This window comes from Mycobacterium sp. 012931 (genome assembly GCF_000419295.1).
Classification (GTDB): Bacteria; Actinomycetota; Actinomycetes; order Mycobacteriales; family Mycobacteriaceae; genus Mycobacterium; species Mycobacterium marinum.
The window spans coordinates 3977956-4093298 of sequence record NZ_AOPX01000001.1 but is presented as its reverse complement, the minus strand read 5'-3'; the positions used below and the strand labels follow the sequence as shown (position 1 = coordinate 4093298).

Sequence of the window (115343 nt, the reverse complement as noted above, 5' to 3'; positions counted from 1 at the left end):
GCGGCTCGCAAGCCGGCTCGAGAACGGGTCCGTGGTCCGATGGCGCCTGGTGGCGATGGTGCCGTCGATATTGGCGGACCTCGAAGACCAGCCCGCTCATGCCCAGGGCCGCCGTGCATACCGACACCAGAACCAGCAATGGGCTGCCGTCACCGGCGAGCGCACTGCCCAGAATCACCACCGCGACGGTGCCGGGGAGCAAGCCCGCCAGCGTGGACAGCGTGTAGGGGACCACCCGCACCGCCGATGCGCCGGCGCCATAGTTGAGCGCCGCAAACGGCACGGCGGGGATCAGCCGCAGCGACAAGATCGCCAGCCAGCCCCGTTCCCGCAGACGCTCATCGAGCCGGTCGACCGCACCGTGCGGCACCAGCCGGTTCAGCCGCCACCCGGCCGCGCGCACCAGCAGCAGCGCAATCACCGCGCTCGCCGTACTGGCCGTCACCGCAATCACGATGCCCAAGACCGGTCCGAACAGCAGGCCGCCGGCAACGGTGAATGCGGTACGGGGAAAGGGTGGCACCGTGACGACGATGTGGACCAGCAGAAACACCAGGGGTAACCATGGCCCCACCGATGATGCCCAGTCCCGCATCTGCACCGCGGTAGGCAGCGGAACCAGCAATGCCACCGCCACCAGTAGTGTGATTCCTGCCACGGTGCTGACCTTGCGCAGTCGTGACATCTGCCGTGCGGCCGTCCGGAGCGCGAGAGCGATGCCGCGCACCGTATCGGTGGTTTTGCACAGGACAGAGGCTGTCACAATCACCCAGAGTACGGGGCGAAGGTGAATATATCGTTTCTCCCGGCTGGCGTTTCTGGTCACACTGTGAGCGGCAAGGCTGCACCTGGTCACCTAGCCCCCGGCTCCAATCAACTAGCCTTATTAGTTTAGTGGCAGGCCAAGAGCAACCGGAAACAAAGTTGTCAATTGCTGCGTAAATAGGAGCAGTCGGTGTCCATTGATGTACCCGAGCTCGCCGAGCTAGAACAGGTTCGCGAGCGTTGGCGCGGTGCGGTCGCCGGTGTTCTTTCCAAGACCGCGCGGCCGGATTCTGCCGGGTTCGGCGATCAACCCGAACGGCTGCTGAACACTCCCACCTACGACGGAATCGCCATCCGGGCGCTCTACAGTGCCTTCGACGAGTTGCCGGAACCACCGCTGCCGGGCGAGTGGCCCTACGTCCGGGGCGGCGACGCGTTGCGCGACGTCAACTCGGGCTGGAAGGTCGTCGAGGCGGTACCGCAGCCGGATGCGTCCGTGGTGGACGCCAACCAGGCGCTGCTGGGCATGTTGGGTGACGGCGTCAGCGCGCTGCTGGTCCGGGTGGGGGACCACGGCGTGGCGCCTGACCAGCTCGAAGGGCTGCTCGCGGGTGTGTATCTGAACCTGGCGCCGGTGATTGTGGATGCCGGTGCCCAGTACCGGGCGGCCAGCGAGGCGATGCTGCGGTTGGCGGCTGGGCTGGATACCGACCAGCGCGCGACGATGTCGATCGATCTGGGCGCCGATCCGTTGACCGCGACGCTGAGCGGGCGTCCCGCCCCCTCGATTGACGATGTACTCGCGATCGCGGGACGGGTGGCCGGTGATCGAGGCGTGCGGACGATCACCGTCGACGGGCCGGCGTTTCACAATCTGGGCGCGACTGCGGCCTGGGAACTCGCGGCCACCATTGGCGCGGCGGTGGCCTATCTCCGGCTGCTCACCGAATCCGGTCTCTCGATCGGCGACGCGCTGGCACAGATCGGCCTCCGGCTGGCCGCCGATGACGACCAGTTCATGACACTGGCCAAGATGCGAGCCGCGCGCCGGTTGTGGGCCCGGGTCGCCGAGGTCGCCGGTGACCCGGATGGCGGGGCGGCGACGTTGCACGCGGAGACTTCGCTGCCGATGATGACCCAACGCGACCCGTGGGTGAACATGCTGCGTTGCACCCTGGCCGCCTTCGGCGCGGGTGTCGGCGGTGCGGACACCGTGCTGGTTCATCCCTTCGATGTCGCGATTGCGGGTGGCTTTCCGGGTACGGCCACCAGCTTTGCGCGCCGGATCGCCCGCAATACCCAACTGTTGCTGTTGGAGGAGTCCCACGTGGGGCGCGTGTTGGACCCGGCCGGTGGGTCGTGGTTCGTCGAGGACCTCACCGAAGAACTGGCCCAACACGCCTGGCAGCATTTCCAGGCCATCGAGGCGCGTGGCGGATTTGCCAACGCCCATGACTACGTCGCCGGGCAGATCGCCGAGCTCGCCGCACGCCGCGCCGACGACATCGCGCATCGGCGGATCGCGATCACCGGGGTCAACGAATTTCCCAACCTCGACGAACCTGCTCTGCCGCAACCGGATCGCGGTTTCTCGCCCGACGGCTGCGGAAAGCTGTTGCGCTACGGCGCCGAATTCGAGACATTGCGCGATCGATCGGATGCCTACTTGTCCGACACCGGAGCGCGACCGCGGGTGCTGTTGCTGCCACTGGGTCCGCTGGCTGAACACAACATTCGGGCGACTTTCGCATCGAATCTCTTGGCCTCGGGTGGCGTCGAGGCGCTCAATCCGGGAACCGTCGACGCGCAAGGCGTCGCAACGGCGGTAGCTGAGGCGGGTTCGCCGACGGTCGCGGTCATCTGCGGCACCGACCGCCGTTATCGGGACGAGGCGCCCGCCGTGGTCGAGGCGGCAAGATCGGCCGGCATCTCCCGGGTCTACCTGGCCGGACCGCCGGGCGCACTGGACGAGGCGGTTGACGTCGCGAGTCGGCCCGACGAATTCTTGACCGCGAAAATCAATGCGGTGCAAGCCCTGTCCGATCTGCTCACGCGGTTGGGAGCGTAGCCACGATGACTACCACTGCATCGGCCATCGGCAGTTTCGCTGACGTACCACTTCATGGCGAGCGCGCTGTGGCGTCGGCCACCGAAGCGTCGGTGGAGAAACAAGTAGCAGCGACCGCTGCTGCGCACGGGTACGCAACCGATCAACTTCGATGGCAGACGCCGGAAGGTATTGAGGTCAAACCCGTTTACATCGGTGCCGACCGCAGGGCAGCGCAGGCCGACGGCTATCCGGTGAACAGCTTTCCTGGGGAGCCGCCCTATGTGCGGGGCCCGTATCCGACGATGTACGTCAACCAGCCATGGACCATTCGCCAGTACGCCGGCTTCTCCACCGCTGCCGACTCCAATGCGTTCTACCGTCGCAATCTGGCCGCTGGCCAGAAGGGGCTGTCCGTCGCCTTTGATCTGGCGACCCACCGCGGCTACGACTCCGATCACCCCCGTGTTCAGGGCGACGTTGGAATGGCGGGCGTAGCAATCGATTCCATTCTCGACATGAGGCAATTATTCGACGGTATCGACCTATCGTCGGTCTCGGTGTCGATGACCATGAACGGCGCCGTGCTGCCGATCTTGGCGTTGTACGTGGTCGCGGCCGAGGAACAGGGCGTGCCGCCGGAGAAACTGGCCGGCACCATCCAAAACGACATCCTCAAAGAGTTCATGGTGCGCAACACCTACATCTATCCGCCCAAGCCGTCCATGCGGATCATCTCCGACATCTTCGCCTACACCAGCGTGAAAATGCCCAAGTTCAACGCCATCTCGATCTCCGGCTATCACATCCAAGAAGCCGGAGCCACAGCGGATTTGGAGCTGGCATATACCCTTGCCGACGGTGTCGATTACATCAAAGCGGGCCTGGATGCGGGCCTGGACATCGATAAGTTCGCGCCCCGGCTGTCCTTCTTCTGGGGCATCGGGATGAACTTCTTCATGGAGGTCGCCAAACTGCGTGCCGGCCGGTTGTTGTGGAGTGAGCTGGTGGCGAAGTTCGAGCCGAAGAACTCCAAATCGCGGTCGCTGCGTACCCATTCGCAGACCTCAGGCTGGTCGCTGACGGCGCAGGACGTCTTCAACAACGTCGCCCGCACTTGTATCGAGGCGATGGCCGCCACCCAGGGGCACACCCAGTCGTTGCACACCAACGCACTTGACGAGGCGCTGGCACTGCCCACCGACTTCTCCGCACGCATCGCGCGCAACACTCAGCTGCTGCTGCAGCAGGAGTCGGGTACCACGCGCCCGATTGACCCCTGGGCGGGCTCGTACTACGTGGAGTGGCTGACGCACCAGCTTGCGCAGCGGGCACGTGCTCAAATCAACGAGGTTGCCGAACTCGGCGGCATGGCGGCGGCCATCGGCGAGGGGATTCCCAAGCTGCGCATCGAAGAGGCGGCCGCGCGCACCCAGGCGCGCATCGACTCCGGCCAGCAGCCGGTCATCGGGGTGAACAAGTACCAAGTCGACGAGGACCAGCAGATCGAGGTACTCAAGGTCGAAAACAGCCGGGTACGTGCCGAGCAGCTGGCCAAACTGCAAGAACTGCGAGCCGGCCGCGACCAGGCGGCGGTCGATGCCGCCCTGGCCGAGCTCACCCGCGCCGCCGCCGCCCACGGTCGGGCCGGCGATGACGGGTTGGGTAATAATCTGCTCGCGCTGGCCATCGACGCGGCCCGCGCCAAGGCCACCGTCGGAGAGATCTCCGATGCGCTGGAACAGGTGTATGGCCGCCATCAGGCGGAGATCCGCACCATCGCCGGCGTCTACCGGGACGAAGTTCAAGGAGGCGGCAACATCACCCCGCTTTCCAAAGCGACCGAGCTTGTCGAGAAGTTCGCCGAGGCGGACGGCCGTCGCCCCCGCATCCTGGTCGCCAAAATGGGCCAGGACGGCCACGACCGCGGCCAGAAGGTGATCGCGACGGCGTTTGCCGACATCGGGTTCGACGTGGACGTCGGCTCACTGTTCTCCACGCCCGAGGAGGTGGCCCGCGAGGCCGCCGACAACGACGTGCACGTCGTGGGCGTGTCGTCGCTGGCCGCTGGCCACCTGACGTTGGTGCCGGCCTTGCGGGACGCGCTGGCCAAGGTGGGACGGCCGGACATCATGATCGTGGTCGGTGGTGTCATCCCACCGGGCGACTTCGACGAGTTGTACGCCGCCGGGGCCACGGCCATCTATCCGCCCGGCACCGTGATCGCCGACGCCGCCATCGGCCTGTTGCACAAGCTGGCCGAGCGGCTGGGATACCCGCTGGACTAGTGGCCGGTAAAACTACTCGCGTGAGTGTGACGCCATCGCGCATTCCGCCGCGCATCTGCACCAGGGCGTGTCCGATGAGGTGGGGCCGGTGACCTCCCCGGACGACGCCAAGGTCGAGCAACTGGCCGCCGCCGTGCGCAATGGCGACCGTGCCGCGCTGCCACGGGCGATCACGCTGCTGGAGTCCACCCGCGCCGACCATCGGCGGCAGGCCCAAGAGCTGTTGCTGGCACTGCTCCCCGAATCCGGGAAGGCCCATCGGGTGGGTATTACCGGCGTCCCGGGAGTGGGGAAGTCCACCACGATCGAGGCCCTGGGCATGTACCTCATCGAGCAGGGCCACAAGGTGGCCGTGCTGGCGGTGGACCCCTCGTCGACGCGTACCGGCGGATCGATTCTGGGCGACAAGACGCGGATGGCGCGGTTGGCAATGCACCCGGATGCCTACGTCCGGCCCTCTCCGACGTCGGGAACTCTGGGCGGCGTAGCAAAGGCAACGCGGGAATCGGTAGTGCTCTTGGAAGCCGCCGGCTTCGACGTGGTTCTGATCGAAACGGTCGGCGTCGGCCAGTCCGAAGTGGCCGTCGCAAACATGGTCGACACCTTCGTCTTGCTGACTTTGGCGCGCACCGGCGACCAACTACAGGGCATCAAGAAAGGTGTGCTGGAGCTGGCCGACATCGTGGTCGTGAACAAGGCCGATGGGGAACATCTGCGCGATGCGCGTTTGGCAGCCAGGGAGCTGTCCGGCGCTATCAGGCTGATCTACCCACGCGAAACAATCTGGCGGCCACCGGTTCTCACGATGAGCGCGGTGGAAGGAACCGGTCTGACACAGCTGTGGGAAGCTGTCGAGCGCCATCGCCAAGTGCTCACCGAGGCCGGTGAGTTCGAAGCGCGCCGACGCGAACAGCAAGTGGACTGGACATGGCAGATGGTGCGAGATGCGGTGCTGGACCGAGTGCTGTCCAACCCGGACGTGCGCAAGATCCGAGCCGACGTCGAGCGCCGGGTTCGGGCAGGGGAGCTGACTCCCGCTCTGGCCGCCCAGCAAATTTTGGATACCGCGCAGTCCTAACGGAATGGTAAATTAATTCCGGGTTTGACACTGGGCTCTATGAAATCCAAGTAAATTCAAGATGTGACGATAGACATCGGAGTCAATCGCCGCGCGGTTTCTTCCCACGGTGACCCTGACGCAGGCCATCGTGTATCCGGCGCTGCGGACTCTCAATTTGCGTGCGTCGTTCGAATGTTCTCCAGCATGTTTCCCGCTCGCCGGTTTGGTGGGGGAGCGTTGGCAGTCTACCTGGACGGCCAGCCTGTCGTGGACGTGTGGAAAGGGTGGGCGGACCGCAAGGGCGAGGTCCCGTGGTCAGCGGACTCGGCCCCGATGGTGTTCTCGGCCACCAAGGGCATGGCCGCCACCGTGATCCACCGGCTCGCCGATCGGGGGCTGATCGATTACGAGGCGCCGGTCGCGCAGTACTGGCCGGAGTTCGCGGCCAACGGCAAGGAGAAGCTCACCGTCCGCGAGGTGATGCGGCACGCGGCGGGCTTGTCGGGACTGCGCGGTGCCAGCCAGGAAGACCTGCTGGATCACGTCGTGATGGAGGAGCGGCTGGCGGCGGCGGCTCCGGGAAGGCTGCTCGGCAAACCGGCCTAGCACGCGCTTACCTTCGGTTGGTTGATGTCCGGCCTGGCCAGGGCCGTGACCGGCAAGGACATGCGCGTCCTGTTCCGCGAGGAGCTCGCCGAGCCACTGGACACCGACGGTTTTCATCTGGGCCGGCCGCCGGCGGGCTCGCCCACGCAGGTCGCCCAGATCATCATGCCGCAGGACATCGCCGCCAACCCGCTGGTCACCTTTGCGGCGCATAAGATCGCCAACCAGTTCTCCAGCGGATTCCGTTCGATGTACTTTCCGGGCGTCATCGCGACGGTTCAGGGCGAAACCCCCATGCTGGACGCCGAGATTCCGGCCGCCAACGGAGTCGTCACCGCCCGCGCGCTGGCGCGGATGTACGGCGCGATCGCCAACGGCGGCGAGATTGACGGCACCCAGTTCCTGTCGCGGGAGCTGGTGGCGGGGCTGACCGGCGAGCGGCGGCTGCAGCCGGATCGCAATCTCTTCATGCCGATGGCTTTTCACCTGGGCTACCACAGTCTGCCCATCGGCAACGTGATGCCGGGGTTCGGTCACGTCGGGATGGGCGGGTCCGTCGGATGGACAGATCCGGAGACCGGCGTGGCGTTTGCGCTGGTGCACAATCGGCTGTTGACTCCGCTGGTGGCCACCGACCACGCCGGTTTCGTCGCCATCTATGCCCTGATCCGGCAGGCGGCCGCCAAGGCCCGCGAGCGTGGCTACCAGCCGGTCACGGGCATCGGGGCGCCGTACTCGGAGCCGGGAGCCGTCGCGGGCTGAGCCCAGGGGCGTTCTAGCGCTAAGAATCTTCGAGCCGGAAGCCCACCTTCATGGTCACCTGAAAGTGGCCGACGGCGCCGTCAACCAGATGGCCGCGCACTGATTCGACTTCGAACCAGTCCAGGGCGCGCATAGTCTGGGCGGCCCGGGTCAAACCGTTGCGGATTGCCGCGTCGACTCCGTCGGCCGAGCTTCCGACGATCTCGATTACCCGGTAGGTGTGATCGCTCATTTCGTCCCCTTATCTTTGAGTGTTGACGTCCCAAGAGGGTCCGAAGAATCATCTTGCGCCGGTGGTCGGCGCCGGATGAGGCCCGACACGCAGCTGGCTCGGTGCAAATGACCAAGCGCGTCCAGCGTCAGGGGCTGACGTGCATCTCGTAAAAGCGCAGCCGCGCCGTGGGCTTGCCCTGGCCCAGCGACCGGCTCCGGTCAACACCGATTGTGCGGGAGTCGATCTCGAGATTGGTGGCGCTGACGGAATCGGGCGTCTTGATCAGAAACGGCTCCGCGGCGTTGCCGGCGATGAGGCGATAGCTGACGCCGTCCAGGTTCACCGTGAAAGAGGTCAGGGGAACGAGCGATCCCATGAAAAGCCGGTCGATGAAGGTTGGCTCCAGATCAACGCCGACCAGGACGGCCACGTCCGGTCCGCTTGGTTTGGGCACCGGGACGGGCTTGCCGTCGTGGACAACGACTTCTGAGATCGGGGTGAGCGGTCCGCACAGGGGCTGGGTATGGGTGAACAGCGCCCAATGGTCTTCCACCGCGCTGCGGCGGAAATCGCACAGCAGTGCGCGCGAATACAGCGGGTTCTCCTGCACGCCGAGCCGTCCGTTGATACCGGTGGCGGGCGAGGTCGCCGATCGCAGCGACAGGACGAACTGCGGCCCGGCCGCGAGGGTGTCGCGGTTTAGCTTGTCCAGCGCCGGTGTGTAGACCGAGTAGGTCTGGAATATCGGCGCCGGGTGCCAGGCGAAGTCGTAGGCCCACACGGCTGAGGTTTCATCCGGGTCGATGTGAACCGGATCCGGCCCGATCGTCTTGACGAAGCGGCTGGGAATATCATAGAGCCGACGCTGGCGTGCCTTGGCCTCCTCGATATGGCTGCGGGCGTGACCTGGTACGGCGACGGTTGCCAATCGGTCGAGTGCGCGCACTGGTGCCTGTATCACCCCGAGGGGGCGCAGTTCGATCGCCACCACGCCGGCAACAAAGATCACGACGACGGCGACGACGACGAACTTGGCTGCCCGAGGAAGTATTTCGAACACACCCCCCACCGCCATCGCAACGACCATCAGTCCGAGCAGGGCGGCGAAGTGAATCGTGTCGTAGCGTCCGAACGCACTCTTGGCGACAAGCACGGTTGTCACCCCGACCAGCACCACATACTTGCGTGGGATCTGCGGGCTGCCGCGAAAGAACATGACGAAAAGCGCAACGAACCAGACCAGGGTCAAGGTGACGGCGCCGCCGGCATCCAAGGGGATCGGCACTGACTGCGCATCGATGTATCCGGACACGATCTCGGAGCTGAGCCGCAGCCACGTTGGCAGGTTGCCCAGTGGTTGCCCCATGAGCGGCCAGCAGACCGGAACGGTGGCGGCGAACGCGGCGACAGTAGCGCAGTGCCGCCACCGTGCTTTCCAATCCAGCAGCAGCGACATGCCCAGGGCGATGGCCAAGACCACTGGGCCGGTGTTGAACTTGACCAGCAGCTCAAATCCCGCCACCACGCCGAGCGCGGTGGCGGTGATGAAGACCGTCGACCGTTGCGGGTCGGACCGCAACAGGGGAACACTGGCCCACGCCAAGGCCGCCAGCACGACCATTTCGGGGTACATGGTCCCCATCGCGATGGCGGTGACGCCGGTGGTCACGAACGCCAATGCGAGCGATGTCATCGGTGGGTGTCGTTGGCGCAGCGCCGCGGCGATACCCAGGAACAGCGCTGCCACGACGATTACCTGATAGATCGTCGACAGCACGGCCTGAAGCGGTGAGTAGTAGGAACTGTCCTGCAGAAAGGCCAGCGGTCCGTAGGTGAAGACGATTTGGGGTCCCCACGCGAGGTGGCGGATTTGGCCCAGCGCCACCGCGGCCTGCCAGGACGGGTCTACCCCGGTTGGGGCTTCGACGGGTACCTGAGGCCAGAAAAAGACCACGGCAACAAGTGCGGCCAGGCAACGCTGCCAGCGTGCGGAGCCCCATGTCGTCTCCGAAAACCAGGAGCTGGCGCGCTCCGACTGCGTTGAAAGCATGCGTGCAAGTTATCCCGGATCAGGCCCGCATCTCGCTGAAGACCAGGTGGGTGTGTCCGGCCGGACGTTGGTCGAGCCTGAAGAGCCACCTGTCCAGGAGTAAGAAGCGGCCGACCCATGCGACACCGAAGCCAAGCACCTGGGCGAAGAATACGGCGAGGCCATGCACCGGCGTTGGCTCAGCGGCCATCGCGCGGTCGACGAGGTAGGTGAAGCTGGTGGCCAGAACGACGGCAAGCATCACCATCGTCCAGAACAACAGCACCTGCTTGTGCAGATCGCCCCCCGACGTTGCCCGCCAAACGAAGTGCTTGTTGGCGAAGAAGTTGGGAATGGTGGCCACGCCCGCGGCCAGCAGCGAGGCGATGGTGTAGTTGTGCAGCCACGGGCCCAGCACCTGGATGAGGCCCTGTCCGATGGGCAGAAACACCAGCGCTACCGCGCCATAACGCAGCTTTCTGCGCGCTGCTTCGCTGCTGGTGTGCATGATCCAGCCCCCCGCCGGCCCCATGGTCAGCCAAGTTACCTGCAACCAAGTAGGCACGGGCCAGAACTCGAGAATCCGGGCGGGCCGGCGCGGCCGGAATCCGGATCTTCACCATTCAAAAGACAAGCTCGCGGCGCGCGTGAAATGCTGTAGCGAAAGGCTGCCGCCGTCAACGGAGCCGCGGGGAGGACCGGCCTTGTTGGTTCGCGAGAAATGCCGCAGGCTCTGGCGGTGATCTCGTAGGCTCCAACACCATCCATATAGACCTATCTAGACAAACGACCGGCCCTTGTTATGGTCCAACCCCTTAACGAGGCCGAGAGCATGAAGGGGAGGCGGCGGTTCGCGTGACAACTCAACCGTCCGAACGGATCTGTATTGTCGGGGGCGCCGGCCGCGTCGGGCTTCCGCTGGCGCTGGTGCTTGCCGACGAGGGGTACAACGTTGACATCCTCGACACCAACGCCGAAGCCTTGGAAACCATCATGGCCGGGCGGATGCCTTTCATCGAGACCGGAGCCGAGGATCTCCTCAAGCGGCTGCTGCCAACCGGGCGAATCAGCGGTAGCACCGATTCGCAGGTGGTCCGCAACTCCGACATCGTGATCTGTGTGGTGGGGACTCCGGTCGACGAATACCTAACGCCTCAGGCGCACACGTTCTTTCGGGTGATCGATGAGATCAGCCCGTACTTCCACGATGGGCAGACCCTGATCCTGCGAAGCACCGTCTACCCGGAACTGAGCCAGCGGGTCCACGACATGTTCTCCGAACGTGGGATTGGCGTTCACGTCACCTTCTGTCCGGAGCGCATCGCCCAAGGACATTCGATCCGGGAATTGCGGATCATCCCGCAGATCATCAGCGGATTCGACGCCGAGGGACTTCGGGTGGTCCGCGAGCTCTTCTCCGGGATAGCCAGTGAGATCATCAAGGTCGAGCCGCAAGAAGCTGAGCTGGCCAAGCTCTTCTGCAACAGCTACCGCTATATCCAGTTCGCGGTCGCCAACCAGTTTTACCTGCTCAGTCGCGAGGCGGGGCTCGATTTCGACCGAGTTCACCATGCCGCGACCTACAAGAACAGCCGCGTCGACAGCCTGCCGAGGGCCGGACTCGCGGCCGGCCCGTGCTTGCTCAAGGACACCATGCAGCTCGCCGCGTTCAGCAACAACAACTTCATGCTCGGGCATTCGGCCATGCTGATCAACGAAGGCCAGCCGCAGTTCATCGTCAACATGCTCAAGCGCCGGGTTAATCTGCGTGACAAGACGGTTGGCATACTCGGTATGACGTTCAAGGCCGACTGCGACGACACGCGCGACTCGCTCAGCTTTAAACTCAGGCACCTGCTGATGCTGGAAGCAAAGGAAGTGATCTTGCACGACCCATTCCTCGAGGGCAAGGATTACCACCCGCTGCAGACCGTGGTGGACCGGTCCGACGTCATTGTTGTAGGCGTGCCCCACTCCGCCTATCGGGGCCTTCGGGTCCCGCGCGGCAAAGTGGTTGAGGATGTCTGGGGGTGTCTGGACGTCACCGAGCTCGACGTTGACCCGTGCAACGGGGCGAACCTGGCGGACCTGGGGACGGCGGCGGCCCGGTGAAGGTACTGGTAACCGGCAGTGCAGGATTCATCAACGGGTACGTCGTCCAAGAGCTGTTGCAGGCTGGGCACGAAGTGGTCGGCATCGACAACTATTCCAAGTACGGCAAGGTAACGAAGAGCTACGACGACCACCCCAACTACCACTTCGTCGAGGGCGACGTCAAAGACGTTGACCTGATGTTCGACCTGGTCGAGGGTTGCGAGCAGATGGTGGCCAGCGCCGCCCGCATCGGTGGCATCACCTATTTTCACGAGTACGCCTACGACTTGCTGGCCGAGAACGAGCGAATTGCGGCTGCCCACTTTGACACGGCGATCTATGCATACCGCAAGGGTTGGCTGAAGAAGATCAACGTGATCAGTTCTTCCATGGTGTTCGAGAACGCCAGCATTTTCCCGACGCCGGAAAAGCACATCACCGAATGCCCGCCTCCAACAAGCACTTACGGCTTCCAGAAGCTGGCCTGCGAGTACTTCGCCCATGGTGCCTACGAGCAGTACGGGCTGCCGTACACCATCATTCGGCCCTTCAACTGTGTCGGAACCGGTGAACAACGCGCGCTTGGTGGCCGTGAAATCCCAAGCGGAAATGTCAAACTCGCGATGAGCCACGTCGTGCCAGACCTGGTCCAGAAGGTCGTCAAGGGCCAAGATCCGCTGCACATCCTGGGGGACGGTAGCCAGGTACGCCACTACACCTACGGTGGGGACCTGGCCCGGGGGATTCGCACCTGCATGGAGCACCCCGCGGCACTCAACGGCGACTTCAACCTGTCGACCCCGGAAGCCACCACCGTGCTGGAACTGGCAGAAGTGATCTGGCGCAAGATGCGCCCTGACACTCCCTTCCGTTACGAAAGTGATCCGCCATTCGAGCACGACGTGCAGCTGCGCTCTCCCGACGTTCACAAAGCGACCCAGGTACTCGGCTTCGAGGCGACGACTACGCTTGACGCCATGCTCGACGAAGTCATCCCGTGGATCGTGAACGCGGTTGAGGCCGGGACGATCTGACGTGTATTGGTGCTACCCACGAGGACGCCATGCGCATCGCAGGTGAACCCGACCTGCAGCAGCTCTATCGCAATCGCTTTGGCCACGCCCGCGAATCGCGTGCCGCCATTTGGGCCGTACTAGTTCGCGATTTCTTTCAAGCGTGGGTCAGGCGCAGCGACACGGTGCTCGATCTCGGCTGTGGTTACGGCGAGTTCCTCAATCATGTCTGCGCCGCACGTCGGATCGGTGTCGATCTGAATCCCGACAGCGCCGACATGCTCGAGCCCGGCATCGAGTTCCACGGCGGGCGGGCCGATGATCTCAGCTTCTTGGCCGACGAGTCGGTGGATGTGGTTTTCACCAGCAACCTGCTCGAGCACCTGCAGAGCAAGGCCGAGGTGGAGCGCACCATCGCTGAGGCACACCGTGTGCTCACGCCCGGGGGGCACCTCATAGCGATGGGGCCCAATATTCGCTTTCTCAGTGGCGACTATTGGGATTTCTGGGACCACACGGTGCCGATCAGCGACCGTTCGCTCATTGAGGTGCTCGAATCCCAGCATCTGAGGATCGTCGACGACTACGACCGGTTCTTGCCCTATACGACGAGGTCGCCCTGGCCGCAGGCGCCAATCTTGGTGCGGCAGTACCTGCGTTCCCGGGCGGCGTGGCCGATTTTCGGCAAGCAGTTCGTGATTCGTGCCCGCAAAGAACGAACCGACCTCGACGACGAGCGCCTGATCAGCGTGGTGATCCCGGTCTACAACGAGGGCGAGAACATTCAAGTCTGCGTCCGCAGATTGACCGAGGCGTTGTCGGACGTGCCCCACGAATTACTCGTCTGCTACGACTTCGACGAGGACACGACGTTACCGGCGCTCGCGGCGATGCCAGACAAGCCGGGGACGCTGCGGTTGGTCCGCAACTCCATCGGCAAGGGCGTGGCCAATGCCCTGATCGCCGGCTTTGCGGCGGCCCGTGGGGACGTCGTCGTGACCAGCATGGCCGACCTGTCTGATCCGCCGTCGGTGATTCCGTTGATGGCAGCCAAGATTCGCGACGAGGGAGCCGACATCGTCAGCGGTTCGCGGTACATGCCCGGCGGCTCGCAGACCGGCGGGCCCCGGTTGAAGACGCTGATGTCGAGGACGGCCGGGCTCAGCCTGCATTACGTGGGCAGGATGCCCACCCATGATGCGACGACCAACTTCCGCGGATACAGCCGGCGTTTCCTCGATGAAGTTCCAGTGGAGAGCATCAAGGGGTTTGAGGTGGGTTTGGAACTCACCACGAAGGCGCACTTGATGGGCTTTCGCGTCGATGAGGTGCCCAGCAGCTGGGAAGACCGGACCGCCGGCACCAGCAAGTTCGACCTGGTCGGCTGGTTGCCCTCGTATCTGCACTGGTACGGGTTGGCGATGCGGGGTCCGGTGTTGCGCGGGACCACCGGCTCGCTGGCCGCGCTCGGGGCCATGTGGCTCGCGCGCCGGCGCCGCTGTGTTGATGCTCAGCAGAGCCGAAAGACATTGCCGTCGAGGTGAATCGGAGTACGTAGGAATGCCGGCCCGCGCGGCCGCAGGCTCCTGGCCGTGCGCACCTGAACTGCTCCACGGGTGGACTTGCTCCGTGACGACATTGGTGAATGCGAGCGCGCGCGCACTGGCGGCGCGGGCGCTTGGCGAGGACCGAGTGCTTGTCACCGGCGCATCGGGCTGGCTCGGGCGCACCGCACTGGATCTGCTGGCCCCGCTGGGCCTGCCCACGCTGGCCCTGGCCAGCCGGGCCCGGACCATTCGGGTCGGGGATCGCGACATCGATTGCCGGGTATGGGACGAGCGGGAAGTGGCCTCCTTTGCGCCCACGGTCGTGCTGGACTGTGCGTTTCTTACGCGCGACCTAGTCGCCGGCATGCCGCTGGGCGAATATGTTGGCGCCAACCGTGCCCTCACCGAGCGCCTGGTCTACGCGACACAGCTACCCGACGTCCGGCTCGCGCTCACGGTCTCCAGCGGTGCGGCGGTCTATCCGCGAGACGCGCTGATGGACCCGATCGAGGACAACCCGTATGGCTACCTCAAGCGTGAGGCCGAGCAGCGCCTGGCGCAGGCCGCTGCCGAGGCCGGGACGGTGCCCGCGGTCGTGCGGGCCTGGAGTATCTCGGGTGCTCACGTGCAGAAGCCGGAGGCCTACGCGCTGGGGTCGATGATCCGGGCAGCCAGTTCGGGGGCGATCCGGATCACCGCCCGCCGCCCGGTATTCCGTCGGTATTCCCTAGCTGAAGAGCTGCTGGCGGTGGCGATCGCCGAGGGCGGGATTGGCCCGGTCACCATCGACAGCGGCGGCGAGCTGGTGGAGATGGCCGAGCTTGCCGCGCGGGTCGCCGCGGTGGTGCGCCCCGATGCGGTGATCAGCCGCGACGAGATCGATCCCCGCAATCCGGATCAATACCATTCTGACGGCCGGGATTGGCAGCGGCTGTGCCAGAAGTGGGATTTGGCTAGCGCACCCCTTGATCGTCAGATCGAGATCACCGCCCGCGGAGTGCTTGGTATGGCCTAAGCAGTTTCGGCGCAGAGTTGGCGAAATTGCCGGGGATGGTCACTTTTTCGATTATGCAATGTGTGGCGTGTTCGATTGCCTGAGCCGGCGGCGAGGAGCTGAAATATTTTCAGCGGGGGCGTTTTTCGGGTAATCCGCCAATGGTCGATATCGAGACCGGCAAATGCGAACAGTCAAAGTGATCATCGAGTTCTCGATCGGCGAATCCAACGAGTCCAAAACTGCCGCCATGCCCGTGTGCCCTCGGTATGATCCCCGGGAAAGATGCTCTGCAGCGGTGGATTGGATTGGCAATGCGTCTCTCGATCGTAACGACCCTGTACATGTCCGAGCCGTATGTGCTCGAGTTCTACCGGCGAGTTCGCGCGGCGGCGGAGAAGATTACGAGCGACGTCGAGATGATCTTCGTCGATGACGGCTCGCCGGACGGATCGCTTGATCAGGCGGTTTCGTTGCTCGGTAAAGATCCCAGCGTGCGGGTGATTCAGCTGTCACGAAACTTCGGTCATCACAAGGCGATGATGACCGGCTTGGCGCACGCCACCGGTGATCTCGTTTTTCTGATCGACTCAGACCTGGAGGAGGATCCCGCCCTCCTCGAACAGTTCTACGAGAAGCTGATAGCGACCGACGCTGACGTGGTATTTGGTTGCCAGGCGCAGCGCCCTGGCAGCTGGTGGAAGAACTTTGGCCCCAAGATGCACTATCGCGCGTCCGCGATGCTGTGCAACCCACCGCTGCACGAAAACGTCCTCACCGTCCGGTTGATGAGAGCCGATTATGTGCGCTGTCTGGTCCAGCACCAGGAGCGAGAACTCTCGATCGCCGGCCTGTGGCAGATTACGGGTTTCAATCAGATTCCGATGTCTGTGCACAAGGCGTCGAAGGGAACAACCACATATACCTTCGCGCACAAGGTCAAGGCGTTGGTCGACAATGTCACATCATTTAGTAACAAACCCCTGGTCTTCATTTTCTATCTCGGTGCTGTAATTTTCATGATTTCCAGCTTGGCCGCGGGATACTTGATCATCGATCGGCTTTTCTTCCGGGTCTTGCTCGGTGGTTGGCCGTCATTGATTGTTTCCATCTGGATGCTGGGGTGGCCTGACGATTTTCTGCCTGGGGCTGATTGGAATCTATATTTCGAAGATCTTCACCGAAACCAAGCAGCGGCCGTACACGATAATCCGAAGAATCTACGGGCCGAACTTCACGTCCCAGGGGCCGGCGTCGCTTGAGGCCGCTTTCCGCGCCATGCCCCCGGCGAGCTGGGAACGCTTCGGCGCGGATCCGGTTCGTTCGCCGCGGGGCGATCGAGGGCTATGACAGCCGTCGAGTGTGATGCCAGTCCATGGCTGGTCCAGCTGCAGGACGCGCTGCACTGCGTAGGTTACGCAGTTGTCGAAGATGTGCTTGATGCGGGTTTCTCGCCACAACCCGCGATCGTATGTACCTGGTGCAGGAGCGAATTCTCAGCGAGATCGGCCAGGAGCGCAGGGAACGCCGGAGCCCTGGCCAGGAGCGGCTCTCGATAGCCGGTGAACTCGGCGTTCTCCGGCTCATGATGAAATACGATCCGCATTTTTTTTGCATTTCTCGAAATCCCTGAAGTTCTAAATGTTGTGGATCGCGTGCTCTCCGACACCGCGATCCTTCATCTGCAAAACGGCTTCATCCTTCCGTCGTTCCCGTCTGTTGCCACGCCCGAGGTGTTCCAGAACGCATTTCACCAGGACTTTCCCCGGGTGCTGTCGGGCTACGTTGCCTCGGTGAATGTGATGTTCGCTATCGATCCCTTCACCCGGGACAATGGGGCGACGCTCGTAGTGCCAGGAACACACCAGCGTGCGGAGAAGCCGGACGCCAGCTACCTCACCCGCAACGCGGTTGCAGTCGAGTGCCCCGCCGGCGCGATGCTCGTTTTTGACTCCACTTTGTGGGATGCGGCCGGACGGAACATCTCCGGTAAAGACCGCCTAGCGATCAATCACCAATTCAGCCGCTCGTTTTTCAAGCAGCAGATCGATTACGTCCGCGCGTTGGGCGATACGGTGATCTTGGATCAGCCCGCGCGAACCCAGCAACTGCTCGGGTGGTACACCCGCGTGGTGACCAGTCTCGACGAGTATTACCAGCCGCCGGAGCGGCGCTTGTATCGGAAGGGTCAGGGTTAATTTATTTGGCGGATGCCGGTGCCGCCCACTTGAACGCCGGATGCGCAGCGGGATGTTGCTGCCAGATATTCCGGTGCCGTGACGGCCGCATCATTGGCCCGCGCCGGCGCTGGTGAAACAACTGGGTGAAACAACGGAGCCAAGCTTTGCGATACGGTGACAGGAGCGACTACCTAAGATAAAGTATTGGCGCGTCCGCCGCTATGGAGCGGATCTTCCAATGGAGCGTTTCTGGTTTAATCCATGCGCGAATAACTCCTATCAAACAAAAGGGCCCATGCGCGACACAGTTCGAACAAAGAATAGGGTGGTCTACCCACCGGGGACGATTCTGCAACATCTGTACCTGAAGGAGCGCAGTGCGGCTTGGACTCCGGGCTCCTTTGTTGAGGTTGGTGTCGGATCGGGCCACGTCTCAAACCTGTTGCTATCGCGCGGCTGGTCGGGCGTGGGCTATGAGTTGAATGAGGAGGCGCTCGCGCGTGCCTCGAGTGTCAACCAAGACTTCATAGACTCTGGTCGCTTTGCCGTCCACAACTCCGACTGGCTGGCGGGTGCCGGTGAGCTGGCCCCGGTTGATCTCGTGATTTCCTCAATGGTGCTAGAGCATCTCGACGAGCCGCTGGTCACCGAGTACTTCGAGCGTGCCGCACAGCAGTTGCTGCCTGGCGGACGGGCCGTCTTCTTCGTTCCGGGCTCGCCTCGGCATTGGGGAGTCGAGGATGATATGGCAGGGCACTACCGGCGCTACACGATCGACAGCCTCAGCAATGCGGCGCGCCAGCACGGATGGTCGCCGATGCACGTTGTCGGTCTGACCTACCCATTCAGCAATCTTCTGCTCGGGGTGTCGAACGCACTGGTGCGCCGCGCAGAGGCCGACAAGCAAGCGCTCTCGTTGCAGGAACGAACCGAACAATCCGGGAACCGCGATGTCGAGTGGAAGACCGACTTTCCCGGATGGACGGGCATGTTTCTCAACGAGACCGCGCTGCGGCCGGCGCATTGGTTGCAGAAGCGCAAGCGGGCTCAAAGGTCAAAGGATGCTCTGGTGATCTATGCCGAGTGCGCTCCGCCCGCCGGCCTCGGCTAGGGAGTAGCTAGCCACCCACTGGTAGGACGAGGCTTCGCTACCTGGGGGCGTCGTGCGATGTGGGTGCCGACTCCTGCTTGCCGCGCGCTGAGTCCAGACTTAGGATGCTGAGTGTGTGCTCAGCCGACCTGACGGCCAAGGCGCGGATCCGCAACGCGGCCGTTGCTCGCTTCGCGCGCGACGGTTTCCAGAAGGTGAATCTGCGTGCCATCGCCACATCGGCGGGTGTCAGCGAGGCGTTGATCTTTCACCATTTCGGTAGCAAAGACGGGCTTCGGGCGGCCTGCGACGAGTACGTACTGAACGTCCTTGTCGGGCGAGCCCGCACCGCGGGGCGTCCCACCGCAATGGCGGATCTGCTCGGCGTCTACCTGTCGAACCCCGAGGAGTACCGGCTCCAGGTGCAATACATGGCTCGGGCAATCGAGGACGACGCACCGGCCGCCGGCACGTTCGTCGACACGATGGTGGAGGAATCCGAAGCGATCTTCCGGGCAGGTGCCGCCGACGGCAGCATGCGCCCGTCCTCGGACCCACGGGCACTGGCCGTGCTGAATCTCCTTGTTGCCCTTGGCCTATTGACGATGGCACCTCCCATGGCGCGTGCACTCGGTCATGAGCACTTCGGTCCCGAGGTGCTGCAGCGCATGGCGGTGCCAGCCCTTGAGCTCTATACCCGCGGGCTCTACACCGACGACACACTGGCGAAGGCCGCCCAGGATTCCTGGGCGGCCAGGCGTGCGCCGCAGCAGGAGGGCTAACCGGTATGAGCATCGCGATGCCCGCGTTCTCGCCAGCGCAGGAGAGCCTATTTCTGACGCTGGGTGGTAGAGCGCTCGACAGCCGCTTGCCGCATCCATTCCTCGGGGACACGATCGCCGATGAGATCCTCGGCGAAACTGGCTACGATCTCGGCAAGTTCCCGTCGCTGACCACAAAGCTCATCGACGCCAGGACGAAGGTCTTCGATATCGCGGTGCGGGCCAAGCGACTTGACGAGGTAGCCGGCCGCTTCATCGAGCGCCACCCGGACGCCATCGGGCTGGATCTGGGTGCGGGTTTGGACAGCCGAGTACTGCGCATCAACCCGCCATCCACGGTCGGCTGGTATGACGTCGACTTTCCACAGATCGTCGACCTCCGTCGCCGGCTACTGCCGGCACAGCTTGGCGCGCACAACATCGGCGCTGACCTGACCGATCCGAACTGGCTTGACGAGGTACCCGCCGACCGTCCAGCCGTGATCATCGCCGACGGCCTGGTCGCCTTCCTGCGCCAGCATGACTTCGCGGCGCTGCTGAGTCGACTCACAAACCACTTTGCCAGCGGCGAGATTGCGTTCAATCTCTACACCACCCAAGCCATCTGGGCGACCAAGCATTTGGCTAGCCTTGCCGCGATCAGCGCCGGGGTGGTCAACCCCGGGTTCAACGACCCTCGCCAACCCGAACGCTGGGTTGCAGGTCTCGAGCTGGCCGAGGAAATCTTGCTCACCCGAGCACCCGAGGTCGCCGAACTCCCGTTGGTCACCCGGCTGACGTCGCGCCTGGTGGCTCCCAGCGCAGCGGTGTCCCGCATGATCGGTACCACCCTGGTGCGCTACAAGTTCTAAACCCGGACGCCATTTCCCGTCTGGCAGACCCGCCCGCACAAATGAGACTATTTGTCCATCGAAAAGGTCTGAATGTCGCCATCACATGGGTTCGGAAGAAGCTCAAATGTAAGGCGTTAGCTACGTGTCGTCCCATTGCAGTTGAAATGCACCTGCTGATGCGATGCTCGCTATTTGGTTTCGCTTCCCGGCATGCGGCGCGCACGGGCCCGGCCGCGCAGATGGTACAGTCGCGTAATGAGCAGCCTGAATGAGCATTGATGCCCTGGCGAAAGCTCGGCAGAATCTTTGTTCCGTCAGGCGAACTTGACTGGGCGCGCACTCACGCGTCGCAGCCCGTTGCTGAGTGGGTCGACGGCGATATTTTCCGGATCTATTTCAGCACCCGCGATGATCAGAATCGGTCCAGTATCGGCAGTGTCGTAGTGGACTTGGCTGCGGGAGGCAAGGTTCTGGAGATATCGCCAGAACCGGTCTTGGGGCCGGGCGCGCTCGGGATGTTTGATGACTGCGGGGTATCGATGGGTTCGATTGTGCCCGTGGGCGATACGCGATTCCTGTACTACATGGGCTGGAATCTCAGGGAACGCCGGAGCCCTGGCTGGAATCTTGCCGTCACCGTACCCTGGAAAAATGCCATTGGCCTTGCCATTAGCCAAGCGGGCGGGCCGTTCAAGCGTTGGCCCACATTCCCGGTTGTTCCGCTGGACGAGGGGGATCCGTACTCAATTTCGTATCCCTGGGTAATCCGGGATGACGACAAATATCGCATGTGGTACGGCTCGAATGTGCGTTGGGAACAGAAGACAAAAAACATGGACGGACTTCCGCACGTGATTAAGAGTGCGGAGTCGATCGATGCCATCCACTGGGAGAAACAAGAACTGGTCGCTATTGATACAGCCGGATGTGATGACATCGCTGCCGCCCGGCCCTGCGTCGTCCGCGATCCCGGGTTGTACAGAATGTGGTATTGCGCGCGTGGCGCACAATACAGCATTTATCACGCGGTGTCGGACGACGGCGTGATATGGACGCAACTCGGTAAAGACAACGGTATTGATGCCTCGCCTGGCGAGTGGGACGCTAATTTGGTCGGGTACCCTTGCGTCTTCGACCATAAAGGACAGCGTTTTCTGATTTATCCAGGCGATGGCTATGGTCGCACAGGATTCGGTCTAGCAGTTCTGGATGATTAGCGTGTGATGGATGGCGGCTGCGGCGCCCGGATCTAGCCGAACGTGTAACAGCAGACGTCCCCGGTTCTACCCTGTGGCGCAACACCCAAGACGTCAAAGTCGGGGCAGCGCAGGATCGCATAGTTGGCCTTCATCTCGATAGCGGCGTCGTGGGCGCTCATGCCAACAAGATTTGCCTGCAGATGAAGGTAGGTCAGCGGAATGGTCATTGGCCTGGAGTAAACGCCCGCCTGGGTGAGATCGTCGACGATGATACGGCCCCGCCCTAGGTCCATTTTGCACACCCGCGCCAGTTTGGCGGTGTCGCGCGATACTTGCGGCCACCTGCGCAGGACGGATAGCGATGGGCCCTCATACCCGTTCGCCAACGGCCGTACGAACAGGAATGCGTTGAATATCAACGAGGCCCCGACCACGATTCCAACGAGGACGCTAGCGCCCTTGGTGAAGCGGAGAGCGAGGGGACCGGAGACCGACGCGAGAATCAGGCAAGCGGCGACCGACGTCAAGTGGTTCAAGTAGAAATTTCTATAGAAGGCGTGCTGTGCGTCGTAGACAAAGAGAATTGCTACGGGAAGCGTGATCAGTGCCGCGATGACGACCGGCTGATTCTTCTCGAACCGTTCGGGAAACGTGGTGTCCCTGGAGCGGAACCGGATCGACTTGCCGCAGCGAATGGACGCCATCGTCAGGAGGTAAAGGACAAGCCCCGCCAAGAGGACGACGACCACCGAGATGAACAGGTTCATCACGGTGACGGGCCGCTCGGGGCATCGACGCCAGGGAGAAAACGGATTGGAAAAAGTGGCGCATAGACAAAGCTGCCAACATAGGAGCGTGCGGTGTTGGCCAGCGCCACAGCCAAATTCCGTGCGCCGAGGTCGGAGCCATCAAAAGCCAGGCTCCGCCAGAACGCCTCAATCTCGGGGTGCTCAGTGCAGGCCGAATGGTGCAGCTTCATGGCCGGAGGAACGAACAGCACGAACGGAACGGCGGCCGCCAGCAATCCCACGGACCCGAACCGGCGCACGGCTAGGCGAGCCAAGAGGTAGGCGGTGAGGGGCAGAAACAGTAATCCCTGGACATGGGACCACACCGACAGCGCAGCAGCCAGGAGCAATCCGATGGCAACGCCTAGGTCTCCCGCCACGCCGGTTCGTCTACTCGTCAGCCGTGCCGCGGCAACGAGACAGGACAGGAGTTGGAGTTCCAGCGCAAATTCATATCGAACGAAGATCAGACCGGCCCCGGCCACCCCCACGAACGAAGCCAGAACCAGGTAGCCGGCAGCTGGATTCCGATTGCTAGCCGCTTGGCGGACTGCCATGAACACCACGGCCAACACGGCTGCGAAAGACAGGATGCGCATTTCAAGCGGCGACAGAATGCGCATGGTTTGGCCGAGCAGCCAGGCGACCGGTTCCAAAACGAGCGGAACCGTTTTTATGTTGGACGGGCACATCTCATAGAGGCCATAGATGACCCCATGGTCGGGGATGATGCGCCCAAACTGTTGGCGATAGGCGATCTCGTCGGGATAGATCGGCGACAGTGCCCAGATGCCCAGGCAGAAGAACGCGGCTGCCGTTGCCTTCAGAGCGCGACGACGAGCCGTCGATGGCCCAGTTTCCTCGGCAGGCTCGGCGGCGGGAGGAGAGGAGTCTGTCACTTCGCCGCTCATTCACGCGCCGAACGTCAAGATGCGCGTCAAGGCGTCGACGACCCGGTTCTGATCGGCCTCCTGCAGTCCGACCCACATCGGCAGACGGATCAGCCGGGAAGACGAGTCGTTCGTGACGGTCAGGTCACCGCTGGTACGGCCGTAGCGACGGCCGGCCGGCGAATCGTGCAGGGGCACGTAGTGAAAGACGGCGTTTATGTCTTCCTTTGCCAGCGCGGCGAGCACACCCGCGCGATCGGTGCCCGGTGCCAGCAGCACGTAGTACATGTGGGCGTTGTGAGAGCAGCCTTCGGGGATGATCGGGCGGCGTAGGAGCCCGCGTTGCTCCAATGATTCGAAACCTGCGTGATAGTAGTTCCACAGGTCCAACCTGGAGCGGGTGATCCGCTCGGCGTCCTCGAACTGTGCCCACAGAAAGGCCGCGATCAGCTCGCTCGACAGGTACGAAGAACCCTTGTCCTGCCACGTGTACTTGTCCACCTCCTTGCGCAGGAAGCGGCTGCGATTGGTCCCTTTGTCCCGGAGAATCTCTGCCCGATATATGTACTCTTCGGAGTTCACCAGCAAAGCGCCTCCCTCACCCGAAATCCAGGGTTCCGGCGTTAATCCACAATTCCCCAGCTCACAAGCCTGCTAATCAACAACGCCGGAGCCCTGACCCGAAATCACGTTCTTGGTTTCATGAAATGAGAGGGCTCCGAGGTCGCCGATACTGCCGAGCGCCCGCCCGCGGTAGTAGGCCATCGTGCCTTGGGCTGCGTCTTCGACCACGGCTAGCTTGTGGCGCTTGGCGATCGACATGATCGTGTCCATTTCACAGGCCACGCCGGCATAGTGAACAGGGACGATGGCCCTGGTTCGAGGCGTAATGGCTGCTTCGATGAGGGTTTCATCAACGTTGAGGGTGTCGGGCCGGATATCGACAAAGACCGGCACGCCTCCGCGCAGCACAAAAGCGTTGGCCGTCGAGACAAAAGTGAATGACGGCAGGATGACTTCGTCCCCCTCCTCTATCTCGAGAAGCAGGGCCATCATCTCCAATGCGGCGGTGCAGGAGGGGGTGAGCAGCGCCTTGCGGCAACCGGTCTGCTGTTCGAGCCAGGCGTGGCACCGGTAGGTGAACGGGCCGTCGCCGGCCAGGTGGCCGCAAGAGTGGGCCTCGGCAATGTAGTTGAGCTCTTGGCCGGTCATGTACGGGCGATTGAAAGGAATCTTGTGCTCCACCATGTGCGCCAACTCTCAATCACCAAGGGGTTGGGCATGTTTGGTGGCGGACACGATCGCGCGCCTGACCATGCTGGGCAGTTCCCGTTGTCGTCTAACGATCAGTAGCCTTTTGCCGTATTGATGCATCTCCACCGGGTTCTTTCAGATCTTCCGTAACCCCGTACTCGGCACCGGACGGCGCTCCGTCGCGGGCCCAATATAGAGGCCATCGGGGTCGGCATCGCCGAGCAGCAGGACGCCCGCTCCGATCACGCACTGCGAACCAACGGTGATGTGGTCACGCAGCGTTGCATTGACGCCGATGAAGCACTTCTCCTCAATTGTCACCCCGCCGGATACGACGATATGCGAAGCCAGAAAACTGTGATCGCGAATCGTCGAATGATGGCCGATGTGATTACCGCTCCACAACGTGACATTGTTTCCGATGGTCACGAATGGCTGAATGGTGTTGTCTTCGAGTAGGAAGACGTTATCGCCGATCCGCCCGTCGTTCAACACGGTGGCGTGGGAGCTGATGTAGCTGGCGAGTTCGTAGCCCAGAGCCTTGGCGGCAAGATATTTTTCCTTGCGCACGCCGTTGAGTTTGGCATAGGCCAGCGCCACGAACATGGCGTGAGATTCCGGCGGGAAGCGTTGGGTGACCTCGTCAAAGGCCACCAAGGGTAGGCCGCAGAACTCGGACTCGCTCGCGTAGTCCCGGTCGACGGTGAAGGCTACGACCTCGTATTCGGAGTCTCTCGTGAAATAGTAGTGGGCGAGCTGGGCGATATCACCACTCCCGAAAATCACCAATGGTTTCTTAATGGTGCCTTCCTAGCCAGAATTGTGAATTCATAGAGCCCATAGTCGTGAAGAAGCGCGACGTTCTTCGAATAGTGACGCTTGCAAAGATCGAATAGGGCGCAGGGATCGGCATAGTAGAGGTCGTCACGCATTTTCGACGCGTCGGAATAGGATGTCAGGCAGTTGAAGGCGAAGCCGCGGCGGCTGGCCGCATCCAGCAGGTCCAGCGTCGCCTCGAGGTAGTCGCGCCATTCGGCGTCCGAGCGTTCGAGTCGCACATTGAAGATCCCACTCGCGACGCTGTAGTCCGCTTCCCGGTCGACGCTAGTGGTGCAGATGAAGTCTGCATCCGTCCGGCCTTGGAAGCGTCTTGCCCCTGCGCGTGCCATTTCAGGGGAGACGTCGATGCCGGTGTAGTCTGCTTCGAGGCCACGCGCGTCGAGGTAGTCCAGCAGTGCCCCATAGCCACAACCCAGATCAATGATCGAGAATCGGCCTGCCACATCGACTATGCGCAACAGTTGGTCGAAGCGCAGAGTCTGACTTGCCTCGCCGTTCCAATCGACGCCGCGCGCCGTGGTGCCATGTTCTTCGAGCTTGGATGCGTAGTAGCGAGCCACATCGCCGAGCATGGTCGTTGCGTCTTCCGCCATGAACCTCCCTCACGAGTGCGTAGGGTTCGCTGCTTGGTTTCGGAATATACCTTCGACAGATACGCGGTGATGACGACTCCGGCGAAGAAAATGACCATCCCGCAAACCAGCCGGATGGAGCTCACCGGTTGCTCGCTGCGCTGAACCGGTGCGATCGAGCTCACCGATTGACGCGAAGGTGGTAGATGTCCACTCCGGTGCGGCCAACTTTCACCACCGACAATGTGACCTCGAGCGGACGAACACACCTCGCCGAGCTGTCCGCGTCATCACGCAACGGGCAACTTGCGCGGCAGGTGTGCTGGTTGCTGGCGTGCCGGAGCCAGGCCGCTTAGGGCCACTTCACCGAAAAGACTTCAGTGCAACGCATCTCGCGCGGCTGGCGCGCGTACTCGTTTCGGGTGATCAAGGCGGGAGCCGGCAGGGGCTCGAAGTACTGCCGATAGCGCACCCGGTACTCGCCCGCCGGGAGATCCTGTTTGCGTAGATAGATACTTACCAGATAACGCATCTCGGCCTGATCTTCCGTGAAGAAGCAGCCCGACTGGCCGATATGGCGTCGACGCCATTGCGCGGTCTTCCCAAAATAGACACGATCTGACGCGTGGTAGCCCAGTCGCGATCCATCCTCGGCCAAGACGGGGATCAGCGTCTCGCCGTGGTCGGTCAGCAGCGACAAAGTAAACCAGTTCTCGGCCAAGCGCAGATCATTTTCGTTGAACACGTTGATGGGTGCCATGCCGTAGATGTGTGCGCCCTCGGCCAGCGGGTTGGGTCGGCCCTGATGTCCGATGTAGGGAGCGGGGATGGCAACCACAAAGAACACGGCCAGAAAACTGGCGTGCAGCAGCATGGCGTGTGTGACGGTCAGCTGCGAAAAGTCATCGCTGGCAACGTCGAGTGAACGCGCGGGCCGTTTACCGGATGGCTTCGTGTAGGCACCCAACAGCGTGTGTCGACGCCCGGCGATCCAGCCGTACGTGGTGGTTCCGAGGCGAAACCACTTGCCGAAGAGCAGAATGGGGTACGCCGGCCAAAGCAGAACCACGTTTCGGGTCACCCTGGTGCAGCAGTCGTACCCCGAGACCACGCCGCCGGTGACTTCATCGATACCGTGCGGATCTGCCAGCGCCCGCTCATCGCTGATGCCGTGCGACTGAAGCAGTTCCAGGTTCTCACTGGCGTTCACCAGCTTGACGCGGTCGAAGATGTCGACCGCCCGTACCGCCTGAACCGTTCGGTCACACAGCTTGCTCTTGTCATCGAAGACCACCGAGAGTTGTCCCGGTGCGGTGATTCCCGCTCGTGACCAGAAGATCCCCGCCCAAAGCAGAAGCTCGATCTGGGGGAGCCAACCGAGTTTCAGCAATACCAGGCTGAAGATGAAAAACGATAAGCCCCAGACGATTGCATAGACGCGGGCGAGGGACCCGATCAGCACGCACGGTACCAGCAGGGCATACCACGGCAACATCGACCACAAAGCCATCCGCGCGAAGAACACGGCCCACTGGTTGTCGGCGAAGAGATGGGCCATGAGTTCGTGCGGGCCGGTCATGAAATTGTTGGTGAACAGCAGGGGACCGGCGGTGCCGGTCTTCCAGGCGGGTTCATTTAGGTGCACCGCAAGTGAATAGAGGCAGACGAGCCAGAAGGAGAAGGGCGCCAGCCATTTTGCGGTCGTGATGCTCGCAGGCGTTGGTCGGCTGGCGTAGTAGAGCAATGCAGCGCGCAGTCTTGGGAAGCGCTTGATGATCCACCCGTCTACCGAGAAGGTCCGACCGCTGTTGACCAGCAGTAACAGCACGGCGAGGATCGCTGCGACGTCGTTTCTCAGCGTGCTGGTACCGAGCACAAGTTCACCGTGGTGCCATTGAATGACCACGAGGAAGATCAGAGTGTATTGGCATAGGACGCCTAGCAGGACGGCGATGCCCGCGGCGAGATTCAGGATGGCGAACAGCAGAATCTGCGGATCGCGGTAGTCAGCCGGGGCCAGACGTAACAACACTTCGGTTGCGCGCCAGGACAGAACGACCCCGAAACCTACCCGAATCATCGCGAACTTCGGTTCCTCTCCCGCGCTCGACGGAAGTGCTTTGCGCCCGACCCTTGTGATCCAGGCATCGAGCGGTACTGCCACCGGTCGGCAGAACCGCACCAGCAGGAAAGCGCCGATCAGCGTGAGGAAGAAGAGCGCGTAGACGTAGGGAGTCATGGATAAGAGTTTTACTCGATTCTCATATGTGGTTCTTCAGTACTGGCGAATCGCCATTGGCGAGTCCAGCCGAGCCAGAGCCGGGTGCGGCCGAGCGCGGGTTGCTCTGTCGGCGTGTGGGTGCCGATGACCGATCGCGCCTCGAGACGACCATCGTCTGATCCGCAGTTCAGCTACGGTCCCATTGGGATTGACGGCGTGGGTGAGACTGTGTCGGTGATGTTGGAGCATGCGGTGCTGAACGTAATACCTGGCCACGAAGCGGAGTTCGAGTCGGCATTTGGGTCAGCCAAGTCGGTCATTTCTCGGATGCCGGGATTCCAACAGCTCAGCCTGTCGCGCTGTGTGGAGCATCGGGGCAGATATCTACTGCTGGTGCAGTGGGACACGCTGGAACACCACACCGAGGGGTTCCGGAAATCGGCTGAGTACGCGCAGTGGCGCTCGATGCTGCATGGCTTCTATGACCCGTTTCCCGCCGTGGAGCACTACGAGCAGATCGATACGGCATAAGCCGAGCAGTGCTCGGCGCGTAAGCCGTTGTTTCTCAGTGCTTTCTGCTTTCTGCTGACCGCAACTGGGTTCGCCGTGCTCGTGAGCGCGCCGACGATGGGCGGTTCACCTGCGGCAATACCGCAGATAGTCGGGAGCCTCGGGCCCCATGTTGAAGAGTAGATCCAGAATCGTTACGGCCGGCTCGAACGCGCCCCACAATTGCGTGTAGTCGCGGTAGCCCTCGTAGTCGAACCATGTGAGTTGAATGCCAAGCTCGTCGAAAACGTGCTCATCGACATAAGAGCGGGCTGCAGGCCCTGATACGTATTCTGTCGCTTCGGCTTGTTGGCAGAGGTCGGCCAACCTTTCCGTCTTACCCTCGGCCAATGTGTAGTCCCACGAATTCGTCAGACGTGTCACGATCCCGAGATAACCGCAAATCGCCTCCAAGAGACGCCGGTTGAGTGACGAGAGGTCCTCATACCGTTCATCGAGATAAATTGGCGCAAGCCAGTCGGCGATCTCTGCGTAATTGGGGGCCGCGCCATAATTGAACTCCAGAGCTCGCCAGTGTGCCTTCGCCCAGTCGGTGCCATCGATCAGCGTTTCCCGAATCTTCTGGTGAAAACGTCCCTTGACCTGCACGGGTACCGTTATCCACTGCAGGCCCTGGCTCGTCTTGATTCGGTTCCTGTTCCGCCAGTCCCGCTTCGTATATTGCATATCGTCGTAGATGATGAACTCATCTACGAATGCGATCATGTCAAAATATCCTCGCCACGGAACATAATTCGACTGAACAATCGCGACTTTCTTCAACGAAGTTGCTCCAAGGTGAAACAGGGGAAAGGCCAGGCCCTGGGGGAAAGGCTACCGACTCCCAAAATTTCGGAAAAAGTATACCGCCGAATCATGCCTTCTACAATGCGGGGTGCGAAAAGTGGTGATGTGGTTCGTCTTTTCGGCGCCCGACGATGAAGCTTTGTGTTACGTCATTCGCCACTTTTCTGCACCCATTTGGGAAGTGCTGTATACCCGGGTTCCGGATCGAATTTTCCTGGATTTTCCGCGGTGGGCGGCTCGGCGCCCACCGGTGGCGGTGCGTCGTGTTCCTCGGGGTGCGCTGTTTGGGGCGGTATCGCATCGCCATTGCGGCGGCATTGCACCGGCGTTGCACGCCGATTGCACCGTCGACGTGCACGACATCGTCGGAGCGGTGACTGCCAACATGGCTGCTACACCGCAACAAGATTTGCCCAATCCTCCGCGGCAGCACAACGTGCGCACTAGCCTACCGATTAGGGGGGTGCGTTGGGCACCCGCTCTTGCGGAGTTTTCGGATCCGAATGGAGAGCACACGTGAGTCGACCTGTGGAGGTTCCGTGGGACCTGATCACGGCGTTCCGGCAGCAGATCCACGGACTGACGGAGCAGTCTGAGCGCACGCTCCTGCTCGGCATCGTGCTGTGGACATCGGTGGTGTCGCTGGTGACGGGGTTCATCTACGTCCAGTACTTCTCTATCGACGTGTTCAGCTCGCTGCTCTATGTTCCGCAGGACTGCTGGCTTGATTGGGACATGAACGTCGGCCGGCACTGCTTCAGTGATTATGCGTGGCAAGCGACCGCTGCGCTCCGGCCGGACCCTTGGGAACATCTGGGGCCACCGAACTGGCCGGGCAACCCCTACCCGCCAGCGGCCATGGTGCCATTCCTGATTTTCGGGCTCCTCGGTAAGTGGTTGCACTGGCCGCAGCTGGGACTGTTCTGCTACCTGATGACTTTGGTGGTCGCGGTTCTCACCCCAGCCCTGTGGGCCGTCCGGGGCGCGCGTGGTCTCAAGCGCCTGGTGACGTTCTTGGCGTTGGGTGTGGCCGCGATCCCGGCATGGGTCGCCGTCGATCGGGGCAACTCCACCGGGTTCCTGGCGCCGATCGCACTGGTTTTCCTGGTGGCGCTATGCCGCCAGCGCTGGGGCCTGGTCACTGGGATGGTGATTCTGGCCGCCCTGCTCAAACCGCAGCTCGTTGTGCTCGCCGTCGTGCTGTTCGCGGCACGAAAGTGGCGGTTGGGTGGGATCGCGGTGGTCGGTGCCGTGGTAGCGAACCTGAGCGCGTATCTGCTGTGGCCGAGTAACTTCCCGGGGACGATCACACAGTCGATCCACAATGCCCTGGGCTACGGCGCCTTTAGCGAGGCAATCAGCGTCGGAAATGTGTCCTTCGGCAAGGCCCTGTTGTGGATCCCCGACGGGTTGAAGGTTCTCGAGACCGGCGGCACCTTGCCGGATGGCTACCTTGGCGGTCTGCGTGGCCTGATCGGGTATGGCGTTCTGGCGCTGGTCGTCGGGGCGGTGATGGTCCTCGGGCGGCGCATTCCGCCGGTCATGGTGGGCATCGTGCTGTTGGCCGCCGCCTCACTTTTCCCAGCCGTGACGTACCGCTACTACCTGGTGTTCGTCTTGGCGGTCGCAGCGCTGATCGTCCGGGACCCCGAGGGGCCGCCTGGGGCGGGAATTTTCGATCGCATCGGCCACGGTCGTCGGGCCGTCGGTGTCAGCGTCAGCGTCGCTACGGCCTTCAGCATTGCCCACATCGCCGTCCCCGGCCCATCTTTCCCAGTGCCGGTTGCGGGCGAGCCCGGAGTGCTCACAGCGTTTGGCACAAGTCCGGTCATCACGACCACGGCGGTGGTCACGCCGGCTTTGTGGTTGCTCGCGTGCGCGGTGATCATTGTGTCGTACGCGCGCAGACCGGTTCGCGACGTCTCCGAAGATCCGTCCCCCGTATCGGTATCGGAGGAAATCGGGCCGGTGGTATCGGCCCGAGAAGCGGCGGAAAATGCGAATGAGACTGTGAGCGACGCTCAAAAGCTTTCTGCCATCGCCAGAAATCTTCAATCCGCTTCGGAGGCTAGGCAACTGCGGTAGCTACCGTGGGCGCGCCGGGGCGTTTGCCGGGCGTGCCGATATTTCCGGATCCCTAGATTCGGCCGGCAAGTACGGCCAACCCACGCAGGGCCATGTCACCTTCGGGGGCAACCCGCGCCGGCAGTTGCAGGGACGTCTGAATTGCCGTGCGCAGGGGAGCGAAACGTTGCGCTACTCCGCCGCAGAACAGAAGCTCATCAGTCGGTTGGAATCCGACATCGACTGCCCCCTCGACGTATGGCGAGGCGACCGCGGCGACGAGTGCCCGGACCAGGTCCTCGGGGCTGGTTGCGTCAGTGATACCCGACCAGCCGTCCCCGGCGACGGTATGGAACGAGGGGTGAGCGCGGGGAAGTTCGGTTCGGGCCGGCGCGGCGGCGGCGTTGGCGGCCCAACGCCAGGCCTCGTCGTCCGCACGACCGCGTGACAGCAACGCAATACCGTGGGTCAACGCACGCCCGGCCGGCAGATGTGTCCTCGTGTGCAGCAACATTCCGCCGAAGTAGGGCCTGGTCTGGCACCGGTCACCGGCATGTGCGCAGGCAAGCCGGGCGACCTGCCCCCCAGTCGCAATATTGCAGGCTGTGACGCCGGCGCGCAGTCCTGCCCCCAGGAACGCGGCCTGCTGGTCACCCACCGGGGTGTAGACGGTGGCACCCGAACGTTCGTGGACGCCGACCGCTGCCAATGACGATGACACGCGAGGTAAGAGCATGCGTGAGCCGCCGACGGACGTAGTGAGCCGCTCCGACCACGATCCGGAGGTCAGGTCGAACATTCCGGACGCGGCGGCATCGGTGACATGCGCTACGAAGTCCGGCTTCTTGGTCAGCGCTGCGGCCACCCAGGACAGCAGGCTATGCACGCGGACACGACCGTCGAAAGCCGAAAGATCGGTTGCGAAAATGCCCGCCACGGGCAGGCCGGAGCGTAGTTCGTTGCCGACCGCATGCCAGACGTCCGGCGCAAAGCTTTGCCGCAACCGATCCAGCTGCGCAATCCCGTTGTGGACACGTAGTGCTCGGTTGTCCTGCCAGGTGATCAGCGGAAGGTGTGGGACGTTGTGTTCATCAGTCAACGTCCAACCGTGCATCTGGCCGCTTAGCAGGATCCGTTGCGGGGTGGCGGCCGGCGGCAACCCTGAGGCGATCGCCGCCTCGACCGCGGCAAGGACCTCTGCGGGGTCGACGGTGCGGTACGGCCCGTCGAGCGACGTGAACGGGGGAAACGGGTACCTGCGCTCCGCGACGACGCCCTCGTCGGGGCGCAGCACCGCGACCTTGACGTAGGTGGCGCCGAGGTCAACGAGCAGCGAAAAGGGGGTCGCCATCCAGGTATTCCGCGACCTCGGCGACAAGTGCCTCGTCGAGCGGCTTCGGCACGATCCGCAGATCGCCCTCGTCGTGCAACACGGCGAAATACATGACGCCCTTGCGCACCTTCTTGTCGCGTTTGAGCGTGTCGACCAACTCGCGGGCCGACGGGATGGCGCCAATCGCGTAGTCGGTGTTGGCGTCAAGGACAGTGCGCACCCGGGCTGCAGTCGCGGGACTGGTCAATCCCCATTTCACTCCGAGAAAGTTGATCAGATCCATGCCCCACATCACCGCGAGTCCGTGCGGAACCTCGTTGTGGGTGAGCGCTTCGAGTGCATGGCCGAAGCTGTGGCCGTAGTTGAGCACCCGTCGCAGATCGGACTCGTGCTCGTCCTGTTCGATGACGAGCCGCTTGCTTTCCAGGGCGTTGCGGATCATTTCCAGCACCCGCGGGTTGCGGTGGCCGCCATGGGTCAGGGCCTCGGCGAGCTGGTCGAAGAAGGCGCCCTCATTGGTGAGCGCGAGCTTGTAGATCTCTCCGTAGCCGGAGTCGACCTCGATCTGCGGCAGGCTCGTCAAGAACTCTGAGCAAACAATCACGTGGCTGGGGGAGTGGAACACCCCGAGCTGGTTCTTCAGGGGGAGCACGTTGATGCTGGATTTGGCTCCGATGCAACTGTCCGCCTGGCTGAGCAGGGTGGTCGGAACGAATGTCCATCCCACACCGCGGTAGTAGATGTGGCAGGCGAAGGTAGCGATGTCCTGGATGACGCCACCACCGATCGCGACGACGTGGGCGGACCGGGTTGCCTTGTTCTCCAGCAGCCAGTCGACGAAAAGGCTTACGCCAGAAAGGGTTTTGCTCTCCTCGTCGGCTGCCACTCGATAGGTCGGGCGTTCCGACAACGGCCCCAAAGCGTCGCCGTAGAGGTCCACCAGCGCTTCGTCGATGATCACCAGGGTTTCCGGGCCGACATCGATGAGCTCGGGAACCAGCTTGACTTCCCCGACGAAATCCACAGGATAATCACCCTGCTCGGACTTGATGATCATCCGATCCTGGGTCACACGCACAAGAAACCTCCGTCAATCGGTATCGACTGGCCAGTGATGTAGGAGTTCTCCGCGGACACCAGCCAGGAAATGAAAACAGCAATCTCCTCGGGTTCGGCTAACCGGCCCACCGGAACACGTTCGGCCAGGGCTTGGAGTTGTTTGGCGTCGTTGTTCTGGTAGGTGAGGTCGGTGAGCACGAAGCCCGGAGCGACACAGTTGGCCAGCACTCCGTAGGGGCCGTACTCGACCGCAACCGACCGCACCACTTCCTCGATCGCGGCCTTGGAGGCGCTGTAGGCGACCCGGCCGGTGCGGGCCCGATGTGCATAGACGCTCGACACGGCGACGACTCTGCCGAACCCGGCGGCCGCCATCCGGGGGAGCAGCCCCTGCAGGAGCAGCAGATTGGCGGTGACGTTGACCTGCTGCGTGCTCGACCAGTTGTCGGCCGACAGGGTCTGCAATGGTTCGGGATTGTTGATGCCGGCGTTGAGCACCAGGATGTCGACCACTTGGTCCAGGCCGGTGAGGTAGTCGGCAACCGATTCCGGTATCGACAGATCGAGTTCCTGACGGCCAGGCCTGAGGACCGTGATTCCTTTGGACTCGAGGGTGTCGGCAACGCTGCGGCCGATTCCCCGCGCGGCGCCGGTAACCAGGGCCCTGGACGGACCCCCGGCAGAGGACCTAGAAATCATGCGTTGTCGCAATCCGCGGGCACGAAAAGGAAAGCGCAGCCGGGCCGGACTCGGCCACGCTCGCTTTCCCCTTCTGGCACGCGCCCAAAACCGTTGGCCGCCCGTTGCCTGCCAATCGTGGTCGCTGCAAGGGTGCCTCAGTGGTGATTGAGGACCTTCCAGCGTGCGTCGAGCATCTCGATGCGCTTGGCGTCCTCATCGGTGATGTGACCGTAGTAGTCGCGCTTGTTGAGCAGCCACAGCAACTCGAAGTGGACCGCGTTGAGCAGGCCGTCGGATATCGATGCGAGCGTGCCGGCCGAGCCGTCGAACACGACCTTGCGGGTTTCGAACCGGGTCAGGTGCACGTTGGCGACCTCGCGGATGGTGTCCAGGGTGTCGCTGGATATCGCGCCGCCCAGGACCAGGTCCAGACCCGCCTGCTTCGCCTTCTCGGCAACGGTGGTCACATACTTGGTGATCTCGGGTGAGTTGATGGTCTCGCGGGTCTGTCCGAGCGATCCGGTGAAGTCCACCCGGCCGAAGACGATGCCATGCACGCCACGGCCCTTGTTGGCCAGCGCAAGCATCTCGTCGAGGTTGTTGTAACCCGTGATCGTCTCCAGGTTGAACAAGAAGTCGGTGTCGAGTTCCTCGTCCTCGTCATAGACGGCGTTCTTGGCGGCGATGTATTTCGACAGCGCATAGGCGGACTCCACCATGGGCGCGACGATGTAGCGCACACCGATCTGCTTGGCCTCCAACAGGTCACGCATGGCTTCGCAACCGCCGACCTTGACCGTCAGCGGCAGACCCGCCGAGCGGGCGATGTCGACCAGACGAAGCAACTCGTCGATGCGAGTGCCTTCGGCCTCGAACTCCGCCTTGACGCTCACTACGCCGTGTTTTTCCTTACCCACGCGCAGAATTTCGGCCATCTGCCGTTCGGTCTTGTTCACCATGCCTCCCCTGGTAAAGCCTCGCGTTGAGTGTGCAGAGTATAACTGCCGGTCACGCAGCCTCGTGGGCATTTGCGCAGTAAAACCCGCCTCGGAGCGGGCAATTGAGCTCAGTTTTGTGCGGCGGCGGATACAAGTATTTACCCTTCGGTCGCATGCGGTGGTGGTTCAGGCTTGCGGTAGCACCGCGCCCAGGTACACGGTTACCCGCTCCTCGACGTCAGTGGGAAGGTCCGGGCTCATCCGGTGCAGTGGGTTCGACTTCATCGAGCCGTCCGCCTGCACGGCCGAACTGATCTTGGGATAGTAGGTCTGATCGGGGTCGATCGGAACTTCGATGAGCGCCGGACCGTCCGCGTCCAGCAGCGATCGGATGGACGGATCATCGAGTCCGCCGGCGGCATCGACTCGTGCGAACGGAATCCGGTATGCCCGCGCCAGGTCCGCCCAGTCCGGCAGGCCCAACCCGGTTTGCCCATCGCAGCCGATCCAGGCGCCGCCGAAGTAGTTCCGTTGCGTCATCCGGATCGACGCGTACCCGTTGTTGTTGAGTACGAAGACCTTGACCTTGGCGCCCGTTGCCGCAAGCGTGCCCAGTTCTTGGAGGTTCTGCGCGAACCCGCCGTCTCCCTCGGTCAACAACACCTGGCGGCCCGGGTTGGCCAGGGCCGCCCCGGGCGCCCCGGACAGCCCGTAGCCCATGGCCGCTATCGACTTGTTCGAGACCAGCTTTTGGTTGGCCCGCTGCTGTAGCGCCTGCATGGCGACGGTGAACGAGCCGCCACTACTGGAGGGCAGCACGATGGCATCCGGTTCGGCGACTTCGGCGAGCCGCATCGCGAATTCGTAGGGCTTGACGTATCCGGGTGCCGTGACGTTCTGCGGGTCGTTCAGCGGCAACTGGGCGCGCACCGACGCGATGAATTCCCGCCACGGCTGCCACCGGTCGGGATCACCCAGATCGGCGGAGTACAGGGCGTCCAGGAACCGGTCGGCGTCGCCATGCAACGCAAGGTCGACTCGTGGATGTCCTTTGGTCAGTTCGGCGGCGTCGATGTCAACCTGCACCAGCCGCCCGATCGGCACGAATTCTTCCCAGGCGAATCCGGTCTGCTGTAGCCCCAATCGGGTGCCGATGGCGATCACCAGATCGGCTTGCTGCACGAGAAGATTGGCGGCGCGCTGTCCCCAGGTGTTCGGGCGTCCGGAATACCTGGGGTGTTCGCTGGGAACCCGGTCCGCCCCATGCCATGTGGTCATGATGGGGATGCCGGCGGCCGCCGTGCGTTCACCCAGTGTGCGGACCGCATCACGGCTCACGCCGCCGCCGACCAAGACGACGGGGCGCTGCGACTCGCGCACCAACTCGACGACGTGTTCGACGTCGGTCGCGGGAACCTCTGGTACGGCGTCCGCCTCCGGGACGGCAATCGGATCCTGCCCAGCCAAGGGGAGCGCCGCCTGGGTGTCCAGGCAGACTTCGAGGAAGACCGGGCCCTGTCGCGGCGTGCGCCCGTCGAGCACGGCGTCCAAGATGGCATCGCGGCCAACCGGGCGCTCGATCCGCAGCGCACGCTTGGTGACGCTGCTAACCAGTTCCACGCCGTCGATTTCCTGGATGCCGCGCTGGCGCACCGCGCCACGGCTCAGGTCGCTGCTCTTGACCTGCCCGCCCAACACCAACAGCTCGCGACTCTCCTGCCAGGCACCGGCAATGCCGGTCACTGCATTGGTGAGGCCGGGGCCAGCCGTCACCAGGGCCAGGGCGCGGCCGCTTCCCTCGTCGCGAGAGGCGTTGAAGTACTCCACGGCGATCGCGGCGGCCACCTCGTGCACGAACGGTACGCACACCATTCGGGTGCGTACCGAGTTCAGTAGGTGCATGATGTTGCCGCCCGCGACAAAGAAGCAGTGCGTGTAGCCGGCACCCACCAGCCAGTCGACCAGCTGGTCGGAATACTTGGCGGGTTCCGCGGGGGCTGGGCTCACATGCCCACCTTTCGAGTGACGACGAAGTTGGGGCGCTGCTTGACCTCCTCGTAGATGAGCGCGAGGTACTCGCCGACAACCCCTAAGAGCAGGGTAATCACCCCGAAGCCGACCAGCATCAGACTTACCAGCGAACCGAAGCCGGGGAAGGGGACGCCGTAGAAGACGAAGCGCACCGCGAGCACGAACACCGCGATAGCGGCAACGGCACTCAAGAGGAAACCGGTAAGGGTGATGAGTCTCAGCGGCACGTAGGAGTGCGCGAGAATTCCCTTGCCGGCCAGGTCCATCACTTTGAAGGTGTAGGCCTTGGACTCGCCGGCGAAGCGGGGCGCCCGCTTCATCGGCAGCCCAATCGATTTGAAGCCGACCCACGAGAAAAGCCCCCGGACGAACCGGTTGCGCTCGTCCATTAACCGGACCGCCTCGTACACTTTCCGGTCAACGAGGCGAAAATCGCTGGCGTTACTGGTAATTCGATCGTCGGTGAGTCTGCCGGCCAGCCAGTAGAACAGCTGGGAGTTCATCCGGCGGATGGGGCCGACACCACCGCGCTCGGTGACCACGCCGTAGACGTTCTCGTAACCCTGCTCCCACGCCCGGATCATGTCCGGGATGAAGTCGGGTGGGTCCTGCAGGTCGGCGGTCATCAGGACAACCGCGTCGGCGTCAACCACGATGAGGCCAGCGGTCAATCCGCCGTCCATCCGGAAGTTGCGCGCCAGTTGCAGGATCTTGAACCGAGGGTCGGCCGCGTTGATGGCGAGCAGCTTTTCCATCGTGTCGTCGGTCGAGCCGTTTTCGACGATGATCGCCTCGAAATCGTATGCGGGCTCGGAATCGAACATGGCGGCCAGTTGGCGCGCCAGCTCCTCGACGCATTCGCTCTCGTTGTAAGCAGGGGCTATGACGGCGATCTTTTTCTTCGTTCCCGCACCCACTCCCACGCTCACTCCCATACTTTCCACGGCGGATTCCCGCTGTTCCAGAGGTTGTTCAGCAGTTGTGACTCCCTAAAGGTATCCATCGGCTGCCAGAAGCCGTGGTGCGGGAACGCGGCGATCTGGCGGTCTTCGGCCAGGCGCCGCAACGGCTGGTCCTCGAGTACGGTTTCGTCGCCTTCGAGGTAGTCGAAGACTCCGCGCTCGAAAATGAAGTAGCCGATATTGATCCAGTCTTCGGTCTTGGGCTTCTCCCGGAACTTGGCCACCGCGCCGTCCTGCTCCAGGTCGATGACCCCGAACCGACTCATCGGCTGGGTGGCTGTCACCGTGGCGATCTTGCCGTGTGAACGGTGGAACTTCAGCAGTGCGGGGATGTCGACGTCGGCGATACCGTCTCCGTAGGTGCACAGGAACGGCTCATCGCCAACGTACTTGTGTATCCGTTTGATTCGGCCGCCGGTCATCGTGCTCAAGCCGGTGTCGGCCACCGTCACGCGCCAGTTGAATTCGTCGTGCGAGCCGTGATACTTGATGCTCGACTGGTCGCCGAGGGTGATGGTGAAGTCCAGATTGGACACCCCATAGTTGGAGAAGTAGTCCTTGATGTACTCGCTCTTGTAGCCGGTGCAGACAACAAAGTCGGAGATTCCGTGGTGCCCCAGGACTTTCATGATGTGCCACAGCACTGGCCGGCCACCTACCTCGACCATGGGCTTGGGTCGGAACTCGGTCTCCTCACGCATACGAGTTCCGAGACCACCCGCGAGGAGCACGGCTTTCATGATGGATCTTCCAATCTCAAAGTAAGCATTCCCCCGAAGCGGTTTCGCTGACGCAGCGTCGCGCAGGTGACACACTAGCAATGTCGCGAGACGCAGGGTGGCGTTTCGAGGTCGCGACGTACGGTATGAATTCCAAACGCTTGAGGAGATCTCATTTCAAGACTCGATACCGATGGGTTGGGGGACAACGGGCTCGAGGAGGATCGTGCCGATATCCTCGCGGCCGTTCGTGGCTACGCAAAGCGCAAGCTCGCGACGTCGGAGTTCGTGGCAGGGACCACGCCGGTCCCCGTGTCGGGCAAGGTGCTCGACCCCGAGGACTTCGCTGCACTTGTTGACGCGTCCCTGGACGGCTGGCTGACCGCGGGCCGGTTCCATCCGCTCTTCGAACGGGCGCTGTCCCGCTACGTCGGCGCCCGTGACGCCGTCTTCGTCAATAGTGGCTCAAGCGCCAACCTGTGTGCCCTGAGCGCCCTGACCAGCCCAAAGCTGGGGAAGAACAAGAAGCGGTTCGGAAAGCGGCCGCTGGAGCCCGGCGACGAGGTGCTGACGGTGGCCTCCGGATTTCCCACCACGGTCAACCCGATCATCCAGAACGGGCTGCGGCCCGTTGTTGTCGACATTGAGCTGGGCACCTACGACGCTATCCCGGAGCGCCTGCGCGAAGCGGTCGGGCCGAAGACTCGGGCGATCATGATGGCCCACACGCTGGGTAATCCGTTCGATCTGGACATCGTCCAAGAGCTGTGCGACAAGCACGGTCTGTGGCTGGTCGAGGATTCCTGCGACGCGCTCGGCTCGACCTATGACGGCAAACGCACCGGAAGCTTCGGCGACACGGCGACCGTGAGCTTCTATCCCGCACACCACATCACCACCGGCGAGGGCGGTGCGGTGTTCGTCAAGTCGGCGTTGGTCCGCAAGCAGGTCGAGTCCTTCCGCGACTGGGGGCGCGACTGTTACTGCGCGCCGGGAAACGACAACACCTGCCAGAAGCGGTTCGAATGGCAGCTTGGCGATCTGCCCAAGGGCTACGACCACAAATACATCTACAGCCATATCGGGTACAACCTGAAAGCCACCGACATGCAGGCCGCGCTGGGGCTGTCTCAGCTAGCAAAGCTCGACGGATTCGTGCAGGCGCGTAAGGAGAACTTCGATTACCTGAGCGCGCGACTGTCCGGCGTCGAAGGTCTGATCCTGCCAGTGGCCACGCCGAATTCGGATCCGTCGTGGTTCGGTTTCCCGATTACTCTCGATCCCGCGCACCCGGTGGAACGCACCAAGTTCATGCGCTTCCTCGATGAGCGCAAGATCGGTTTCCGTCAGCTGTTCGCCGGCAACCTCGTGAAGCAGCCGGCGTATCGCAATGTTGACTTCAGGATCGTCGGCGACCTGACCAACACCGACATCGTGATGAATCGGACCTTCTGGGTGGGCACTTTCCCGGGTCTGACCAAGCCGATGCTGGATTTTGTGGCGGACTCGATCCGCGAGTACATGGCCGAGGCCGCGCGATAGCCGTGCATTACCTGATTACTGGCCATACCGGGTTCAAGGGACCCTGGCTGGCGTTGCTCCTTCTGAGTCGCGGCCACCAGGTGTCCGGTCTGGCACTCGATTCCGAGCAGGCCGGCCTGTTCAAGCGCGCGGGCCTTGCCGACCAGCTTGTCTCCGATTTGCGGGTGGACATTCGCGAGTCGGAGGCCACCACGGCAGCGTTGCAGGCGGTCGCGCCGGACGTCGTGATCCACCTGGCCGCCCAGTCGCTGGTCCGTGAGTCCTACCGCAACCCGCGCTACACCTATGAGACCAACGCCATGGGCACTCTCAACGTGCTCGAGGCCGTGGGCGCCACCCCTTCGGTGCGTGCGCATGTCGTCATCACCACCGACAAGGTCTACCGCAACGTCAACCAGGAGGCCGGCTATGTCGAAACCGACCCTCTGGGTGGAGACGATCCCTACAGCGCGTCGAAAGCCATGGCGGATCTGCTGACCCAGTCTTGGGTTCGTAGTTTCCCCAATTGCCCCACAGCCATTGCGCGTGCCGGCAATGTGATCGGTGGGGGCGACATCAGTCGCGACCGCCTGTTCCCAGACCTGGTGGACGCTTACGCGCGGGGCCAGGCTCCGCGCCTGAGATTCCCCCGCGCCGTGCGGCCATGGCAGCACGTACTCGACTGCCTCAATGGCTACCTGACCCTCGCCGACGCGCTGCTGGCCGGATCCGGTCTGGGCCAATGGAATTTTGGGCCGGGCCGCGACAGCTTCGTAGAGGTAGGCCAGGTGGCCTCGTTGGCTGCCGAACTATGGGGCGGCGGCGCACACTGGGATCTCGACGACGGAGATCACCCACACGAGGCGAATCTGCTGGCCCTCGATGCCGCCAAGGCGCAGGCGGAGCTGGGCTGGCGCAATCGGCTAGGTTTCCGCGATGCGGTGGCCTGGACAATCGATTGGGAGCGCCAGGTGCATGGCGGTGCCGATCCGCTCGCCGTCACCCGAGACCAGATCGCCGCATTCGAAAGCCTGGAATGACCGAATTCGACCTGCCACCGGAACCGGCGCCGCCCGGGCCGCTGATCCGGCTCTTCCGCGACCAGCGAGTGGCCTTCCTGGTGGTGGGCGGAATCAACACGGTCGTCGGATTTGCGATCTTCGTCGCCTGCTCGGAGAGCGTGGGCCAATTCGTCGACCACAGGTTCGGCAAGGTCGCGGGCTCGTTGGTGACACTTGGCATTACGCATGTCTTGAGCGTGCTGTTCGCCTTCGTGATGCATCGGCGATTCGTGTTCCACGTGCGCGGACATGTGCTGCGCGATCTGGCGCGTTTCGAAAGCGTGTATCTCACGTCGCTGGGCATGAACGCTGTGGCCCTACCGGTGCTGGTCGAGATGGGCATCCCACGCATCACGGCGCAGGCAGTCATCATCGCGGTGAGCACCTTCCTCAGCTATTTCGGCCACCGGCACTTCTCGTTTCGCCGCAGTGCCGCCGACACTCAGGACGACGCCTCGAATGCGGAGCGCACATAGAACGTGCACCCGTCACAGCCATCGATGATGGGGACGGTGTGAAACTGTTGGCGCACCAGTTCGGATAGTTGCGGATAGATTCGCGCCAGCGTCACCGTCGGCGGAAGGCAGTAACCCAGCGGGTGCTCGGAGCGCAGGGGTGGGCATTGGGGGCGTTTGACGTTGGTGGCGTCGACGACGCAACTTGCCTGGTCGATTCCGGCGCGCATGATCGGCTCGGCGGACTCGCGAATGGCGGGGTTGATCGCCATCCCGAGCACGTTGGGATAGGGGACGGTGTTCTGCCAGTCCTGTTCGACGAAAATCTCGGGCGCCCAGCCCCAAACCAGGGCGGACGAGCCGGGCGGGCAGGCACGGGCCATGCTGGAATTGCGGTGGACCGAATTCGCGGAGAACGCGGCGGCCGCCTGTTGCGGCGACAGCGGTCGCCACCGATTCATGGCATAGCCGACCACGAGCATGACGACCGTGACCACGGCCACCGCGCTGGCCACTAGAGCTGGTGACAAACGCTGGGGAACCAGTTGTGCGCCAGGCTTGATTGGCATTGTTGTGGCCAGGCCGAGGGCTCCGAAAAGCAGAATCAGGTAGTGGGGGAAGCCCATGCCGCCGATCAGAGTGCACACCAGTCCGCCCCCGATCACGACGACGCGGGCCAGTTTCGACCGCCTGTCGCTGTGCCGGCCCAGCCAGATCACTACGGCGAGCAGCACCAGCATGTAGCCCGCCGGCCAGGTGAACGTGTCCCAGGTGTGCAGAAGTTTCTGCATCGCGGTGGGGCCGCCCGCATAGGACCCCAAAAACGACAGGGTCTGATCGACGAGGACCCAATTGGTCGCGGGAGAAACCACGATCGTCAGTACGATCGCCGCAAGTGGTAACACCGCGCCCGCCGCCCACCAAACCATCGATACGACCGTGCGCTTGGTGTGGGTGTGCAGCACCATCATTTGTGCCGCGGCGAATGCGACGGCTAAGGGCGCGACCTGGAACTTTGAGCCGACCGCGACGCCGGCTAGCGCGCCGACAACGGCGAACAGCCAGGGCCGCGCCGCTAATTGTTCGCGTCTCACCAGTGCCGATGTCACGACGAGCGATGTCGGTAGGTATTCGGTGGCGAGCGCGCCGAAGTCCAATGGGTCGCCCACCGGGAAAATCACGGCGAAGGGAAACCACCACAAGGCAGTGACCACCCACGCGGGACCGAATCCGATGACGCGGGAAGCGGCGACGAGAAGGGCGGCGGCGGTGAGCCCCAGCAATGCTGCGGCCAAGAAATGGGCGAAGGTGAGGGTCAACGGTGCACCGAAGACAGCAAGACCGGTGAGGAACAACGTCCAATACGGGCCGGTGGTCCCGGTTATCCAGGTACTGAACGGAACTGGTGAGTGACGTGCTGCGCGTGCCTGAACCAACAGCTCGGCCTCATCGGGGTTGAGGTAATTCCATTCGCTGATCTGCTGGCCACGCAGGACCGCTGTGGCTAGTACGAACCCCACCGCAATGGCGATGTACAAGAGGGCTGACCGTACGCGGACGCTGCTGATGATCTGCTCCTTCGGGAGGTGGTCGTCGGTGCCTGCCATGGCGTCGGATCCGCAGCGACGTTGCGCCTAGACCACGGTCACGCGAAATGCTTCGCTAGGAACTCTGACAGCGCCGGCAAAACCGGCTCGACACCGACGGATTCGGTGCGCCTGAACCGGGAGCTGGTCATGCCGCTACGCCGGCCCGATGACGTGCGCACCGAACGAGTTCATCGGTTCATCTGTGTCGTCGCTGGGCGGCACAGCGTGATTCATGGTCCGAGCATACGTTTTTGAGCGCGGAGTCGGATGCGATCTTGCTGTGCTTGGAGCAAACCATCTCCCGGACAACACCGTCCGGCGCGTACACATCGGCCCAGTCGAAAATCTCATCCACACTCAAGAGGCTGGAGTAGCCACACACGCGTACTGCAGAAAGACCCCATCGGCGAAGTGCCCCAGACTCAAAGCGACGAACAACGCACCAAAAGGCCTCAGGAAAGGATTGATGCCTTTGATGCGTTGCATCGAAAACCCAGCGTCCTCAAACATTCGCACCATGCTGCTGCGGGTGAAGAAGCGCAGGTGCGTGCGGTCGAAGATGCCAAAATCCTCCTGCGGGAAGTCCCTTCGGAAAACTACTTTGCCCAGCGCGGGCAAGTAGCGGATGTTCGGGATCGAGGCGACAACGACGCCATCGGGCTTGAGTTTGGGTCTGAGCCGCTTGAGCGTGTCCAGCGGATCCACCAGGTGCTCCAACACGTCGTTACAGACGACCGCGTCAAAGTAGTTGTCGGGTAGCTCGGCAATTCGGGTGCTGGCGTCGCCGGCAAGGACATGGTCGAGCAGTTCGCCGGCACGCTGGGCTGCCTCTTCGTTGTACTCGAGGCCCCATACTTCCGCGCCGGTGCTCTGCTTCACGATGGCACCGAACACGCCCTCACCACAACCGAGTTCGAGCACGCATTGCGCGTCGGCCGATAGGAATCGCAACATCTCCGGCCGCTTGTGACCGTAGTACTCGGTGACGCTCGTTGTCTCCGGCAAGATACGCATGACTTATCCGTCCCGAAGGGCGAATAGCCCTGATTCGCATCTACTTTCAGTGCTCATTGTGACGATGCTGCGGCTTCTTCCGGCGCCAACTGGGCAAACAGGTGGTCCGCTAGGCCTCGTACGGTGGTGATGTCGGTGGAGCTGATCCGTATTCCGGTCTCGGACTGCACCCGGGTGCGCAGCTCGAGGTTGCCTAGGGAGTCGAGCCCGTACTCGGAGAGCGGACGGTCCGGATCGATGGTGCGGCGCAGGATCAGGCTGACCTGCTCAGCCACCATTCGCCGCAGCTGCCCGGGCCACTCATCCAACGGCGGCGCGTCCAACTCGCTACGGAATTTGCTGGACCCCGAACGGCCTTGCTCCAAGGCCTTGAACGCTTCGGCGAACTTGCTGCGTTCGGCAAAGGCGGTCACCCACGGTGCACCAATGATCGGAGCGTATCCGGTGTAGGTGCGGTTGTGGCGGAGCAGGGTTTGGAAGGCGTAGGCGCCTTCGTCGGGGGCGATGGCGGCGTCGCTGCTTTCGGCCAGGGCGATGGCGCGGCCGATTTCGGCCCAGGGGCCCCAGGCGATGGCGGTGGCGGGCTGGTTTTGGTTGTGGCGCCAGTGGGTGAAGGCGTCGAGCCAGCTGTTGGCGGCGGCGTAGGCGCCTTGGCCTGGTGAGCCGAGCATGGCTGCTGCGGAGGAGAAGGAGCAGAACCAGTCCAGGGGTTGGTCGGTGGTGGCTTGGTGGAGGTGCCAGGCGCCGTAGACCTTGGGGGCCCAGTCGCGGTCGAGGAGTTCGTCGGTGATGTTGGCCAAGGTGGCGTCTTCGACGACCGCGGCGGCGTGGAGCACTCCGCGTAGGGGCAGGTTGGTGGCGGTGGCGTTGGCGACCAGCCGTGCTGCGGTGGCGGGTTGGGCGATGTCGCCGCATTCGACCACGACATCGGAGCCGATCGAGCGGATCAGTTCGATGGTTTCGAGGGCTTTTTGGCTCGGTGCTGAGCGGGAACTGAGCACGATGCGTCCGGCCCCGGCGGTGGCCATTTTTTCGGCCAGGAACAGTCCCAGCCCGCCCAGGCCGCCGGTGATGATGTAGGAGCCATCGGCGCGCAAGACCGGTACCTGTTCGGGGGGCAGGATCACCGCACTGCGTCCGCTGCTGGGGATGTCGAGCAGCAGTTTGCCGGTGTGGTCGGCGGCGCCCATCACCCGGATCGCGGTGGCCGCCTCGGCCAGCGGGTAGTGGGTGTCTTGGGGCATGGGTAACACGCCCTCGGCGGTGTGCTGATAGACCGTGGTCAACAGCTCGCGGATCAGTCGGGGATGGGTGATCGAGAGCATCCCCAGATCGACACCGTAAAACGACAGGTTGCGCCGGAACGGGAACAGGCCCATCTTGGTGTCGCCGTAGATGTCGCGTTTGCCGATCTCGACGAACCGCCCGCCCCAGGCCAGCAACTCCAGCCCGGCGCGCTGGGCGGCGCCGGTCAGCGAGTCGAGCACGATATCGACCCCGTAGCCGTCGGTGTCGGCGCGGATGGCCTCGGCGAACTCGATACTGCGTGAGTCATAGACATGCTCAATGTCCATGTCGCGTAACACTTGGCGACGCTTGGGGCTGCCCGCGGTGGCATAGATTTCGGCTCCGGCCGCGCGCGCGATCGCGATCGCGGCCTGGCCCACCCCACCGGTTCCGGAATGGATGAGCACCTTGTCACCAGCACGGATACGGCCCAGATCATGCAAGCCATACCAGGCGGTCGCGTGCGCGGTGGTCACCGCGGCCGCTTGCGCGTCGGTCAGACCCGCCGGGATCGGGGTAGCCAGCGCGCCATCACAGGTGACAAAAGTGGCCCAACAACCATGCGGGGACATCCCACCGACTCGATCACCAACCTGATGATCGGTGACATCGGGACCCACCGCGGTCACCACACCGGCGAAATCGGTACCCAACTGCGGCATCTGCCCATCGGGGGAGTTATACCGACCGAAACTGACCAACACATCCGCGAAGTTGATACTGGAGGTGCTGACCGCGACCTCGATCTGACCCGGCCCCGGCGCGACCCGATCAAAAGCCACAAACTCCATCGTCTGCAAATCCCCAGGCGTGCGGATCTGCAACCGCATCCCCTCAGTGCCATGCTCCACCACCGTGGTCTTGCGCTCTTCGGGACGCAACGGCATCGGCGACAACCGCGCCGTATACCACTGGCCACAACGCCACGCCGTCTCGTCTTCCTCAGAGCCCGACAACAACTGACGCGCAACCACCTCAGAACCACTGTGCTCATCAACATCAACATGAGTGGTATGCAAATGCGGATACTCAGCACCAATCACCCGCAACAAACCACGCAACCCAGCCTGCTCCAAATTGGCACTTTCACCACCCAACACCGTCTGCGCACCCCGCGTCACCACAAACAACCGCGGCGCCTCACCCATAATCTCGGGCAACTCCCGAACAACACGCACCACATGCCGAACGTAATCGCTGGTCACGGGGCTGCTGCAGCCCGTCCCGGTCATGACGACCACGCCCGCGAACCGGTGGTCGCGCAGCTGATCGCGGAACCGCTCAGCGTCGGTGATGTGGTCGGCCTGCAGGTGCCAGCTCGTCGTGATGCAGTCGGTGCCAAGCGACTTCAGCGCCTCGGCGAGCCGCGTCGTGAGTCGATCGGCGGTTTCTGAAATCCCGACCAGCAGCCAGCTTTCGGGGTTTGGCGCTTGGGGCTGGGGCAGCTCGCGCTGCTGCCATTCCGTGCCCAGCAGGTGCCGACTCATCAAGCGATCCTGGTCGGCCAGCTCCGATAGCCCGGTACCCATCAGCAGGCCGCGCGCCGCCAGTAGCACGGTCCCATGCTCGTCCAAGACGTCGATGTCGGCTTCGGCGTCATGGCCGCAGGCGGTCACTCGCGTGTAGCAGAAGCGTGCGTCGCGGGTCGATGCATGGGAACGCAGCCGACGCACACCCAACGGCAACAGCAAGCCGCCGTTGCCCATTTCCCGCACAACCGGGTGCGCGAGAACCGACTGGAAGCAGGCGTCCAACAATGCCGGGTGGACCAGATAGCCGGCCTGTTGGGTGCGCATCGAACCCGGCAAGCTGATCTCGGCGAGCACCGCATCGCTGCCGCGTTCACAGACATGCGCCGCGACCAGGCCCGTGAACGCGGGGCCATAGTGAATTCCGGTCTTGCCGAACCATTCCCGCAGTTCGTCTCCGTCCAGACGGCAGGCATGGGCGGCTAGCAGCGCCTCGATGTCATAGCCCGCCGGTTGCGAGTCGCGCTCGACCGCACGCAGTAGTGCGGTACTGCGGCGCACCTTTTCGCCGCCGCGAACTGTGTCCACAGCGAAGCTGGCGATCCCGGGTGCCTCGAGCAAAGCGACAGCGCCTGCCGCGGTTTCATCGTCGAGTAGCAGCATCTCGTGGAAGCCGATGTCGCCGACCTCCGACAGATCGCCGAATACCGTATTGGCAGCCGTGAGCGCCATTTCGCAGTATGCGGCCCCCGGCAGCGCGGCCACACTGTTCACCTGGTGATCGCCCAACCAGGGGAGCGTGGCGGTGCCGATTTCGGACTGCCACGCGTGCCGCACCGGTTCCTCCAGCAGATCGACGTGCGCCCCTAAAAGAGGGTGCGCTGCAACGCTGTTGGCGCATCCGTGTCGCCTGGTATCCGCCGCTGTGAGCAGGAGACGACGATTCGCCCACACGGGTAGCGGAGCATCCACCAATTGCCCGTCGGGGCATAGCGTTGCGAAGTCCACCGCGGCGCCCGCGCTGTGCAGGTCGGCCACCAAGCCACGCAACCCGTGGGGCAGCGGCTGGTTGCGTCGCATCGCCGGCAGGGCTGCGGCGGGGATATCCAGGCTTGCCGCGGTCTGCTCGACAGCGCGGGTCAGCAGCGGGTGCGGTGACAACTCGCCGAAAACCCGGTAGCCGTCGTCAAGTGCCGCGCGCACCGCTGCCGAAAAACGCACCGCATGACGCAGGTTGTCGACCCAGTAGCGGGCGTCGCAGCGCGGCCGTTCGCGCGGGTCGAAGGAGGTCGCCGAGTAGTACGGGACCTGCGGCGCCAGCGGCTCGACATCCGCCAGTAGTTCGGAAAGTTCGCCGAGGATCGGCTCGACCTGCGGGGTGTGAGATGCCACGTCGACGGCCACCTCACGAGCCATCACCTCGCGCTCTTCCCAGGCTGCGACCAGCTCGCGCACGGTGTCGGTGGCCCCGCCGATCACGGTGGACTGCGGCGAAGCCACCACCGCAACCACAACGTCCTTGGCCCGATGACGGACCAGGTCTTCGCGTACTCGTGCGGCGGGCAGCTCCACCGACGCCATCGCGCCGCTACCCGCGAGCCGGGTGCACAGCCGGGAGCGGCGACAAATGACCTTCACCCCATCGGCCAGCGATAACGCCCCGGCCACGACGGCAGCCGCCACCTCGCCGAGGGAGTGGCCGATGACCGCCCCGGGATGGACCCCGTATGACCTCATTGCCTGTGCCAGCGCTACCTGTATGGCAAATAGCGTTGGTTGCACCCGGTCGATGCCGGTCACCGTCTCCATCGCCGTCATCGCCTCGGTCACCGAAAAGCCGGACTCGGCGGCGATCAGCGGCTCGAGCTCGGCCACGGTAGCGGCGAAAACCGGTTCATTGGCCAGCAAGCTCGCACCCATGGTCGCCCACTGCGAACCCTGCCCGGAGAACACCCACACCGGGCCGAGATCGTCGCGGCCGACGGCGGCCGGATAGGGGGTATCGCCGGCGGCTGCCTCGCGTAATCGGTGGGCCAACTCGGTTCGGTCGCCGGCGATGAGTCCGGCTCGCACCGGTTGATGGGACCGTCGGCGTGCCAGGGTGTAGGCCAAATCCGACGGCGATACTTCGTGATTGTCGATCCAGTCGGCGAGCCGGTCGGCGGTCTGCCGCAACGCCTCTGTCGAGCTGGCGGACACCGTGAACAGCAACGCATCGCCCAACCCGGCTGCGCCGTTGCGGTAAACGGCCGGCTCGGGGGCTTGCTCGAGGATGACATGAACGTTGCTGCCCGACATGCCATACGACGACACCGCCGCCCGCCGAGGGGTCCGGCCGTTGCCTTCCGGCCAAGGCGTAATCGCTTGTGGCACAAACAGTGCGCTGTCGATTTCGGCTAGCTCATCGGGGAGCCGGGTGTGATGCACCATCGGCGGTACCAGGCCATGTTGGAGGGAAAGGACGGCCTTGATGATCCCCACCGCCCCGGCGGCGGCCTCGGTGTGGCCCACACTGCTCTTGGCCGATCCGACCGCGCACGGGTTCCCGTTGCTGCCGTAGACCTGTGCCAGGCTGCTGAATTCGATCGGATCACCAACCGGCGTTCCGGTGCCATGCGCCTCGACCATGCCAACGGTATCGGCGTCGACGCCGGCGACAGCCAGCGCCGCTCGGTAGGCCGCGACCTGGGCGTCGGGCGAGGGGGTCGAGATGTTGTCGGTGCGTCCGTCTTGGTTGGTTGCCGTGCCGCGCAGCACGGCAAGGACTCGATCGCCGTCGCGCACGGCATCGGGAAGCCGCTTGAGCACCAACACTGCGCAGCCCTCGGAGCGGACAAACCCATCGGCGGAGGCATCGAAGGTGCGGCAACGGCCAGTCGGAGAGAGCATGCCTTGCGCGGATGCCGAGCTGAACACATCCGGTTCGAGCATGAGCATGCAGCCACCCGCCAGAGCAAGGTCACTCTCACCCCCGTCCAGACTGCGACAGGCCATATGCACCGCAAGCAAACTCGACGAACAGGCCGTATCCACCGTCATGGCTGGACCGCGCAGGCCCAGGGCATAGGACACCCGACCGGAAGCCATGCTGAACGCGGTTCCCGTGAACGCGTAGGCATCACCCAGCGCGCCGGCATCGTCGGTGACAAATGCGTAGTCGTCATGACACATCCCGACGAACACCCCGGTCAGCGAGCCGCTCAGCGACATCGGTGGCATGCCGGCATGCTCGACGGCTTCCCATGACGTCTGCAACAGCAAGCGGTGCTGGGGATCTATCGCGATGGCTTCACGCTCGCTGATCCCGAAGAACTCCGGATCAAAACCGGCCACATCGTCGAGGAATCCGCCCCAGCGCGACACCGAGTGGTCCGGCACGCCCGGTTCGGGGTCGTAGTACTCATCGGCGTCCCAGCGGTCGGCGGGAATCTCGGTGATCAGGTCGTCCCCGCGCAGCAACGCCGTCCAGAACTTCTCCGGAGAGTCGATGCCCTTGGGGAGCCGGCACCCCATTCCGATCACCGCTACGGGGGTGACATGTGATTTAGCCACAGACCGATCTCTACATCTATTGAAGTAAGTCTCTTGACGTCTATTGGATTGAAGTAAGTCTCTTGACGTCTATTGGAGTTGGCAGCATCCGCAGCGTAGCCGGTTCGGCCGCCCAGCCACGCAAAGCGAGCGTCTTGGGAAATGCGTGTCGCGGGACCTGTCCAATGCCGCGGCAGCGCGCAGTTTGTCATGTGATGGCCGTTTTGTGCTGCGCCGCAACGAGTCTGCAATTGACTCGCGAGTTGATAGTTCATAGTGTGCTGGTAGTCGGCGAGCCCAACGGAGTGACAGACTATGACTATTCCCCGCGTGCCACTACTGTCGGTCAACGAGGCCAAGGCCGCCGCCGACGAAGCGGGCGTGCCCAACTACATGGCTGAGCTCAGCATCTTTCAGGCGTTACTGAACCATCCGCGGCTGGCCCGGACCTTCAACGACCTGCTCGCGACCATGCTCTGGCATGGCGCCCTCGACCCTCGGCTGCGCGAATTGGTGATCATGCGGATCGGGTGGCTTACCGCGTGCGACTACGAATGGACCCAGCACTGGCGCGTTGCCTCCGGCCTGGGGGTCTCCGCCCAGGACCTACTCGGGGTGCGTGATTGGCGCCAATACAACGGATTCGGTCCGACCGAGCGTGCTGTGTTGGCAGCGACCGACGACATCGTGCGCGACGGCGCGGTGAGTGCCTCGAGCTGGGCGGAGTGTGAGCGCGAATTGCATGGGGACGTAACGGTTCTTACCGAACTCGTCACCGCGATCAGTGCGTGGCGCATGGTTGCCTCGATCCTGCACAGCCTCAAGGTTCCGTTGGAGGATGGCGTGGCGAGCTGGCCGCCCGATGGCTGTTCGCCCTAGCGGCAACGTCGCCGCAGTTGCGGAACAGCACGGGTGAATTCTTCGGCCGAGTTCGCGAAGGCTGAACACGTAACGCGTTGAGTGTCATGCGATTCGATTGACATATCGGTCTGGGATTCTTAGCGTCGGGAAATGCGAACCAGAGTGGCCGAAATGCTCGGCGTCGAGTTTCCCATCTGCGCTTTTAGCCACTGCCGAGACGTGGTCGCCGCGGTGACCAACGCGGGCGGTTTCGGGATTCTGGGTGCCACCGCTCACAGCCCGAAACGGCTGGAGAGCGAGCTGACCTGGATCGAGGAGCAAACGCGCGGAAAGCCCTACGGAGTTGACCTGTTGTTGCCGCCCAAATACGTCGGGGCGGAGCAGGGAGGAATCGACCCGGTGCAGGCTCGCGAGTTGGTGCCGGAAGCGCATCGGGCGTTCGTCGAGGAACTGCTGGCCCGCTACGGCATCGCACCGTCCCCGGAAGCCGGAGCGGAGCGGATTTCGCGATCCGGGGGAGGGCTCAACATCTCGCCGAAAGGCTACGAGCCGCTGTTGGACGTGGCCTTCAGCCACGACATCCGCCTGATTGCCAGTGCGCTGGGGCCGCCGCCGAGCGATCTCGTCGAGCGGGCTCACAAGAAGGAAGTGCTGGTAGCGGCCCTGGCCGGGACCACCCAACACGCGCGACGACACGCGGCGGCCGGTGTCGACCTGATCGTCGCGCAGGGCACCGAGGCCGGCGGTCATACCGGCGAGGTGGCCACGATGGTGCTGGTTCCCGAGGTGGTGGATGCGGTTGCGCCGACACCCGTACTGGCCGCCGGCGGCATCGCCCGCGGCCGCCAGATCGCCGCCGCACTGGCCCTTGGAGCCGAAGGCGTGTGGTGCGGGTCGGTTTGGTTGACCACCGAGGAAGCCGAGACGGTCCCGGCGGTCAAGGACAAGTTCTTGGCGGCGACCTCCTCGGATATCGTGCGTTCGCGGTCGATGACGGGCAAACCGGCACGGATGCTGCGCACCGCCTGGACCGACGAATGGGCCCGCCCCGATACCCCCGAACCCCTTGGTATGCCGCTGCAGACCACGCTGATCACCGATTCGCAGATCCGAATCAACCAGGCTGCCGTCCAACCCGGAGCCAAGGCACGGGAACTGGCCACCTATTTCGTGGGTCAGGTTGTCGGTTCGCTTGACCGTGTGCGGCCGACTCGGTCGGTGGTGCTGGAGATGGTCGAGGAGTTCATCGACACCATCGGGCGGCTGGAGCGACTCGCCGATTGATCGTCGACACCTGATTCAAAGCCATCTCAAATACATCGACTTCGGTATCAAAAGCCCAGGTCAGAAGCGTCTAACCTGGCGAAAAGCTGTCAGCGTGCCGGGGGAAAGCGTAAAGAATCGGACACGGGCACCGGTTCACGTTGACCCGCGCAGCCCGGTCATGCATGATCGGTCAGGCAAGCACCTCGTTAGGTGAGGCGGCTACACGAACATAGGCCACTGACCCCGAACGTCGAAAGACGCCCCGGGTCAGGACAGCTCCTCCCGGCTTAAGGGTTGAGCCCAGGTGGCTTCCGGTTTACCGGACACGTCGTGTGGTGCCAAAGCTTTGACGAGTGGGGTGCGGATTCTCCGACGTTCGTCGGGCATCTGTACTCCTTTGCGCATGGAAATCGTGCGGTTATCCGCACGCGTCGTGGTTGTGAGGAGGTGAGGGACGCGTGAGTTCCAGTGGCAGTCCGGGTCGATATCCGGGCTATGTTTCGTCCCGATCCGGCCCCAAGCGCGACGTCCTCAGCTGAATCTGCCCACGCAGATGGTCTGCGGACCAAACGCTCTTGGATCGGAATCGCTACGGGACGGGACATATCAGTCCAATTCATTCTCGTTTCGAACCTGTCCGGGAGGGCATCATGACCGTAGCTGTTTTCGACGAAGTGGTAACCGTATCGCCCGCGCCGCGGCTGACGGTAGTACGCGATGGAACGCCACCTCCGGCTCCGGCTGCCAAGAAGAAGTCGGCCAACCGCAGCGACTTCGTCGGGGGCGACCCGCTGGTCGCCGGCGCGGCTCGGTTGCTGAGCGTTCCGGTGCGCCACGTCTACGCCGCACTCTGGCGCGTTGGATTGCTCGAAGTCCAGGCGTGAGCCATGGATTGCGAGCATCGCAGCCTTACGAGCGAGTCCGTAGCTGACGCACGGTTCCAAGGGGTTGCCACGCCACAGACGTAGGCGTCTGTGTTCTGTGGCTTGGCAACCCCTTGGAACTATTGGCGCGCAACAACCGCGTCCGCGCGCCGGGTTGATGCAGTCGGCGTTGGGCGGCGGCCCCGCCCTTGGCGTCGACTGCGGCGCTGGTTCCGGAATGGACTTGGGCGCCGACCCGGTCAGTGTACGGTCAACTCATGTCCGTACTGATTATTGTCCCGGTGTTCGGGCAGCATGAGTACACGCATGCATTGGTCGGTGACTTGGAGCGCGAGAGCGCGGAGTATCTGATCGTCGACAACCGGGGCGACTACCCCAAGATCGGCAATGAACGCGTTGTCACGCCGCGTGAAAACCTGGGCTGGGCGGGGGGAGTGATCTCGGATTCCGAATTGCGTTCTCGGAAGGGCACTCCTACGCGATGACACTCAACAACGACACCCGGATCTCAAAGGGATTCGTCGCCGGCCTGCTCGATCCGCGCCTGCCCGCCGATACCGGAATCGTTGGGCCGATGATCGATCACGGGTTCCCGTGCGCGGAAGATGACCAGAAACCCGAGGCCGCGAACTACATTCCCCGACCGCGATATCGGGCGGTAAGTGCGGTCGAGGGAACCGCACTTGCGTTGTCTCGAGAATGCTGGCGGTCGGTCGGAGGCATGGACCTGCGCACCTTCGGCCGCTACGGGTGGGGCGTGGACCTTGATCTAGCCCTGCGTGCTCGCGATGCTGAGTTCGGTTTGTACACAACCGAGATGGCGTACATCAACCATTTCGGCCGCGGAACGGCCAACAATCATTTCGGGAAGTTTCGGTACTTGATCGGCGCCAACTCCGCCATGGAGCGGGCAATGCGGCGTGTTCATGGCCGTAAGTGGCGCAAGCTATTTCCCCCCGGGACGCTGCCGCAAGCGGCGCCGGGAAGCCCGATCGCGTACACGACCCACCAGCTCGAGCAGTGACTTCGGCCGCTTCCTCAATCTGACGACAACCTCTCGGGATAACTCTCAGGAGGTGGGCTTTGAAGCTGATGGTGACGCGATGCAGGCGTATTGCAGGTATCGGCCATCGGCGAAGTATCCGAGGGTCAGTACGGCCAGCGCTACGCCAATGGCCCCGTTCCAGGCGTTGATTCCCGCGATCCGGCGTACCCCGAAGCCTGACGTCTTGAACAACCGCACCAGGCTCCTGCGGGTAAAGAAGCGAATGTAGGTGCGGTCGAAGGTGCCAAAATCCTCCTGCGGGAAATCCTTTCGAAACAGCACCTTGCTCAGAGCCGGTAGGAAACGGATGTTAGGGACCGCCGCGACGACGACGCCCTCGGACGTGAGCTTGCACCGAAGCTGTTTCAGCGTCGCAGTCGGGTCGACCAGGCGCTCCAAGACGTCGTTACAGACGATCACGTCAAAGTGGTTGTCCGGCAGCTCCGCGATCCGCTCGGCTACGGTGCCGACGAGTACCCGGTCGATAGCCGCGCTGGCCTGTTGGGCCGCTTGTGAGTCGGACTCGATGCCCCAGACCTCTGCGCCAGTACGCTCCTTGAGCGTTGCCCCGAGCGTGCCCTGCCCGCAGTGGAGGTCAAGGATCCGTTGTGCGGTTGTTGGAACGAACCGCAATATCTCCGTCTGCGTCGGGCGGTAATACTCAGTAACACTTTTCGATTCTCTGGCGATGTGCGTGGCTGCTATTCCGTCCTGTAAAGCGAAGCGCCCCCGAGCATAGCCCCGTCGCGCCGGTCGTTATCGGGGTTCCAGCAACCAGATCCTGCTAGGATCGCTTCGTGTTGGGTGAGGCCTCAACCGGGGGGAATACCGATATGGCCGGCTCTCGGGAGCTGCGTTTCTCTATCGTCATTCCCGCACACAATGAAGAGGAATACATCGCTTCCACCCTCGAACACGCCAGTAGCCTTTCATATCCCACCGAGTCCTTTGAAGTAATCGTGGTGGAGAACGGCTCCTCGGACCGCACCCTCGATGTCGCAAGACAGTTCGAGGGCCGCAACGTCCGCGTTTTCACCAGCGACACGGCCGGAGTATCGGCAGCAAAGAACTTCGGTATCGACCGGCTGTCACCGCACAGCGACTGGGTGGTCTTCTTGGATGCGGACACGATCCTGAAGCCCAATTTCCTCCTCGATCTCGATGCGCAGTTGCGGGCATCACGCAAGACGCTCTCCGTGGGTACCACGAAGGTTCTGCCGCTCGGTGGCGGCCGGCACGCGCGCGCCTGGTTCGCCTGTTATGACCTACTGCACCGGTTGGGTGGCTCATATGCCATCCAGATAGCCAAGCGTTCGCTGTTTCCGGAGCTCAGATTCGACGAGCATCTCATCATGGGGGAGGACCTGCTGCTGATCAAGCAGGCCCGCAAGCTCGGCAAGTTCTTCTATGTGCCAACGGACACGGTCTATACCTCGACCCGCCGGTTCGACACCGTCGGGTACTGGCGGCTCTATTTCCAGTGGGCCTCGTTCGAAATATTGCCGCGGCGGCTACAAAAGCGCCGTGGCTACAAAGTCATCCGATAGATCGCTTTCCTACCGGGGAGTATTGGCCGCCCGGACGCCGGCGGCACAGTCTTGGACTGTTAGTCGACCATCGGGTCCGAAAGCATCCTGAATGGAACCACGCCGTGCGGGCCGTGCTCAGATGGTGCCCATACCGTTTGTGACCAGGGCAATACCTGCCAAGCCGACAGCAACGGCGATGATCTGGCGCCGGTGGGCTCGCAACCAGTTGCGCAGCCACAGCATGGTTGCCTCGGTGCGGCCGGGGTGCACCAGGTAGCTGATCAGCGGGATCTCGATGATCGCAAGCATTACCAGCAGATAGACGAAGGTCGCGCTGAGCTGCGTGCCCATTGCGGCCCCTGAGGCCCCGATGGCCGTGAGCGCCACCAGGTATTCGACCGGCGGTGGGCCGGCCGAGCTGAGGCCAACCACGAAGGCGGCCCAGGGAAACCCACCTTCGAGAGCGCCCTGAGCGCTCGCCATCAACCGGGAGAAGCGGGTCGGGGTCTCCGCGACCATCAGCGTCGACGAGTCTCCGGCGCCGGAAGCGACCAGCGCCGGTGAGCGCACCGAGAACCCCGTCGCGACCAGGGCAGCGACCAGCAGCGCGACGACGCCCAAGCCGACTTGTAGGTGCCCGACAACCGACGTTGCCGCCAGCGACGAGACGTTGTCGACAATGGCGTTGGCGAGGTCACCCAGCAGCAGTAGAACGGCCAGCGCGACGCCGATCCCGGTCGCCATACCGCCGAACCAGAATGCGAGCAGGTTCACCATCGGACGCGGCTTGGAGACCAGGAAGATGGCAACCCCGAGACGCACCGGCTCGGTCGCCGTCATCACCGCCAGGATCAGTACCGTGGTCCACATCTTCCCCTCCTTCCCCTCGCCGACTCAGCTAACCGACACCTCATTTTCCAGAAGATCTGCTGCCCGCGTGGCGCTTTCGCCAGGTTTGCTCATCTCATTTGCAATCGTGCGGGCGCGGGCGACGTAATCGGGACCCAAAATGCAGCGGAGATCGCTGACCAATGTCTCTTTTGTGGTCGACGCCAAACGACGTCCAGAGCCAATTTTTAGCCGTTTGATCTGCGCCAACCAGATCGGTTGTTCTATCCAGATCCAAAGGATCAGGGTCGGGATGCCAGCCCGCATACCCGCTGCGGTTGTTCCGGCCCCGCCGTGGTGCACGACTGCGCGACACGCCGGAAATACCGCGGCGTGCGATACCCCGGAGACCAACTTCACGTTTTCGGGGGCCTGCAAGCCGCCCAGATCATTCGAACCGGTGCAAATCAATGCACGTTCGCCCAACTCCGCACACGCCGCGCTGATCATGGCGATTGTTGCGGCGGGCGATTCCACCGGCATGCTGCCGAAGCCGAAGTAGATCGGCGGCGTTCCGGAAGCGATCCACGACAGCACCTCGTTGTCGGATTCTGTCGGCATTTCCAGGGTCAGGGCACCGACAAACGGTCGGCGATCGCCCCATTCCGCCCACTCGGCGGCCAGCCCGGGAAAGCAAAGCTCGTCATAGGCTTGGATCTCGAGTGAGCGGCCTTTCAGAATTCGCGAAGTCGAGGATGAGGACGCCTTGGCCATACCAAGCTCGCGTCGTTGCGCTTCCTCGGGATTTTTGGTCACGCGCCAATGCACCCACCACAGCGCTGAGATGACCGAGCGGTTCAAGCGCGGCGACAAGATCGGAATGACCCGGCTGTTCACCCGCGACGGGAGGAAGTGCATCGTTGCTAGCGGAATCCCGTAATACTCCGCGGCGTTCAAGGCGATGCCCTGGTGGATCATGCCGGTCAGGACCAGGTCGGCGCCGTCTGCCAGCGTTTTCAGGGTTCCCGCCATGTCGGACCAGGCCTGGCGCAGATCCGATATGCCCTCGCGCACCAACTTGATCGAAGTTTGCGGCTTCCAGAATTCCTGGAGGTTGTCCTCGTCGTTGAGCAGCTCGTCGGTGTCGGGGCCGTAGGGCACCGCCTCCAAGCCCGCTGCCGCGGCCACGCCGGTCAGGTTGGGGGGTACTGCGACGCGTACTTCGTGGCCTCGGCGCGATAGTTCCCGCCCGAGTGCAGCGCACGGTTCGACATCGCCTCGCGTGCCGTTTATCGCCAGTGCAAATTTCATCAGCGGCCCCCAACCACTTCTTCCGTCCTTAAAACCCCAATCGACCCAGCTACCCGGCCCCAGTCATCCGAGTAACTCCGCCTTGAGCGAATAGTCGGCAAGTGTTTGCTCCACCAGTCCTCTGAGGTACTGGTTCGAGTTCTCGGCGCCGGGTTGGTAAGCCGATACGCTGATGAATACCGAGTTTTCGAGCCGCCCGGAAAACAGATATAGCTCGCCGCTTTCCCGTTCAAAGCGTTGTCTGGTGGCTCCCCGGTTGAACATGCGCGCGGAGGAATACCGGGCCCCGGTTCCGTCGACCCGGGTCAGAGCCTGACTGAGCTCGCCAAGATTGGAACAACCCACCGGCAGATCCGACGTTCCCATGGCCAGCACTTCCATTTTCCGGGCCAACCATTTCGGTGTGTAGGGCACCAGTGGAAGAGGCTTGAGCAGCTCGTTAGGGGTGTCTTTCAGCGCGGACAGGCTTTGTTTCGTCTCGTTGCGGATGAACTGCAAATCGGTTCGCGCGCGATCGGGGTCGAGATCGAAGGTGATCGCCGTGACAGCATTCGCCCGAGTGTCATCGTTGGTGCGTTCGCTGACCGGCATGATTATCGTGACGGCGCCATCTGTCGCCCGCACCCGGCCCATGAGTTGGGCAAGTCGGGTAGCAAAGGACACGAACAGCGAACCACTGGACCCGCTCAGATCGAGAGCACAGGAATCCCAGGTCTCCAGATCGCAGAACGCCGTCACCGATGGAGTCACGATCGGTTCATCGGCGCCGTCCGACACGGTCGGCGGCTTGCCGGTTTGGCCTGCTGCTCCGGTATCGCGTCTGAGCACGATGAGGATCAACGCGAGCAGGGCCCGGAAGACCTCTGGCAATCCACGAAGGGCATCCCATAGATCGACGAGCAGGCCTTCCATCCGGCCGCGCGATCCCGGCGGCGGATATCCGAAGTCCCGGGTGATGCCGTTGATGGCCTCGAAGACGGCGAGGCCACCGGCGACACCGTCCACCACCGAGTGGGTGATGACCACGCTGACCGCCGTGCCGCCGTCCTGCAGCGGAAGGACCCCCAAATGCCAGCAGGGCCCATACTCGGGGTCAACTGGAATCTGTGCGCGTTCGTCCAACCACGCCGTAATTTCGCTTCGCGGCCGGGGCGTCGCGGCGACGTCGATGTCAGGCGCTTCGTGGTAGGCGACCCATCGAGGACGACCGAAAGGCAACGGAGAGCGCTCGATCCGGCGCCCCAGTAGCCCATAGCCAAGGTTCTCGTTGAACCGCCGCAACCCGTCCATGTCCGCTTCGCGGTCATAAATCCACAAAGTCTGACCGACCGTTTCGAAACCGGTAGCCCGCAGCCTCAGGAAAGCCGCCTGGTCGAGAAAGGCGATCCTGTTATCCGTCATGGCCGACGAGCTGCGGGTCCGAGACTCGTTGAGCACCCCTTGTTTTCCGCCTAGCCGGTACGCCATGACGTCAAAGGGGACACCGTCGCAGGGGGTTCGTAGGTACGCCGGCTGTAGGCGAGGTGCAGCTGACTGCCGGTGCGCGAGGGCGCCGGTATCACGTCGCGTCCTTCGGCCACCCGAACAAACGCGGACTTCAGCGCCTCGACGTAGCGGGTAACCGACTCACGGGCCACCGGGTTGTTCGGGAACAACACCGTCAGCTGGGTCTCTTTCTCGAGCCGGTTCACCCGGATGTCAATCTGACCCATCATGCCGCCATCGTGGCAGAGGCGGGCGCGCAAACCTTCCACATGGGAGTTCGCCATAGCGGACAGCGGCGGAATGCCGGCGTCCAAGTAGAACAGCAAGGGTGCTCCCCACTGCCCCTCACGCAGCCACGGCACCAGCTCCATCACGCAGTCCAAGGGCACCTCCGCCAGGTCGCGACCGGAGTCGAAGGATCCCTGGGCTGCCTTGACGATCTCGCCGAACGACGATCCCACGGTCGGAACGGTGATCGGCACGAAGCCGGTGAACCATCCGGTCGTCATGAAGTCTTCTTCGGTGCGGCGGATGTCGATTGGGACAATCGCGTAGTACTCGTCGGCTCCGGTCAATTCGTGCTGGACCACGGCCGAGATTGCGAACACGCCCCCGCAGAACCGGGCCCCCGCCGACATGCAGGCGGCTTCGAAAGCCAGGGTCTGGCGCTCGTCCATTAGACGGACGCCCATCATTTCGCACTGCGCGGAGGTATCGCCAAGCGGCAGTGGGAATTTGGGAAGGGAGCCGTCGTTGTTGTCGAAGAATTCGGTCCACTTGTTCATGACCGGGGAATCCAGGGTGAGACCGGAGATGTGCTCACGCTGCCGGTTGCAGTAGTTGTCGTAGCTGCCCGGTTCGGCCAACCGCAGCGGAGCTCCGCCGCTGACGAGGGCCAGGTACATCAGGTGAATCTCGGCAAACACCACGCCGACGAACATCGCGTCACAGTGAAGGTGGTCAATGGCCACGCAGAAGGTGAAGTGGTCCGCACGCTGAATGATCGAGAAGCGCACGCACCCCCACTCCAGCGGACTCGGGGTGGCCAACAGATGCTCGCGCCATTGACTCTGGGTGGTCAGCTCACCGTGTTCGACGGCGACGAACTGAATGTCGTTGGGCCGCTCGAGGGTCCGGCGCACGAAGTGATCGCCCTCGGTGTGCTCGAACCAGCTGCGGAAGGTGTCGTGACGGCGCATGTGTGCGTTGACGACGTGCGTCATGGTGCGGATGTCGCAAATTCCGGGGATGTCCCAGGAGGAAATGAGCAACCGCGACATTTCCAGTCCGCGCTCGCGGTAGGACCGGAAGTTGCGAAGGTGATGGGCCTGCATGTAGCTGGGCGGCATCGGGCTTATCGGCGCTTTGGCGGCCTTGGCGAGCGAGCCACGCGATGGCTGCCACGACACCAACGTGCCCGGCTCAGGATGCCAGTCGCTGATTGTCCCAGCTTCGACCTTCCCTACTCTGACCATTTCTCCTCCAAGTCGCCCAGCAGGTTGCGGTGCACCGGAGAGCTGCAGGTGGTCCACAAAACCTGAAACGGTTGTGATGTTTGCAGGGGCCCCGTTGAGCCGGGCTTCAGATAGCGGCTTTGGTCGCTTGGGCTCGAGTCGGTGTTGCCACGCTGCAACATCACCCGCGACGTGTCGGTTTGGCCGGCCCCCAATACCGGCCAACCGACTGGGGTGGTGACGGCACTCGACGTGCCAGGTAATGTGGTGTTCACATGCCCCCTCTTAGTTGGCTGCGCCTTTGCAAAGGCACGACCACTCTGCCGTCGGTATAACTACGCCGACGCTGTGTGGACCCTTCATCTGGGTATTTACTTGTTAAACGCTGGTAGAGCAGAGCCTAGTTGATAGGCGGGCGTTAGATTTCGGTTTTCGCTGCATTGGGATTGAACTGGGTGCCAAGTGCGGGGATTTATGCGTCGGGCCCAGCATCGGCGCGCCTGCGATCAGGTAGTATTGCCGCAACAGCGTTGATCCGGCTATCACCGGTTAGCTTTCGGAAGAACAGCCTAAAAGCCCAGTAGAACCGAACGGTTGGGTCCGTTACAGCCCAAATTGAGCGGCCGCACTCAGGTGCGGCAAGCGGGGTGGTACCGCGGCGCTCGCGCACTGAGCGCGCCGTCGTCCCCGTGCCGTGTGATTTCTGGCACAGGAGACCGATGGCTGACAGCACTTATCCGCGCAGCAACCTGGGCGCCGACCACCGTGGCGGCTCTCCGGACTTTCCGGAACTGGAAACCCAGGTGCTTGATTACTGGGTACGTGACGAAACTTTCCGGGCCAGTATCGAGCGCCGCGACGGCGCGCCCGAGTATGTCTTCTACGACGGGCCCCCATTTGCTAACGGCCTGCCCCATTACGGTCACCTGCTCACCGGTTACGTCAAGGACATCGTTCCGAGGTACCGAACCATGCGTGGATTCAAAGTGGAGCGCCGTTTCGGCTGGGACACCCACGGGCTGCCGGCCGAACTCGAGGTCGAGCGTCAGCTGGGAATTACCGACAAATCCCAGATCGACGCGATGGGGATTGCCGCGTTCAACGATGCCTGCCGCGCGTCGGTTTTGCGCTATACCGACGAATGGCAGCAGTACGTTACTCGCCAGGCTCGGTGGGTCGACTTCGACAACGACTACAAAACGCTCGATCTCGGCTACATGGAGTCGGTGATCTGGGCGTTCCGGCAACTTTGGGACAAGGGGCTGGCCTACGAGGGCTACCGGGTGTTGCCCTACTGCTGGCGTGACGAAACCCCGTTGTCCAATCACGAGCTCCGGATGGATGACGACGTCTACCAAAGCCGCCAGGATCCGGCGCTTACGGTTGGATTCAAGGTGGTTGACGGCGAACCGCAGGGGGAGCTGGCCGGGGCCTACCTGCTGGTGTGGACGACCACGCCGTGGACTCTGCCGTCGAACCTCGCCGTGGCCGTGCACCCGGATGTGACGTATGTGCAGGTACGCGTGGGGGATCGCCGCCTTGTGCTGGCCGAGGCGCGTCTAGCGGCCTACACGCGCGAACTCGGCGAAGAGCCGGAGGTGATTGGCAGCTATCGTGGCGCCGACCTCTTGGGCATACGCTATCTGCCGCCGTTTGCGTATTTCGTGGATTCGCCAAACGCGTTTGCGGTGTTGGCGGGCGAATTCGTGACCACCGAAGACGGTACGGGCATCGTGCACATGGCACCCGCCTATGGTGAGGACGACATGGCGGTTACCAGCCCGGTCGGCATCGAGCCGGTGACACCTGTGGATGCCAAGGGCCGCTTCGACTCCTCAGTGCCCGACTACCAAGGGCAACACGTTTTTGATGCCAACGCCCAGATCATCCGTGACCTGAAGAATCAGAGCGGTCCGGCGGCGGCCAACGGTGCGGTGCTGATCCGCCATGAGACCTACGAGCACCCGTATCCGCATTGCTGGCGGTGTCGCAACCCGCTGATCTATCGCGCCGTGTCCTCGTGGTTCGTCACAGTGACTAAATTCCGGGAGCGGATGGTTGAACTCAACCAGCAGATCACCTGGTACCCCGAGCACGTCAAAGACGGTCAGTTCGGTAAGTGGTTGCAGGGTGCCCGGGACTGGTCCATTTCACGAAACCGGTATTGGGGCACTCCGATCCCGGTCTGGAAGTCCGATGATCCCGCGTATCCAAGGATCGATGTATACGGCAGCTTGGATGAGTTGGAGCGCGACTTCGGCGTCCGGCCCACCAACTTGCACCGGCCCTACATCGACGAACTCACCCGTCCCAATCCCGACGATCCCACCGGGCAGAGCACGATGCGACGCATTCCTGACGTGCTCGACGTGTGGTTCGACTCGGGATCGATGCCGTACGCACAGGTGCACTACCCGTTCGAGAATGGGGACTGGTTCTTGGGCGGGGCGGCCGGCGACGCCGGCGCCCACTACCCGGGCGATTTCATCGTCGAGTACATCGGACAGACGCGCGGCTGGTTCTACACCCTGCACGTGCTGGCCACCGCGTTGTTTGATCGACCGGCGTTCAAAACCTGTGTAGCGCATGGCATTGTGCTGGGTTCTGACGGCCAAAAGATGAGCAAGTCGTTGCGCAACTACCCGGACGTCGCCGAAGTGTTCCACCGGGATGGTTCCGACGCCATGCGGTGGTTCCTGATGGCATCGCCGATTCTGCGCGGCGGCAATCTGATCGTCACCGAACAGGGCATCCGCGAGGGCGTACGGCAAGTGCTGCTGCCATTCTGGAATGCCTATAGCTTCTTGGCTCTGTACGCACCGAAAGTCGGTACCTGGCGCACCGATTCGGATCATGTGCTGGATCGCTACATCCTGGCCAAGCTCGCGGTGCTGCGCGATGACCTCACCCAGGCCATGGAGGTCTGCGATATTTCGGGGGCTTGTGAACAGCTGCGCCAGTTCACCGAGGCTTTGACGAATTGGTATGTCCGAAGGTCGCGTTCGCGGTTCTGGCAGGAAGATGTCGATGCCATCGACACACTGCACACCGTGCTGGAGATCACCGCGAGGTTGGCGGCACCACTGCTGCCGCTGGTCACCGAGGTGATCTGGCGTGGGCTAACCGGCGAGCGCTCAGTGCATTTGACGGACTGGCCGCAGGCTGGCGAGGTCCCCGCGGACGCAGAACTGGTGGCCGCGATGGACCAGGTCCGTGAAGTGTGCTCGGCCGCGTCTTCGCTGCGCAAGGCCAAGAAGCTGCGGGTACGTTTGCCGCTGCTGAAATTGACCGTGGCAGTCGAGAATCCACAAGCGCTAAAGCCGTTCACCGACCTGATCGCCGACGAACTCAACGTCAAGCAGATCGAGTTGACAGATGCGATCGGCACCTACGGCCGGTTCGAACTGACCGTCAACGCTCGGGTTGCCGGTCCCCGGCTGGGCAAGGACGTGCAAGCTGCCATCAAGGCGGTCAAAGCCGGCGAAGGGGTTGTCAACTCCGACGGCACCCTGACGGCGGGTCCGGCGGTGTTGCAGCCCGAGGAGTACAGCTCCCGGCTGGTGGCCGCCGACCCGGAATTCACGGCGGCCTTGCCGGGCGGTGCGGGCCTAGTGGTGCTGGACGGAACCGTCACACCCGAACTCGAGGCCGAGGGCTGGGCCAAGGACCGCATCCGGGAATTGCAGGAGCTGCGCAAGTCCACCGGGCTCGACGTTTCCGACCGCATCCAGGTGCTGATCTCGGTACCGGGGGAGCGCGCCGAGTGGGCGCGCACTCACCGCGATCTGATTGCCGGCGAAATCCTGGCCACCACTTTCGAATTCGGTGAACCCGACGATGGCGTCGAGATCGGAGACGGGGTGCGGGTGGCAATCGCGAAATCTGGCGGAGCAGGGGTGTCCGGGCGCGAGCAGGCCTAAGACGTCAGCCGGCGCTGGTTGGGCCGCGCCCTGTGATCGCTACCCGATCCATCAGGGCGCGGGCGGACCGGATCGTCGAGCGGACCTCCTGCAGCAGTTTGGCCGGATGCTGTTGGTCCAGGTTGCTGAGCCGGTTGTAGCGGTCGATGCCGAACCCCGCTGACTCCAGGTGAATCCGCAACGGTAGAGCCAGCGTGCGGAGCCCCTCGAAGTGCAGGTAGGGCACCACCGGCTGGCCGGTCACCAGCAGGCAGGTCGACTGGTGCATGCGCGCCGTCTGGGCGGCGAAGGTGTAGGTATCGGCGGAGTTGGCTCGACGGTTGTCCGGGTTGGGCGACGGGGTTTCCAACAACATGACCGGCACGCCGAGGCCGTTGCCCTCCGGTGGAAAACTCCACACCGCCCGGTCGCGTTGCGGGTTATCCACCCGTTGTCGTATGTGCGCGGTCACCTCACCGGTGTCCAGCCCCAGTACGTCCTTTGCTGCTGCCACCAGGAGCTCGAACTCCGTGCGTGCCCCCGGCGCGCAGACGGCTACCGCATCCAGTTCGGATTCCAGTAGCTGGCGTGATGCTGCCGCCAGCACCACCTGGCCGATGCGCCGGCCGGTAGCCATCTCTCGTGCGTAGCCCACCCGCAGCTGGTTGGTATAGCGTCCACCGCCGATCACCAAGAGGTGATCGAAGTCCGCGCCCTCGGGCGTGGTGGCTGTGACCAGACCCAGTTCGCTGGCCAACGCCGTGATCTGTTCCAGTTGGGTGGCGGGCAGGTCCAGGCGCGGGATCAGCCATCTGACCGCGCCGGCCGCGTCCTGACTGTGTAACCGGCCGGTGGCGGAGGCCCGGGCCCGCCCCGGTAGTCCCACACCTTGCTGAATTCGTCGAGCAGCGCAAGTCGAGTCGGGAGGTCGCCGGCGGGTGGGGAGCCGCCGAACATTTCGACCAATTCCGTCAGAGCGGGCTGAGTGCTCCAGGCCTGGACCTGCTGACAGATTCCTGCCACGAAGTCATCACCGGACCGGCCGAAGGTAGTTGACTCGCTATCGGACGGACACACCGTGGTTCCTTACCGTTTCTCAATACCCTTATTTGACATATCTTTTCGATATAAGTCAGGCTTTGGGTTTCTGTGCACGCCAGCGTTGCCTGCCGGCCTGAACCTCAACTTCGACATCGTGAAATCCCGCTGCGCGCAGGCGATCCGGGAGGTCCGTCGGTGGAATCGGATTGCAGGTGTCGCGAAAGTGCAAGATGCTGAACAGTAATGAAGGAATCCCGTCGCTCCCGGCGAAGACACCACCGGGGCGCAGCACACGATAGGCCTCGGCGAACAGTTCATCCTGCAGTTCAGTGGTAGGGACGTGATGCAGCATGGTGAAAGACACCACCGAGCTGAACTCTTCGGCGGGCAGCCCGGTGTCGGTGCCGTCGCCGTTGATGATGCGTGCCTGCTCCCCATAGCGCTCTTGTAGACGCCGCGCCATGGCTGGGTCGATTTCGACCGCTGTGAGCTTTGGCGTCTTGTCCACCAGCACCCGAAGAAAGGCTCCGTAGCCCGGCCCGATCTCGAGGGCGTTGTCACCGAGGTCCACATCGGCGAGAACCCAGGGCAATACCTGGCCCTTGACCTCATTTGCCCAGCGGTCAGAGTTGCAGCACAACCTATGCACAAGGTTCATTGCCATACTGACCGACGTTAGTCGAGATCGCCTCCGGCGGGCCCCGACTAGTCCCGAATAGTATTGCCGGTTGTGGAGTCCCGTTGGGTGCTGCACCTGGACATGGACGCGTTCTTCGCCTCGGTTGAGCAGCTCACCCGACCAACCTTGATGGGCCGGCCGGTGCTGGTGGGTGGTATGGGTGGGCGCGGTGTGGTCGCCGGCGCCAGCTATGAGGCGCGCGTTTTCGGGGCCCGTTCGGCCATGCCGATGCACCAGGCTCGGCGGTTGATCGGTGCGACCGCAGTGGTGTTGCCGCCGCGCGGCGCCGTGTACGGGGTGGCCAGTCGCCGGGTGTTCGACACCGTGCGAGGCCTGGTTCCCGTCGTCGAGCAGCTGTCGTTCGACGAGGCCTTCGGGGAACCACCACAACTCGGTGGGGCCGCTACGGCGGAGGTGGAACAGTTCTGCGAAGACCTGCGGCGACGGGTGCGCGACGAAACCGGCCTGATCGCCTCGGTGGGTGCCGGCTCGGGTAAGCAAATTGCCAAGATCGCCTCTGGACTGGCCAAGCCCGACGGCATCCGGGTCGTCGCCCGTAAGGAAGAACAGCTGCTGCTGGGCGGCTTGCCGGTGCGCCGGTTGTGGGGCATCGGTCCAGTTGCCGAGGAGAAGCTGCATCGCCTCGGGATCGAGACGGTCGGACAGTTGGCGGCGCTGGCCGACGCTGAAGTGGCCAACATCCTTGGCGCGACCGTCGGGCCCGCGCTGCACCGGCTGGCGCGCGGCATCGACGACCGGCCGGTTGCCGAGCGCGCGGAAGCCAAGCAGATCAGCGCGGAGTCGACCTTTGCCATCGATCTGACCACCCTCGATCAGCTCCGCGACGCGCTTGATCCGATTGCCGAGCACGCTCATCAGCGGTTGCTGCGCGACGGTCGCGGGTCTCGCACCGTCACGGTGAAGCTGAAGAAGGCTGACATGGGCACGTTGACTCGCTCGGCGACCTTGCCCTATGCGACAACCGATGTGGGAGCACTGTTGGCGCTGGCCCGCCGGCTGCTGCTGGATCCGGTCCAGATCGGGCCCATTCGCCTGCTGGGCGTGGGTTTCTCGGGGCTGAGCGAGGTACGCCAGGAATCGCTGTTCCCGGATCTGGACCTGGCGGCGGAGACGTCAGAAGAAGCCCATCAGGACTTTTACCCCTCGCATGGTGCGTTGTCGAGCACCCCAGCCGGTGCCGTGTGGCGAATCGGCGACGACGTCACCCACCGGGAGCTTGGTCACGGCTGGGTACAAGGAGCGGGTCACGGAGTGGTCACCGTGAGGTTCGAGACTCGTGGTTCAGGCCCCGGGCCAGCGCGGACCTTTCCCATCGAGACCAGCGACATCACCGCCGCCAACCCGGTGGACAGCCTGGATTGGCCGGATTTTGTCGGCCAGTTGCGGGTCGAGAATGCCGCTGACACCTCAACCCCAGCGGTCGATGACCTCGACGATGGGTAGCTCGGCTGTCAGCGCGGCCATCAGCAGCACCCGCGCCTGCGACGGCGGCAGCCGTGGCACCATCACCGCGCCCGCGGCCACCAGATCATGGCCAGGGCCGTAGCCGGCGCCGACCCGAGCGCCGGCAACACGGGTGGAGACCGCTATCACCACCCCGTTGCCGCAATGCCGCCGCACCCCGTCGATCACGGCCGCGCCGGCATTGCCCGACCCCAGGGCCTCCAGCACGATGGCGCGCGCGCCGGCGGCCACACATGCGTCCAGTGCTACAGCGTCGCTTCCGGGGTAGACCGCGACGATATCGACCCGGGGTGCATCGGCGGCCAGAACGTCGCCGAGATATGGCCGCGATTTCGCGCGCCGCAGCGTCACCTCGTCGGTGACGGTGCCCAGAAGTTCGCCGGCGAATCCGCTCAGGTCATCGGTTGCCGCCTTGCGAAGTCCTAGCGGCTCGAGCACCCGACCTGCAAAACACACCAATACCCCACAGTCGCGTACCGCGGGATCGCCGGCCACGATAAGCGCGTCACGCAGGTTGGCTGGACCATCGGCATCGGCGGCATCGGAGCTGCGCATGGCCCCGGTCAACACCACCGGGGTGCTGCCGGAATAGGTGAGGTCCAACCACAGCGCGGTCTCTTCAAGCGTGTCTGTGCCGTGGGTGATAACCACCCCATCGGGCCCATTGGGGCGGTCGGCGCCGCGCCCGGTGATGGCGTGCAGGGCGGCGCGGATGCGATCCCAGTCCGCCGGCACCAGCTGCGAGCTGTCCAGCGCCATCAAGTCGACAATTTCGACATCCAGATCCCCGCTCACGGCAGCGGTGAGCTGCGCACCGTTACGAGACGGTCGGCGCACTCCGTCGGTGCCCGTGCTGGTCGAGATCGTTCCTCCGGTGGCGATAACGGTGAGGCGGGCCATGGTGGGATCATCTCGCACCCATGTCATCGGCATCCGCATGTGGGTACCGGTACAAAGCTGAGGGATGATGGGGGAGTGTCTGACGAACCAACCGGATCAGCCGATCCACTGACGACAGCGGGAGAGACCGGGGTGACTGAGGAACCCAAGGTTTCCGCGCCGGAGCCGCCGCCACGGCGGCTGCGGCTATTGCTGTCGGTCGCGGCGGTGGTGCTGGCGCTGGACGTTGTGACGAAGGTGCTGGCCGTCAAGCTGCTGCCTCCCGGCCAACCGGTATCGATCATCGGTGACACGGTGGCCTGGACATTGGTGCGCAATTCGGGTGCCGCTTTCTCGATGGCGACCGGCTACACCTGGGTTTTGACCTTGATCGCGACGGGCGTGGTGGTCGGAATCTTCTGGATGGGCCGGCGGCTGGTGTCGCCCTGGTGGGCCGTGGGGCTCGGGATGATCCTGGGCGGCGCAATGGGCAACCTGGTCGACCGCTTCTTCCGGGCACCCGGGCCGCTGCGCGGGCACGTCGTCGATTTCTTTTCGGTCGGTTGGTGGCCGGTGTTCAACGTCGCTGATCCGTCGGTGGTCGGTGGCGCCATCCTGCTGGTAATCCTGTCGATCTTCGGCTTCGACTTCGACACCGTGGGCCGGCGAAAGGCCGATGAGCGTTGACGGGCGATCGCTCGATGCCGGTTCCGGAGGGATTGGCAGGAATGCGTGTTGATGCGGGGCTGGCCCGTCTGCTGGGTCTGTCCCGCAGCGCGGTGGCCGTCATCGCCGAGAACGGTGGTGTCGAACTCGACGGTGTGCCGGCGGGCAAATCCGATCGGCTGACCGCGGGGGCCTGGCTGCACGTCCAGCTGCCGGAGGCGCCGCCGCCGCCGGAGAACACCCCCGTCGAGATCGAGGGCATGACGATCCTGTACTCCGACGACGACATTGTCGCCGTCGACAAGCCGGCCGCGGTGGCAGCACATGCGTCGGTGGGCTGGACGGGGCCCACGGTGCTCGGTGGCCTGGCGGCGGCCGGCTACCGGATCAGCACGTCCGGCGTACATGAGCGGCAGGGCATTGTCCATCGCCTCGACGTCGGGACGTCCGGGGTGATGGTGGTCGCGCTGTCCGAACGCGCCTACACGGTTCTCAAGCGGGCCTTCAAACAACGCACCGTCGACAAGCGCTATCACGCTCTGGTGCAAGGACATCCAGATCCATCCATCGGAACCATCGACGCACCGATCGGTCGGCATCCCGGCGGCGAGTGGAAGTTTGCGGTCACCAAGAACGGCCGGCATAGCCTCACCCACTACGGCACCGTCGAGGCCTTCGTGGCGGCCAGCCTGCTTGACGTGCATTTGGAAACCGGGCGCACTCATCAGATCCGGGTGCATTTCGCGGCATTGCATCATCCGTGCTGTGGTGACCTCGTTTATGGGGCCGACCCGAAACTGGCCAAACGGTTGGGTCTGCAACGTCAATGGCTGCATGCGAGATCGCTGGCCTTCGCGCATCCCGCCGATGGCCGGCGCGTGGAGATTGTCAGTCCGTATCCGCCAGATCTGCAGCACGCCCTGGATGTGCTCCGCGACGAGGGGTGAGCGATGCTCACTCGGTCGGCTTTCGCGCTTCCACCAACACCCGCGTCGGGTGGGTGACGAAGCGTCCGTCGACCTGGATGCGTTCATGCAACTCGACCAGTCGCTGAAAGTACGGCTCTGCCGTGAAATCCGGCACCGTCCAAATCAGCTTGCGCAGGAAGTACACCACCGCGCCGATGTCGAAGAATTCAGCCCTGAGCCGCTCCATGCGCAGCTCCACGATCTGTAACCCGGCCGCCTGGGCCTGGGCACGCTGAGCCGCGGGCTCTAGCCGCTCCCACAGCTGGGGCGGCGGTCCGATGACGTGTCCCACGAGTTCGGCTACCGTCGCCGGCCCGGGGTGCTGCGCGAGGTAGGTGCCGCCGGGACGCAACACCCGGGCAATCTCACTCCACCACACGGTGATGGGATGGCGACTGATCACCAGGTCGAACGCTTCATCGGCGAACGGCAGCGGCGGCTCATCGCGCGTTGCGACCACCACCACGCCGCGCGGGCGCAACCGCTGGGTGGCTAGCGCCGCATTCGGCGGCCACGATTCGGTCGCGGCCATGGTCGGTGGAAACTTCGGCGCGCCGGACAGCACCTCGCCGCCACCGGTATGGATGTCCAGGGCGGCCGACGCGCGGGCCAATCGCTGGCTCATCAGCCAGCTGGTACCCCCACGACGGTCGTTCTTCTGTCGCTCGGCCTTCTAGCCAGGAGAAATCCCATCCCACGACCGGCGCCGCCATGGCTTCGGCCACGAGTTCCTCAAATGAGCGTTGGGCGGCCGTCACCGGGGCCGCCGTTGCGGCATGCGGGCCTCGACGAGCGTGCCGCGCGGATGCCGGCGTCTGGATGCCAGCGCGGCATGCGGTGGCCACGATTCGACGGCGGCGCACGGGCGTCCGTGCGGGCGGGAGAAATCCCGGTCGGGCACGGGGGCCCGCCCGGCCTCTGCCGCCGGGACTTTGAATGCACGGCGCATGCTAGGCATTTTCGCCGCAAGCAACCCGTGCCGTCGACCACGAGCGGTGATCCGGATCGGGCGCCCGGCCCGCCCGCGGCCTAGCGCCGGGCGTGAGGGGCCTCAGGTCGTGGTGCAGACAAATTTGGTGCCGTGGAAATCGAGCTGCACTTCGCCCTGGTGCTCCCAGTACTCGACGCCTTGACGGCCGTACCGGGCACCACTGCCCGATAGCTGCACGAACAGGATGTACTGGTCGCCTCGCCAGGTCAGCACCGCCGTCTTGGGATCGAGTTCGTTGTAGAACTGTGCAGTCAATGGGCCGTCCTCCGCGGGGCACCGGTAGCTGATCACGGGCGGAGCCGCGGTGGCCGGGTCCGCGATGGCCAACTGCGCCAACCGGGTCTGGTAGGACTCCTGCAGACAGGTGCGCATGTCAGGGTTCTGCGCACATTGGTCACGCGTCTCCGCCCAGTGACCTTGGGCCAGCGTCAGCGCCGCTTTGTCGGTGCCGGGACGGTCCAGCGCCTGCTGGTAGGCGGTGTCGAGCCGGCGATCGAGTTCGGTCAACTGGGGGTCGTTGCAGACCAGTCGCTGGGTGTCATCTTCGGGGTTGGTGCAGTCGAGCAGCGGTGCGGCCGTCGATGTCGGCTGCGAGCCGCTCGTGGTGCCGGCCGGCGAATCGGGAGTCGAATGCGTTGTTGCTGAACTGCAGGCGCTCAACGCCAAGGCGGCCCCGATGAGGGCGATAAGTCTCATATGTGCTGACTACCGGATTGCGGAGGGCGTGCAAAGCGCGACACGCCAGACCGGGCGCAATTCCTGCGGGCTCCGGCGGGGGATCAGACTCCCGCGGTCGTGGTCTCGCCCGAGGCGATGTCTGTGGCCAACGGTGCCACGAGCTTGAGAATGTTGGTGACGGTCTCAGAAGGGACCCCTGCTGCGGTCAGTGAGTCGCCCAGATGCCCGGCTACCAAGCTGAAGTGCGCCATGGTGATTCCGCGGCCCTGGTGGACCTGTTTCATCGGTGCGCCGGTGTAGGGCTCGGGTCCGCCGAGGGCTGCCGCAAAGAACTCGGCCTGTTTGCCTTTGAGGCGGTTCATATTCGTTCCGGTGAAGAAGCCGCCGAGTTGATCGTCGGCGAGCACACGTACATAGAAGTCTTCGACGACGGCTTCGATCGCCTCATACCCGCCGATCTTGTCGTAGATGCTGACCGGCGCACGTTTACGAAAGCGTGACAGTAGTCCCATGTTGCAAGGGCAGCATGGGGCAGTTGCGCATCGATTAGAGTGCCGTCACGCGCGCATTGCCTCGGGTAACAAGCAGATTGCTCATCGACCGCGGATCCAGGCGTTTGCTGGGTCTCGGCCGGCCGGCCCGTGGCGGCGCTCGCGTCACGGCAAGTCGTATCTATTCGAGGATGGATGTCCTAGGTTTGCTTTATGACCCACGTCACACTATCCACACCGCCCTCAGGAGCAACTTCACATGAAGCTAGGTGACCTCACCAACCTGGTCGAGAAGCCGTTCGCGGCGATGTCGAACATCGTCAACACGCCCAACTCGGCGGGGCGCTATCGGCCCTTCTATTTAAGGAATTTGCTCGACGTCGTCCAGGGCCGCAAACTCGGCGACGCGGTAGAGGGCAAGGTCGTGCTCATCACCGGTGGGTCATCGGGGATCGGCGAGGCGGCCGCGCACAAGATCGCCGAAGCGGGCGGCACGGTGGTGCTGGTCGCGCGCACCAGGGAAAACCTGGAAAAGGTGGCCGATGACGTTCGGGCCGGTGGCGGTGCGGCGCATGTCTACCCGTGCGATCTGTCCGACATGGACGCCATCGCGGCGATGGCCGATCAGGTGCTGGCCGATCTGGGCGGTGTAGACATCCTGATCAACAACGCGGGCCGCTCGATTCGACGCTCGCTGGAGCTGTCCTACGACCGGATTCACGACTATCAGCGGACCATGCAGCTGAACTACCTCGGTGCGGTGCAGCTCATCCTCAAGTTCATCCCCGGGATGCGGGAACGCGGGTTTGGGCACATCATCAACGTCTCCTCGGTCGGTGTGCAGACCCGCGCACCGCGCTTTGGCGCCTACATCGCGAGCAAGGCGGCATTGGACAGCCTCTGCGACGCGCTGCAGGCCGAGACCATCAATGAAGGGGTTCGCTTCACCACCGTGCACATGGCGCTGGTGCGGACGCCGATGATCAGCCCGACGACGATCTACGACAAATTCCCGACCCTGACGCCCGAGCAGGCCGCCGGGGTCATCACCGACGCGATCGTGCATCGGCCGCGGCGGGCCAGCTCGCCGTTCGGGCAATTCGCGGCCGTGGCAGACGCCGTCAACCTGGCCGTCATGGACCGGGTGCGCAACCGCGCGTTCGGCATGTTCAGTGACTCCTCTGCCGTCAAGGGCAGTGAATCGCAGTCTAGTACAACAGAACTCGATAAGAGAAGCGAAACATTCGTCCAGGCGACCCGAGGGATACATTGGTGAGACTATGAGCCTTCCGAAACCAAACAAACAGGCCACTGTCGTAATAACCGGCGCCTCATCCGGCATCGGTGTCGAGTTGGCCCGCGGCCTTGCCGGCCGGGGCTTTCCGCTAATGCTGGTCGCGCGGCGCCGTGAGCGCCTCGAGGAACTGGCCGACGATCTACGGGACAAGTTCTCGATCGCCGTTGAGGTGTTGCCCCTCGATCTGTCCGATGCGCAAGCCAGAACTCAGCTCGCTGACCGGCTCCGCAGCGATTCGATCGCCGGTTTGTGTAACAGCGCCGGCTTCGGCACCAGCGGCCGTTTCTGCGAGCTGCCACCCGGACGCGAAAGCGAGCAGGTCACGCTCAACGCGCTGGCCCTCATGGAGTTCACCCGCGCGGCGTTACCCGGCATGGTGGAGCGCGGTGCCGGTGCGGTGCTCAACATCGCATCCATTGCCGGCTTCCAGCCCATTCCCTTCATGGCGGTGTACTCGGCCTCCAAGGCCTTCGTGCTCACCTTCTCCGAAGCCGTTCAGGAGGAGTTGCACGGTACGGGAGTTTCGGTCACCGCGCTGTGCCCGGGACCGGTGCCCACCGAGTGGGCCGAGATCGCCAGTGCCGAGCGGTTCAGCATTCCCTTGGCGCAGGTGTCTCCGCACGACGTCGCCGAAGCCGCGATCGAGGGGATGCTGACCGGCAAGCGCACCGTCGTGCCCGGCGTGGTGCCCAAGTTCGTCAGCACCAGCGGCAGGTACCTACCACGCAGCGTGCTGCTGCCCGCGATCCGGATCGGGAACAAACTGCGCGGCGGTCCCAGCCACTGACCGCCGTGTCGACGGCCCCGCGGTGTTGGTTGCGGCACGCCAATGCCCGGGGCGCCGGCGTGCTTTGCGCGGGTGGTGCTTCGCGCGGCCGTGCCTTGCCGCACGGCTAGGCTCATGCGATGGCTTCCGTTGAGATGACCGCCGATGTCCCGATCCCTCCGCAGGACACCTGGGGCCATGTTTCGGATCTGTCGGAGTTGGGCGAATGGCTCGTGATCCACGAGGGGTGGCGCAGCGAGCTACCCGAGCAGCTCAGTGAGGGCGTCGAGATCGAGGGTGTGGCCCGTGCCAAGGGCATGCGCAACCGGGTGACGTGGACGGTGACGAAGTGGGATCCGCCGCGCGAGGTCACGATGTCAGGATCGGGCAAGGGCGGAGCCAAGTACGGCGTAAGCCTCACCGTCGAGCCAAACGCGGACGGGTCCACCCTCGGGTTGCGCCTCGAGCTGGGCGGGGGCGCGTTGTTCGGTCCGCTCGGGTCGGCTGCGGCGCGCGCCGTCAAGGGGGATGTCGAGCAGTCGCTGAAGCAGTTTGTCGAGCTGTATGGATAGCTGCCACACGACACGTTGGCGACACGCCCGAACGCTGTCGGTGGTCGGTCCTAGACTGGCGTGCCTATGAGCGGTTCTTCTTCGCGGTCCTTTGTTCACCTGCACAACCACACCGAGTACTCGATGCTGGATGGTGCGGCGAAGATCACCCCCATGCTGGCCGAGGTGGAACGGCTGGACATGCTTGCGATCGGGATGACCGACCACGGAAACATGTTCGGCGCCAGCGAGTTCTACAACTCGGCAACCAAGGCCGGGGTGAAGCCGATCATCGGCGTCGAGGCGTATGTAGCTCCCGGCTCTCGTTTCGATACCCGTCGCATCACCTGGGGTGATCCCAGCCAGAAGGGCGACGACGTATCCGGTAGCGGCTCTTACACCCACCTGACGATGGTGGCCGAGAACGCGACCGGCCTGCGCAACCTGTTCAAGCTGTCGTCACTGGCCTCGTTCGAGGGTCAGCTCGGTAAGTGGTCGCGCATGGATGCCGAACTTGTCGCCGAGCACGCCGAGGGCATCATCGCCACCACCGGCTGCCCCTCCGGTGAGGTGCAGACCCGGCTGCGGCTGGGCCATGACCGCGAAGCGCTGGAATCGGCCGCCAAGTGGCGGGAGATTTTCGGCGCCGACAACTACTTCCTCGAGTTGATGGATCACGGACTGTCCATCGAACGCCGCGTCCGTGAGGGTCTGATCGAGATAGGCCGCAAGCTCGACATTCCACCGCTGGCCACCAACGACTGCCATTACGTCACTCGCGACGCCGCGCACAACCACGAGGCGCTGCTGTGTGTTCAGACCGGCAAGACGCTCTCGGACCCCAACCGGTTCAAGTTCGACGGTGACGGGTACTACCTCAAGTCCGCCGCCGAGATGCGCCAACTCTGGGACGACGACATCCCGGGCGCCTGCGACTCCACCCTGCTGATCGCGGAGCGAGTGCAGTCCTATGCCGACATATGGACCCCGCGTGACCGGATGCCGATCTTCCCGGTGCCCGAGGGGCACGATCCGGCGTCGTGGCTGCATCACGAGGTGATGGCGGGCCTGCGGCGACGTTTCCCGTCCGGTCTCGGCCAGGACTACATCGACCGGGCTGAGTACGAGATCAAGGTGATCTGCGACAAGGGTTTCCCGTCGTACTTCCTGATCGTGGCCGACCTGATCAACTATGCGCGGTCGGTCGACATTCGAGTGGGACCGGGGCGTGGTTCGGCGGCCGGCTCGCTGGTGGCCTACGCGATGGGCATCACCAACATCGACCCGATACCGCACGGTCTGCTGTTTGAGCGGTTCCTCAACCCGGAGCGCCCGTCAGCGCCCGATATCGATATCGACTTCGACGACCGCCGTCGCGGCGAGATGGTGCGCTACGCCGCCGACAAGTGGGGCCAGGATCGAGTCGCCCAGGTCATCACCTTCGGCACCATTAAGACCAAGGCGGCGCTGAAGGATTCCGCGCGTATCCACTATGGCCAGCCCGGGTTCGCGATCGCCGACCGAATCACCAAAGCGTTGCCGCCGCCGATCATGGCCAAGGACATTCCGCTGTCCGGCATCACCGACCCGGCCCACGAGCGGTTCAAGGAGGCCGCGGAGGTTCGCGGCCTCATCGAGACCGACCCCGACGTCCGCACCATCTACCAGACCGCGCGCGGGCTGGAAGGCCTGATCCGTAATGCGGGCGTGCACGCGTGTGCGGTGATCATGAGCAGCGAACCCCTGACGGAGGCCATTCCGCTGTGGAAGCGGCCTCAAGACGGGGCCATCATCACCGGCTGGGACTACCCGTCGTGTGAGGCGATCGGCCTGTTGAAGATGGACTTCTTGGGCCTGCGAAACCTGACGATCATCGGCGACGCGATCGAGAACATCAAGGCCAACCGGGGAATCGACCTCGACCTGGAATCGCTGCCGCTCGACGACAAGCCCACCTACGAGCTGTTGGGACGCGGTGAGACGCTGGGCGTTTTCCAGCTCGACGGCGGGCCGATGCGCGACCTGCTGCGTCGCATGCAACCCACCGAGTTCAATGACATCGTCGCTGTCCTGGCGCTGTACCGGCCAGGCCCGATGGGCATGAACGCCCACAACGACTATGCCGACCGGAAGAACAATCGCCAGGCGGTCAAGCCGATCCACCCCGAGCTGGAGGAGCCGCTGCGCGAAATCCTCTCGGAGACCTACGGTCTGATCGTCTATCAAGAGCAGATCATGTTCATCGCCCAAAAGGTCGCCTCCTACACGATGGGTAAGGCCGACGCGCTGCGCAAGGCGATGGGCAAGAAGAAGCTCGAGGTGCTCGAGGCGGAATACAAGGGCTTTTACGAAGGCATGACCGCCAACGGATTCTCCGAAAAAGCGGTCAAGGCGCTGTGGGACACCATCCTGCCGTTCGCCGGATACGCCTTCAACAAGTCGCACGCCGCGGGCTACGGTCTGGTCTCGTATTGGACCGCCTATCTGAAGGCCAACTACCCGGCCGAGTACATGGCAGGGTTGCTGACCTCGGTCGGTGACGACAAGGACAAGGCCGCGGTCTACCTGGCCGATTGCCGCAAGCTCGGCATCACCGTGCTACCGCCCGATGTCAACGAGTCATTGGTGAACTTCGCCTCGGTCGGGCAGGACATCCGCTTCGGGTTGGGTGCGGTGCGCAATGTCGGGGCCAACGTCGTCGGTTCGTTGATCGGTACCCGCAGCGGCAAAGGCAAATTCACCGACTTCTCCGACTACCTGAACAAGATCGACATCTCGGCCTGCAACAAGAAAGTCACCGAGTCGCTGATCAAGGCGGGGGCGTTCGACTCGCTCGGGCACCCGCGCAAAGGCCTCTTCCTGGTGCACACCGACGCCGTGGACTCGGTGCTGGGTACCAAGAAGGCCGAGGCGATGGGACAGTTCGATCTCTTCGGCGGCAGCGACTCGGGTGCCGACGCGGTGTTCACCATCAAGGTTCCCGAGGACGAGTGGGAAGACAAACACAAACTCGCACTGGAACGCGAGATGCTGGGCCTGTACGTGTCGGGGCATCCACTCAACGGGGTGGCACATCTGTTGGCCGCCCAGGTTGATACCGCGATCCCGGCAATCCTGGATGGTGATGTCTCCAACGATGCCCAGGTGCGGGTGGGTGGCATCCTGGCGGCCGTGAACCGGCGGGTCAACAAGAACGGGATGCCTTGGGCATCAGCTCAATTGGAAGATCTCACCGGTGGTATCGAGGTGATGTTCTTCCCGCACACCTACTCCAACTATGGCGCCGATATCGCCGACGACGCCGTGGTGCTGGTCAACGCCAAGGTCGCGATTCGCGACGACCGCATCAGCTTGATCGCCAACGAGCTCGTGGTGCCCGACTTTTCCAATGCCCAGGCGGATCGGCCGCTGGCCGTGAGCCTGCCCACCCGGCAGTGCACCATCGACAAGGTCACCGCACTCAAACAGGTGCTGGCTCGGCACCCGGGTACGTCTCAGGTGCATCTGCGGCTGATCAGTGGGGATCGGATCACCACGCTGGAGCTCGACCAGTCACTACGGGTCACGCCATCGCCGGCGTTGATGGGCGATCTGAAAGAGCTGCTCGGTCCCGGCTGCCTGGGCAGCTGACGGCGGGCTGGCGCCCAGCGTCAGGCTAGCGTGACGCTCGTTTTTGGGCGCAACACCAGCGTGACGCTTGGTGTGTCGCGGACGTAGGCTCAGCGATGGAGCGCCGGTCGATCAAGGAGGACGGAAATGACCCCAACCGAGCGTCCGACCACCATGTGCGAGGCGTTCCAGCGCAGCGCCGCGATCGATCCGGATGCCATCGCACTCCGGACGCCGGGGGGCGCCCAGACGCTGACCTGGAGAGAGTATGCCGACCAGGTGCGGCAGGTAGCCGGCGGCCTCGCGGGGCTGGGGGTGGGACGCGGGGACACCGTTTCGCTGATGATGGCCAACCGGGTCGAGTTCTACCCACTCGAAGTCGGCGCGCAACACGTTGGCGCCACGTCGTTCTCGGTGTACAACACGTTGCCCGCCGAACAGTTGACCTATGTGTTCGACAACGCTGGCACCAAGGTCGTGATCTGCGAGGAGCAATACGTCGACCGCATCCGTGCTAGCGGCGCACCCATCGAGCACATCGTCTGCATCGACGGCGCGCCGGAGGGCACCATGTCGGTGCAGGAGCTGTACGCGGCCGCGCCGGACGACTTCGATTTCGAGGCGACATGGGCAGCAGTGCAGCCCGATGACGTGGTGACCCTGATCTACACGTCCGGTACCACCGGGAACCCCAAGGGGGTCGAGATGACCCACGCCAACCTGCTGTTCGAGGGGTTCGCCATCGAGGAGGTGTTCGGCATTCAGTTCGGTGACCGGGTTACCTCCTTCCTCCCGACCGCGCACATCGCCGACCGGATGACCGGCCTGTATCTGCAGGAGATGTTCGGCACCCAGGTCACCGCGGTGGCCGACGGACGGGCGATCGTCTCCGCCCTGCCCGATGTGCGACCCACCGTGTGGTGCGCGGTGCCGCGGGTCTGGGAGAAGCTCAAGGCCGGCATCGAATTCACGATCAGCCACGAGACCGATGAGATGAAGAAACAGGCCCTGATCTGGGCGATGTCAGTGGCCGCCAAGCGCGCAGAGGCCATGCTTGCCGATGAACCGATGTCAGCCGAGGTGGTCGACGAATGGACCAAGGCCGACGAGTTGGTGCTGTCGAAGTTGCGCGAACGGCTGGGATTCGGCGAACTCCGGTGGGCGGTCTCAGGAGCGGCGCCGATCCCCAAGGAGACTTTGGGATTCTTCTGCGGTATCGGCATTCCGATAACGGAGATCTGGGGAATGTCCGAGCTGAGTTGCGTTGCCACCGCCAGCCATCCGCGCGATGCGCGACTGGGTAGCGTCGGCAAGCTGCTGCCCGGATTGGAAGGCAAGATCGCCGATGACGGCGAGTACCTGGTTCGCGGTCCGCTAGTGATGAAGGGCTACTGCAAAGAAGCCGCCAAGACCGCGGAGGCCATCGACGAGGATGGCTGGTTGCACACCGGTGACATCTTCGATGTCGATGCGGACGGCTACCTGCGGGTGGTGGATCGCAAGAAGGAGCTGATCATCAACGCGGCCGGAAAGAACATGTCGCCGGCAAACATTGAGAACACCATCTTGGCGGCCTGTCCGATGGTGGGCGTGCTGATCGCGATCGGTGACGGTCGTCCGTACAACACTGCGCTGCTGGTCTTCGATGCCGACTCGGTGGGGCCCTACGCGGCCCAGCACGGGATTTCGGATGCGTCGCCGGCCGCGCTTGCCGCTGACCCAGCAGTGATTGCCCGGATCGCCGCGGGCGTGGTCGAAGGCAACGCCAAACTATCGCGGGTGGAACAGATCAAGCGCTTCCGCATATTGCCGACACTGTGGGAACCCGGGGGAGACGAGATAACGCTGACCATGAAGCTCAAGCGCCGGCCGATCGTGACGAAATACGCGGCCGAGATCGAAGAACTCTATGCGGCCAAGCCGGGACCTCACGTCCACGAACCCGCGTCCGCGGCAACGGTACAACCGGCGTGATGAAGGGGCCACTGATGACTGCGCGCGAGGTTGGTCGGGTCGGAGCGCGAAAGCTGTTGCAGCGCAGTGGGATTATCGATGAATCGATATCGCCGCTGTCGACTGACGCGGCCGAGGTCGCTGAGCTGATGAGTGCCCCATGGTATGACGAGCGGCTTGCCAAGCTGGCCGCCGAACTCGGGCGCGATCCCGACGGGGTGCGTGCGGAGGCCGCGGGGTATCTCCGCGAGATGGCGGCCACGCTCGATGAGCGCGCAGTGCAGGCCTGGCGCGGTTTCAGTCGTTGGCTGATGCGGGCCTACGACGTGCTGGTCGACGAAGATCAGATCGCCCAGCTGCGCAAGCTGGACCGCAAGGCGACGTTGGCGTTCGCCTTCTCGCATCGCTCCTACCTGGACGGCATGCTGCTTCCGGAAGTGATTCAGGCCAATCGGCTCTCGCCGGCGCTGACGTTCGGTGGTGCGAATCTGAACTTCTTTCCAATGGGTGCCTGGGCCAAGCGGACCGGTGCGATTTTCATCCGGCGCCAGACCAAAGACATTCCGGTTTATCGCTTTGTGCTGCGGGCCTACGCCGCACAGTTGGTGCAGAACCATGCGAATCTGACCTGGTCGATCGAGGGTGGGCGGACCAGGACGGGCAAGTTGCGGCCGCCGGTATTCGGCATCCTGCGCTACATCGCCGACGCGGTCGATGAAATCGACGGTCCCGAGGTGTATTTGGTGCCCACGTCCATCGTGTACGACCAGTTGCACGAGGTTGAGGCCATGACGACCGAGGCCTACGGTGCGGTGAAGCGGCCCGAAGACCTGCGATTCCTGGTCCGGTTGGCTCGCCAGCAGGGGGAGCGCGTCGGACGTGCGTACCTGGACTTCGGTGAGCCATTGCCGCTGCGCAAGCGGCTGGAAGAACTGCGTACCGACGAATCGGGGACCGGGACCGAAATAGAACGCATTGCCCTGGATGTGGAGCACCGGATCAACCGGGCCACCCCGGTGACACCCACCGCGGTGGTAAGTCTCGCGCTGTTGGGCGCGGATCGGTCATTGTCGATCAGCGAAGTGCTGGCCACGGTGCGCCCGCTGGCGAGCTACATCGCCGCCCGCAACTGGGCGGTGGCCGGTGCGGCCGACCTGACCAACCGTTCGACGATCCGATGGACCTTGCACCAGATGGTGGCCTCCGGGGTCGTGCGGGTTTATGACGCTGGTACCGAAGCCGTGTGGGGTATCGGCGAAGATCAACACCTCGTCGCCGCGTTCTATCGCAACACCGCGATCCACATTCTGGTTGATCGCGCCATCGCTGAGATGGCGTTGCTTGCCGCCGCCGAGATATCGGTGATGTCGGCGGATAGCTCGGTTGCACCGGCGACGGTGCGCGACGAGGCGTTGCGGCTGCGTGAGTTGCTGAAGTTCGAGTTCTTATTCTCGGCGCGCGCGCAGTTCGAGAAGGACCTGGCCGACGAGGTGCGCCTGATCGGGCCGGTGGAAGACATCACCAAGGCCGTCAACACGGCCGATGTCCGCGAACTGCTGGAATCGGCCGACTTGCTGCTGGCGCATTTGGTGTTGCGTCCGTTCCTGGACGCCTATCACATCGTCGCCGATCGACTGGCCGCCCTCGAGGATGAGTCGTTCGACGAAGAGGCCTTCCTGGCCGAATGTCTGGATGTCGGTAAGCAGTGGGAGTTGCAGCGCCGCATCGCCAACGCCGAGTCGAGGTCGATGGAACTTTTCAAGACCGCGCTGCGGCTTGCTCGCCATCGCGAGCTGGTGGATGGGGCCGATTTTGCGGACGTTTCTCGGCGCCGGCGACAGTTCGCGGACGAGGTCGCTACGGCGACACGACGGGTTAACACGATCGCCGAGTTGGCCAGGACGCGCTGAACCGCGACTAGTCGATGTCCTTGGCGATCATCTTGAGCGCCACCGCAACGACGACCCCGACGGCGGTCGCACTCAGAACGGACGGTGCCGCGCTGCTGGTGATCGCGCCGACAAGCACGACGGTGACCAGCCCGGCTATCACGGCAAACAGCTTGTGCCGAGGCCAGGGCACGCCCGCGATCAGCACATCGCCTCGGTTCGCGGCGGCGAACGTCGAGAATCGTTCTGCCGTGGTCATGGTTTCAGCCTACCCCACTCTGATTTTCGGGTCACCGAAAATTTGGTGTCGGCGGCGCTGATCGCGGCGGGGTGCGGGGGCGCACGGCCTAGAGTGGTGCGTATGCCGCTAGAAGGTGAATACGCACCCAGCCCACTCGACTGGTCTCGTGAACAGGCCGACAAATACTTGGAATCGGGTGGTACCGAGGGCACACAGTTACAAGGGAAACCGGTAGTGCTACTGACCACCGTCGGGGCCAAGAGCGGCAAACTGCGCAAGACCCCGCTGATGCGCGTCGAGCACAACGGGGAGTATGCGATCGTCGCATGGCTGGGTGGGGCGCCCAAAAACCCGGTTTGGTACTACAACGTCGTGCAGAATCCTCGAGTCGAGCTTCAGGACGGCACTGTCATCCGCGACTATGACGCTCGTGAGGTGTTCGATCACGAGAAGTCGATTTGGTGGGAACGGGCTGTAGGGGTGTGGCCGGACTACGCGGAATACCAGAAAAAGACCGACCGTCAGATTCCAGTTTTTGTGCTGACGCCGGTGAGCTGAGTTGCTTATTGGTCGGCATGGCACCATTGACCGGTGTCCGCCGAACTGAGTCAGACTCCAAGCAGGTCGCCGCTGTCTGCGGCTGATATCGACAACGCTGCTGAGCGGATCGCCCCCGTCATTACCCCCACCCCGCTGCAGCTGTGCGAGCGGTTGTCCGACATCACCGGCGCGACGGTCTACCTCAAGCGCGAGGACTTGCAGATCGTACGGTCCTACAAGTTGCGCGGCGCCTATAACCTGCTGGTTCAGCTAACGGCCGAGGAGCTGGCCGCGGGCGTGGTGTGCTCTTCGGCGGGCAACCACGCACAAGGCTTCGCTTTCGCCTGCAAAACCCTGGGTGTGCGCGGTCGGGTTTATGTACCGGCCAAGACGCCCAAACAGAAGCGGGATCGCATCCGCTACCACGGTGGAGAGTTCATCGACCTGATCGTTGGTGGGGAGACCTACGATCTTGCCGCCGCCGCGGCTCGTGAGGATGTCGAACGTACCGGTGCGACTCTCGTGCCGCCCTACGATGACCTGCGCACGATGGCCGGACAGGGCACCATCGCCGTCGAACTGCTCGCCGAACTCGATGCGGAGCCCGACCTGGTGGTGGTCCCGGTCGGTGGTGGCGGCTGCATCGCCGGCATCACCTCCTACCTGGCGGAGCGGACGACCAAGACGGCGGTGCTGGGCATCGAGCCCGCTGGGGCCGCCGCAATGATGGCTGCGCTGGCAGCGGGTGAACCGGTCACGCTGGACCATGTTGACCAATTCGTCGACGGCGCGGCGGTGAATCGGGCGGGGGCGCTGCCCTATGCGGCATTGTCCGCGGCCGGCGACATGGTGTCGATCACCACCGTTGACGAAGGTGCGGTCTGCACGGCGATGCTTGACCTCTATCAGCACGAGGGCATCATCGCCGAACCCGCGGGAGCATTGTCGGTCGCGGGATTGCTGGAAGCCGATATCGAACCCGGATCGACCGTGGTGTGCCTGATCTCGGGGGGCAACAACGACGTCTCCCGCTACGGGGAGATCCTGGAGCGTTCGCTGGTGCACCTGGGCCTCAAGCACTACTTCTTGGTGGACTTCCCACAAGAACCCGGCGCGTTGCGACGATTCCTCGACGAGGTGCTTGGTCCCAACGACGACATCACCTTGTTCGAGTACGTCAAGCGCAACAACCGGGAAACCGGTGAGGCGCTGGTCGGTGTCGAGCTGGGGTCTGCGGCGAATCTCGATGGCCTGCTGGCTCGGATGCGTGAGACCGAAGTTCACGTGGAACCCCTTGCCCCGGGTTCGCCGGCATACCGGTACCTCCTGTAACCGCAGCCCGGCGCGGGGGCGGCGCGGTCACCGCAGATAGGCCGGCAGTGGGGTAGCGGGGTCTAGATCCGCGGCGGGCTCCGGGGTTCCGGCCCTGAGCGCTGTGGTGGCGGCTAGTTCACGCGGGTTCGGGCCCCGGCAGTCCGCGGCGCGCCCGGCTTGGATGTGGTCGAGTAGCGCATGCAAGGCCAGCAGCTTCTCGTCCGGGTCTTCCACCACACGCGCGGTGCCCAACACCATCACCGAGCGGTAGTTCAGGGAATGGTGCATTGCCGAGCGGGCCAGCACCAGCCCGTCCACGAGGGTGACGGTGATGCAGAGGGGCAGTTCGGCGACCCTTGCCGCGAGCATTGGGCCGCTGCCGGTGGACCCATGGATGTAGAGCGTTTCGCCGCGGCGTGTGTGGGTGGTTGGCAAGACCACCGGCTCGCCGTCCCGGATGTATCCCAAGTGGCAGATCAAGGCCTCATCGAGGATTCGATGGACGGTCTCGCTGTCGTAGCGTGCTCGCTCCCGGTAGCGGGTGGGAGTGGTGCGTGCCGTCGGGCCGTAGGAAGTGGTCATGTGGTTGCCCGTTCGATATGTACTAGTACATACTAGTAACTATGCCAGTACAATATAGGAGAGCGGGTGGTGGCGCCGAGTCCATAGCGGCCAGCATTGAATCGGCCATCTCCCAGGGCGGCTTGGCGCCCGGCGACGCTCTGCCGTCGATCCGCGAAGTCGCCGGTCAGCTGGGTGTGAATCCCAACACCGTGGCCGCGGCCTACCGCCTGTTGCGTGATCGCGGGACGGTCGAAACCGCGGGACGGCGCGGGACCAGGGTGCGCGACCGGCCGGCATCCACGCCCCGGTCCTCGCTTGACCTTGGGGTGCCTGCCGGCGCGCGAGATCTCTCGACCGGCAACCCGGCCCCCGAGCTATTGCCGCTGGCCGCCGTCGGATGGCCGGACGGTTCGGTGCTGCCGTTGCTCTACGGTGCTCCGGCAATGTCAGCGGAGCTGGTCGACTACGCTCGAGCCGCTTTGGCGGCCGACGGTGTAGCGGCCGACCATCTCGCGGTGACCAACGGTGCGCTGGACGGTATCGAGCGAGCGCTGAGCGCGAATCTGCGCCCGGGGGACCGGGTTGCCGTCGAGGACCCGGGCTGGGCAAACCTCCTGGATCTCCTTGCCGCACTTGGGCTTCCCGTTGAGCCGATGGGCGTCGACGACGACGGTCCGCTGGTTGCTGACCTGCAGCGGGCGCTGGGCCGCGGGGTGAGGGCGGTCGTGGTCACCAGTCGCGCGCAAAACCCAACCGGAGCGGCGCTGTCGGCGGCCCGGGCCGAGGAGCTGCGTGAGGTGTTGAGCCAGGGTGCTGAGGAGGTGCTGCTGGTTGAGGACGATCATTGCGCCGGCATCGCCGGCGTACCCCTGCACACCCTGGCCGGGGCGACGCAGCACTGGGCCTTCGTCCGGTCGGCGGCCAAGGCCTATGGGCCGGATCTACGGCTTGCCGTGTTGGCCGGGGACCAGCGCACGGTCGAGCGGGTGCACGGGCGGCTGCGCCTAGGGCCGGGCTGGGTGAGCCACATTCTGCAGGATCTCGCCGTGCGGCTCTTCGCTGACGATGCCGCTACCGGGCTGGTTCGCCAGGCGCAGGAGCGCTACGCAGACGCCCGCGGCCGGTTGTGCGCCGCGCTGTCCGCCCGCGGTGTCGCCGCACATGGCCGGTCTGGGCTCAATGTCTGGATTCCCGTCCCCGACGAAACCGCGGCGATTACCCGCCTGCTGAACCGGGGTTGGGCCGCTGCGCCGGGCGCGCGGTTCCGGATCCGTAGCGCGCCGGGGATACGGGTCACCATTGCGGGTCTAAGCGCCGAAGAGATCGAGCCTCTTGCCGATGCGATTGCCGAGGCGATACAGCGCACCGGGCGCCCCACCGTCTAGCGGCGACGACGCTCAGGCGGGCTCGGCGGGCGCCGTCGATTGGTCACAGCGCAGCACCGCAACCGAATGCCCGGCTAGTTCGGTGCCGGAGTCGCTGGTGTTCGGCTCACCCCAACCCAGCACCAGCGCACCGGATAGTGGCACCGTCGTCGCCTCGGTACCGAGATTGCACGCAATGCCAAACCGGCTGCGGCGCATGATGATCCAGCTCTGCTGCTCGTCATAGTCGATCACCAGGTGGTCCAGCCACGGATCGGCCAGGTCGGTCTCGTGGTGTCGCAACGCGATCAGATCGCGGTAGAAGCGCAGTAGCTGGGCATGCTCGCCTGAATCGCCTTCGCCCCAAACCAGTTTGGAGCGCAGAAAAGTCTGCGGATCTTGGGGATCGGGGATCTCGTCGGCATCCCATCCGTGCTCGGCGAACTCCGCTTTGCGTCCCTGCGCGGTGGCAACCGCCAACTCGGGCTCGGGGTGCGAGCTGAAGAACTGAAAAGGACTGCTGGCCCCCATTCCTCGCCCATGAACAGCATCGCCGTGTAGGGCGAACCGAGTACCAATGCGGCTTTGATGGCCAGCTGGCCGCTGGTCAGGTTTTGTGAAGGGCGGTCGCCAAGCGCACGATTGCCGACCTGATCATGGGTGCAGGTGTAGGCGAGCAGACGGGTGGCCGGAATCGTGGCCGTGTCCAGCGGACGTCCGTGGCGGCGGCGCCGGAACGACGAATAGGTACCGGCGTGGAAGAAGCCCCGACGAAGTGTGTGTGCCAGCGTGGCCATCGAATCGGAATTGGCGCCGAAGTCCGCATAGTAACCCTGGCGTTCCCCGGAAACCGCTGTGTGAATCGCGTGATGGATGTCGTCGTCCCATTGCGCGGTGATCCCGTAGCCACCACCATCGCGCGGGGTGATCAGCCGCGGATCGTTGAGGTCGCTCTCGGCGACCAGCGACAGCGGGCGACCGACTTGCTTTGACAGCCAGTCGGTCTCGGTGGCCAGTTCTTCGAGGATGGGTACTGCGGTGGTGTCCACCAACGCGTGGACGGCGTCCAGCCGCAGACCGTCGGCATGGAATTCGCGCATCCAGCGCAGCGCGGCGCCGATGATGTAGCGGCGAACCTCGTCCGAGTCGGCGTCGGCGATATTGATGCCTTCCCCCCCACGGGTTGCTCGCCGAGGACAGGTAAGGCCCGAATCGGGGCAGATAGTTTCCCGAAGGCCCGAGATGGTTGAACACCGCATCGATCAGCACTCCCAGACCGCGCGCATGGCAAGCGTCGACGAACCGGACCAGTCCGGCGGGGCCGCCGTAGGGCTCGTGGACGCTGTACCAGAGCACACCGTCATATCCCCAGCCGTGAGTGCCGGCAAAGGAGTTCACCGGCATCAGCTCGACGAAGTCGATCCCGAGATCGACTAGGTAGTCCAGCTTCTCGATGGCGGAGTCAAATGTGCCCGCGGCGGTGAAGGTGCCGACATGCAGCTCGTAGATCACCGCGCCGGTCACGGAGCGACCGGTCCAGGCGCCGTCGGTCCAGGTGGCCGCGGCGGGGTTCCACAGCTGGGAGCGGGCGTGCACCCCATCGGGCTGGCGGGCAGATCTGGGGTCGGGCAGCACCTTGGGGTCATCGTCGAGCAGAAATCCGTAGCGGGCAGCTGGCGCAGTCTCGATCGCGGTGTGCCACCAGCCGTCGTCGGTGCGCCTCATCGGGTACACGCCGCCCTCGACATCTAGCCGCACCAATTCGGGCTTGGGCGCCCACACCCGGAATTCAGTCATGCTTGGCGCTCCAACAGGACGACGGGCAGCTCAGAGAACAGTTCGGCGGCAGGTGCCGGCCCGCTTGCCAAGGCGCCGGTGAGAGTGTCGGTCCAGGACCCCTCGGGCAACGGCAATACCGTGTCATCCCAGCCATTTTCTTGCAGTCCTACCGTCCAGCGGGTCACCGCGACCAGGATGTCCTGGCCACGGCGAAACGCCACGATGTGATCTTCGGCGGTGCCACTGGCAAGCACCGGAATGTAGGCGCCGCGCAGGAAGCACTCCGGGTGGGAACGCCGCATTCGAAGGGCCGTGCTTACGACCCGGATCTTGGGATGCCGCAACTCTCGCAGCGCGGCTCGGCGGGCGGCGTAGTCGACGGGGCGCCGGTTGTCCGGATCGACCAGGCTGTCCTCCCACAGCTCGGTGCCTTGATAAACGTCGGGTATCCCGGGCACGGTCAGCGCGAGCAGCTTCTGGCCCAGCGCGTCACTGGCGGCATGGGGATTGAGGCGATCCACGAGTTGGGTCAGCTGCCCGGCAACCGGACCATCCAGGACAGCGTCCAGCCACCGGTGTACCGCGTCTTCGAAAGTGGAGTCCGGGTCGTTCCAGCTGGTGTGCCAAGCCGCTTCCCGAATTGCTTTCTCCGCGTAGCTGTGCAGCCGGTCGCGCAGCTGCTCGCTGACTTCCCCGGTGACCGGCCAGACGCCGAAGATGTTCTGCCACAGGAACTGTCCCGTTGCTCGGTCAGGGGAGGGGGCTTGGCTTTCGGCGCGGGCGACGAATTCGGCCCATAGTGACGGAACCTGGGACAACACGCTGATTCTCGCTCGCACGTCTTCGCCGCGTTTGGTGTCGTGGGTGGTCAACGTCGTCATGGTCTGCGGCCACATCCGGGTGCGGGTGGCCGCACTGTGATGAAACTCTGCGGCGCTGACTCCAAACCGGTGCGGCTCGCCACCCGCCTCGTTGAGTGACACCAGCCGGGCGTCTCGGTAGAACAAGCAGTCCTCGACGGCCTTGGCGGTCACCGCGCCGCACAGTTGCTGCAGCCGGTTGGCGGGTTCGCCGCCGTGGGCCAAAGCCATCGCCACCAGCTGCAGCGGCGGGCCTAATTCGGGTGCCGCAATACAGGTTTCGGCGATCGCGGTCGGCATGATCGAGGCCAGCCCGGGGTAGTCGCAGCGGTAGACGCCGATATGGGTAAGCAACGCGGCCACCGCCTCACCCGGCAGCGGATGATCCCGGCCGGCCGTTGCGGCAATGCTTCGTCTCAACCGGCTCAATTCGCTGGACAGGGTGTCGGTTGTCGCCCGGATCTTGAGATCGGCCAACAGTGCCGCCATGGCCTGGTAGTCCACGTCGGCGGACTCGACCAGCGCGGTGAGCTCTGCCGCTCCGGCCGGGTCGGCGAAGAGTCCGCCGAGTTCTCGTAGCACGTCATAGCCCGTTGTGCCGTCCACCGGCAGCGTGGGCTCCAACGCCTCGTCGGCGGCCAGGATCTTCTCGATCACAATCCAGGCCTGCTGGCCGACCAGTTCGCGCAGCCATTGCAGATAGCCGCAGGGATCGGACAGCCCATCGGGGTGGTCGATACGAAGACCATCGACGAGTCCGTCGGCGAACCAACGTGCGATCTCGACATGGCTGGCATCGAAAACCGCGCGATCCTCTTGGCGTAGCCCGGCCAACGAGGTGATCGAGAAAAACCGGCGATAACCGCACAGGCCGCGTCGCCAGCCCACCAATCGGTAGTGCTGGCGCTCATGCACCTCGGCTCCGGTGCCGGTACCGGTACCCGCAGCGATGGGGAATGCCAGCGAGCCCAGCCGCAGCAGGTCCCCGTCGACCAACAGGTCGGCCACGTCTGCGTCAGAACCCAGCACCGGCAGCACGATTCGACCGTGCTCGTCGAGATCACAGTCGATGTCGAAATACCCCGCATACTCGGAGTTGCGGCCGTGACGCAGCACATCCCACCACCACATGTTCTGTTGCGGCCGATCGACACCCACGTGGTTGGGCACGATGTCCACAATCAGGCCCATGCCGCGAGCCCGCGCCGCCGCGGATAGCCGCGCCAAGCCGTCGAGGCCGCCGAGCTCGGCTGACACCGTGGTCGGGTCGGTGACGTCATAGCCGTGGGAGGACCCCGCTACGGCGGTCAGGATAGGGGACAGGTAAAGATGGGAAACACCAAGCTCGCTGAGGTAATCCAGCACATTCTCGGCGTCTGCGAAAGTAAATCCGAATCCGCTTGATGGGCCGCGCAGCTGTAGTCGGTAGGTGGACAGGACGGGAAAGCCCATGGGCTACGCGGTCTTACGCAGCAAGATCAGCGAACGGCCGGGCACAGATACGGTGTCTTCGGCCTTCACCACCGCGTCGGCATCGCCGGCTGGATGGTTGGTGTCCAGCTCCACCGTCCATTCGTTGGCATAGTCATCGTGCGGCATGACGAACTCCACCGTTTCGTCATGGGCGTTGAAGCACAACAGAAATGAGTCGTCAACGACTCGTTCACCGCGGGCGTTGGGTGCGGTGATCGCCTCACCGTTGAGGAACACCGCAACGCACTTGTGGAAGCTGCGGTTCCAATCGTCGTGCAACATTTCCTGGCCGCTCGGGGTCAGCCAGGCGATGTCTCGCACCTCGTCGCCGGTTCGGATCGGCTCACCCTCGAAAAACCGTCGCCGACGAAAGACCGGATGGTTTCTGCGCAACGTGGTCACCTTGCGGGCGAATGCCAGCAGGTCGGCATTCGCTTCAACCAATGACCAGTCCATCCACGATATTTTGGAGTCCTGGCAGTAGACATTGTTGTTGCCCTGTTGGGTGCGCCCGATTTCGTCGCCATGGGCAATCATCGGTGTGCCCTGGCTGACCATCAAGGTGGCCCAGAAGTTGCGCATTTGGCGGTAGCGCAGCGCCACGATGTCGGGATCGTCGGTGGGGCCCTCGATGCCGCAGTTCCAGGAGCGGTTGTGACTTTCCCCGTCACGATTGTCTTCGCCGTTGGCGCTGTTGTGCTTTTCGTTGTAAGAGACCAGGTCGTTGAGGGTGAACCCATCATGAGCGGTGACGAAGTTGATGCTGGCGCTCGGCCGTCGACCGGTCGCCTCATAGAGATCCGACGACCCGGTCAGCCGGGAAGCGAATTCGCCAAGGGTTGCGGGCTCGCCCCGCCAGTAGTCACGCACAGTATCGCGGTATTTCCCGTTCCACTCCGTCCACAAACCGGGAAAGTTGCCGACCTGGTAGCCACCTTCGCCGACGTCCCACGGCTCGGCGATCAACTTGACCTGGCTGACCACCGGATCCTGCTGCACCAGGTCGAAAAACGCGCTCAGTCGGTCCACGTCGTGCAACTCGCGGGCCAAAGTCGCGGCCAGGTCGAAGCGGAATCCGTCGACGTGCATCTCGATCACCCAGTAGCGCAGCGAGTCCATGATCAGCTGCAGCACGTGGGGGTGGCGGGCGTTGAGGCTGTTGCCGGTGCCGGTGTAGTCCTTGTACCAGCGCAGGTCGGAGTCAACCAGCCGGTAGTACGCGGAGTTGTCGATACCGCGGAAGTTGATCGTTGGGCCGAGGCGATTGCCTTCGGCGGTGTGGTTGTACACGACGTCGAGGATGACCTCGATGCCTGCTTCGTGCAGGCTGCGCACCATGGACTTGAACTCTCCCACCGCGCTGCCGGCTTGGCGGTTGGCTGCGTATTGGTTGTGCGGGGCGAAGAATCCAAAGGTGTTGTAGCCCCAGTAGTTCCGTAGGCCTAGGTCCAGCAGTCGCGAGTCGTGCATGAATTGGTGCACCGGCATCAGTTCGATGGTGGTGACATTGAGGGACTTCAGGTGGTCGATGATCGCCGGGTGGGCCAGCCCAGCGTAGGTGCCGCGAAGTTCCTCGGGGATGTCCGGATGGGTCTGGGTCATGCCTTTGACGTGGGCTTCGTAGATGACGGTCTCGTGGTAGGGAATCATCGGAGCCCGGTCATAACCCCAGTCGAAGAACGGGTTGATCACCACACTTGTCATGGTGGAGCCCAGGGAGTCGACGATGGGAGGGATACCGGGGTCGGCCGAGCCCAGGTCGACAGTCTTCATGTCATAGGAGAACAGCGCCTGCCCGAAGGTGAAATCGCCGTCGAACGCCTTCCCGTACGGGTCGAGCAGCAGCTTGCTCGGGTCACAGCGGTGCCCGGCCGCGGGGTCGAATGGCCCGTAGACCCGAAAGCCGTAGCGCTGGCCGGGGCTGATGTTGGGGAGATAGGCGTGCCAGACGTATCCGTCGACCTCCTCGAGAGAGATCCGCGATTCGCTATCGTCGTCGGCGATCAGGCAGAGCTCGACCCGGTCGGCGATTTCGGAAAAGAGCGAAAAGTTGGTGCCGGCGCCGTCATAGGTGGCTCCCAGTGGATACGCGCTGCCCGGCCATACGGTGGGCAGTGGAGGTGGCGTTACGCCAGAGTCCACGGCGTTGTTCGGCGACATCGTATGACCTTATCCGCGTTGGGGGTTGGTCCGCGTATTTCGCGCTGACAAGCCCGGCGCCCTGTCGGGCCGGCGCGGCCGGACAGGCGAGGGCGGATCTCACCACCAGCCGGTGATTGCTGCGATCTGCCGCCCGAGTTCGGGGGTCATGGTGCGGGCATAGGTGGGTGTCATGTGGTGAGCGTCACGGTAGATCAGCACATTTCCCTCGACCGCGCGACAGTAGTCGGGCCGACATATCGCGTCTGACATGTCGATCGGTTTGAGGTTCGGGAACCGGTCTACGAAATCCAACGTGGTGTTGTAGTCCGACAGCAGTTCAGAGCGCTTGATTCCGCAGGACTGCGCATCGCCCCCCTTGGCCAGGCAGTCCGCCGGTTTGAACGGCTGGCCGTCCTTGACCATCCAGGGGGTGTCCCGAACCGCGAGGACGGGAATGTTGTTGTCGGCAAATGTTTGCCAGATACCGATGTAGGTGGCCGGCATGACGTCGCCCGGCTTGATGTTCCACGGCCGTGTCGACGTGGTGAACACATAGTCGGGACGGTCGGTGACCAGTTTCTCCATCGTCTTCTGCACCCACTCGCGGCACTGCGGGTACGGGGCGTTGTTGCCCATGATCAGCGGGACTTCTTCGGTGGACAGCGGGCAGCCCATCTTGAGGTACGTCACCACCTTGAAGTGATGCAGACGCCCGAGTAGATCCAGTGCCGGAAGCCAATGTTCGGCGTGCGAACCTCCGGCGAGCGCGATGGTCCGGGAAGCGTCCACATCGCCGTAGGTGCAATTGACCAGCGCCGGATTGACGAAGTCACTGATGCAGCCGTCTCGAGTGGAAGCGGGAAAGTCGCCTTTGGCTTCGAACACGGTGGGGCGCATCCGCAGTTTGGGCACCCGGACATGGTCGGTCAGGGCACGTGCTCCGGGATAGTCGTTGGCGCTGAGTCCCCGGAGCTCTTTGCCGGAGGCGCGTTCGACGATCACGTGCTCTCGCCAGGTGAACGACGTAGCGGTCAGGGTGACGCCCAGCAACACCACGACCGACCCCATCGCGATGGTCGGCCGGCGCAACCGGAGCTGCCAGGGAATCGCTTGCGTCTTGACTGCGGCGGCGGTGCCCGACGGCGCGCGATACCGCAATGGGTCTTCGACGTGGCGAGTGGTCAGAAATGCCAGTACTCCCGATACCAGCAGTATCGCTGCACCCTCGATGAAGTTTGCGTGCCGGTGGCCGGTGTAGGAGAGCCAGAAGATCAGCAGCGGCCAGTGCCATAGGTACAGCGAGTAGGCCATCGCGCCGAGCGTCACCAGTGGCCCGGCGGCCAGCAGTCGATTGGGTAGCGGAAGACGGTCGCGGGTGCTCGGATGGGCCTGCCGGTTGGCCCCAGCCATGATCATCAGCATCGCGGCGCCGACTGGTACCAACGCCCATGGGCCAGGAAATTCTTTGACGCCGTTGATCAGGGCGCCGCACGACAGGACTATCGCCAACCCCACGGTGGCCGCGATGGTGCGCAGCCACATCGGCCAGCGAATGTAGGGCACCAGCGCACCCACCAGCGCCCCCAGGAGCAGCTCCCAGGCCCGCGCAAAGCTGTTGTAGTACGCGGTCGGCTGGTAGGCCTGGTGGGCGATGATCGCATAAACAAAGGACGCGATCGTGAGCGCGCTGAGCAGCACCACGAACATGGTCCGCAGATGGGTGCCGAGCAGACGCCGGAACAAAAAGGTGCACCCGGTGATCAAAAGCAGGAAGGCCAGATAGAACTGGCCCTGCACCGACATCGACCAGATGTGCTGTAGCGGGCTGACCGCTTCGCCGGCGCGCAGGTAGTCCGCGGCAGAGTTGGCCAGTTCCCAGTTCTGGTAGTAGCCCAGACTGGCCAGGCTCTGGTCGGCGAACGCTTCCCATCGGGTCTGCGGTTGAACCAGGATGGTGAGCAACGCACAGGCGGCTAGGGCCACGACCATGGCCGGCAGCAGCCGGCGGATCAGCCGGATCAGCTCAGTTATCGGTGAGAGCTTCAGACTCGGATTCAGGGCGGTGCGCAGAATCTTGCCGCCGAAAAAGAACCCCGATAGCGCCAAGAAGACGTCCACTCCGCCGGAAACCCGGCCGAACCAAACGTGGAATATGGCTACGAGGGCGATCGCGATACCGCGCAAACCGTCCAGATCATGGCGGTAAAAACCGGTTTTTCGGGTCCCCATAGCGACCGGCGCCGCGGCGGCGGTCGGTGATGTGGGCGGTGTCAGCGTCTGCATGGTCGACTGACAATTTACCGAAAAGCCACCTGCTTCCCTCGCTGAGCAGCGATGTCAGCGAGAGATGCAGGTGGCGTGGGTTGGGAACTACCCAGGTTGACGGTCGGTTACCGCGCGGTGGTGGCCGGAGCCGGCTGCAGCGGCACCAACTGTGTCGGTGCCTGCTGAACTGGGGATTGCTGGGTCGGCAGCTGTTGCAGGGGGACTTGTTGGGTCGGCGCCTGGCGGGTCGGTGCCTGCAGCGGTGCCTGCTGAGTCGGCAACTGTTGGGCGGGTGCCTGTTGCAGCGGTGCCTGCTGAGTCGGCACCTGCTGCAGCGGTGCCTGTCGAAGCGGGGTCTGCGGCAGCGGTGTCTGCTGCAACGGCGCTTGCGAAGCGCCGATGATCCGGACTAGGTAAGGCATCATGTCGGTGGTGCGTACCGGCGAGACCTGCACGACGTCGCCCACCTCCAACATCTGCCCGTTTCCGAGGTACATCGCCACGCTCTGGGTGCCCTCGGGGCCGTAGAAGAGCAGGTCGGCCTTGCGGGCCTGCTGCGGCAGGACCTTCTGGCCGACTTTGTACATCTCACCGGAGGAGCGCGGCAGCTTGATCCCAGCGCCGGCGTAGGCGTATTGGATCAACCCCGACGCGTCGAATCCGACGGTGTAGATGCCCGTCCCCTTGCCGCGGGACGGACCCGTGATACCGCCGCCGGCCCAGGAGAACGGCACGCCGCGCTGCGAAAGTCCGCGCGCGACCACGACGTCGGTTGCCTGCTGGTAGTCCACCGGCCGGACACTGGGGTCGGCGGCCGCGATGCCCGGGGCGGCCGCCATCGGGGCCGCCATCATCACCAAACCGATCGCGAAGGCGTAGATGCGTTTCATCGGGATTCCAATCTCCTAGGCTCTCCCAGGCCCTCTGGTGGGCCTCCTGTGCCTCAGCGCGGTGACTTCGCGCGTCCGCCGCTGTTCCATGACTCACGCGATGGCCGCTACGTCGAGACCTAACGCCGTTGCATGACAGTTGGAAACGTGAACCAGTCGGTTAGGTCGCTGTATTCACATCAGTCACTACAGTCACTTTGACAACGGATGTGTTCGCTCGCCAGGTCCCCAGGTCATTTTTTGTCTTAACGTGACCGGACGGTGACTGTGCTGGTCAGTGGCCTATCGGCGGTTGTGATTTCGGTCTCAGCAGCCTTGCTGGCCGCGCTCGGGGAACCGTGTCGGTCAGTGCCAGTAGGTTTCACTGAAGCCGGTCAGCGCGTACCCGATCACCGAAGTGACCGTGATGACGGCGATGGCGATGATCGGCCAGAAGGACATGTACCAGCCCTTCACCATGGAAACCAGCGGGCCGATCACGGCTGCGGCCACGGCCGCGCCGATGCCGCCCCACATGACCGGATAGATGTAGTAGTTGACGGCGAATGGCACAGGGGGGCAGTCCTCGGAAATGCACACGTTCTGGGAGAAGGCGAATAGCTGCGACGGCCAACTGGTCGTGGTCACCACAACCAGTAGCGCGCCCAAGAACGCGACCGTGAGGATCACATCCAGTGGAGCAATGCGCAGCGTGAGGATCTGCGGTGGCCGATCCTCGGTGTGGTCGGGGATCGGCGTTGCGTCGGTATCTGAACCGGTCGTGTGGTCGTGCTGGTTCGGCAAAGCCATGTCATGCATGCTTCCCGATGTCCGGGCTTTGTGCGACCCGCAGCCGCGTGGGCCCAGGTGCGGCCGCGTTCGGCTCGGTTACCCTCGGATTCCATGTCTGCCGCCGACACATCGAGGGGCGGTTTGACGCCCGAGCAAATCGGTGCGATCGATGCCGCCAACGTGTGGCACCCCTACAGCACCATTGGCACCACGGCCGCACCCAACCTGGTAGTGGTCTCGGCTCGCGGCGCCTGGCTGACCTTGATCCACGACGGCCAGCCGATCGAGGTGCTCGACGCGATGAGCTCCTGGTGGACCTCGGTCCACGGGCATGGGCACCCAGTGCTGGACGCGGCCGTGAGCGCCCAGGTGGGCACGATGAGCCACGTCATGTTCGGTGGGTTGACCCACGAACCGGCGGCCAGGCTGGCCAAACTGCTCGTCGATATCACCCCGGCCGGTTTGGAAACGGTCTTTTTCAGCGACTCCGGATCGGTGGCGGTAGAAGTCGCGGTGAAGATGGCGTTGCAGTATTGGCGCAGTCGTGGCCGGCCGGGAAAGCACCGCCTGATGACCTGGCGCGGCGGCTACCACGGCGACACTTTCACGCCGATGAGCGTCTGCGACCCCGAGGGCGGGATGCACTCGCTATGGACCGACATCCTGGCCCGGCAAGTGTTCGCGCCGCACGTGCCTCACGATTACGACCCCGCCTACAGTGCGGCGTTCGAAGCGCAACTGGCACAGCATGCCGCCGAATTGGCGGCCGTCGTCGTCGAACCGGTGGTGCAAGGAGCGGGCGGGATGCGCTTCCACGACCCGCGCTATCTGGCTGACCTGCGAGATTTCTGTCGGCGCCATGAGGTGCTTTTGATCTTCGACGAGATCGCCACCGGCTTCGGCCGCACCGGCGAACTCTTCGCTGCCGACCATGCCGGGGTGAGCCCGGACATTATGTGCGTCGGCAAGGCGCTCACCGGTGGTTATCTCAGTCTGGCCGCCACGTTGTGCACGACGGACATCGCGCACACCATCAGCGCCGGTGCGGCCGGCGCGCTGATGCACGGACCGACCTTCATGGCGAATCCGCTGGCCTGCGCGGTGTCGGTGGCCAGCGTCGAGCTGCTGCTCGAACAGGACTGGCGAGGCACGGTCGCCGGGATCGCTTCCGGTTTGACCACCGGACTCGAACCCGCTCGGGCATTGCCAGGGGTGACCGACGTGCGGGTACGCGGCGCGATCGGCGTGATCGAATGCGACCGACCGGTCAATTTGTCTGTCGCCACCCCAGTTGCCCTAGAGCACGGTGTCTGGCTGCGTCCGTTTCGCAACCTGGTCTACGCGATGCCGCCATACATCTGCGCCCCGGATGAGATCGCGCAGATCAGCTCCGCGATGGTCGAGGTCGCGCGTCTCGTAGGCTGAAGGCTCATGGGCGCCCCCACACAGATTCCGATTGAGACGTCGCCACTGGCCTGGCTGGACGCTGTCGAACGGCAGCGCCGCGATGCTGGGCTGCGTCGCTCGCTGCGCCCGCGTCCTCCCGTCGGTACCGAGTTGGACCTTGCGTCCAACGATTACCTGGGGCTGTCCCAGCACCCCGACGTGATTGAAGGCGGTGTCCAGGCACTGCGCATCTGGGGCGCAGGCGCCACCGGTTCGCGCCTGGTCACCGGCGACACCGAGCTGCACCAGCAGTTGGAAGCCGAACTCGCCGAATACGTCGGCGCTGCCGCGGGCCTGTTGTTTTCGTCGGGCTACACGGCGAACTTGGGAGCCGTCGTCGGTCTGTCCGGGCCGGGTTCGCTTTTGGTCTCCGATGCGTACTCGCACGCGTCCCTGGTGGACGCCTGCCGCCTTTCGCGCGCTCGGGTGGTCGTGACGCCGCACCGCGACGTTGCTGCGGTGGACGCGGCGCTGGCCTCGCGCGACGAGCAACGGGCCATGGTCATCACCGACTCGGTGTTCAGCGCCGACGGCACCTTGGCCCCGCTTCGTGAGTTGCTCGCCGCCTGCCGCCGGCACCGGGCCCTGCTCGTCATCGACGAGGCGCACGGACTGGGCGTTCGCGGTGGCGGGCGCGGGCTGTTGCACGAGCTGGGGCTGGCGGGTGCGCCCGATGTGGTGCTGACCACGACGCTGTCGAAAGCTCTCGGCAGCCAGGGCGGTGCCGTTCTGGGGCCGGCCGCGGTGCGTGCGCACCTCATCGATGCGGCCCGGCCGTTCATCTTCGACACCGGTTTGGCGCCGGCCGCAGTGGGCGCGGCGCGGGCCGCGCTGGGTGTGCTCAAGGCCGAGCAGTGGCGGCCCGACGCGGTGTTGCAGAACGCCCGTGAACTCGCCGACATCTGCGACGTGCCCGAGACGCCGCAGTCCGCGGTGGTGTCCGTGTTGCTGGGCGACCCGGAGGTGGCGCTGGCCGCCGCGGCGGCCTGTCTGGACGCCGGTGTCAAGGTGGGGTGCTTCCGGCCCCCGACGGTGCCCGCCGGGGCATCACGGCTGAGACTGACGGCGCGCGCGTCGTTGAGTCCTGACGAGATGGAGCTGGCCCGGCGGGTGCTGACCGACGTTCTTCTCGGCCCTGCCGCGGCACGCCGTTGACCGTCCTGTGCGTCACCGGCACCTGCACCGGGGTCGGCAAGACGGTCGTCACCGCGGCGCTGGCGTCCCAGGCGAACCAAGCGGGTATCGACGTGGTTGTGTGCAAACCCGTTCAGACTGGCACCGGCAACGGCGACGACGATCTGGCCGAGATAGGTCGGCTATCCGGGGTAACCGAGCTGGTCGGCTTGGCGCGTTACCCGTTGCCGATGGCGCCTGTCGCGGCGGCGGAGCAGGCCGGGCAGCCGCTGCCCAGCCGCGATCAGTTGGTGCAGCACATTCGGGGTCTGGACCGTCCGGGCCGGTTGACGCTCGTCGAAGGTGCAGGCGGATTGCTCGTCGAGCTCGCCGACTCCGGCGGCACGCTGCGGGACCTCGCCGTCGATCTGGGTGCCGCCATGCTGGTGGTGGTCGCCGCGGGACTGGGCACGCTCAATCACACTGCATTGACCCTGGAAGCGCTTGCGGCGCAGAAGGTTTCATGCGCCGGTCTGGTGCTCGGCAGTTGGCCGGCGCATCCCGGATTGGTGGAATCCTCGAATCGGGACGCCCTGGCTCGCTTGGCTCCCATGCGGGCCGTGCTTTCCGCCGGAGCCGCGCAGCTCAGCGTTGCGGACTTCGCGGTCATGAGTGCGGGCGCGTTCGACCGCGAATGGGTAGCCACGTTGGTCGGTTGAGATGGTGCATTCGATCGAGCTGGTCTTTGACCGCGACACCGAGGCCGCGGTCCGCCGCATCTGGGAGGAGCTGGCCGGTGCCGGGATCCCCAGCCAGGCGCCGGCGAGCCGTCCGCACGTGACAATGGCCGTCGCCGATCGGATCAGCTCCGAGGTGGACGAGCTGCTGAGCCCGGTTGCCGCAACACTTCCCCTGAGTTGTGCGATCGGTGCGCCGGTCTTGTTCGGCCGGGCAAGTGTGGTCTTCGCACGCCTGGTGGTGCCAACAGTCGAGCTGTTGGCACTGCACTCCGAGGTACACCGGTTGTGTGCGCCCTATCTGGACCCGGCGCCGATGCCGAATAGCCTGCCCGGGCATTGGACCGGCCATGTCACCCTGGCCCGGCGGGTCGGTGGGGCCCAGCTGGGGCGGGCATTGCGGATTGCCGGCCGCCCCGCACAAATCAATGGCAGTTTCGCCGGCCTGCGCCGCTGGGACGGGAACAAACGCGCTGAGCAACCGATCACATGACGGTGCTCAGCACGGTGAAATCACAGCACAGCGCGCGGTGGGCTACCGCGTCAGGTTTGTGCAGCCGTGCACGGCTACCCTAAGTTGGCAGTTCTGTGCTCGACAGGCTCGGGCCAGACCACAGATTTTGACGAAGACCAGGGGAGTACTTGGTGACTCAGGCGGCTACTCGACCCAGCAATGACGCCGGCCAGGATGGCGTGACCGAACCAGACATTCTGGCCGTGGCGCGGCAGCAGGTGCTGGAGCGTGGGGAGGGCTTGAATCAGGAGCAGGTCCTGCAGGTCCTGCAGCTATCGGAGGACCGCCTGGAAGAACTGCTGGTGCTGGCCCATGACGTCCGGATGCGCTGGTGCGGCCCCGAGGTCGAGGTCGAGGGCATCATCAGCCTAAAGACCGGTGGCTGCCCGGAGGATTGCCACTTCTGCTCGCAATCGGGCCTGTTCAGCTCGCCGGTACGCAGCGCCTGGTTGGACATCCCCAGCCTGGTCGAGGCGGCCAAGCAGACGGCCAAGTCCGGCGCTACCGAATTTTGCATCGTGGCGGCGGTCCGCGGTCCCGATGCCAGGCTGCTGTCCCAGGTCGCCGCGGGCATCGAGGCGATTCGAAACGAAGTCGAAATCAACGTCGCCTGCTCGCTGGGCATGCTGACCGCCGAGCAGGTGGAACAGCTCGCGGCGATGGGTGTGCATCGCTACAACCACAACCTGGAGACCGCTCGCTCGTACTTCACCAACGTCGTTACGACGCACACGTGGGAGGAGCGCTGGCAGACGCTCACGATGGTGCGCGACGCCGGCATGGAGGTGTGCTGCGGCGGCATCCTCGGTATGGGGGAGACGCTGGAGCAGCGCGCCGAATTCGCCGCCAACCTGGCCGAGCTGGACCCCGACGAGGTCCCGTTGAACTTCCTCAACCCCCGCCCCGGCACCCCCTTCGGTGACCTCGAGGTGCTGCCGGCCGGCGAAGCGCTCAAGGCGGTTGGTGCGTTCCGATTGGCGCTACCGCGCACGATGCTGCGCTTTGCCGGTGGCCGCGAGATCACCCTCGGCGACCTGGGCGCCAAGCGTGGGATCCTGGGCGGCATCAACGCGGTGATCGTCGGAAACTACCTGACCACGCTCGGCCGTCCGGCCGAAGCTGACCTGGAACTGTTGGAAGACCTACAGATGCCGTTGAAGGCGCTCAACGCAAGTTTGTAGGAAATCAAGGACATTGTGGTGGGAAGTCTCGGTGCTCCGGTCACTGCCGGCGTCTACAACGTCTACACCGGCGAACTGGCGGGTACGACCACGCCCACAGCGGCCCAGTTAGGTCTGGAGCCGCCGCGGTTCTGTGCCGAATGCGGACGGCGGATGATCGTGCAGATTCGTCCCGATGGTTGGTGGGCACGATGCTCGCGGCACGGGCAGGTGGACTCTTCGGAGTTGGAGACGCGTCGGTGACCGAGGAATCGGTGCCTGCTGTTCCCACCACGTCCCACGAGCCGCAGCCGCCCGTCGACGCGGTGGGGCTGCCGGATTCCGGTGGCCCTCGAACGTCGCGAACCCGCGCAATCACCACCGTGATGCTCGGTCTTACCGCGGTTGGCCTCTTGGTTGGCGGACTTTGGGCCTGGGTGGCGCCGGCCGTTCATGCCGTGGTCGCCGTCACCCGGACGGGCGAGCGTGTGCACGATTACTTGGGTAGCGAGTCAGAGAATTTCTTTGTCGCACCGTTCTTGATGCTCGGGCTGTTGGGTGTGGTGGCCGTGGTGGCGGCGGTGCTGATCTGGCAGTGGCGTGAACACAGAGGGCCCGCGATGGTGGCCGCCTTTGCGGCCGGGCTGGTGGGCGCCGCGGCGGCGGCAACCGCCGTCGGTGCGTTGCTGGTGTACTGGCGCTATGGCGCGTTGGATTTCGACACGGTGCCGCTGGCCAGCGGCGATCACTCGTTGACATACGTGATCGAGGCGCCGCCGGTGTTTTTCGCCCGCCACGCGTCTTTGGTAGCGGCCACCCTGTTGTTGCCCGCGGCCGTCGGGTCACTGGTGTACGCACTGATGGCGGCCGGAACCGTGCGTGATGATCTGGGCGGTTACCCGCCGGTCGAGCCCCGGCCGGCCGCACCCGCAAAAGCCCCCGAAGCGCCCGTGCCGTAACGGATTTCGGTGCGGCTCAAAGTGGACAATCCACGGTGGGCGGCCTTACAGCGGGCGGCGATGAATCTTGCGTCCGGTGATCATCTTGGCGGCGATGACGGCCAATCGTGCCATGCCCGCATAGGTCATCGGGTTGAACATCGTCGGCCACGTGGTTCGAATGACGTGTTCGGTCAGCGGCAGGCCTGCGAATCGGTCGGTGAGCCAGCGCAGCGTCATCGGGGCGGACAGCGGGTGCAACATCATGTGCTCGTTGAAGGCATCCCGGTGGTAGGTAACCCTGGCACCACCCGTCGAATAGGACTCGGCCAGCGTGTCGATGTCATCGACGGAGATGAGATAGTCGTGGACGGCCTGCACGATCAACACCGGGGGTGCCGGCACGGCGGCGCCCAGTTTGATGTCGTCGAAGACGTGCACAACTTCTGGTGTGGACAGAACATCTTCGAGCGGCTCGTCCAGGTAGTGGCCCAAGTCGTTGTTGGCCATCCGGATGACCGCTTCGGCGGTGGTCATCTGCTCGAGCCGCTCGAGCAACTCGATCCCATCTTCGTTAGCATGTTGTTTGATCACCCGGTCCAGCCCCGGGTAGACGTGTCCGAGGGCGGCCACCACCATTGCGGGCAGGCCCGCAAGCAGGGTTCCGTTGAGCCGACGGAAGGTATTACCCAGGTCGCCGACCGGCGAACCCAGCACGGCTCCGACGATGTTGAGCTCAGGCGCGTACTCGCCGCACATTTCGGCAGCCCATGCGCTGGCCAGGCCCCCGCCCGAGTAGCCCCACAATCCGATCGGCGCCGATTGCGGCAGCGCCAGACGTTCGGCGCTCAGGGCCGCCCGGATACCGTCCAGGACCCGGTAGCCCGGCTCGTAGGGCGTTCCCCAAAGCCCCCGGACACCCTCGTGGTCAGGTACTGAGACCGCCCACCCCTCGGCAACGGCGGCGGTGATCAGCAGCAGCTCCAACTGGGTCAATGAGCCGATCGCTTTGGCTCCGCGGCGCAGCGCGTAGGAGGGAAAGCAGCGCGAGGACATGGCGTCGATCGCGCACTGGTAGGAGAGCAGCGGGTAGGTCTGTCCGGGCGCAACTTCGGCGGGAAGAATCACCGTGGTCACGGTGGCCTCGGGATTGCCGCACATGTCCGTGGTCCGGTACAGCAGTTGAGTGGCGGTGATGGACTGCGGGATCAAGCCCAGAAACGCCAGCTCGACCTCGCGCGAGCGCAGCACGGTACCCGGTTCGGCATGGTGGTAGCCGGCGGGCGGGTCATAAAACGGATCGTCACTCGGCAGCAGGGGACGTACCTTGCGCTGCAGTTCCTCATGCGGCGGCCGGCCGATCCATTCGGCGGCGCGCGCGTCTGCCAGACTGCCGAGCTTCACCATTAAGGCTCCCTTCATGGCCTTCGGCATTCTCGCGCACGATCCATCCCGAACCAGATGGGATGGCAGCGCAGTAAGCCAGTTACGGTTCTGTGCCGGCAGCCGAACGGCGCCAGCATCTCTTAACGAACTCTTAGTAGTCTCATACAAGCTACAGGATTCAACCGCGAAATTGACATTGACATGGCGTGGTCCCGGTCACAATTTGCACCGGGCTTGGATCGGCAATGTCGGTTGTTTCGTAACGGCACCCTGGGGCCCGCCAAAATGCCACTACAGGCTGGGTATTTGGAATCGGGCTCGGGTATTTGGCGGTGGCGAAAAAATGGTGGTTGATCGCGGTCTCAAGCCGGCCGGCCTCAGCCTGGAGGGCGCAGCGCCGCGAACTCGTCGGTGACTCTGAGCTGGGAATCGGTAAACCTGTACATCGCTGCGGGGCGGCCGCCGCTGCGGCCGGACTGCGCGAAGGTGCCGGTCTGGGTGATCACCTTTCGGCGGGCCAAGACTCGTTGCAGATTCGTCGTATCGACCTGATAGCCCAGTGTCGCGCCGTAGATGTCGCGCAACGTGGAGAGTGCGAATTCTTTAGGTGTCAAGGCAAATCCGATATTGGTATACGACATTTTCGCCACCAGTCGAGCGTGGGAGTGGGTCACCATCGGGCCGTGGTCGAATGCCATCGGGGGCAGTGCATTCACCGGATGCCAGCGCGTGTCGGCCGGCAGCTCGGGGGTGGCCGGGGAGGGGACCAGGCCGAGGAATGTCGACGCGATGACGCGGGTGTCGCCCGGCACCCGGTGCGGATCCGAGAACACCGCGAGTTGCTCTAGGTGGGACAATTCGCGCAGGTCAACTTTCTCCGCGAGCTGGCGACGCACCGAGGTGGTCAAGTCCTCGTCGCTGCGCAGCCGCCTGCCAGGTAGTGACCAGGCGCCTTTCTGTGGATCTTGCGCACGTTGCCATAGCAGCACGTTAAGCTGCGGTTTCCCCCCTCGAGATGCCGCTGTGATCTGGCGAACCTGAAAGACCGCAGCCAGAACTTCATGAGCGGTGTTACTATTGGCCATGTTTTCGATTGTAAGTCGAAAACCTCCTGGGCGTGAAAGGAGCTGCCGTGACGGTCTTGAATCGCATGGACACGCTCGCTTGTGACGTGAGTGGTATGACCGACCGCATCAGCGATTCGCCGCTGGGCTACGTCGGGGTCGACGGTGACCAACAGTGGGCCGCAGAAGTTCGCCGGTTGGCGCGGTTACGAGGAGCTATGCTCCTGGCGCACAACTACCAGCTGCCGGCCATCCAAGACGTAGCCGACCATGTGGGGGACTCGCTGGCGCTGTCGCGCATCGCCGCCGAGGTGCCCGAAGGCGCCATCGTGTTCTGCGGGGTGCACTTCATGGCCGAGACCGCGAAAGTCCTGAGCCCGAACAAGACGGTATTGATTCCCGATCAACGAGCCGGCTGTTCATTGGCCGACTCCATTAGTCCCGACGAATTGCGGGCCTGGAAAGCCGAGCACCCGGGTGCTGTCGTTGTCTCTTACGTCAATACCACCGCGGAAGTGAAAGGGCTCACCGACATTTGCTGCACCTCGTCGAACGCCGTCGACGTGGTCGCGTCTATCGATCCGGACCGCGAGGTGCTGTTCTGCCCCGACCAGTTCCTGGGCGCCCACGTGCGTCGCGAGACCGGCCGCGAAAACCTGCACGTCTGGGCCGGTGAATGTCATGTGCACGCCGGGATCAACGGCGATGAACTCAGTGAGCAAGCTCGCGCCAACCCCGATGCTGAACTCTTTGTGCACCCCGAGTGTGGGTGCGCCACCTCTGCGCTCTACCTGGCCGGAGAAGGTGCCGTCCCCGCGGAGCGGGTAAAGATCCTGTCCACCGGCGGGATGCTCGACGCGGCGCACGAGACCCGCGCGCGCAAGGTGCTGGTGGCCACCGAGGTCGGGATGCTCCATCAACTGCGCCGGGCCGCACCGCAGGTCGACTTCCAAGCGGTTAACGACCGGGCGTCATGCAAGTACATGAAGATGATCACTCCCGCAGCCCTGCTGCGTTGCCTGGTCGAAGGGGCCGACGAAGTTCATGTCGATCCCGACGTGGCGGCAGCGGGCCGGCTCAGTGTCCAGCGGATGATCGAAATCGGCCAGCCCGGTGGTGGCGAATGAGGACGAGTCCCACTTGGCGGGATGCGGCCGACGTCGTCGTAATCGGCACCGGTGTGGCCGGTCTGGCCGCCGCACTGTCCGCTCATCGTGCTGGCCGCAGCGTCGTCCTGCTCAACAAGGCCGCCGACACCGTTGGAGCCACCGCAACCCACTACGCGCAGGGCGGCATAGCGGTGGTACTGCCGGGTGGCGACGATTCGGTCGATGCGCACGTGGCCGACACCGTGACCGCGGGTGCCGGGCTGTGCGATCTCGAAGCCGTGTACTCGATCGTCGCTGACGGGTTCCGCGCGGTGACCGACCTGGTCGGCGATGGTGCGAAGTTCGACGAAACATCAACCGGTCGTTGGGCTCTCACGCGTGAAGGTGGGCACTCGCGGCGGCGCATCGTGCATGCCGGAGGCGACGCGACCGGTGCCGAAGTCCAGCGCGCACTCGATCAAGCCGCTGGTTTGCTGGACATCCGCGCCAGCCACGTGGCGCTGCGAATACTGCACGACGACACCGCGGTAACGGGAGTGTTGGTGCTCAACCCGAACGGTGTGGGCATCATCAGCGCGCCGTCGGTGATCTTGGCCACCGGTGGGCTGGGGCAGTTGTACAGCGCGACCACCAACCCCGATGGCGCCACCGGTGACGGAATCGCGCTGGCGCTATGGGCCGGCGTCACGGTCAGCGATCTCGAATTCATCCAATTCCACCCGACCATGCTGTTCGACGGGAGCAGTGGTGGCCGTCGTCCGCTGATCACCGAGGCAATTCGCGGCGAAGGCGCGATATTGCTTGACCGGCAGGGCCGGTCGATTACCGCCGGTGTTCACCCGCTGGGAGGCTTGGCGCCTCGTGATGTGGTGGCGGCGGCCATTGACGCGCGGATGAAGGCCAACGGAGATCCATGCGCCTACCTGGACGCGCGCAGCATCAAGGGTTTCGAGTCGCGGTTCCCGACCGTCACCGCATCGTGTCGGGCGGCTGGCATCGATCCCGTTCGGCAGCCGATACCGGTGGTCCCGGGAGCCCATTACAGCTGCGGCGGCGTCATTACCGATGTGTACGGAAACACCGAGCTGCCAGGCTTGTTCGCGGCAGGTGAGGTGGCCCGCACCGGCATGCACGGCGCCAACCGGCTGGCGTCCAACAGCTTGCTCGAAGGGCTGGTGGTCGGTGGCCGGGCCGGCAAGGGCGCGGCCGCGCATGCGGCGGCCGCCGGGCTTGCGCACGCGACGATGCCCGAGCCGATTGCGCATACCGCGCCCCGCCGTGATGACCTGCAGCGGGCGATGAGTCGGGACGCGTCGGTGGTTCGCGATGCGGCGGGGTTGCACCGGCTGGCCGAGATGCTGGACGGGCCGACTCGTGGCATTGCCGACCGCAATGATTTCGAAGACGTGGCCCTGGCGCTCGCCGCCCGCGTCGTGGGTGCTGGCGCCCTGGCGCGCAACGAAAGTCGCGGTTGCCACCACCGCGCCGAGTACCCGGACGTGGTGCCCGAGCAGGGACGCGGCATCGTGGTCCGATTGGCTGGCGACCAGGACACGGTTTGTGTGGAGGCGTTGGCGGCGGTGGGTTGATGACGCTTACCGATCAAGAACGCGACGCGGCGCGCGAGACCATTCGGCGCGGCCTCGACGAGGACCTCCGCTACGGGCCCGATGTCACCACGATCGCGACGGTGCCGGCTGATGCGACCGCGACGGCGTCAATGGTTCCCCGGGAGGCCGGAGTGATCGCCGGGGTGGACGTCGCGCTGATGGTGCTCGATGAGGTCATCGGTAAAGACGGCTATCAGGTGCTCGGCCGTGTCGACGATGGCGCCCGGTTGCAGACCGGCGAGCCGGTGCTGACGATCCGGGCGCAAACGCGAGGTCTGCTGACCGCCGAACGCACCATGTTGAACCTGGTCTGCCACTTGTCGGGGATCGCGACGGCAACGGCAGCCTGGGTAGAGGCGGTGGACGGAACGAAGGCCAAGATTCGCGACACCCGCAAAACCCTGCCCGGCCTACGGGCCTTGCAGAAGTACGCGGTTCGCGTTGGCGGCGGAGTCAACCACCGGCTCGGTCTCGGCGATGCCGCGCTGATCAAAGACAATCATGTCGCCGCCGCCGGATCGGTGCTTGAAGCATTGCGGGCCGTGCGGGCTGCGGCGCCCGATCTGCCCTGTGAAGTCGAGGTTGACTCCCTCGAACAGCTTGACGAGGTACTGCCCGAGAAGCCCGAACTGATCCTGCTGGACAATTTCCCGGTTTGGCAGACCCAGACGGCGGTGCAGCGGCGGGATTCGCGAGCACCCACCGTCTTGCTCGAGTCCTCGGGCGGGCTCAGCCTTGACACCGCGGCGACCTATGCGGCGACAGGTGTGGACTACCTCGCAGTCGGTGCGCTGACCCATTCGGTGCGGGTGCTCGACATCGGTTTGGACATGTGAGCCCTGGCTGACGGGATCATCCGCGCGCCGACGCTGCCGTTGCTGTGGCAGCGTGCGGGCCTCAGGCGATATCCGCGACGAATACTCCGATGCGGCGCAATTGCACACGCGCCATCATCGGCAGCTCATCGCTTTGGGAGCCGGCCGGCAGAATTCGCGGATTGACGATGTGCACCTGACGGCGGGCAAAGAAAACATCGGCTTCGCCCGCGGCCAGAACGTTTTTCACCAAGTCGGTTTTTCCGTGATGCAGCGCAATGGCCAACACATTGCCCTTGCGGTACACCGTCACGATTGTCTTGTACGGTTTGCCGGATTTGCGGCCCTGGTGGGTGATAGTGGCCGTACCCGGAAGGTAGCGCGCAATGGGTTTGAGTGCGGGATTGATGTATTTGATCTGGAAACGCTCGAACCAGGGCGGGAACACCATCGGCACGCCGGGAGCGTTGTTCGGGTGGTCCTTTGCCGACATGTTGGCTCCCTTTCGCAAGTGCGTACCTGGGCGGCTCTACCGGCACTGTACCGGTCGGAATTCGACTTGAGTTGCTCTGGGACAATGGTTGGCGTGAGTACACCGCGTTCACTGTTGGCCCGTGTTGACCTACGGGGAGCAGAGTTGACTGCCGCCGGGTTGCGGGCCGCTCTACCGCGTGGCGGAGCCGACGTGGAGGCGGTCTTGCCGAAGGTCCGGCCGATTGTGGCGGCGGTGGCCGAACGCGGGGCGCAGGCCGCGCTGGAATTCTGTGAGTCGTTCGACGGGGTGCGGCCCGCGGCCGTCCGGGTGCCCCAGGCCGCGCTGGCAGCGGCGCTGGACGAGCTCAGCCCAGACGTTCGCGACGCGCTGCAGGTGATGATCGAGCGGACCCGGGCGGTGCACGCCGATCAGCGCCGAACCGATGTCGTCACGACGCTCGGCCCGGGAGCTACCGTGACCGAGCGTTGGATCCCCGTCGAGCGAGTCGGTTTGTACGTGCCGGGGGGCAACGCGGTCTACCCGTCCAGTGTGGTGATGAACGTGGTGCCCGCGCAGGCGGCGGGGGTGGATTCGCTCGTGGTCGCCAGCCCGCCCCAGGCCAGCCATGGCGGGCTGCCGCATCCGACCATTCTGGCCGCGGCCCGCCTGTTGGGAGTCGACGAGGTATGGGCGGTCGGAGGGGCACAGGCGGTTGCCTTGCTGGCCTATGGCGGCACCGACGTCGACGGTCACGAGTTGGCGCCGGTCGACATGATCACCGGGCCGGGCAACATCTACGTCACGGCCGCAAAGCGGCTGTGCCGTTCGCAGGTAGGCATTGACGCCGAAGCGGGGCCGACCGAAATCGCGATCCTGGCCGACCACACAGCCGACCCCGCACACGTTGCCGCGGATCTGATCAGTCAGGCCGAGCACGATGAGATGGCTGCCAGTGTGCTGGTTACCTCGAGTGAGCACCTCGCCGATGCCACCGATGCCGAACTGGCTGCTCAGTTGGCGACGACGGTGCATCACGAGCGAGTGACAACCGCGTTGGGGGGTCGCCAGTCGGCGATCATCTTGGTCGACGATCTCGATGCCGGCGTCAAGGTGGTGAATGCCTATGCGGCTGAGCACCTCGAGATCCAGACCGCAGACGCGCCACAAGTCGCCAGCAGGATACGTTCGGCTGGCGCCATCTTCGTTGGGTCGTGGGCGCCGGTGAGCCTCGGTGACTACTGCGCGGGGTCCAACCATGTGTTGCCGACCGCGGGATTTGCGCGGCATTCCAGCGGCCTGTCGGTGCAGACCTTCCTACGTGGCATCCACGTTGTCGACTACACCGAGGCGGCTCTCAAAGACGTGTCGGGGCATGTGCTTACCCTCGCCAAGGCCGAAGATCTGCCGGCGCACGGGGAAGCGGTAAGGCGGAGGTTCGAACGATGACCAGCGCGCCCCGGCCACGGCCCACCCTGGACGATCTGCCCTTGCGTGAGGATCTGCGTGGCAAATCGCCTTACGGAGCGCCACAACTGGCGGTTCCGGTACGTCTGAACACCAACGAGAACCCGCACCCGCCCACTCAGGCGCTCGTTGACGATGTGGTGCGTTCGGTGGGGGAGGCGGCGGTCGACTTGCACCGTTATCCCGACCGCGACGCCGTGGCCCTGCGTACCGACCTCGCTAATTACCTGACCGCCCAGACCGGTACCCGCATCGGCTTCGAGAACGTCTGGGCCGCAAACGGTTCCAACGAGATTCTGCAGCAACTTCTGCAGGCATTCGGCGGGCCGGGCCGCACCGCCATCGGTTTCGTCCCCTCGTACTCGATGCACCCGATCATCTCCGACGGCACTCACACGGAATGGGTCGAGACAGCCAGGGCCGATGGCTTTGGCCTTGACATCGACGCTGCCATCGCCGTCGTGTCCGACCGCAGACCGGATGTCGTATTCATTACCAGTCCCAACAACCCCACTGGACAGAGCGTTTCGCTGACGGAACTGCGCAGGCTGCTCGACGTGGTCCCGGGCATTCTGATTGTCGACGAGGCCTACGGCGAGTTTTCCTCGCAGCCCAGCGCGGTGGGATTGATCGAGGAGTACCCGACCCGGCTGGTCGTCACCCGCACCATGAGCAAGGCGTTCGCGTTCGCCGGCGGGCGGCTCGGCTACCTGGTGGCTACGCCGGCATTGATTGATGCCTTACTACTGGTGAGGCTGCCTTACCACTTGTCGTCGGTAACTCAGGTGGCAGCGCGAGCCGCGCTACGGCACGCCCAGGACACCCTGGGCAGTGTCGCGACGTTGATCGCCGAGCGTGAGCGTGTGTCAAAAAAGTTGGCCGGCATGGGCTTTAGGGTGATACCAAGCGATGCCAACTTTGTGTTGTTCGGCGAATTCGCCGATGCCCCGGCCGCCTGGCAGCGATACCTCGACCAGGGTGTCTTGATCCGTGACGTTGGGATACCCGGCTACTTGCGGGCAACTACCGGGCTGGCCGACGAAAACGATGCGTTTCTGCGGGCGAGTGCGCGGATTGCTGCCACCGACCTGGCCCCAGCTGCAGCAAGCCCCGTAGGAGCACCATGACAGCCACCGAAACAGGCACCGCCGTCCGTCGGGCGCGCATCGAGCGGCGCACCCGCGAATCCGACATCGTCATCGACCTGGATCTGGATGGCACCGGACAAGTCGACGTCGACACCGGTGTGCCGTTCTTCGACCACATGCTCACGGCGCTGGGCAGTCACGCCAGCTTTGATCTGACGGTGCGTACCAAGGGCGATGTTGAGATCGAGGCGCATCACACCGTCGAGGACACCGCGATTGCGCTGGGCCAGGCGCTCGGGCAGGCCCTGGGTGACAAGAAAGGCATCCGGCGGTTCGGAGACGCCTTCATTCCGATGGACGAGACACTGGCCCACGCCGCGGTGGACGTGTCCGGGCGCCCGTACTGTGTGCACACCGGAGAGCCGGATCACCTGCAGCACACCACTATTGCCGGGAATTCGGTGCCTTACCACACCGTGATCAACCGGCACGTGTTCGAGTCGCTGGCCATGAATGCCCGGATCGCGCTGCACGTTCGGGTGCTCTACGGTCGCGATCCACACCACATCACTGAAGCGCAGTACAAGGCTGTTGCCCGGGCGTTGCGCCAAGCCGTCGAGCCGGATCCTCGGGTATCGGGCGTGCCGTCCACCAAAGGCGTTCTATGAGTGGCACGCCGTGGCCAAAATCGGTGGTCGTGCTCGACTACGGTTCCGGCAATCTGCGGTCGGCGCAGCGCGCCTTGCAGCGGGTTGGTGCCGACACCGTCGTGACCGCCGACGAGAAGGCTGCGATGGCCGCGGACGGACTGGTGGTGCCGGGGGTTGGCGCGTTCGAGGCTTGTATGACCGGTCTGCGCAAGATCGGCGGTGAACGCATCATCGCCGCGCGGGTTGCCGCGGGGCGCCCGGTGCTCGGAGTCTGCGTCGGCATGCAGATTCTGTTCGCCCGCGGGGTGGAGTTCGGGGTGGAAACTCAGGGGTGTGGCCTGTGGCCGGGTGCCGTTACCCGGCTGGACGCCCCGGTGATCCCGCACATGGGCTGGAACGTCGTGACCGCTCCCGCGGACAGTGTGCTGTTCAAAGGCCTGGAGCCCAAGGCCCGGTTTTATTTCGTGCACTCCTATGCCGCGCAGCGCTGGGAAGGGTCGTCCGGAGCCCGATTGACATGGGCCACCCATCAGGTACCTTTCCTGGCCGCGGTCGAGGATGGCCCGCTGGCCGCAACCCAGTCCCACCCGGAGAAGAGCGGGGACGCCGGTGCGGCCGTACTGAGCAACTGGGTAGAAAACTTGTGAAGGAAGAGACTGTGCCATTGATATTGTTGCCCGCTGTCGACGTGGTCGAGGGTCGCGCCGTGCGATTGGTCCAAGGCAAGGCCGGCAGTGAAACGGAATACGGTTCGGCGCTGGATGCCGCGCTGGGTTGGCAGCGCGACGGCGCGGAGTGGATTCACCTGGTCGACCTCGACGCCGCATTCGGCAGAGGGAGCAACCGCGAACTACTCGCGGAGGTGGTGGGCAAACTCGACGTTGCGGTAGAGCTATCCGGGGGTATTCGCGACGACGACTCGCTGGCCGCGGCACTGGCAACCGGTTGCGCCAGGGTGAACCTGGGTACCGCGGCGCTGGAAAACCCACAATGGTGCGCCCGGATGATCGCCGAGCATGGTGAGAAGGTGGCGGTCGGACTCGACGTCCAAATCGTGGACGGCAAGCATCGACTGCGCGGCCGGGGGTGGGAAACCGACGGCGGTGATCTGTGGGAGGTGCTGCAGCGCCTGGATAGCGAAGGATGTTCACGCTACGTCGTCACCGACGTGACCAAAGATGGCACGTTGGCAGGCCCCAATCTCGAACTGCTGGCAGGTGTGGCCGGTCGTACCGAGGCGCCGGTGATCGCATCCGGCGGTGTTTCCAGCCTGGATGACTTACGTGCGATCGCAACCCTGACGGGCCAGGGGGTCGAGGGTGCCATCGTGGGTAAAGCGCTCTACGCCGGAAGGTTCACCTTGCCGCAGGCGCTGACCGCGGTACGGGAGTAGACCGCAATGGATTTGGCTGCACGGTTGGTCACCTTGGTTGAGCAGGCGTCGGCAATTTTGGATGCCGCGGTGCCGAGGTTCCTCGGCGGCCACCGTGCCGATTCGGCAGTTCCCAAGAAGGGCAACGACTTTGCCACAGAGGTGGATCTCGCGATTGAGCGACAAGTCGTTGCGGCGCTGGAAGCTGCTACCGGAATCGGGGTACACGGCGAAGAATTCGGTGGTACCGATGTGGATTCGCCCTGGGTTTGGGTGCTCGACCCGGTCGACGGCACTTTCAACTATGCCGCCGGCTCGCCGATGGCCGCTATATTGCTGGGCCTGCTGCACGAGGGTGAACCGGTGGCCGGCCTGACCTGGTTACCGTTCATCGGCGAGCGCTACACCGCGGTGGCAGGTGGCCCGTTGCTGAGAAATGGCCTCCCGCAGGCATCGCTGGCTCCCGCGAAGTTGTCGGAGAGCCTCATGGGTGTAGGCACATTCAGCGCCGACTCCCGGGGCCGTTTTCCGGGGCGTTATCGGCTTGCGGTGCTGG

Annotated in this window: 89 protein-coding genes, 8 pseudogenes and 1 riboswitch (2 of these 98 only partly in view); of the genes and pseudogenes, 53 read left to right on the top strand and 44 right to left on the bottom strand. The window is 64.0% G+C overall.

The features are described from left to right. A protein-coding gene (locus MMSP_RS17920; RefSeq protein WP_012394052.1) for a TVP38/TMEM64 family protein crosses the window boundary here: on the bottom strand, positions 1 to 763 show its 5' portion. Its footprint begins 11 nt before the window's first position; 763 of the gene's 774 nt are visible here — the first part of the coding sequence; the start codon lies at positions 761 to 763; its stop codon lies beyond the left edge, outside the window. A gap of 192 nt (positions 764 to 955) precedes the next feature. Here MMSP_RS17920 and mutA point away from each other — a divergent pair, with 192 nt between their 5' ends. The 4 genes and pseudogenes from mutA to MMSP_RS17900 all read left to right on the top strand — a co-directional run bounded on the left by mutA (position 956) and on the right by MMSP_RS17900 (position 7528). Further along, positions 956 to 2833: a methylmalonyl-CoA mutase small subunit gene (mutA, locus tag MMSP_RS17915; RefSeq protein ID WP_020787778.1), complete on the top strand. Its 1878-nt coding sequence runs from the start codon at positions 956 to 958 to the stop codon at positions 2831 to 2833. 5 nt (positions 2834 to 2838) lie between these two features. Beyond that, complete coding sequence (gene scpA, locus MMSP_RS17910) at positions 2839 to 5100, top strand: methylmalonyl-CoA mutase (RefSeq protein WP_020787777.1); 2262 nt, start codon at positions 2839 to 2841, stop codon at positions 5098 to 5100. A gap of 88 nt (positions 5101 to 5188) precedes the next feature. Next, positions 5189 to 6178 carry a methylmalonyl Co-A mutase-associated GTPase MeaB gene (gene meaB, locus MMSP_RS17905; protein ID WP_015356067.1) on the top strand — a complete coding sequence of 330 codons (990 nt, stop codon included), beginning with the start codon at positions 5189 to 5191 and terminating at the stop codon, positions 6176 to 6178. Positions 6179 to 6241: 63 nt separating this feature from the next. Beyond that, positions 6242 to 7528: pseudogene (locus MMSP_RS17900) on the top strand (serine hydrolase domain-containing protein). A 19-nt stretch (positions 7529 to 7547) separates the two neighbouring features. Here the strand turns inward: MMSP_RS17900 and MMSP_RS17895 are convergent. The 3 genes from MMSP_RS17895 to MMSP_RS17885 form a co-directional block, all read right to left on the bottom strand. Then, positions 7548 to 7760, bottom strand: coding sequence for a dodecin (locus MMSP_RS17895; protein WP_011739649.1), 213 nt, complete (start codon positions 7758 to 7760; stop codon positions 7548 to 7550). A gap of 127 nt (positions 7761 to 7887) precedes the next feature. Next, positions 7888 to 9792 carry a hypothetical protein gene (locus tag MMSP_RS17890; RefSeq protein ID WP_020787773.1) on the bottom strand — a complete coding sequence of 635 codons (1905 nt, stop codon included), beginning with the start codon at positions 9790 to 9792 and terminating at the stop codon, positions 7888 to 7890. 19 nt (positions 9793 to 9811) lie between these two features. Further along, positions 9812 to 10303, bottom strand: coding sequence for a GtrA family protein (locus MMSP_RS17885; RefSeq protein ID WP_036426682.1), 492 nt, complete (start codon positions 10301 to 10303; stop codon positions 9812 to 9814). Between the two features lie 323 nt (positions 10304 to 10626). Between MMSP_RS17885 and MMSP_RS17880 the strand changes: the two genes are divergently transcribed. The 10 genes and pseudogenes from MMSP_RS17880 (at position 10627) to MMSP_RS17835 (ending at position 21521) form a co-directional block, all read left to right on the top strand. Continuing rightward, the gene (locus tag MMSP_RS17880) at positions 10627 to 11883 is read left to right on the top strand and encodes a nucleotide sugar dehydrogenase (RefSeq protein ID WP_020787771.1); all 1257 of its coding nucleotides are present in this window, start codon (positions 10627 to 10629) and stop codon (positions 11881 to 11883) included. Further along, positions 11880 to 12899 carry an NAD(P)-dependent oxidoreductase gene (locus MMSP_RS17875; RefSeq protein ID WP_020787770.1) on the top strand — a complete coding sequence of 340 codons (1020 nt, stop codon included), beginning with the start codon at positions 11880 to 11882 and terminating at the stop codon, positions 12897 to 12899. The genes MMSP_RS17880 and MMSP_RS17875 overlap by 4 nt, the downstream gene beginning before the upstream one ends. Positions 12900 to 12928: 29 nt before the next feature. Further along, complete coding sequence (locus MMSP_RS17870) at positions 12929 to 14422, top strand: glycosyltransferase (RefSeq protein WP_020787769.1); 1494 nt, start codon at positions 12929 to 12931, stop codon at positions 14420 to 14422. A gap of 85 nt (positions 14423 to 14507) precedes the next feature. After that, positions 14508 to 15440 carry an NAD-dependent epimerase/dehydratase family protein gene (locus MMSP_RS17865; protein WP_020787768.1) on the top strand — a complete coding sequence of 311 codons (933 nt, stop codon included), beginning with the start codon at positions 14508 to 14510 and terminating at the stop codon, positions 15438 to 15440. A 293-nt stretch (positions 15441 to 15733) separates the two neighbouring features. Next, positions 15734 to 16769, top strand: a pseudogene (locus MMSP_RS17860) (glycosyltransferase family 2 protein). After that, positions 16766 to 17617: pseudogene (locus tag MMSP_RS17855) on the top strand (phytanoyl-CoA dioxygenase family protein). Before MMSP_RS17860 ends, MMSP_RS17855 begins: the two co-directional pseudogenes overlap by 4 nt. Positions 17618 to 17837: 220 nt before the next feature. Beyond that, a complete protein-coding gene (locus MMSP_RS17850) occupies positions 17838 to 18710 on the top strand; it encodes a bifunctional 2-polyprenyl-6-hydroxyphenol methylase/3-demethylubiquinol 3-O-methyltransferase UbiG (protein WP_235065792.1) in 873 nt (290 codons plus the stop codon). 113 nt (positions 18711 to 18823) lie between these two features. Beyond that, positions 18824 to 19471 (top strand): TetR/AcrR family transcriptional regulator, encoded by a 648-nt coding sequence (locus MMSP_RS17845; protein WP_020787764.1) that lies wholly within the window; start codon positions 18824 to 18826, stop codon positions 19469 to 19471. Between the two features lie 5 nt (positions 19472 to 19476). Continuing rightward, positions 19477 to 20322 carry a class I SAM-dependent methyltransferase gene (locus MMSP_RS17840; RefSeq protein WP_020787763.1) on the top strand — a complete coding sequence of 282 codons (846 nt, stop codon included), beginning with the start codon at positions 19477 to 19479 and terminating at the stop codon, positions 20320 to 20322. A 260-nt stretch (positions 20323 to 20582) separates the two neighbouring features. After that, positions 20583 to 21521, top strand: coding sequence for a hypothetical protein (locus tag MMSP_RS17835; protein ID WP_036426680.1), 939 nt, complete (start codon positions 20583 to 20585; stop codon positions 21519 to 21521). A gap of 32 nt (positions 21522 to 21553) precedes the next feature. Here the strand turns inward: MMSP_RS17835 and MMSP_RS28770 are convergent, their stop codons facing one another. The 6 genes and pseudogenes from MMSP_RS28770 to MMSP_RS17805 all read right to left on the bottom strand — a co-directional run bounded on the left by MMSP_RS28770 (position 21554) and on the right by MMSP_RS17805 (position 28086). After that, complete coding sequence (locus tag MMSP_RS28770) at positions 21554 to 22270, bottom strand: hypothetical protein (protein ID WP_232022819.1); 717 nt, start codon at positions 22268 to 22270, stop codon at positions 21554 to 21556. After that, positions 22270 to 23202 (bottom strand): hypothetical protein, encoded by a 933-nt coding sequence (locus tag MMSP_RS28765; RefSeq protein ID WP_020787760.1) that lies wholly within the window; start codon positions 23200 to 23202, stop codon positions 22270 to 22272. Before MMSP_RS28765 ends, MMSP_RS28770 begins: the two co-directional genes overlap by 1 nt. After that, positions 23203 to 24429, bottom strand: a pseudogene (locus MMSP_RS28760) (dTDP-4-amino-4,6-dideoxygalactose transaminase). A 141-nt stretch (positions 24430 to 24570) separates the two neighbouring features. Next, positions 24571 to 25236: an acetyltransferase gene (locus tag MMSP_RS17815; protein ID WP_036426678.1), complete on the bottom strand. Its 666-nt coding sequence runs from the start codon at positions 25234 to 25236 to the stop codon at positions 24571 to 24573. Continuing rightward, entirely contained in the window at positions 25218 to 25868 is a 651-nt protein-coding gene (locus tag MMSP_RS17810; RefSeq protein WP_036426676.1) for a class I SAM-dependent methyltransferase, read from the bottom strand. The genes MMSP_RS17815 and MMSP_RS17810 overlap by 19 nt, the downstream gene beginning before the upstream one ends. A 331-nt stretch (positions 25869 to 26199) precedes the next feature. Then, positions 26200 to 28086, bottom strand: coding sequence for a DCC1-like thiol-disulfide oxidoreductase family protein (locus tag MMSP_RS17805; RefSeq protein ID WP_020787753.1), 1887 nt, complete (start codon positions 28084 to 28086; stop codon positions 26200 to 26202). 219 nt (positions 28087 to 28305) lie between these two features. Between MMSP_RS17805 and MMSP_RS17800 the strand changes: the two genes are divergently transcribed. Next, on the top strand, positions 28306 to 28599 hold the full coding sequence (locus MMSP_RS17800; protein ID WP_012394074.1) for an antibiotic biosynthesis monooxygenase: 294 nt from the start codon (positions 28306 to 28308) through the stop codon (positions 28597 to 28599). A gap of 105 nt (positions 28600 to 28704) precedes the next feature. Here MMSP_RS17800 and MMSP_RS17795 read toward each other — a convergent pair whose 3' ends face one another. Further along, a complete protein-coding gene (locus MMSP_RS17795; RefSeq protein WP_036426674.1) occupies positions 28705 to 29400 on the bottom strand; it encodes a WbqC family protein in 696 nt (231 codons plus the stop codon). Positions 29401 to 29940: 540 nt separating this feature from the next. Here MMSP_RS17795 and MMSP_RS17785 point away from each other — a divergent pair. Beyond that, complete coding sequence (locus MMSP_RS17785; RefSeq protein ID WP_036426673.1) at positions 29941 to 31509, top strand: glycosyltransferase family 87 protein; 1569 nt, start codon at positions 29941 to 29943, stop codon at positions 31507 to 31509. Between the two features lie 52 nt (positions 31510 to 31561). Here MMSP_RS17785 and MMSP_RS17780 read toward each other — a convergent pair whose 3' ends face one another. The 7 genes from MMSP_RS17780 to rfbF all read right to left on the bottom strand — a co-directional run bounded on the left by MMSP_RS17780 (position 31562) and on the right by rfbF (position 39232). Further along, positions 31562 to 32839 carry an FGGY family carbohydrate kinase gene (locus MMSP_RS17780; RefSeq protein WP_020787748.1) on the bottom strand — a complete coding sequence of 426 codons (1278 nt, stop codon included), beginning with the start codon at positions 32837 to 32839 and terminating at the stop codon, positions 31562 to 31564. Further along, the gene (locus MMSP_RS17775; RefSeq protein WP_015356055.1) at positions 32811 to 33899 is read right to left on the bottom strand and encodes a 3-dehydroquinate synthase family protein; all 1089 of its coding nucleotides are present in this window, start codon (positions 33897 to 33899) and stop codon (positions 32811 to 32813) included. The genes MMSP_RS17780 and MMSP_RS17775 overlap by 29 nt, the downstream gene beginning before the upstream one ends. Then, the gene (locus MMSP_RS17770; protein WP_015356054.1) at positions 33890 to 34579 is read right to left on the bottom strand and encodes an SDR family NAD(P)-dependent oxidoreductase; all 690 of its coding nucleotides are present in this window, start codon (positions 34577 to 34579) and stop codon (positions 33890 to 33892) included. The genes MMSP_RS17775 and MMSP_RS17770 overlap by 10 nt, the downstream gene beginning before the upstream one ends. A 137-nt stretch (positions 34580 to 34716) precedes the next feature. Beyond that, positions 34717 to 35520, bottom strand: coding sequence for an aldolase/citrate lyase family protein (locus tag MMSP_RS17765; RefSeq protein WP_223161481.1), 804 nt, complete (start codon positions 35518 to 35520; stop codon positions 34717 to 34719). A gap of 165 nt (positions 35521 to 35685) precedes the next feature. Continuing rightward, positions 35686 to 37506, bottom strand: coding sequence for a thiamine pyrophosphate-binding protein (locus MMSP_RS17760; protein WP_020787746.1), 1821 nt, complete (start codon positions 37504 to 37506; stop codon positions 35686 to 35688). Further along, positions 37503 to 38447, bottom strand: a complete 945-nt coding sequence (locus MMSP_RS17755; RefSeq protein WP_020787745.1) for a glycosyltransferase family 2 protein — start codon at positions 38445 to 38447, stop codon at positions 37503 to 37505. Before MMSP_RS17755 ends, MMSP_RS17760 begins: the two co-directional genes overlap by 4 nt. A gap of 8 nt (positions 38448 to 38455) precedes the next feature. Next, entirely contained in the window at positions 38456 to 39232 is a 777-nt protein-coding gene (gene rfbF / locus MMSP_RS17750; RefSeq protein WP_015356050.1) for a glucose-1-phosphate cytidylyltransferase, read from the bottom strand. A gap of 177 nt (positions 39233 to 39409) precedes the next feature. On the opposite strand from rfbF, the gene rfbH reads away from it, so the two are divergent. The 3 genes from rfbH to MMSP_RS17735 are packed head-to-tail and all read left to right on the top strand — an operon-like array spanning position 39410 to position 42269. Continuing rightward, complete coding sequence (rfbH, locus tag MMSP_RS17745; protein WP_020787744.1) at positions 39410 to 40753, top strand: lipopolysaccharide biosynthesis protein RfbH; 1344 nt, start codon at positions 39410 to 39412, stop codon at positions 40751 to 40753. A 2-nt stretch (positions 40754 to 40755) separates the two neighbouring features. Beyond that, entirely contained in the window at positions 40756 to 41772 is a 1017-nt protein-coding gene (gene rfbG / locus MMSP_RS17740) for a CDP-glucose 4,6-dehydratase (RefSeq protein ID WP_012394086.1), read from the top strand. Then, positions 41769 to 42269 carry a GtrA family protein gene (locus tag MMSP_RS17735; protein WP_020725029.1) on the top strand — a complete coding sequence of 167 codons (501 nt, stop codon included), beginning with the start codon at positions 41769 to 41771 and terminating at the stop codon, positions 42267 to 42269. Before rfbG ends, MMSP_RS17735 begins: the two co-directional genes overlap by 4 nt. Here MMSP_RS17735 and MMSP_RS17730 read toward each other — a convergent pair. The 3 genes from MMSP_RS17730 to pks2 form a co-directional block, all read right to left on the bottom strand. Then, positions 42236 to 43855 carry a hypothetical protein gene (locus tag MMSP_RS17730; protein ID WP_036426671.1) on the bottom strand — a complete coding sequence of 540 codons (1620 nt, stop codon included), beginning with the start codon at positions 43853 to 43855 and terminating at the stop codon, positions 42236 to 42238. The two genes, MMSP_RS17735 and MMSP_RS17730, sit on opposite strands and share 34 nt — an antisense overlap. A gap of 339 nt (positions 43856 to 44194) precedes the next feature. Next, positions 44195 to 44851 (bottom strand): bifunctional 2-polyprenyl-6-hydroxyphenol methylase/3-demethylubiquinol 3-O-methyltransferase UbiG, encoded by a 657-nt coding sequence (locus MMSP_RS17725; protein WP_020787741.1) that lies wholly within the window; start codon positions 44849 to 44851, stop codon positions 44195 to 44197. A gap of 53 nt (positions 44852 to 44904) precedes the next feature. Further along, a complete protein-coding gene (gene pks2 / locus MMSP_RS17720) occupies positions 44905 to 51159 on the bottom strand; it encodes a type I polyketide synthase (protein WP_036426670.1) in 6255 nt (2084 codons plus the stop codon). 294 nt (positions 51160 to 51453) lie between these two features. On the opposite strand from pks2, the gene MMSP_RS17715 reads away from it, so the two are divergent. The 4 genes and pseudogenes from MMSP_RS17715 (at position 51454) to MMSP_RS17700 (ending at position 55173) form a co-directional block, all read left to right on the top strand. Then, on the top strand, positions 51454 to 52017 hold the full coding sequence (locus MMSP_RS17715) for a carboxymuconolactone decarboxylase family protein (protein ID WP_020787739.1): 564 nt from the start codon (positions 51454 to 51456) through the stop codon (positions 52015 to 52017). 132 nt (positions 52018 to 52149) lie between these two features. Further along, positions 52150 to 53283: a nitronate monooxygenase gene (locus tag MMSP_RS17710; protein ID WP_036426669.1), complete on the top strand. Its 1134-nt coding sequence runs from the start codon at positions 52150 to 52152 to the stop codon at positions 53281 to 53283. Positions 53284 to 53460: 177 nt separating this feature from the next. Then, a riboswitch (M-box (ykoK) riboswitch) is annotated at positions 53461 to 53630 on the top strand. Between the two features lie 285 nt (positions 53631 to 53915). After that, a complete protein-coding gene (locus MMSP_RS17705; RefSeq protein ID WP_011739657.1) occupies positions 53916 to 54149 on the top strand; it encodes an Rv1535 family protein in 234 nt (77 codons plus the stop codon). 242 nt (positions 54150 to 54391) lie between these two features. Beyond that, a pseudogene (locus MMSP_RS17700) lies at positions 54392 to 55173 on the top strand (glycosyltransferase family 2 protein). Between the two features lie 45 nt (positions 55174 to 55218). On the opposite strand, the gene MMSP_RS17695 reads toward MMSP_RS17700, so the two are convergent. After that, positions 55219 to 55827: a class I SAM-dependent methyltransferase gene (locus tag MMSP_RS17695; protein ID WP_020787735.1), complete on the bottom strand. Its 609-nt coding sequence runs from the start codon at positions 55825 to 55827 to the stop codon at positions 55219 to 55221. Positions 55828 to 55991: 164 nt separating this feature from the next. Between MMSP_RS17695 and MMSP_RS17690 the strand changes: the two genes are divergently transcribed. Next, positions 55992 to 56741: a glycosyltransferase family 2 protein gene (locus tag MMSP_RS17690; RefSeq protein WP_012394100.1), complete on the top strand. Its 750-nt coding sequence runs from the start codon at positions 55992 to 55994 to the stop codon at positions 56739 to 56741. A 117-nt stretch (positions 56742 to 56858) separates the two neighbouring features. Here MMSP_RS17690 and MMSP_RS17685 read toward each other — a convergent pair whose 3' ends face one another. The 5 genes from MMSP_RS17685 to MMSP_RS17665 all read right to left on the bottom strand — a co-directional run bounded on the left by MMSP_RS17685 (position 56859) and on the right by MMSP_RS17665 (position 62076). After that, complete coding sequence (locus MMSP_RS17685; protein WP_012394101.1) at positions 56859 to 57593, bottom strand: GAP family protein; 735 nt, start codon at positions 57591 to 57593, stop codon at positions 56859 to 56861. Positions 57594 to 57617: 24 nt separating this feature from the next. Beyond that, on the bottom strand, positions 57618 to 58862 hold the full coding sequence (locus tag MMSP_RS17680) for a glycosyltransferase (protein WP_020787734.1): 1245 nt from the start codon (positions 58860 to 58862) through the stop codon (positions 57618 to 57620). 63 nt (positions 58863 to 58925) lie between these two features. Further along, entirely contained in the window at positions 58926 to 60299 is a 1374-nt protein-coding gene (locus MMSP_RS17675; protein ID WP_012394103.1) for a hypothetical protein, read from the bottom strand. Positions 60300 to 60313: 14 nt separating this feature from the next. Next, positions 60314 to 61822, bottom strand: coding sequence for a condensation domain-containing protein (locus MMSP_RS17670; protein WP_036426667.1), 1509 nt, complete (start codon positions 61820 to 61822; stop codon positions 60314 to 60316). After that, positions 61810 to 62076 carry a hypothetical protein gene (locus MMSP_RS17665; RefSeq protein WP_015356035.1) on the bottom strand — a complete coding sequence of 89 codons (267 nt, stop codon included), beginning with the start codon at positions 62074 to 62076 and terminating at the stop codon, positions 61810 to 61812. The genes MMSP_RS17670 and MMSP_RS17665 overlap by 13 nt, the downstream gene beginning before the upstream one ends. 444 nt (positions 62077 to 62520) lie before the next feature. Here MMSP_RS17665 and ileS point away from each other — a divergent pair, with 444 nt between their 5' ends. Further along, on the top strand, positions 62521 to 65721 hold the full coding sequence (gene ileS / locus MMSP_RS17660; RefSeq protein ID WP_020787732.1) for an isoleucine--tRNA ligase: 3201 nt from the start codon (positions 62521 to 62523) through the stop codon (positions 65719 to 65721). Between the two features lie 4 nt (positions 65722 to 65725). Here the strand turns inward: ileS and MMSP_RS17655 are convergent. After that, positions 65726 to 66777 (bottom strand): annotated as a pseudogene (locus MMSP_RS17655) (hypothetical protein). Positions 66778 to 66832: 55 nt separating this feature from the next. After that, complete coding sequence (locus tag MMSP_RS17650; RefSeq protein ID WP_036426666.1) at positions 66833 to 67405, bottom strand: class I SAM-dependent methyltransferase; 573 nt, start codon at positions 67403 to 67405, stop codon at positions 66833 to 66835. An 81-nt stretch (positions 67406 to 67486) separates the two neighbouring features. Between MMSP_RS17650 and MMSP_RS17645 the strand changes: the two genes are divergently transcribed. Beyond that, positions 67487 to 68884 carry a DNA polymerase IV gene (locus MMSP_RS17645; RefSeq protein WP_020787728.1) on the top strand — a complete coding sequence of 466 codons (1398 nt, stop codon included), beginning with the start codon at positions 67487 to 67489 and terminating at the stop codon, positions 68882 to 68884. Here MMSP_RS17645 and MMSP_RS17640 read toward each other — a convergent pair. Next, entirely contained in the window at positions 68849 to 69805 is a 957-nt protein-coding gene (locus MMSP_RS17640; protein WP_036427383.1) for an asparaginase, read from the bottom strand. The genes MMSP_RS17645 and MMSP_RS17640 overlap by 36 nt on opposite strands. Before the next feature lie 75 nt (positions 69806 to 69880). Between MMSP_RS17640 and lspA the strand changes: the two genes are divergently transcribed. Further along, on the top strand, positions 69881 to 70471 hold the full coding sequence (gene lspA / locus MMSP_RS17635) for a signal peptidase II (protein WP_020787726.1): 591 nt from the start codon (positions 69881 to 69883) through the stop codon (positions 70469 to 70471). Between the two features lie 14 nt (positions 70472 to 70485). Next, positions 70486 to 71397, top strand: a complete 912-nt coding sequence (locus MMSP_RS17630; RefSeq protein ID WP_020787725.1) for an RluA family pseudouridine synthase — start codon at positions 70486 to 70488, stop codon at positions 71395 to 71397. Positions 71398 to 71404: 7 nt separating this feature from the next. On the opposite strand, the pseudogene MMSP_RS17625 reads toward MMSP_RS17630, so the two are convergent. The 3 genes and pseudogenes from MMSP_RS17625 to MMSP_RS17615 all read right to left on the bottom strand — a co-directional run bounded on the left by MMSP_RS17625 (position 71405) and on the right by MMSP_RS17615 (position 73599). Then, a pseudogene (locus tag MMSP_RS17625) lies at positions 71405 to 72131 on the bottom strand (class I SAM-dependent methyltransferase). Positions 72132 to 72469: 338 nt separating this feature from the next. After that, on the bottom strand, positions 72470 to 73105 hold the full coding sequence (locus MMSP_RS17620) for a lysozyme inhibitor LprI family protein (RefSeq protein ID WP_015356027.1): 636 nt from the start codon (positions 73103 to 73105) through the stop codon (positions 72470 to 72472). A gap of 83 nt (positions 73106 to 73188) precedes the next feature. Next, positions 73189 to 73599: a group 1 truncated hemoglobin gene (locus MMSP_RS17615; protein WP_011739673.1), complete on the bottom strand. Its 411-nt coding sequence runs from the start codon at positions 73597 to 73599 to the stop codon at positions 73189 to 73191. Between the two features lie 238 nt (positions 73600 to 73837). On the opposite strand from MMSP_RS17615, the gene MMSP_RS17610 reads away from it, so the two are divergent. The 6 genes from MMSP_RS17610 to MMSP_RS17585 all read left to right on the top strand — a co-directional run bounded on the left by MMSP_RS17610 (position 73838) and on the right by MMSP_RS17585 (position 83664). After that, a complete protein-coding gene (locus tag MMSP_RS17610; RefSeq protein WP_020787723.1) occupies positions 73838 to 74854 on the top strand; it encodes an SDR family NAD(P)-dependent oxidoreductase in 1017 nt (338 codons plus the stop codon). A gap of 4 nt (positions 74855 to 74858) precedes the next feature. Next, complete coding sequence (locus tag MMSP_RS17605) at positions 74859 to 75662, top strand: SDR family oxidoreductase (protein ID WP_020787722.1); 804 nt, start codon at positions 74859 to 74861, stop codon at positions 75660 to 75662. Positions 75663 to 75781: 119 nt separating this feature from the next. After that, complete coding sequence (locus tag MMSP_RS17600) at positions 75782 to 76213, top strand: SRPBCC family protein (protein ID WP_020787721.1); 432 nt, start codon at positions 75782 to 75784, stop codon at positions 76211 to 76213. 66 nt (positions 76214 to 76279) lie between these two features. After that, complete coding sequence (gene dnaE / locus MMSP_RS17595) at positions 76280 to 79822, top strand: DNA polymerase III subunit alpha (protein WP_020787720.1); 3543 nt, start codon at positions 76280 to 76282, stop codon at positions 79820 to 79822. Positions 79823 to 79948: 126 nt separating this feature from the next. Then, the gene (fadD11, locus tag MMSP_RS17590; RefSeq protein ID WP_020787719.1) at positions 79949 to 81775 is read left to right on the top strand and encodes a fatty acid--CoA ligase FadD11; all 1827 of its coding nucleotides are present in this window, start codon (positions 79949 to 79951) and stop codon (positions 81773 to 81775) included. A 14-nt stretch (positions 81776 to 81789) separates the two neighbouring features. Next, a complete protein-coding gene (locus MMSP_RS17585; protein ID WP_036427381.1) occupies positions 81790 to 83664 on the top strand; it encodes a lysophospholipid acyltransferase in 1875 nt (624 codons plus the stop codon). Between the two features lie 7 nt (positions 83665 to 83671). Here the strand turns inward: MMSP_RS17585 and MMSP_RS17580 are convergent, their stop codons facing one another. Beyond that, entirely contained in the window at positions 83672 to 83902 is a 231-nt protein-coding gene (locus MMSP_RS17580) for a hypothetical protein (protein ID WP_020787717.1), read from the bottom strand. A gap of 102 nt (positions 83903 to 84004) precedes the next feature. Here MMSP_RS17580 and MMSP_RS17575 point away from each other — a divergent pair, with 102 nt between their 5' ends. After that, positions 84005 to 84442 (top strand): nitroreductase family deazaflavin-dependent oxidoreductase, encoded by a 438-nt coding sequence (locus MMSP_RS17575; protein ID WP_036427380.1) that lies wholly within the window; start codon positions 84005 to 84007, stop codon positions 84440 to 84442. A gap of 33 nt (positions 84443 to 84475) precedes the next feature. Continuing rightward, a complete protein-coding gene (gene ilvA, locus MMSP_RS17570; RefSeq protein ID WP_011739681.1) occupies positions 84476 to 85756 on the top strand; it encodes a threonine ammonia-lyase in 1281 nt (426 codons plus the stop codon). Between the two features lie 27 nt (positions 85757 to 85783). Here the strand turns inward: ilvA and MMSP_RS17565 are convergent, their stop codons facing one another. After that, a complete protein-coding gene (locus tag MMSP_RS17565) occupies positions 85784 to 86320 on the bottom strand; it encodes a pyridoxamine 5'-phosphate oxidase family protein (protein WP_020787715.1) in 537 nt (178 codons plus the stop codon). A gap of 41 nt (positions 86321 to 86361) precedes the next feature. Here MMSP_RS17565 and MMSP_RS17560 point away from each other — a divergent pair, with 41 nt between their 5' ends. After that, a complete protein-coding gene (locus tag MMSP_RS17560; RefSeq protein ID WP_036426665.1) occupies positions 86362 to 87687 on the top strand; it encodes an aminotransferase class I/II-fold pyridoxal phosphate-dependent enzyme in 1326 nt (441 codons plus the stop codon). Between the two features lie 12 nt (positions 87688 to 87699). Here the strand turns inward: MMSP_RS17560 and treZ are convergent. From treZ to MMSP_RS27600, 6 genes and pseudogenes are all read right to left on the bottom strand, one after another. Further along, a pseudogene (gene treZ / locus MMSP_RS28755) lies at positions 87700 to 89463 on the bottom strand (malto-oligosyltrehalose trehalohydrolase). Then, a complete protein-coding gene (treY, locus tag MMSP_RS17545; protein WP_020787711.1) occupies positions 89460 to 91757 on the bottom strand; it encodes a malto-oligosyltrehalose synthase in 2298 nt (765 codons plus the stop codon). Before treY ends, treZ begins: the two are co-directional and overlap by 4 nt. A gap of 3 nt (positions 91758 to 91760) precedes the next feature. Then, positions 91761 to 93938 carry a glycogen debranching protein GlgX gene (glgX, locus tag MMSP_RS17540; protein ID WP_020787710.1) on the bottom strand — a complete coding sequence of 726 codons (2178 nt, stop codon included), beginning with the start codon at positions 93936 to 93938 and terminating at the stop codon, positions 91761 to 91763. A 99-nt stretch (positions 93939 to 94037) separates the two neighbouring features. Next, a complete protein-coding gene (locus MMSP_RS17535; RefSeq protein WP_020787709.1) occupies positions 94038 to 96203 on the bottom strand; it encodes an acyltransferase family protein in 2166 nt (721 codons plus the stop codon). A 107-nt stretch (positions 96204 to 96310) separates the two neighbouring features. Next, positions 96311 to 97075, bottom strand: a complete 765-nt coding sequence (gene ripD / locus MMSP_RS17530; protein WP_015356015.1) for an NlpC/P60 family peptidoglycan-binding protein RipD — start codon at positions 97073 to 97075, stop codon at positions 96311 to 96313. 345 nt (positions 97076 to 97420) lie between these two features. Next, positions 97421 to 97864, bottom strand: a complete 444-nt coding sequence (locus MMSP_RS27600) for a hypothetical protein (RefSeq protein WP_012394130.1) — start codon at positions 97862 to 97864, stop codon at positions 97421 to 97423. A 93-nt stretch (positions 97865 to 97957) separates the two neighbouring features. Between MMSP_RS27600 and MMSP_RS17520 the strand changes: the two genes are divergently transcribed. The 7 genes from MMSP_RS17520 (at position 97958) to MMSP_RS17495 (ending at position 103775) form a co-directional block, all read left to right on the top strand. Then, the gene (locus MMSP_RS17520; protein WP_015356014.1) at positions 97958 to 99271 is read left to right on the top strand and encodes an adenosylmethionine--8-amino-7-oxononanoate transaminase; all 1314 of its coding nucleotides are present in this window, start codon (positions 97958 to 97960) and stop codon (positions 99269 to 99271) included. A gap of 6 nt (positions 99272 to 99277) precedes the next feature. Continuing rightward, positions 99278 to 100447, top strand: coding sequence for an 8-amino-7-oxononanoate synthase (locus MMSP_RS17515; protein ID WP_020787708.1), 1170 nt, complete (start codon positions 99278 to 99280; stop codon positions 100445 to 100447). Continuing rightward, on the top strand, positions 100444 to 101124 hold the full coding sequence (bioD, locus tag MMSP_RS17510) for a dethiobiotin synthase (protein WP_011739692.1): 681 nt from the start codon (positions 100444 to 100446) through the stop codon (positions 101122 to 101124). The genes MMSP_RS17515 and bioD overlap by 4 nt, the downstream gene beginning before the upstream one ends. A gap of 1 nt (position 101125) precedes the next feature. Then, positions 101126 to 101635 (top strand): 2'-5' RNA ligase family protein, encoded by a 510-nt coding sequence (locus MMSP_RS17505; RefSeq protein ID WP_020787707.1) that lies wholly within the window; start codon positions 101126 to 101128, stop codon positions 101633 to 101635. A gap of 152 nt (positions 101636 to 101787) precedes the next feature. Further along, positions 101788 to 102837: a biotin synthase BioB gene (gene bioB / locus MMSP_RS17500; RefSeq protein WP_015356010.1), complete on the top strand. Its 1050-nt coding sequence runs from the start codon at positions 101788 to 101790 to the stop codon at positions 102835 to 102837. A 3-nt stretch (positions 102838 to 102840) separates the two neighbouring features. Then, positions 102841 to 103080 (top strand): hypothetical protein, encoded by a 240-nt coding sequence (locus MMSP_RS26240; protein WP_085979814.1) that lies wholly within the window; start codon positions 102841 to 102843, stop codon positions 103078 to 103080. A 122-nt stretch (positions 103081 to 103202) separates the two neighbouring features. Then, positions 103203 to 103775: a DUF2567 domain-containing protein gene (locus MMSP_RS17495; RefSeq protein ID WP_231395692.1), complete on the top strand. Its 573-nt coding sequence runs from the start codon at positions 103203 to 103205 to the stop codon at positions 103773 to 103775. 45 nt (positions 103776 to 103820) lie between these two features. Here MMSP_RS17495 and MMSP_RS17490 read toward each other — a convergent pair whose 3' ends face one another. Together MMSP_RS17490 and MMSP_RS17485 are read right to left on the bottom strand one after the other, a co-directional pair. Next, positions 103821 to 105161: a lipase family protein gene (locus tag MMSP_RS17490; protein ID WP_036426663.1), complete on the bottom strand. Its 1341-nt coding sequence runs from the start codon at positions 105159 to 105161 to the stop codon at positions 103821 to 103823. A gap of 356 nt (positions 105162 to 105517) precedes the next feature. Next, positions 105518 to 106225: an NUDIX domain-containing protein gene (locus tag MMSP_RS17485; protein WP_036426662.1), complete on the bottom strand. Its 708-nt coding sequence runs from the start codon at positions 106223 to 106225 to the stop codon at positions 105518 to 105520. A gap of 47 nt (positions 106226 to 106272) precedes the next feature. Here MMSP_RS17485 and nadA point away from each other — a divergent pair, with 47 nt between their 5' ends. From nadA to nadC, 3 genes are read left to right on the top strand one after another with little or no spacing between them, the layout of a single operon-like run. Continuing rightward, positions 106273 to 107331 carry a quinolinate synthase NadA gene (nadA, locus tag MMSP_RS17480; protein WP_036427378.1) on the top strand — a complete coding sequence of 353 codons (1059 nt, stop codon included), beginning with the start codon at positions 106273 to 106275 and terminating at the stop codon, positions 107329 to 107331. Beyond that, the gene (locus MMSP_RS17475; RefSeq protein ID WP_020787703.1) at positions 107328 to 108902 is read left to right on the top strand and encodes an L-aspartate oxidase; all 1575 of its coding nucleotides are present in this window, start codon (positions 107328 to 107330) and stop codon (positions 108900 to 108902) included. Before nadA ends, MMSP_RS17475 begins: the two co-directional genes overlap by 4 nt. Then, positions 108902 to 109759, top strand: a complete 858-nt coding sequence (nadC, locus tag MMSP_RS17470) for a carboxylating nicotinate-nucleotide diphosphorylase (RefSeq protein ID WP_020787702.1) — start codon at positions 108902 to 108904, stop codon at positions 109757 to 109759. The genes MMSP_RS17475 and nadC overlap by 1 nt, the downstream gene beginning before the upstream one ends. Before the next feature lie 61 nt (positions 109760 to 109820). Here nadC and MMSP_RS17465 read toward each other — a convergent pair whose 3' ends face one another. Beyond that, entirely contained in the window at positions 109821 to 110231 is a 411-nt protein-coding gene (locus tag MMSP_RS17465) for a nitroreductase family deazaflavin-dependent oxidoreductase (protein WP_020787701.1), read from the bottom strand. A gap of 111 nt (positions 110232 to 110342) precedes the next feature. Between MMSP_RS17465 and hisD the strand changes: the two genes are divergently transcribed. The 6 genes in view from hisD to MMSP_RS17435 are tightly spaced (at most 11 nt apart) and all read left to right on the top strand, a layout consistent with a single transcriptional unit that may run on beyond the window. Beyond that, positions 110343 to 111659, top strand: coding sequence for a histidinol dehydrogenase (gene hisD, locus MMSP_RS17460; protein ID WP_086084713.1), 1317 nt, complete (start codon positions 110343 to 110345; stop codon positions 111657 to 111659). After that, positions 111656 to 112804: a histidinol-phosphate transaminase gene (locus MMSP_RS17455; RefSeq protein WP_012394144.1), complete on the top strand. Its 1149-nt coding sequence runs from the start codon at positions 111656 to 111658 to the stop codon at positions 112802 to 112804. The genes hisD and MMSP_RS17455 overlap by 4 nt, the downstream gene beginning before the upstream one ends. Continuing rightward, on the top strand, positions 112801 to 113433 hold the full coding sequence (gene hisB / locus MMSP_RS17450; RefSeq protein WP_011739705.1) for an imidazoleglycerol-phosphate dehydratase HisB: 633 nt from the start codon (positions 112801 to 112803) through the stop codon (positions 113431 to 113433). Before MMSP_RS17455 ends, hisB begins: the two co-directional genes overlap by 4 nt. Further along, a complete protein-coding gene (gene hisH / locus MMSP_RS17445; protein ID WP_036426660.1) occupies positions 113430 to 114062 on the top strand; it encodes an imidazole glycerol phosphate synthase subunit HisH in 633 nt (210 codons plus the stop codon). The genes hisB and hisH overlap by 4 nt, the downstream gene beginning before the upstream one ends. Before the next feature lie 11 nt (positions 114063 to 114073). Then, a complete protein-coding gene (gene priA / locus MMSP_RS17440; protein ID WP_015356001.1) occupies positions 114074 to 114808 on the top strand; it encodes a bifunctional 1-(5-phosphoribosyl)-5-((5-phosphoribosylamino)methylideneamino)imidazole-4-carboxamide isomerase/phosphoribosylanthranilate isomerase PriA in 735 nt (244 codons plus the stop codon). A gap of 6 nt (positions 114809 to 114814) precedes the next feature. After that, positions 114815 to 115343: the 5' portion of an inositol monophosphatase family protein gene (locus MMSP_RS17435; protein WP_012394147.1), read on the top strand. 284 nt of this gene lie beyond the right edge of the window; the window shows 529 of its 813 coding nt (coding positions 1–529); it begins with the start codon at positions 114815 to 114817; the stop codon falls past the right edge of the window.

Bases quoted from the DNA above. Each gene is read 5' to 3' on its own strand.
- scpA (WP_020787777.1), top strand. From the start codon at position 2,839: ATGACTACCACTGCATCGGCCATCGGCAGTTTCGCTGACGTACCACTT.
- MMSP_RS17895 (WP_011739649.1), bottom strand. From the start codon at position 7,760: ATGAGCGATCACACCTACCGGGTAATCGAGATCGTCGGAAGCTCGGCC.
- MMSP_RS17890 (WP_020787773.1), bottom strand. From the start codon at position 9,792: ATGCTTTCAACGCAGTCGGAGCGCGCCAGCTCCTGGTTTTCGGAGACG.
- MMSP_RS17885 (WP_036426682.1), bottom strand. From the start codon at position 10,303: ATGGGGCCGGCGGGGGGCTGGATCATGCACACCAGCAGCGAAGCAGCG.
- MMSP_RS17870 (WP_020787769.1), top strand. From the start codon at position 12,929: ATGCGCATCGCAGGTGAACCCGACCTGCAGCAGCTCTATCGCAATCGC.
- MMSP_RS17850 (WP_235065792.1), top strand. From the start codon at position 17,838: ATGGAGCGTTTCTGGTTTAATCCATGCGCGAATAACTCCTATCAAACA.
- MMSP_RS17840 (WP_020787763.1), top strand. From the start codon at position 19,477: ATGAGCATCGCGATGCCCGCGTTCTCGCCAGCGCAGGAGAGCCTATTT.
- MMSP_RS17835 (WP_036426680.1), top strand. From the start codon at position 20,583: ATGCCCTGGCGAAAGCTCGGCAGAATCTTTGTTCCGTCAGGCGAACTT.
- MMSP_RS28770 (WP_232022819.1), bottom strand. From the start codon at position 22,270: ATGAACCTGTTCATCTCGGTGGTCGTCGTCCTCTTGGCGGGGCTTGTC.
- MMSP_RS28765 (WP_020787760.1), bottom strand. From the start codon at position 23,202: ATGAGCGGCGAAGTGACAGACTCCTCTCCTCCCGCCGCCGAGCCTGCC.
- MMSP_RS17810 (WP_036426676.1), bottom strand. From the start codon at position 25,868: ATGGCGGAAGACGCAACGACCATGCTCGGCGATGTGGCTCGCTACTAC.
- MMSP_RS17805 (WP_020787753.1), bottom strand. From the start codon at position 28,086: ATGACTCCCTACGTCTACGCGCTCTTCTTCCTCACGCTGATCGGCGCT.
- MMSP_RS17800 (WP_012394074.1), top strand. From the start codon at position 28,306: ATGTTGGAGCATGCGGTGCTGAACGTAATACCTGGCCACGAAGCGGAG.
- MMSP_RS17780 (WP_020787748.1), bottom strand. From the start codon at position 32,839: ATGGCGACCCCCTTTTCGCTGCTCGTTGACCTCGGCGCCACCTACGTC.
- MMSP_RS17770 (WP_015356054.1), bottom strand. From the start codon at position 34,579: ATGATTTCTAGGTCCTCTGCCGGGGGTCCGTCCAGGGCCCTGGTTACC.
- MMSP_RS17765 (WP_223161481.1), bottom strand. From the start codon at position 35,520: ATGGTGAACAAGACCGAACGGCAGATGGCCGAAATTCTGCGCGTGGGT.
- rfbF (WP_015356050.1), bottom strand. From the start codon at position 39,232: ATGAAAGCCGTGCTCCTCGCGGGTGGTCTCGGAACTCGTATGCGTGAG.
- MMSP_RS17735 (WP_020725029.1), top strand. From the start codon at position 41,769: ATGACCGAATTCGACCTGCCACCGGAACCGGCGCCGCCCGGGCCGCTG.
- MMSP_RS17730 (WP_036426671.1), bottom strand. From the start codon at position 43,855: ATGGCAGGCACCGACGACCACCTCCCGAAGGAGCAGATCATCAGCAGC.
- MMSP_RS17725 (WP_020787741.1), bottom strand. From the start codon at position 44,851: ATGCGTATCTTGCCGGAGACAACGAGCGTCACCGAGTACTACGGTCAC.
- MMSP_RS17715 (WP_020787739.1), top strand. From the start codon at position 51,454: ATGACTATTCCCCGCGTGCCACTACTGTCGGTCAACGAGGCCAAGGCC.
- MMSP_RS17710 (WP_036426669.1), top strand. From the start codon at position 52,150: ATGCGAACCAGAGTGGCCGAAATGCTCGGCGTCGAGTTTCCCATCTGC.
- MMSP_RS17705 (WP_011739657.1), top strand. From the start codon at position 53,916: ATGACCGTAGCTGTTTTCGACGAAGTGGTAACCGTATCGCCCGCGCCG.
- MMSP_RS17685 (WP_012394101.1), bottom strand. From the start codon at position 57,593: ATGTGGACCACGGTACTGATCCTGGCGGTGATGACGGCGACCGAGCCG.
- MMSP_RS17680 (WP_020787734.1), bottom strand. From the start codon at position 58,862: ATGAAATTTGCACTGGCGATAAACGGCACGCGAGGCGATGTCGAACCG.
- MMSP_RS17670 (WP_036426667.1), bottom strand. From the start codon at position 61,822: ATGGTCAGAGTAGGGAAGGTCGAAGCTGGGACAATCAGCGACTGGCAT.
- ileS (WP_020787732.1), top strand. From the start codon at position 62,521: ATGGCTGACAGCACTTATCCGCGCAGCAACCTGGGCGCCGACCACCGT.
- MMSP_RS17650 (WP_036426666.1), bottom strand. From the start codon at position 67,405: ATGGCAATGAACCTTGTGCATAGGTTGTGCTGCAACTCTGACCGCTGG.
- MMSP_RS17640 (WP_036427383.1), bottom strand. From the start codon at position 69,805: ATGGCCCGCCTCACCGTTATCGCCACCGGAGGAACGATCTCGACCAGC.
- MMSP_RS17630 (WP_020787725.1), top strand. From the start codon at position 70,486: ATGCCGGTTCCGGAGGGATTGGCAGGAATGCGTGTTGATGCGGGGCTG.
- MMSP_RS17620 (WP_015356027.1), bottom strand. From the start codon at position 73,105: ATGAGACTTATCGCCCTCATCGGGGCCGCCTTGGCGTTGAGCGCCTGC.
- MMSP_RS17615 (WP_011739673.1), bottom strand. From the start codon at position 73,599: ATGGGACTACTGTCACGCTTTCGTAAACGTGCGCCGGTCAGCATCTAC.
- MMSP_RS17610 (WP_020787723.1), top strand. From the start codon at position 73,838: ATGAAGCTAGGTGACCTCACCAACCTGGTCGAGAAGCCGTTCGCGGCG.
- MMSP_RS17605 (WP_020787722.1), top strand. From the start codon at position 74,859: ATGAGCCTTCCGAAACCAAACAAACAGGCCACTGTCGTAATAACCGGC.
- MMSP_RS17600 (WP_020787721.1), top strand. From the start codon at position 75,782: ATGGCTTCCGTTGAGATGACCGCCGATGTCCCGATCCCTCCGCAGGAC.
- dnaE (WP_020787720.1), top strand. From the start codon at position 76,280: ATGAGCGGTTCTTCTTCGCGGTCCTTTGTTCACCTGCACAACCACACC.
- fadD11 (WP_020787719.1), top strand. From the start codon at position 79,949: ATGACCCCAACCGAGCGTCCGACCACCATGTGCGAGGCGTTCCAGCGC.
- MMSP_RS17585 (WP_036427381.1), top strand. From the start codon at position 81,790: ATGACTGCGCGCGAGGTTGGTCGGGTCGGAGCGCGAAAGCTGTTGCAG.
- MMSP_RS17580 (WP_020787717.1), bottom strand. From the start codon at position 83,902: ATGACCACGGCAGAACGATTCTCGACGTTCGCCGCCGCGAACCGAGGC.
- MMSP_RS17575 (WP_036427380.1), top strand. From the start codon at position 84,005: ATGCCGCTAGAAGGTGAATACGCACCCAGCCCACTCGACTGGTCTCGT.
- MMSP_RS17565 (WP_020787715.1), bottom strand. From the start codon at position 86,320: ATGACCACTTCCTACGGCCCGACGGCACGCACCACTCCCACCCGCTAC.
- MMSP_RS17560 (WP_036426665.1), top strand. From the start codon at position 86,362: ATGCCAGTACAATATAGGAGAGCGGGTGGTGGCGCCGAGTCCATAGCG.
- treY (WP_020787711.1), bottom strand. From the start codon at position 91,757: ATGGGCTTTCCCGTCCTGTCCACCTACCGACTACAGCTGCGCGGCCCA.
- glgX (WP_020787710.1), bottom strand. From the start codon at position 93,938: ATGTCGCCGAACAACGCCGTGGACTCTGGCGTAACGCCACCTCCACTG.
- MMSP_RS17535 (WP_020787709.1), bottom strand. From the start codon at position 96,203: ATGCAGACGCTGACACCGCCCACATCACCGACCGCCGCCGCGGCGCCG.
- ripD (WP_015356015.1), bottom strand. From the start codon at position 97,075: ATGAAACGCATCTACGCCTTCGCGATCGGTTTGGTGATGATGGCGGCC.
- MMSP_RS27600 (WP_012394130.1), bottom strand. From the start codon at position 97,864: ATGGCTTTGCCGAACCAGCACGACCACACGACCGGTTCAGATACCGAC.
- MMSP_RS17520 (WP_015356014.1), top strand. From the start codon at position 97,958: ATGTCTGCCGCCGACACATCGAGGGGCGGTTTGACGCCCGAGCAAATC.
- MMSP_RS17515 (WP_020787708.1), top strand. From the start codon at position 99,278: ATGGGCGCCCCCACACAGATTCCGATTGAGACGTCGCCACTGGCCTGG.
- MMSP_RS17505 (WP_020787707.1), top strand. From the start codon at position 101,126: ATGGTGCATTCGATCGAGCTGGTCTTTGACCGCGACACCGAGGCCGCG.
- MMSP_RS17495 (WP_231395692.1), top strand. From the start codon at position 103,203: ATGCTCGGTCTTACCGCGGTTGGCCTCTTGGTTGGCGGACTTTGGGCC.
- MMSP_RS17490 (WP_036426663.1), bottom strand. From the start codon at position 105,161: ATGGTGAAGCTCGGCAGTCTGGCAGACGCGCGCGCCGCCGAATGGATC.
- MMSP_RS17485 (WP_036426662.1), bottom strand. From the start codon at position 106,225: ATGGCCAATAGTAACACCGCTCATGAAGTTCTGGCTGCGGTCTTTCAG.
- MMSP_RS17475 (WP_020787703.1), top strand. From the start codon at position 107,328: ATGAGGACGAGTCCCACTTGGCGGGATGCGGCCGACGTCGTCGTAATC.
- nadC (WP_020787702.1), top strand. From the start codon at position 108,902: ATGACGCTTACCGATCAAGAACGCGACGCGGCGCGCGAGACCATTCGG.
- MMSP_RS17465 (WP_020787701.1), bottom strand. From the start codon at position 110,231: ATGTCGGCAAAGGACCACCCGAACAACGCTCCCGGCGTGCCGATGGTG.
- MMSP_RS17455 (WP_012394144.1), top strand. From the start codon at position 111,656: ATGACCAGCGCGCCCCGGCCACGGCCCACCCTGGACGATCTGCCCTTG.
- hisB (WP_011739705.1), top strand. From the start codon at position 112,801: ATGACAGCCACCGAAACAGGCACCGCCGTCCGTCGGGCGCGCATCGAG.
- hisH (WP_036426660.1), top strand. From the start codon at position 113,430: ATGAGTGGCACGCCGTGGCCAAAATCGGTGGTCGTGCTCGACTACGGT.